At 63.8% G+C, this 112,193-nt stretch carries 105 protein-coding genes, 2 tRNA genes and 15 pseudogenes (2 of these 122 cut by a window edge); 78 read left to right on the forward strand and 44 right to left on the reverse strand.

What is annotated here, in order from left to right:
- The 4 genes and pseudogenes from HK436_RS15145 to tgt form a co-directional block, all read left to right on the forward strand.
- A pseudogene (locus HK436_RS15145) lies at positions 1-378 on the forward strand (peptidylprolyl isomerase); it begins 200 nt to the left of the window's first position.
- A 163-nt stretch (positions 379-541) separates the two neighbouring features.
- Positions 542-1,015, forward strand: coding sequence for a peptidylprolyl isomerase (locus tag HK436_RS15150; RefSeq protein WP_173191075.1), 474 nt, complete (start codon positions 542-544; stop codon positions 1,013-1,015).
- A 29-nt stretch (positions 1,016-1,044) separates the two neighbouring features.
- The gene (queA, locus tag HK436_RS15155) at positions 1,045-2,124 is read left to right on the forward strand and encodes a tRNA preQ1(34) S-adenosylmethionine ribosyltransferase-isomerase QueA (protein ID WP_173191077.1); all 1,080 of its coding nucleotides are present in this window, start codon (positions 1,045-1,047) and stop codon (positions 2,122-2,124) included.
- A 209-nt stretch (positions 2,125-2,333) separates the two neighbouring features.
- Complete coding sequence (tgt, locus tag HK436_RS15160) at positions 2,334-3,467, forward strand: tRNA guanosine(34) transglycosylase Tgt (protein WP_173191079.1); 1,134 nt, start codon at positions 2,334-2,336, stop codon at positions 3,465-3,467.
- 7 nt (positions 3,468-3,474) lie between these two features.
- Here the strand turns inward: tgt and HK436_RS15165 are convergent, their stop codons facing one another.
- Positions 3,475-3,897, reverse strand: coding sequence for a DUF4864 domain-containing protein (locus HK436_RS15165; protein ID WP_173191081.1), 423 nt, complete (start codon positions 3,895-3,897; stop codon positions 3,475-3,477).
- A gap of 235 nt (positions 3,898-4,132) precedes the next feature.
- On the opposite strand from HK436_RS15165, the pseudogene HK436_RS15170 reads away from it, so the two are divergent.
- The 4 genes and pseudogenes from HK436_RS15170 (at position 4,133) to HK436_RS15185 (ending at position 8,068) form a co-directional block, all read left to right on the forward strand.
- Positions 4,133-5,549 (forward strand): annotated as a pseudogene (locus HK436_RS15170) (circularly permuted type 2 ATP-grasp protein).
- 21 nt (positions 5,550-5,570) lie between these two features.
- On the forward strand, positions 5,571-6,512 hold the full coding sequence (locus HK436_RS15175; RefSeq protein ID WP_173191083.1) for an alpha-E domain-containing protein: 942 nt from the start codon (positions 5,571-5,573) through the stop codon (positions 6,510-6,512).
- Positions 6,512-7,306 (forward strand): transglutaminase family protein, encoded by a 795-nt coding sequence (locus HK436_RS15180; RefSeq protein WP_173191085.1) that lies wholly within the window; start codon positions 6,512-6,514, stop codon positions 7,304-7,306. Before HK436_RS15175 ends, HK436_RS15180 begins: the two co-directional genes overlap by 1 nt.
- A 33-nt stretch (positions 7,307-7,339) precedes the next feature.
- Positions 7,340-8,068: a proteasome-type protease gene (locus tag HK436_RS15185; protein ID WP_173191087.1), complete on the forward strand. Its 729-nt coding sequence runs from the start codon at positions 7,340-7,342 to the stop codon at positions 8,066-8,068.
- Between the two features lie 67 nt (positions 8,069-8,135).
- On the opposite strand, the gene HK436_RS15190 is transcribed toward HK436_RS15185, so the two are convergent.
- Positions 8,136-8,588, reverse strand: coding sequence for a BA14K family protein (locus HK436_RS15190; protein ID WP_173191089.1), 453 nt, complete (start codon positions 8,586-8,588; stop codon positions 8,136-8,138).
- 149 nt (positions 8,589-8,737) lie between these two features.
- Entirely contained in the window at positions 8,738-9,091 is a 354-nt protein-coding gene (locus HK436_RS15195; RefSeq protein WP_244648986.1) for a helix-turn-helix domain-containing protein, read from the reverse strand.
- A 139-nt stretch (positions 9,092-9,230) separates the two neighbouring features.
- On the opposite strand from HK436_RS15195, the gene HK436_RS15200 reads away from it, so the two are divergent.
- A tRNA-Lys gene (locus HK436_RS15200) sits at positions 9,231-9,306 on the forward strand.
- A gap of 13 nt (positions 9,307-9,319) precedes the next feature.
- Here the strand turns inward: HK436_RS15200 and HK436_RS15205 are convergent.
- Entirely contained in the window at positions 9,320-9,526 is a 207-nt protein-coding gene (locus tag HK436_RS15205; RefSeq protein WP_173190140.1) for a hypothetical protein, read from the reverse strand.
- A gap of 253 nt (positions 9,527-9,779) precedes the next feature.
- On the opposite strand from HK436_RS15205, the gene HK436_RS15210 reads away from it, so the two are divergent.
- On the forward strand, positions 9,780-10,544 hold the full coding sequence (locus HK436_RS15210; protein ID WP_173191091.1) for a cytochrome c biogenesis CcdA family protein: 765 nt from the start codon (positions 9,780-9,782) through the stop codon (positions 10,542-10,544).
- Here the strand turns inward: HK436_RS15210 and HK436_RS15215 are convergent.
- The gene (locus HK436_RS15215) at positions 10,541-11,080 is read right to left on the reverse strand and encodes a DMT family transporter (RefSeq protein ID WP_173191093.1); all 540 of its coding nucleotides are present in this window, start codon (positions 11,078-11,080) and stop codon (positions 10,541-10,543) included. The genes HK436_RS15210 and HK436_RS15215 overlap by 4 nt on opposite strands.
- 80 nt (positions 11,081-11,160) lie before the next feature.
- Positions 11,161-11,301, reverse strand: a pseudogene (locus tag HK436_RS33590) (DMT family transporter); the annotation flags it as partial.
- 304 nt (positions 11,302-11,605) lie between these two features.
- On the opposite strand from HK436_RS33590, the gene glmU reads away from it, so the two are divergent.
- Both glmU and glmS read left to right on the forward strand, forming a co-directional pair.
- On the forward strand, positions 11,606-12,955 hold the full coding sequence (gene glmU / locus HK436_RS15225; protein ID WP_173191097.1) for a bifunctional UDP-N-acetylglucosamine diphosphorylase/glucosamine-1-phosphate N-acetyltransferase GlmU: 1,350 nt from the start codon (positions 11,606-11,608) through the stop codon (positions 12,953-12,955).
- 139 nt (positions 12,956-13,094) lie between these two features.
- A pseudogene (gene glmS, locus HK436_RS15230) lies at positions 13,095-14,918 on the forward strand (glutamine--fructose-6-phosphate transaminase (isomerizing)).
- Positions 14,919-14,921: 3 nt separating this feature from the next.
- Here the strand turns inward: glmS and recG are convergent.
- Positions 14,922-17,030, reverse strand: a complete 2,109-nt coding sequence (gene recG / locus HK436_RS15235) for an ATP-dependent DNA helicase RecG (RefSeq protein ID WP_173193505.1) — start codon at positions 17,028-17,030, stop codon at positions 14,922-14,924.
- Positions 17,031-17,143: 113 nt separating this feature from the next.
- Between recG and HK436_RS15240 the strand changes: the two genes are divergently transcribed.
- Together HK436_RS15240 and mfd are read left to right on the forward strand one after the other, a co-directional pair.
- Positions 17,144-17,431 carry an FAD assembly factor SdhE gene (locus tag HK436_RS15240; RefSeq protein WP_173191099.1) on the forward strand — a complete coding sequence of 96 codons (288 nt, stop codon included), beginning with the start codon at positions 17,144-17,146 and terminating at the stop codon, positions 17,429-17,431.
- A 14-nt stretch (positions 17,432-17,445) separates the two neighbouring features.
- Positions 17,446-20,933 (forward strand): annotated as a pseudogene (mfd, locus tag HK436_RS15245) (transcription-repair coupling factor).
- Here mfd and HK436_RS15250 read toward each other — a convergent pair.
- Positions 20,930-21,622 (reverse strand): DsbA family oxidoreductase, encoded by a 693-nt coding sequence (locus HK436_RS15250; protein ID WP_173191101.1) that lies wholly within the window; start codon positions 21,620-21,622, stop codon positions 20,930-20,932. The pseudogene mfd and the gene HK436_RS15250 overlap by 4 nt on opposite strands.
- A gap of 27 nt (positions 21,623-21,649) precedes the next feature.
- The gene (locus HK436_RS15255) at positions 21,650-23,461 is read right to left on the reverse strand and encodes an extracellular solute-binding protein (RefSeq protein ID WP_173191103.1); all 1,812 of its coding nucleotides are present in this window, start codon (positions 23,459-23,461) and stop codon (positions 21,650-21,652) included.
- 237 nt (positions 23,462-23,698) lie between these two features.
- Between HK436_RS15255 and HK436_RS15260 the strand changes: the two genes are divergently transcribed.
- Positions 23,699-24,331 (forward strand): invasion associated locus B family protein, encoded by a 633-nt coding sequence (locus HK436_RS15260; protein WP_173191105.1) that lies wholly within the window; start codon positions 23,699-23,701, stop codon positions 24,329-24,331.
- Positions 24,332-24,410: 79 nt separating this feature from the next.
- On the opposite strand, the gene hspQ is transcribed toward HK436_RS15260, so the two are convergent.
- Positions 24,411-24,743, reverse strand: coding sequence for a heat shock protein HspQ (hspQ, locus tag HK436_RS15265; RefSeq protein WP_173191107.1), 333 nt, complete (start codon positions 24,741-24,743; stop codon positions 24,411-24,413).
- A 134-nt stretch (positions 24,744-24,877) separates the two neighbouring features.
- Between hspQ and HK436_RS15270 the strand changes: the two genes are divergently transcribed.
- Positions 24,878-25,840, forward strand: coding sequence for an AEC family transporter (locus HK436_RS15270; RefSeq protein ID WP_173191109.1), 963 nt, complete (start codon positions 24,878-24,880; stop codon positions 25,838-25,840).
- Between the two features lie 3 nt (positions 25,841-25,843).
- Here HK436_RS15270 and HK436_RS15275 read toward each other — a convergent pair whose 3' ends face one another.
- Both HK436_RS15275 and HK436_RS33595 read right to left on the reverse strand, forming a co-directional pair.
- Entirely contained in the window at positions 25,844-26,803 is a 960-nt protein-coding gene (locus HK436_RS15275) for an FAD-dependent monooxygenase (RefSeq protein ID WP_376769167.1), read from the reverse strand.
- Positions 26,804-26,846: 43 nt separating this feature from the next.
- Positions 26,847-27,044: pseudogene (locus HK436_RS33595) on the reverse strand (FAD-dependent monooxygenase); the annotation flags it as partial.
- Between HK436_RS33595 and HK436_RS15280 the strand changes: the two are divergent.
- The 5 genes and pseudogenes from HK436_RS15280 to HK436_RS15300 all read left to right on the forward strand — a co-directional run bounded on the left by HK436_RS15280 (position 27,010) and on the right by HK436_RS15300 (position 31,145).
- Positions 27,010-28,008, forward strand: a complete 999-nt coding sequence (locus tag HK436_RS15280; protein ID WP_312860613.1) for a DUF2182 domain-containing protein — start codon at positions 27,010-27,012, stop codon at positions 28,006-28,008. The pseudogene HK436_RS33595 and the gene HK436_RS15280 overlap by 35 nt on opposite strands.
- Before the next feature lie 14 nt (positions 28,009-28,022).
- Positions 28,023-28,637: a DUF1326 domain-containing protein gene (locus HK436_RS15285; RefSeq protein WP_173191111.1), complete on the forward strand. Its 615-nt coding sequence runs from the start codon at positions 28,023-28,025 to the stop codon at positions 28,635-28,637.
- Entirely contained in the window at positions 28,634-29,407 is a 774-nt protein-coding gene (gene pcsA / locus HK436_RS15290; protein ID WP_173191113.1) for a phosphatidylcholine synthase, read from the forward strand. Before HK436_RS15285 ends, pcsA begins: the two co-directional genes overlap by 4 nt.
- A gap of 1 nt (position 29,408) precedes the next feature.
- A pseudogene (locus tag HK436_RS15295) lies at positions 29,409-30,385 on the forward strand (quinone oxidoreductase family protein).
- Positions 30,386-30,500: 115 nt separating this feature from the next.
- On the forward strand, positions 30,501-31,145 hold the full coding sequence (locus HK436_RS15300; RefSeq protein WP_173191115.1) for a glutathione S-transferase family protein: 645 nt from the start codon (positions 30,501-30,503) through the stop codon (positions 31,143-31,145).
- Here HK436_RS15300 and rimO read toward each other — a convergent pair whose 3' ends face one another.
- Positions 31,146-32,459, reverse strand: a complete 1,314-nt coding sequence (rimO, locus tag HK436_RS15305) for a 30S ribosomal protein S12 methylthiotransferase RimO (RefSeq protein WP_173191117.1) — start codon at positions 32,457-32,459, stop codon at positions 31,146-31,148.
- A gap of 160 nt (positions 32,460-32,619) precedes the next feature.
- On the opposite strand from rimO, the gene HK436_RS15310 reads away from it, so the two are divergent.
- The 4 genes from HK436_RS15310 to HK436_RS15330 all read left to right on the forward strand — a co-directional run bounded on the left by HK436_RS15310 (position 32,620) and on the right by HK436_RS15330 (position 36,234).
- Positions 32,620-33,264 carry a glutathione S-transferase family protein gene (locus tag HK436_RS15310; RefSeq protein ID WP_173191124.1) on the forward strand — a complete coding sequence of 215 codons (645 nt, stop codon included), beginning with the start codon at positions 32,620-32,622 and terminating at the stop codon, positions 33,262-33,264.
- A gap of 217 nt (positions 33,265-33,481) precedes the next feature.
- Positions 33,482-34,897, forward strand: coding sequence for a magnesium transporter (gene mgtE, locus HK436_RS15315; RefSeq protein ID WP_244648988.1), 1,416 nt, complete (start codon positions 33,482-33,484; stop codon positions 34,895-34,897).
- Positions 34,898-35,015: 118 nt separating this feature from the next.
- Positions 35,016-35,744 carry a nuclear transport factor 2 family protein gene (locus tag HK436_RS30595; protein ID WP_206680533.1) on the forward strand — a complete coding sequence of 243 codons (729 nt, stop codon included), beginning with the start codon at positions 35,016-35,018 and terminating at the stop codon, positions 35,742-35,744.
- Between the two features lie 103 nt (positions 35,745-35,847).
- On the forward strand, positions 35,848-36,234 hold the full coding sequence (locus HK436_RS15330) for a MerR family transcriptional regulator (protein ID WP_173191126.1): 387 nt from the start codon (positions 35,848-35,850) through the stop codon (positions 36,232-36,234).
- Positions 36,235-36,249: 15 nt separating this feature from the next.
- On the opposite strand, the gene HK436_RS15335 is transcribed toward HK436_RS15330, so the two are convergent.
- Both HK436_RS15335 and HK436_RS15340 read right to left on the reverse strand, forming a co-directional pair.
- The gene (locus HK436_RS15335; protein ID WP_173191128.1) at positions 36,250-36,726 is read right to left on the reverse strand and encodes a methyltransferase family protein; all 477 of its coding nucleotides are present in this window, start codon (positions 36,724-36,726) and stop codon (positions 36,250-36,252) included.
- A complete protein-coding gene (locus HK436_RS15340; protein ID WP_173191130.1) occupies positions 36,723-37,703 on the reverse strand; it encodes a heparan-alpha-glucosaminide N-acetyltransferase in 981 nt (326 codons plus the stop codon). Before HK436_RS15340 ends, HK436_RS15335 begins: the two co-directional genes overlap by 4 nt.
- Before the next feature lie 90 nt (positions 37,704-37,793).
- On the opposite strand from HK436_RS15340, the gene HK436_RS15345 reads away from it, so the two are divergent.
- A complete protein-coding gene (locus tag HK436_RS15345; protein ID WP_173191132.1) occupies positions 37,794-38,624 on the forward strand; it encodes an aldo/keto reductase in 831 nt (276 codons plus the stop codon).
- A gap of 6 nt (positions 38,625-38,630) precedes the next feature.
- Here the strand turns inward: HK436_RS15345 and HK436_RS15350 are convergent, their stop codons facing one another.
- The 6 genes and pseudogenes from HK436_RS15350 to pncB all read right to left on the reverse strand — a co-directional run bounded on the left by HK436_RS15350 (position 38,631) and on the right by pncB (position 45,996).
- A complete protein-coding gene (locus tag HK436_RS15350; RefSeq protein WP_173191134.1) occupies positions 38,631-39,566 on the reverse strand; it encodes an ABC transporter permease in 936 nt (311 codons plus the stop codon).
- Positions 39,559-40,572 carry an ABC transporter permease gene (locus HK436_RS15355; RefSeq protein WP_173191136.1) on the reverse strand — a complete coding sequence of 338 codons (1,014 nt, stop codon included), beginning with the start codon at positions 40,570-40,572 and terminating at the stop codon, positions 39,559-39,561. The genes HK436_RS15350 and HK436_RS15355 overlap by 8 nt, the downstream gene beginning before the upstream one ends.
- 119 nt (positions 40,573-40,691) lie before the next feature.
- Complete coding sequence (locus tag HK436_RS15360) at positions 40,692-42,398, reverse strand: peptide ABC transporter substrate-binding protein (protein WP_173191138.1); 1,707 nt, start codon at positions 42,396-42,398, stop codon at positions 40,692-40,694.
- Positions 42,399-42,545: 147 nt separating this feature from the next.
- Positions 42,546-43,561, reverse strand: a pseudogene (locus tag HK436_RS15365) (ABC transporter ATP-binding protein).
- Positions 43,551-44,583, reverse strand: a pseudogene (locus HK436_RS15370) (ABC transporter ATP-binding protein). Before HK436_RS15370 ends, HK436_RS15365 begins: the two co-directional pseudogenes overlap by 11 nt.
- A gap of 108 nt (positions 44,584-44,691) precedes the next feature.
- Complete coding sequence (pncB, locus tag HK436_RS15375; RefSeq protein ID WP_173191142.1) at positions 44,692-45,996, reverse strand: nicotinate phosphoribosyltransferase; 1,305 nt, start codon at positions 45,994-45,996, stop codon at positions 44,692-44,694.
- A 157-nt stretch (positions 45,997-46,153) separates the two neighbouring features.
- Between pncB and HK436_RS15380 the strand changes: the two genes are divergently transcribed.
- The 28 genes and pseudogenes from HK436_RS15380 to HK436_RS15515 all read left to right on the forward strand — a co-directional run bounded on the left by HK436_RS15380 (position 46,154) and on the right by HK436_RS15515 (position 72,981).
- Complete coding sequence (locus tag HK436_RS15380) at positions 46,154-46,696, forward strand: DUF421 domain-containing protein (RefSeq protein ID WP_173191144.1); 543 nt, start codon at positions 46,154-46,156, stop codon at positions 46,694-46,696.
- Between the two features lie 102 nt (positions 46,697-46,798).
- Positions 46,799-47,851, forward strand: coding sequence for an aldo/keto reductase (locus HK436_RS15385; protein WP_173191146.1), 1,053 nt, complete (start codon positions 46,799-46,801; stop codon positions 47,849-47,851).
- A gap of 77 nt (positions 47,852-47,928) precedes the next feature.
- Positions 47,929-48,258, forward strand: coding sequence for a hypothetical protein (locus HK436_RS15390; protein WP_173191148.1), 330 nt, complete (start codon positions 47,929-47,931; stop codon positions 48,256-48,258).
- A gap of 73 nt (positions 48,259-48,331) precedes the next feature.
- On the forward strand, positions 48,332-48,697 hold the full coding sequence (locus HK436_RS15395) for a GFA family protein (RefSeq protein ID WP_173193513.1): 366 nt from the start codon (positions 48,332-48,334) through the stop codon (positions 48,695-48,697).
- Positions 48,698-48,790: 93 nt separating this feature from the next.
- On the forward strand, positions 48,791-49,039 hold the full coding sequence (locus HK436_RS15400; RefSeq protein ID WP_173191149.1) for a ParB N-terminal domain-containing protein: 249 nt from the start codon (positions 48,791-48,793) through the stop codon (positions 49,037-49,039).
- A gap of 43 nt (positions 49,040-49,082) precedes the next feature.
- The gene (locus HK436_RS15405) at positions 49,083-49,592 is read left to right on the forward strand and encodes a tyrosine phosphatase family protein (protein WP_173191151.1); all 510 of its coding nucleotides are present in this window, start codon (positions 49,083-49,085) and stop codon (positions 49,590-49,592) included.
- A 262-nt stretch (positions 49,593-49,854) separates the two neighbouring features.
- Positions 49,855-50,220 (forward strand): NADH-quinone oxidoreductase subunit A, encoded by a 366-nt coding sequence (locus HK436_RS15410; protein WP_173191153.1) that lies wholly within the window; start codon positions 49,855-49,857, stop codon positions 50,218-50,220.
- Positions 50,211-50,792: a NuoB/complex I 20 kDa subunit family protein gene (locus HK436_RS15415; RefSeq protein ID WP_173191155.1), complete on the forward strand. Its 582-nt coding sequence runs from the start codon at positions 50,211-50,213 to the stop codon at positions 50,790-50,792. Before HK436_RS15410 ends, HK436_RS15415 begins: the two co-directional genes overlap by 10 nt.
- Before the next feature lie 10 nt (positions 50,793-50,802).
- Positions 50,803-51,408 carry an NADH-quinone oxidoreductase subunit C gene (locus tag HK436_RS15420; protein ID WP_173191157.1) on the forward strand — a complete coding sequence of 202 codons (606 nt, stop codon included), beginning with the start codon at positions 50,803-50,805 and terminating at the stop codon, positions 51,406-51,408.
- Positions 51,409-51,416: 8 nt separating this feature from the next.
- The gene (locus HK436_RS15425; RefSeq protein WP_173191159.1) at positions 51,417-52,607 is read left to right on the forward strand and encodes an NADH-quinone oxidoreductase subunit D; all 1,191 of its coding nucleotides are present in this window, start codon (positions 51,417-51,419) and stop codon (positions 52,605-52,607) included.
- A complete protein-coding gene (locus HK436_RS15430) occupies positions 52,607-53,863 on the forward strand; it encodes an NADH-quinone oxidoreductase subunit E (protein WP_173191161.1) in 1,257 nt (418 codons plus the stop codon). The genes HK436_RS15425 and HK436_RS15430 overlap by 1 nt, the downstream gene beginning before the upstream one ends.
- 11 nt (positions 53,864-53,874) lie before the next feature.
- Positions 53,875-55,177, forward strand: a pseudogene (gene nuoF / locus HK436_RS15435) (NADH-quinone oxidoreductase subunit NuoF).
- Positions 55,178-55,244: 67 nt separating this feature from the next.
- Complete coding sequence (locus HK436_RS15440) at positions 55,245-55,838, forward strand: helix-hairpin-helix domain-containing protein (RefSeq protein WP_173191163.1); 594 nt, start codon at positions 55,245-55,247, stop codon at positions 55,836-55,838.
- 68 nt (positions 55,839-55,906) lie between these two features.
- The gene (nuoG, locus tag HK436_RS15445) at positions 55,907-57,988 is read left to right on the forward strand and encodes an NADH-quinone oxidoreductase subunit NuoG (protein WP_173191165.1); all 2,082 of its coding nucleotides are present in this window, start codon (positions 55,907-55,909) and stop codon (positions 57,986-57,988) included.
- Positions 57,989-58,000: 12 nt separating this feature from the next.
- Positions 58,001-59,050 (forward strand): NADH-quinone oxidoreductase subunit NuoH, encoded by a 1,050-nt coding sequence (nuoH, locus tag HK436_RS15450; RefSeq protein ID WP_173191167.1) that lies wholly within the window; start codon positions 58,001-58,003, stop codon positions 59,048-59,050.
- Positions 59,051-59,240: 190 nt separating this feature from the next.
- The gene (gene nuoI, locus HK436_RS15455; RefSeq protein WP_173191169.1) at positions 59,241-59,732 is read left to right on the forward strand and encodes an NADH-quinone oxidoreductase subunit NuoI; all 492 of its coding nucleotides are present in this window, start codon (positions 59,241-59,243) and stop codon (positions 59,730-59,732) included.
- A 125-nt stretch (positions 59,733-59,857) separates the two neighbouring features.
- Positions 59,858-60,478 (forward strand): NADH-quinone oxidoreductase subunit J, encoded by a 621-nt coding sequence (locus tag HK436_RS15460; RefSeq protein WP_173191170.1) that lies wholly within the window; start codon positions 59,858-59,860, stop codon positions 60,476-60,478.
- A 5-nt stretch (positions 60,479-60,483) separates the two neighbouring features.
- Positions 60,484-60,792 (forward strand): NADH-quinone oxidoreductase subunit NuoK, encoded by a 309-nt coding sequence (gene nuoK / locus HK436_RS15465; RefSeq protein ID WP_173191172.1) that lies wholly within the window; start codon positions 60,484-60,486, stop codon positions 60,790-60,792.
- A 7-nt stretch (positions 60,793-60,799) separates the two neighbouring features.
- The gene (gene nuoL / locus HK436_RS15470) at positions 60,800-62,782 is read left to right on the forward strand and encodes an NADH-quinone oxidoreductase subunit L (RefSeq protein WP_173191174.1); all 1,983 of its coding nucleotides are present in this window, start codon (positions 60,800-60,802) and stop codon (positions 62,780-62,782) included.
- Positions 62,782-64,287 (forward strand): NADH-quinone oxidoreductase subunit M, encoded by a 1,506-nt coding sequence (locus tag HK436_RS15475; RefSeq protein WP_173191176.1) that lies wholly within the window; start codon positions 62,782-62,784, stop codon positions 64,285-64,287. The genes nuoL and HK436_RS15475 overlap by 1 nt, the downstream gene beginning before the upstream one ends.
- A gap of 18 nt (positions 64,288-64,305) precedes the next feature.
- On the forward strand, positions 64,306-65,742 hold the full coding sequence (gene nuoN / locus HK436_RS15480; RefSeq protein ID WP_173191178.1) for an NADH-quinone oxidoreductase subunit NuoN: 1,437 nt from the start codon (positions 64,306-64,308) through the stop codon (positions 65,740-65,742).
- A gap of 5 nt (positions 65,743-65,747) precedes the next feature.
- Positions 65,748-66,566, forward strand: coding sequence for a biotin--[acetyl-CoA-carboxylase] ligase (locus HK436_RS15485; RefSeq protein WP_173191180.1), 819 nt, complete (start codon positions 65,748-65,750; stop codon positions 66,564-66,566).
- Positions 66,567-66,584: 18 nt separating this feature from the next.
- A complete protein-coding gene (locus HK436_RS15490; RefSeq protein WP_173191182.1) occupies positions 66,585-68,252 on the forward strand; it encodes a ribonuclease J in 1,668 nt (555 codons plus the stop codon).
- A gap of 166 nt (positions 68,253-68,418) precedes the next feature.
- Complete coding sequence (gene mce / locus HK436_RS15495) at positions 68,419-68,823, forward strand: methylmalonyl-CoA epimerase (RefSeq protein ID WP_173191184.1); 405 nt, start codon at positions 68,419-68,421, stop codon at positions 68,821-68,823.
- Between the two features lie 65 nt (positions 68,824-68,888).
- Entirely contained in the window at positions 68,889-69,158 is a 270-nt protein-coding gene (locus HK436_RS15500; RefSeq protein WP_173191186.1) for a DUF1467 family protein, read from the forward strand.
- A gap of 528 nt (positions 69,159-69,686) precedes the next feature.
- A complete protein-coding gene (gene proS / locus HK436_RS15505; RefSeq protein ID WP_173191188.1) occupies positions 69,687-71,015 on the forward strand; it encodes a proline--tRNA ligase in 1,329 nt (442 codons plus the stop codon).
- Complete coding sequence (locus HK436_RS15510; protein ID WP_173191190.1) at positions 71,012-72,298, forward strand: lipoprotein-releasing ABC transporter permease subunit; 1,287 nt, start codon at positions 71,012-71,014, stop codon at positions 72,296-72,298. Before proS ends, HK436_RS15510 begins: the two co-directional genes overlap by 4 nt.
- Positions 72,298-72,981, forward strand: coding sequence for an ABC transporter ATP-binding protein (locus tag HK436_RS15515; protein WP_173193515.1), 684 nt, complete (start codon positions 72,298-72,300; stop codon positions 72,979-72,981). The genes HK436_RS15510 and HK436_RS15515 overlap by 1 nt, the downstream gene beginning before the upstream one ends.
- A 233-nt stretch (positions 72,982-73,214) precedes the next feature.
- Here HK436_RS15515 and HK436_RS15520 read toward each other — a convergent pair whose 3' ends face one another.
- The 3 genes from HK436_RS15520 to HK436_RS15530 form a co-directional block, all read right to left on the reverse strand.
- Positions 73,215-73,826, reverse strand: a complete 612-nt coding sequence (locus HK436_RS15520) for a transglutaminase-like cysteine peptidase (RefSeq protein ID WP_173191192.1) — start codon at positions 73,824-73,826, stop codon at positions 73,215-73,217.
- 242 nt (positions 73,827-74,068) lie between these two features.
- Complete coding sequence (locus HK436_RS15525) at positions 74,069-74,680, reverse strand: PilZ domain-containing protein (protein ID WP_173191194.1); 612 nt, start codon at positions 74,678-74,680, stop codon at positions 74,069-74,071.
- A gap of 114 nt (positions 74,681-74,794) precedes the next feature.
- Positions 74,795-75,436 carry a PAS domain-containing protein gene (locus HK436_RS15530; protein WP_173191196.1) on the reverse strand — a complete coding sequence of 214 codons (642 nt, stop codon included), beginning with the start codon at positions 75,434-75,436 and terminating at the stop codon, positions 74,795-74,797.
- 347 nt (positions 75,437-75,783) lie between these two features.
- On the opposite strand from HK436_RS15530, the gene HK436_RS15535 reads away from it, so the two are divergent.
- Entirely contained in the window at positions 75,784-76,530 is a 747-nt protein-coding gene (locus tag HK436_RS15535; RefSeq protein ID WP_173191198.1) for a rhomboid family intramembrane serine protease, read from the forward strand.
- 81 nt (positions 76,531-76,611) lie between these two features.
- A complete protein-coding gene (locus HK436_RS15540; RefSeq protein WP_173191200.1) occupies positions 76,612-77,043 on the forward strand; it encodes a CBS domain-containing protein in 432 nt (143 codons plus the stop codon).
- Between the two features lie 48 nt (positions 77,044-77,091).
- Here the strand turns inward: HK436_RS15540 and HK436_RS15545 are convergent, their stop codons facing one another.
- On the reverse strand, positions 77,092-77,349 hold the full coding sequence (locus HK436_RS15545; RefSeq protein WP_173191202.1) for a YjhX family toxin: 258 nt from the start codon (positions 77,347-77,349) through the stop codon (positions 77,092-77,094).
- A 325-nt stretch (positions 77,350-77,674) separates the two neighbouring features.
- Between HK436_RS15545 and gatB the strand changes: the two genes are divergently transcribed.
- From gatB to HK436_RS15560, 3 genes are all read left to right on the forward strand, one after another.
- Positions 77,675-79,174 carry an Asp-tRNA(Asn)/Glu-tRNA(Gln) amidotransferase subunit GatB gene (gatB, locus tag HK436_RS15550; RefSeq protein ID WP_173191204.1) on the forward strand — a complete coding sequence of 500 codons (1,500 nt, stop codon included), beginning with the start codon at positions 77,675-77,677 and terminating at the stop codon, positions 79,172-79,174.
- Positions 79,175-79,176: 2 nt separating this feature from the next.
- Positions 79,177-79,677, forward strand: coding sequence for a GNAT family N-acetyltransferase (locus HK436_RS15555; RefSeq protein ID WP_173191206.1), 501 nt, complete (start codon positions 79,177-79,179; stop codon positions 79,675-79,677).
- Between the two features lie 74 nt (positions 79,678-79,751).
- Positions 79,752-80,741, forward strand: coding sequence for a nicotinate-nucleotide--dimethylbenzimidazole phosphoribosyltransferase (locus HK436_RS15560; RefSeq protein ID WP_173191208.1), 990 nt, complete (start codon positions 79,752-79,754; stop codon positions 80,739-80,741).
- On the opposite strand, the gene HK436_RS15565 is transcribed toward HK436_RS15560, so the two are convergent.
- Entirely contained in the window at positions 80,738-82,273 is a 1,536-nt protein-coding gene (locus HK436_RS15565; protein WP_173191210.1) for a sensor histidine kinase, read from the reverse strand. The two genes, HK436_RS15560 and HK436_RS15565, sit on opposite strands and share 4 nt — an antisense overlap.
- A 74-nt stretch (positions 82,274-82,347) precedes the next feature.
- Between HK436_RS15565 and HK436_RS15570 the strand changes: the two genes are divergently transcribed.
- From HK436_RS15570 to HK436_RS15590, 5 genes are all read left to right on the forward strand, one after another.
- Positions 82,348-82,995 carry a thermonuclease family protein gene (locus HK436_RS15570; RefSeq protein ID WP_173191212.1) on the forward strand — a complete coding sequence of 216 codons (648 nt, stop codon included), beginning with the start codon at positions 82,348-82,350 and terminating at the stop codon, positions 82,993-82,995.
- On the forward strand, positions 82,992-83,603 hold the full coding sequence (locus tag HK436_RS15575; RefSeq protein WP_173191214.1) for a glutathione S-transferase: 612 nt from the start codon (positions 82,992-82,994) through the stop codon (positions 83,601-83,603). Before HK436_RS15570 ends, HK436_RS15575 begins: the two co-directional genes overlap by 4 nt.
- Positions 83,603-84,235 carry a uracil-DNA glycosylase family protein gene (locus HK436_RS15580; RefSeq protein ID WP_173191216.1) on the forward strand — a complete coding sequence of 211 codons (633 nt, stop codon included), beginning with the start codon at positions 83,603-83,605 and terminating at the stop codon, positions 84,233-84,235. The genes HK436_RS15575 and HK436_RS15580 overlap by 1 nt, the downstream gene beginning before the upstream one ends.
- 99 nt (positions 84,236-84,334) lie before the next feature.
- Complete coding sequence (locus HK436_RS15585; RefSeq protein ID WP_173191218.1) at positions 84,335-84,826, forward strand: Lrp/AsnC family transcriptional regulator; 492 nt, start codon at positions 84,335-84,337, stop codon at positions 84,824-84,826.
- 177 nt (positions 84,827-85,003) lie between these two features.
- Complete coding sequence (locus tag HK436_RS15590) at positions 85,004-85,711, forward strand: gamma-glutamyl-gamma-aminobutyrate hydrolase family protein (protein ID WP_173191220.1); 708 nt, start codon at positions 85,004-85,006, stop codon at positions 85,709-85,711.
- 15 nt (positions 85,712-85,726) lie between these two features.
- Here HK436_RS15590 and HK436_RS15595 read toward each other — a convergent pair whose 3' ends face one another.
- The 10 genes and pseudogenes from HK436_RS15595 to moaA all read right to left on the reverse strand — a co-directional run bounded on the left by HK436_RS15595 (position 85,727) and on the right by moaA (position 94,060).
- Positions 85,727-85,975 carry a DUF6074 family protein gene (locus HK436_RS15595; protein WP_194248633.1) on the reverse strand — a complete coding sequence of 83 codons (249 nt, stop codon included), beginning with the start codon at positions 85,973-85,975 and terminating at the stop codon, positions 85,727-85,729.
- A gap of 136 nt (positions 85,976-86,111) precedes the next feature.
- A pseudogene (locus tag HK436_RS15600) lies at positions 86,112-86,798 on the reverse strand (DNA alkylation repair protein); the annotation flags it as partial.
- Between the two features lie 9 nt (positions 86,799-86,807).
- Positions 86,808-87,677, reverse strand: a complete 870-nt coding sequence (locus HK436_RS15605) for an NAD(P)-dependent oxidoreductase (RefSeq protein WP_173191224.1) — start codon at positions 87,675-87,677, stop codon at positions 86,808-86,810.
- A 40-nt stretch (positions 87,678-87,717) separates the two neighbouring features.
- A complete protein-coding gene (locus tag HK436_RS15610; RefSeq protein WP_173191226.1) occupies positions 87,718-88,551 on the reverse strand; it encodes an ABC transporter permease in 834 nt (277 codons plus the stop codon).
- A complete protein-coding gene (locus tag HK436_RS15615; RefSeq protein WP_173191228.1) occupies positions 88,548-89,261 on the reverse strand; it encodes an ABC transporter permease in 714 nt (237 codons plus the stop codon). The genes HK436_RS15610 and HK436_RS15615 overlap by 4 nt, the downstream gene beginning before the upstream one ends.
- Positions 89,262-89,357: 96 nt before the next feature.
- Complete coding sequence (locus HK436_RS15620; RefSeq protein ID WP_173191230.1) at positions 89,358-90,137, reverse strand: ABC transporter substrate-binding protein; 780 nt, start codon at positions 90,135-90,137, stop codon at positions 89,358-89,360.
- 149 nt (positions 90,138-90,286) lie between these two features.
- Positions 90,287-90,790: a molybdopterin-guanine dinucleotide biosynthesis protein B gene (mobB, locus tag HK436_RS15625; RefSeq protein WP_244648990.1), complete on the reverse strand. Its 504-nt coding sequence runs from the start codon at positions 90,788-90,790 to the stop codon at positions 90,287-90,289.
- A 16-nt stretch (positions 90,791-90,806) separates the two neighbouring features.
- Positions 90,807-92,012: a multidrug effflux MFS transporter gene (locus tag HK436_RS15630; protein ID WP_173193519.1), complete on the reverse strand. Its 1,206-nt coding sequence runs from the start codon at positions 92,010-92,012 to the stop codon at positions 90,807-90,809.
- A gap of 162 nt (positions 92,013-92,174) precedes the next feature.
- Positions 92,175-92,894: pseudogene (locus HK436_RS34020) on the reverse strand (DMT family transporter); the annotation flags it as partial.
- 155 nt (positions 92,895-93,049) lie between these two features.
- A complete protein-coding gene (moaA, locus tag HK436_RS15640; protein ID WP_173191234.1) occupies positions 93,050-94,060 on the reverse strand; it encodes a GTP 3',8-cyclase MoaA in 1,011 nt (336 codons plus the stop codon).
- Positions 94,061-94,237: 177 nt separating this feature from the next.
- On the opposite strand from moaA, the gene HK436_RS15645 reads away from it, so the two are divergent.
- Positions 94,238-94,591 (forward strand): gamma-butyrobetaine hydroxylase family protein, encoded by a 354-nt coding sequence (locus HK436_RS15645; protein ID WP_173191236.1) that lies wholly within the window; start codon positions 94,238-94,240, stop codon positions 94,589-94,591.
- Between the two features lies 1 nt (position 94,592).
- Positions 94,593-95,204 (forward strand): pyridoxamine 5'-phosphate oxidase family protein, encoded by a 612-nt coding sequence (locus tag HK436_RS15650; protein WP_173191237.1) that lies wholly within the window; start codon positions 94,593-94,595, stop codon positions 95,202-95,204.
- A 9-nt stretch (positions 95,205-95,213) separates the two neighbouring features.
- Here the strand turns inward: HK436_RS15650 and HK436_RS15655 are convergent, their stop codons facing one another.
- Entirely contained in the window at positions 95,214-95,669 is a 456-nt protein-coding gene (locus HK436_RS15655) for a MarR family winged helix-turn-helix transcriptional regulator (RefSeq protein ID WP_173191240.1), read from the reverse strand.
- A 47-nt stretch (positions 95,670-95,716) separates the two neighbouring features.
- On the opposite strand from HK436_RS15655, the gene HK436_RS15660 reads away from it, so the two are divergent.
- Positions 95,717-96,613 (forward strand): alpha/beta fold hydrolase, encoded by an 897-nt coding sequence (locus HK436_RS15660; RefSeq protein ID WP_173191242.1) that lies wholly within the window; start codon positions 95,717-95,719, stop codon positions 96,611-96,613.
- Between the two features lie 25 nt (positions 96,614-96,638).
- Here HK436_RS15660 and HK436_RS15665 read toward each other — a convergent pair.
- Positions 96,639-98,256: pseudogene (locus tag HK436_RS15665) on the reverse strand (fumarate hydratase).
- Between the two features lie 222 nt (positions 98,257-98,478).
- Here HK436_RS15665 and HK436_RS15670 point away from each other — a divergent pair.
- Positions 98,479-99,261: a hypothetical protein gene (locus HK436_RS15670; RefSeq protein WP_173190142.1), complete on the forward strand. Its 783-nt coding sequence runs from the start codon at positions 98,479-98,481 to the stop codon at positions 99,259-99,261.
- Positions 99,240-100,676, forward strand: coding sequence for a L,D-transpeptidase family protein (locus HK436_RS15675; RefSeq protein WP_173191244.1), 1,437 nt, complete (start codon positions 99,240-99,242; stop codon positions 100,674-100,676). Before HK436_RS15670 ends, HK436_RS15675 begins: the two co-directional genes overlap by 22 nt.
- A gap of 55 nt (positions 100,677-100,731) precedes the next feature.
- Here the strand turns inward: HK436_RS15675 and HK436_RS15680 are convergent.
- Together HK436_RS15680 and HK436_RS15685 are read right to left on the reverse strand one after the other, a co-directional pair.
- Positions 100,732-100,806: transfer RNA gene (locus HK436_RS15680), tRNA-Val, on the reverse strand.
- Between the two features lie 68 nt (positions 100,807-100,874).
- Positions 100,875-101,558: a phosphoglycolate phosphatase gene (locus HK436_RS15685; RefSeq protein WP_173191246.1), complete on the reverse strand. Its 684-nt coding sequence runs from the start codon at positions 101,556-101,558 to the stop codon at positions 100,875-100,877.
- A gap of 124 nt (positions 101,559-101,682) precedes the next feature.
- Between HK436_RS15685 and rpiA the strand changes: the two genes are divergently transcribed.
- The 3 genes from rpiA to gor all read left to right on the forward strand — a co-directional run bounded on the left by rpiA (position 101,683) and on the right by gor (position 104,459).
- On the forward strand, positions 101,683-102,381 hold the full coding sequence (rpiA, locus tag HK436_RS15690) for a ribose-5-phosphate isomerase RpiA (protein WP_173191248.1): 699 nt from the start codon (positions 101,683-101,685) through the stop codon (positions 102,379-102,381).
- An 18-nt stretch (positions 102,382-102,399) separates the two neighbouring features.
- Positions 102,400-102,966, forward strand: a complete 567-nt coding sequence (locus HK436_RS15695; RefSeq protein ID WP_173191250.1) for a DUF2059 domain-containing protein — start codon at positions 102,400-102,402, stop codon at positions 102,964-102,966.
- A gap of 104 nt (positions 102,967-103,070) precedes the next feature.
- The gene (gene gor, locus HK436_RS15700; RefSeq protein WP_173191252.1) at positions 103,071-104,459 is read left to right on the forward strand and encodes a glutathione-disulfide reductase; all 1,389 of its coding nucleotides are present in this window, start codon (positions 103,071-103,073) and stop codon (positions 104,457-104,459) included.
- Here gor and HK436_RS15705 read toward each other — a convergent pair.
- Positions 104,456-105,381 (reverse strand): annotated as a pseudogene (locus tag HK436_RS15705) (alpha/beta hydrolase family protein). The gene gor and the pseudogene HK436_RS15705 sit on opposite strands and share 4 nt — an antisense overlap.
- A gap of 156 nt (positions 105,382-105,537) precedes the next feature.
- Here HK436_RS15705 and HK436_RS15715 point away from each other — a divergent pair.
- Together HK436_RS15715 and HK436_RS15720 are read left to right on the forward strand one after the other, a co-directional pair.
- Positions 105,538-106,179, forward strand: a complete 642-nt coding sequence (locus HK436_RS15715; protein ID WP_173191258.1) for a gamma-glutamylcyclotransferase family protein — start codon at positions 105,538-105,540, stop codon at positions 106,177-106,179.
- A 95-nt stretch (positions 106,180-106,274) separates the two neighbouring features.
- A pseudogene (locus HK436_RS15720) lies at positions 106,275-107,653 on the forward strand (class II 3-deoxy-7-phosphoheptulonate synthase).
- A 58-nt stretch (positions 107,654-107,711) separates the two neighbouring features.
- Here the strand turns inward: HK436_RS15720 and HK436_RS15725 are convergent.
- Positions 107,712-108,590 carry a lipid kinase gene (locus HK436_RS15725; RefSeq protein ID WP_173191260.1) on the reverse strand — a complete coding sequence of 293 codons (879 nt, stop codon included), beginning with the start codon at positions 108,588-108,590 and terminating at the stop codon, positions 107,712-107,714.
- A gap of 217 nt (positions 108,591-108,807) precedes the next feature.
- Here HK436_RS15725 and HK436_RS15730 point away from each other — a divergent pair, with 217 nt between their 5' ends.
- The 3 genes from HK436_RS15730 (at position 108,808) to HK436_RS15740 (ending at position 110,552) form a co-directional block, all read left to right on the forward strand.
- A complete protein-coding gene (locus tag HK436_RS15730) occupies positions 108,808-109,194 on the forward strand; it encodes a GFA family protein (protein WP_173191262.1) in 387 nt (128 codons plus the stop codon).
- Between the two features lie 129 nt (positions 109,195-109,323).
- On the forward strand, positions 109,324-110,121 hold the full coding sequence (locus HK436_RS15735; protein ID WP_173191264.1) for a DODA-type extradiol aromatic ring-opening family dioxygenase: 798 nt from the start codon (positions 109,324-109,326) through the stop codon (positions 110,119-110,121).
- A 32-nt stretch (positions 110,122-110,153) separates the two neighbouring features.
- The gene (locus tag HK436_RS15740; RefSeq protein WP_312860614.1) at positions 110,154-110,552 is read left to right on the forward strand and encodes a diacylglycerol kinase; all 399 of its coding nucleotides are present in this window, start codon (positions 110,154-110,156) and stop codon (positions 110,550-110,552) included.
- A gap of 3 nt (positions 110,553-110,555) precedes the next feature.
- On the opposite strand, the gene HK436_RS15745 is transcribed toward HK436_RS15740, so the two are convergent.
- Together HK436_RS15745 and HK436_RS15750 are read right to left on the reverse strand one after the other, a co-directional pair.
- Positions 110,556-111,134: a DedA family protein gene (locus tag HK436_RS15745; protein WP_173191266.1), complete on the reverse strand. Its 579-nt coding sequence runs from the start codon at positions 111,132-111,134 to the stop codon at positions 110,556-110,558.
- On the reverse strand, positions 111,131-111,688 hold the full coding sequence (locus HK436_RS15750) for a DUF1003 domain-containing protein (RefSeq protein ID WP_173191268.1): 558 nt from the start codon (positions 111,686-111,688) through the stop codon (positions 111,131-111,133). The genes HK436_RS15745 and HK436_RS15750 overlap by 4 nt, the downstream gene beginning before the upstream one ends.
- 66 nt (positions 111,689-111,754) lie before the next feature.
- Between HK436_RS15750 and HK436_RS15755 the strand changes: the two genes are divergently transcribed.
- Positions 111,755-112,193, forward strand: the 5' portion of a protein-coding gene (locus HK436_RS15755) for a DNA-3-methyladenine glycosylase I (RefSeq protein WP_173191270.1). The gene runs 275 nt beyond the window's last position; 439 of the gene's 714 nt are visible here — the first part of the coding sequence; its start codon is at positions 111,755-111,757; the stop codon falls past the right edge of the window.

Raw genomic sequence — 112,193 nt, forward strand, 5'->3', positions numbered from 1 at the left:
GTCGCGTTCCACCGCGTCATCGAGGGCTTCATGGCGCAGACCGGCGATGTTCAGTACGGCGACATGGAGGATGGCTACAACAGCCAGCTCGCCGGCACCGGAGGCTCGTCCATGGGCAATATCCCGGCCGAGTTCTCTAATGAGGATTATACGCGCGGAACCGTCGGCATGGCGCGTGCGCAGAGCCCCGACTCCGCCAATTCGCAGTTCTTCATCATGTTCGCCCCGGCTCCCTCGCTCAACGGCGGCTACACGATCGTCGGCAATGTCGAGAGCGGCATGGAATTCGTCGACAACATCAAGCGCGGCAACGCGGCCCAGAATGGTGTCGTGACCGACCCCGACCGTATGGTTTCGGTTCGCATCGCGGCCGACTAGTTTGATTCGGGTGAGAGCGGCCTGCAAATGGCGGCTTTCTGCGCTTCCGTTGCTCATGTACCTTAAGTACGCTCCGCTCCGGTTCTCGAAATCCACCATTTTCGACTCGCCCTGACCCGAACCAGGTGGGCGCAAAGCTAGAGAAGATCAGGAAGGAAGCCAGATGGCCGAGATCAAGGACCCCGAAAACACGATCGTCATGGAAACCACGAAGGGCAAGGTGGTGATCGAGCTGCTGCCCGATCTGGCGCCGAACCATGTTGCGCGCATCAAGGAACTGGCGCGCGAGAACTTCTATGACGGCATCGTGTTCCACCGTGTCATCGACGGCTTCATGGCGCAGACCGGCGACCCGACGGGCACCGGCATGGGCGGGTCGGACAAGCCGGACCTCAAGGCGGAATTTTCCAACATGAGCCACGTGCGCGGCACGTGCTCGATGGCGCGTTCGCAGAACCCGAATTCAGCCAACTCCCAGTTCTTCATCTGCTTTGACGACGCCCCGTGGCTGAACAAGCAGTATTCGGTGTGGGGTCAGGTGATCGAAGGCATGGATGCGATCGACCAGATCAAGAAGGGCGAGCCCGTTCGCGACCCTGACTCGATCGTCACCATGCGCGTCGCAGCCGACGCCTGATTGATCGACGCGACACGACGGAGAGCGCCGTGCGCGTCGACCTTTTCGATTTCGAGCTGCCGGATGAGCGCATCGCGCTGCGTCCGGCCGAGCCGCGCGATGCGGCAAAGCTTCTGATCGTGCGACCCGGCCAACCGCCGGAGGATCGCATCGTGAGCGAGCTGCCCGGCCTGTTGCGGGCGGGCGACGCCCTTGTCTTCAACGATACCAAGGTCATACCGGCTCAGTTGACCGGCCTGCGCCGGCGCGACGAAGCGGTCGCGCAGATCGACGCCACCTTGCATATGCGGGTGGACGAAAGCCGCTGGAAGGCGTTTGCGCGCCCTGCCAAGCGTCTTGTCGTGGGCGATCGCATCCGCTTCGGCCATCAGAACAATCTCTGCCTGCTCGGCTCGCTCGACGCGACGGTTGCGGAAAAGGGCGAGGCCGGCGAGGTCACGCTCGAATTCGATCTGATTGGCCCGGCGCTGGACGACGCCTTGCGTGAGGTCGGCCATATCCCGCTGCCGCCCTATATCGCGGGCAAGCGCGCCGAGGACGAGCGCGACCGCACCGACTACCAGACGATCTATGCCCGCGAGGAAGGCGCGGTCGCAGCACCGACGGCGGGACTGCATTTCACGCCAGGCCTTTTCGAAGCGCTGGAGCAGGCCGGCATAGAACGCCATTTCGTGACGTTGCATGTCGGCGCGGGGACGTTCCTGCCGGTCAAGGCCGACGACACCGACGACCACCGCATGCATGCCGAGATTGGCGAGGTGAGCGCGGAGACGGCAGCGGCGCTCAATGCCGTGCGAGCCAGCGGAGGCCGGATCGTCGCCGTTGGAACCACATCCCTGCGCCTGCTGGAGAGCGCTGCGACCGATAACGAACCGTTTCGGCAATGGCGCGACGCTACCGAGATATTCATCACGCCCGGCTATCGCTTCCGCACAGCCGACATCCTGATGACCAATTTCCACCTGCCGCGCTCGACGCTGTTCATGCTGGTTTCGGCCTTCAGCGGGCTGGGGACGATGCACGCGGCCTATGCCCACGCCATCGCGCAGAATTACCGGTTCTACTCCTACGGCGATACGAGCCTGCTTTTCAGGGAAGAACAGGAATGATTGCGCAGATTGGCGCCCTACGTTGCCCCCTCTGTCCTGCCGGACATCTCCCCCACGAGGGGGAGATCGGCAGCTCCGGGCTCAACGCTCTTTCTGCAACGCGGGCGATTGGCGAAAGCCGTGCGGCCGGCTGATCTCCCCTAGTGGGGGAGATGTCCGGCAGGACAGAGGGGGCGCTGTCCCGCCGGGCAATACAGAACGGGGTGGGCATGACCGCGACCGGTTTCAATTTCCGCCTTCTTGCAACCGACGGCACGGCGCGGCGCGGTGAGGTGACCATGCCGCGCGGGACGATCCGCACGCCGGCCTTCATGCCGGTCGGCACTGGCGGCACGGTCAAGGCCATGTATATGGACCAGGTGAGGGGCGTGGGGGCCGACATCATTCTCGGCAACACCTATCACCTGATGTTGCGGCCCGGCGCCGAACGGGTGGCGCGACTGGGCGGTCTGCACGAGTTCGCGCGCTGGCCCTGGCCGATCCTGACCGATTCTGGCGGGTTTCAGGTCATGTCTCTGTCGAAGCTGCGCAAGCTGAACGAGACCGGTGTAACGTTCCGCTCGCATATCGATGGAGCGCCTTACGAGCTGACGCCGGAACGCTCCATCGAGATACAGGGGCTGCTCGATTCCGACATCCAGATGCAGCTCGACGAATGCGTGGCGCTTCCGGCTTCCGAAAAGGAGATCGAGCGCGGCATGGAACTGTCGCTGCGCTGGGCCGAGCGATGCAAGACCGCCTTCGGTGACCAGCCGGCGCGGGCGATGTTCGGGATCGTGCAGGGCGGCGACGTGCCGGCTTTGCGCGAACGCTCCGGGCTCGCACTCAAGGCAATGGACCTGAAGGGGTATGCGGTCGGCGGGCTCGCGGTGGGGGAGCCGCAGGAGGTGATGCTCGACATGCTTGGCGTGACGTGCCCGCTGCTGCCGGCCGACAAGCCACGCTACCTGATGGGCGTCGGCACACCCGACGACATCCTCAAGTCGGTTGCGCGGGGCATCGACATGTTCGACTGCGTGATGCCGACGCGCGCCGGCCGCCACGGCCTCGCCTATACGAGGCGGGGCAAGGTGAACCTGCGCAATGCGCGCCACGCTGACGATCCGCGACCGCTCGACGAGGAAAGCGATTGCCCGGCAGCGCGGGATTATTCGCGCGCGTACCTGCACCATCTGGTGAAATCTGGCGAGGCGCTCGGCGCAATGCTTCTGACGTGGAACAACCTTGCCTATTACCAGCGCCTGATGGCCGACATTCGCGCGGCGATCGAGGCCGGCGCCTTCGCGGACCGCGCTGCCGACATCTCCGAAGGCTGGGCCAAGGGCGACCTGCCGGCGCTCTAGAAACGGTTCAGGTGCTCGGCAGGTTTGCCGCGCGCAGGCTGACTGAGACGATCCGGTAGATGCCGTCGTCCTGCAGATCCAGCACGTAAAGCGCCTCGTAATCCTTGCCGTCAGGGCCAAGCACGAAAACGCTCTGCGTGACGCGCCCCGGCGCCACCGCCTCGAACTTGCCAAACGCATAGTTGCGCGGCCGATGCACCGGAGCGTAGCCGTTGCGCACCATAGCCATGAAGCCGCCCGGGGTCGGGTACATCTGCCTGATATTGGGTGCGGCATAGGAATAGGCGGCCTGATCGTCGCCGCCGAGGAATGCCTTCAACTGCCCCTCGATCGTCTGCTGCGCCGCCTTGGCGGCGTCGTCGGCCAGTGCGACCGGTACCCAGCCGACCGCTAGCACCAAGACGAGACAAAGACGATGTATCGTGTTCATGACCTCCTCCATTGTTGTCGGCAGCCTGAATCCGACCGCCTCTGGAAGATACGCAGTCAAAGCTTCGACGGTTTCATGCCCGCGCGCAATAGCGGCTGCACGGCACATCGGCAGTTGGCTGTGACGACTGCCGGTTTGTTGGGCATCGGCCCAAATCGGTGCCGACGTCACGATCAAATGACGGTTTCCCCTTGATTTTACGCTCGCGGCTCTTTGTTATGGAGGGCAGAGGAGTATGCGCTTGGTTGCATTCGATGAAATGCGCCCGCACGGAGGCGGGCTGAGACAACCCTACGCTGGCTATGACGGCTGGCTGCAAACGCAAGACCCCGCCCGCCTAACCGAGAAGATGCAGGATGCCGAGCGTGTCTTCAGGCGCACCGGCATCACCTTTGCCGTGTACGGCCAGGAGGAGGCAGCCGAACGCCTCATTCCCTTCGACATCGTGCCTCGCATCATTTCGGGCGCGGAGTGGCGCCGGCTCACGCAGGGTATCGAGCAGCGCGTTCAGGCGCTGAACGCGTTTCTCGACGACATCTATCATCGCCAGGAGATACTGCGCGCAGGCCGGATCCCGCGCGAGCTGATTTCGGCGAACGAGGCGTTCCTGCCCGAGATGATCGGGGTGCGGCCGCCAGCAGGCGTCTATACCCACATCATCGGCGTCGACATCGTGCGCACCGGCGAAAACGAGTTCTTCGTGCTGGAAGACAATGCGCGCACGCCCTCCGGCGTCTCCTACATGATCGAGAACCGGGAGACGATGATGCAGCTCTTTCCGGAGCTGTTCCAGACGGTGAAGGTGCGGCCGGTCGAAAACTACCCGCAGCTTCTGCGCCAGTCGCTCTCGGCGGTTGCGCCGCGCAGCGCGGAAGGTTCGCCCACGGTCGCGGTGCTGACCCCTGGCAGCTACAATTCGGCCTATTTCGAGCATGCGTTCCTGGCCGACCAGATGGGCGTCGAGCTTGTCGAGGGACACGATCTGAGGGTCGTGGATGGCCACGTCGCAATGCGCACGACGCAGGGCTACAAGCGCATCGACGTGCTCTACCGCCGTGTCGACGACGACTATCTCGACCCGCTGACCTTCAATCCAAATTCGGCGCTGGGCGTGCCGGGCATCATGGACGTGTTCCGCGCCGGCAACATCACCATCGCCAACGCGCCGGGCACGGGCATCGCCGACGACAAGGCGATCTATTCCTACATGCCGGAGATCGTGGAGTTCTATACGGGCCGCAAGGCGATCCTCGGCAACATTCCGACATGGCGCTGCTCCGAACCGGACAGCCTCAAATACGTGCTCGAACATCTGGACGAGCTGGTCGTCAAGGAGGTTCACGGCTCCGGTGGCTATGGCATGCTGGTCGGGCCGACCGCATCCAAGAAGGAGTGCGAGGCGTTCGCGGCGAAGCTCAAGGCCAAACCGTCGAACTATATCGCCCAGCCGACGCTGGCGCTCTCGACCTGCCCGATCCTGACCGAGAAGGGGTTGGCACCCCGCCATGTGGACCTGCGGCCCTTCGTACTGGTCTCGGACCGCATCCGCATCGTGCCGGGGGCTCACGCGGGTGGCGTTGAAGGAAGGGTCGCTGGTGGTGAACTCGTCTCAGGGCGGCGGGACGAAGGATACGTGGGTTCTCGATGACTAGGAACGGGGAGGGAGCCTGACAGTGCTGCTCGGTCGCACGGCAAACGGCCTTTACTGGATGACGCGCTACATCGAGCGGGTCGAGAACATGGCGCGCATCGTGGATGCGGGGCTGCGGCTGGCGCTGACACGCACCGACTCTTCGGCCGACGAGTGGGCATCGGTGGTGATGAGCGCGGGCGCGGACCAGGCTTTTCGCGAGCGTCACGGGGAATACACGGCCGATACCGTCTCCGACTTCCTCCTGCGCGACGTGACCAACCCGTCGAGCGTGCTTTCGTCCATCGAGACGGCGCGCACCAACGCGCGGATGGTACGTACGGCGCTGACGCGCGAAACCTGGGAAAGCATCAACGAAGCGTGGATGACATGCCGGCGCATGCTGGCGGCACCGATCGACCAGCGCGAGCTGCCCAAGATCCTCGACGCGATCAAGCGCGAGACGGCCCTGATACGCGGTGCCTTCCACGGCACGATGCTGCGCAACGAGATATTCGATTTCGCCCAGCTCGGCATCTATGTCGAGCGGGCCGACAACACCGCCCGCATCCTCGACGTGAAATATTACGTGCTGCTGCCGTCGATCTCCTGGGTCGGCTCGTCGCTCGACAACTATCAGTGGGAGTCGATCCTGCGGTCGGTCTCGGCGCACCGGTCCTATCGCTGGGTCTATGAAGCCGACTACAAGGCGACAAACATCGCCGACTTCCTCATCCTCAACCGACGCATGCCACGCTCGCTCGCCTATTGCTATCACATGATCGCGGAGAGCCTTGATTTCCTTGCCGAAGACTATGGCCAACAGCATGACTGCCATGGCACGCTCGCAGGGATCAGGGCGAAGCTCAAGCCCGGCAGCATCGCATCGATCTTCGACGGCGGGCTGCATGAATTCCTGAGTGACTTCATTATTAGCAACAACAGGCTGGGCAACGAGGTTGCCGAGAATTACCGGTTCTTCTGATGCCGCTGAAGATTTCCCATCGCACGGTTTATTCCTACGACGCGCCCGTGCCCTATGCGTTGCAGCGCGTGCGTCTGCAGCCGCTCAGCGGCTCCACGCAGACGGTCGTGTCATGGACGGTAGAGGTCGAAGGCGCGAACGAGGAGGTGCGCTTCCACGACCAGTTCGGCAACGACACGCGCCTGCTGAGCGTTTCCGGCGAAGCGCAGGCGATCGAGATCACGGCGAGCGGGGAGGTGGAGGTGCGCGATACGGCCGGTGTCACCGGCCCCCATAGCGGCTTCGCGCCCTTGTGGCTGTTCGAGCGCCCGACCTCGCTGACGACGGCCGGTCCGCTGATCGGGGAGATCGCTCGCAGCATCGAGGGCGGAGACGATCTCAGCCGGATGCACGCGCTGTCCGGCGCGATCCGCGAGAGGGTCGCCTATACGGTCGGCGCAACCGATGCGGCGACCAGCGCCGAGGATGCGGTCATGCAGGGCGAGGGCGTCTGCCAGGACCACTCACATATATTCCTGGCAGCGGCGCGCAGCCTCGGCTTTCCGGCCCGATATGTGAGCGGATACCTGCGGCTCGACGATACCGTGGAGCAGGTTGCGACCCACGCCTGGGCGGAAGCGCATCTGCCGGGGCTCGGCTGGGTTGGCTTCGACATTTCCAACGGCATCGCGCCCGATGGGCGATATGTGCGACTTGCGACCGGACGCGACTACCGCGACGCGATGCCGGTTTCGGGCATAAGGCTGGGCCAGGCGCAGGAACGGCTTGAAGTTCACATCACTGTCGAGCAGTAATCAGGTTTGCTCAAACTCCGAAGTGCCTGATTCATGACCTATTGCGTAGGCCTCAAGATCGACCGCGGTCTCGTCTTCATGTCGGACACGCGCACCAATGCCGGGGTCGACTCGATCTCGACCTTCCGCAAGATGTACACGTGGGAGACACCGGGAGAGCGGGTGCTCGTGCTGCTCGCGGCTGGAAACCTGGCCACCACGCAGGCGGTGGTGAGCCTGCTCGACGAGCGCTCCAAGGCGCCGGAGGACCGGGAACCGTCGATTCTCAAGACGCCGTCGATGTACCAGACCGCGCGGCTGATCGGCGATACGGTGAAGGAAGTGATCTCCAGCTCGGCCCCGGTCGGCCAGAGTGCCGACGCGTTCGGCGCATCCTTCATTCTGGGCGGGCAGATCAAGGGGACCGAGCCGCGGCTTTTCATGGTCTATCCGGAAGGCAACTTCATCGAGGTGAGCGACGACACGCCGTTCTTCCAGATCGGCGAGACGAAATACGGCAAGCCGATCCTCGTTCGCGCCTATGATCCGTCCATGACGTTCGCCGAAACCGTCAAGCTGCTCATGGTATCCTTCGATTCCACCGTGAAATCGAACCTGTCGGTGGGCCTGCCGCTCGATCTTCTATTCTACGAGCGTGACACTTTCGAAGTGACCTACAGAAAGCGCATCGGCTCCGACGACGCTTATTATCGGGAGATTTCCGATGGTTGGTCGGATGCTCTGAAATCGGCCTTCAAGAGATTGCCCGACTTCAAGCCTTAGCCTGACCTTTTCAGCATAAAGAAGGGCCCGCGAGCGGGCCCTATTTGTTTTCAAGCTCAGACTCGGATCAGCCGTATGGCGAGCGGCACTGGCGACGCGGTCCGTTATAGGGCTGATACGTGTTGTCATAGGCCCTGTAGGACCGGTAGCGCGAATAGCACCAATCGACGTGGGCGTTTCCGCCACGCGGGCGGTAGCGGATCGGCGGTTCCTGAGCAGCGATCGCGCCGCCGATGATGGCGCCGGCGATGAAAGCTGCCGGCGGGAACCAGTAACCGTTGTGATAGCGGTAGCCCGGCCTGCGATCACGGTAGCCACGATGGCCGCGGTAGAACCCACGGCGGTCGCCACGATAATGGTGACGATAACCATCCCGGTAGCGCTCACGGTACTGAACTTCAGTCGGGCCCAGTCTTTCCCATGCGGGTGCCGGCGAGGGCATCGCCGCGTTCGCAGGCGCGACGAACGGCACCGATAGCGCCATCGCCGCAGCGCAGATACTGGAAACGATCTTCAACATGCCGGGTCTCCTTGCGTCCAACAAATCGTGCGTTCCAATCCCTTCAAGCGCTTAAACGATTATTCGACCGGAACGTTCCGGAAGGCTATGCTTCTTTATAAGTGTCTACAAGCTACGCTCTTGTATTAGTCGCACTACCTGGAAGCAGACTAAACATCGTCTTCCGCGATAATACCGCCTTCGTTTTCCAGCGTCGCAATTCGCGCCACTTCCGATCGCGTGAACTTGAGCCGTACCCCGGCCCCGCCACCGTCCTCAGGGATAAATCGGACGCCGCCATGCTCGAGCGCCGCTGCGATGGCATCGATCGACTCCGGCTCGACAGGTGTGCGGCCTGTTTCGAAGTCGGCGATCACGGCGGCAGGTACTGCTGAAGCGCGAGCCAGGTCGTCGATTGTCCATTCGATCAGCGCGCGCCCGGCGCGGCATTGTGCAGGCAGCAATTGCAGAGCCTTTCCGATGACTTGACGCGAAATCGTATCAACCGGCAGATTGTGCCGCAACGCCCTTTGATAGATGCCGCGAGGCTGCAAAGGCAGGCGGTTGAGCTGCCTGGCTGTACGCTTGTTTTTGCGGTTGACCGCGTCAGGCGCGCTCCCTATGTTCGCGCGCAATTTCCAGGCCGCTTCGGGCGCGCCACGGGAGCGCGTAGCTCAGTTGGTAGAGCAACTGACTTTTAATCAGTAGGTCCAGGGTTCGAGCCCCTGCGCGCTCACCAGAAAATGCCCCGTCTATATCTTCCTACGATTTCTGTCTGGCTCGGCGGCAGGCTCCGCACTCGGATCGTTGAGTTTTTCGCAAAGCAAGGCTGCGGAGCTATAGGATAGCCCCACCAAAGACAGCGAACCGAGTTTTGCGGGCTCGTCATGCCAATTGTCCCATACCATCCAGGTGCCGAAGGGTTCCTCGATGCGCTCAAAACGATTGTTGTCCTGCACTGCTGTCCCGCCTGTCTGCTCCGGGAGGGGCCTATCGCAGCGTCAGGGTTTACGATGCGTTAATGCGGGTGGCTTTGTGTGCGATTTTGGCACAATCGGACGCTGCGGAAGCTTCGTCCGAACCGGGACGACGCGCAAGCAATTCGATCCCCGGCAGGTGCAGCGACCCTATGACACGTTTTGATGATTGGAGCGCGTGCGCGCCAGCGTCTATATCGTGGCCAAAAATCGAACTGACGCAGGTAACGATCATATGGCAGTGGACGTCGGCTATCTCAGCGCTGTCGGAGCAGGCGCGATCTCGTTTCTTTCGCCCTGCGTCTTGCCGCTGGTTCCGCCTTATCTCTGCTATATGGCGGGGGTCTCGATGGACGACTTCCGGGCTGGCGAGACAAGGCAGGGCGGTGCCGCCGCCGTCGCGGCAAGCCCGCCGCGCCTGGCGTTGATGAACGCCTCCTTCGCTTTCGTGCTGGGCTTTACAACCGTATTCGTGGCGCTGGGCGCCGGCGCCTCGACCATCGGCGGGCTGCTGCGCGTGTGGCAGCAGGAGCTGGCGATGGTGGCGGGCGTGCTCATTATCGCCATGGGGCTCAATTTCCTCGGTGTGATCCGCATTCCGCTGCTGTCGCGCGAAGCGCGTTTCCAGCCCGGCGGCAAGCCGGCCAGCATGGCGGCAGCCTATGTGATGGGGCTTGCCTTCGCCTTCGGCTGGACGCCTTGCATCGGGCCGGTGCTGGGCCCGATCCTGACGCTTGCCGGCGGTCGAGATACCGTCGGCGAGGGCGCGCTGCTTCTGGCCGCCTACTCGTTGGGCCTCGGCATCCCGTTCCTGCTGGCCGCGCTGTTCTCAGGCGCGTTCATGCGGTTCCTCGGGCGTTTCCGCATGCATCTGGGCCGTGTCGAGAAGGTCATGGGCGTGTTGCTCGTGATCGCCGGCGTGCTGTTCCTGACGGGCGGCATCCAGGCGGCATCCTACTGGCTGCTGGAAACCTTCCCGACGCTCGGCACGCTGGGCTAGGCGCGCCGCAGCCTTTCGCGCAGCCATGCCACCGGGAAGGTGGCAAGCACGATGCCGGCCATGACCAGCGCGATGCCGGCGATGTGGAACGGTTGCAGCCGTTCGCCCAGAAAAACCACCGCCAGGAGCACGCCGTAGGGCGGCATCAGGTACATGAAGACGCCGGTCAGCGAAGGCCCAAGCTGGCGCAAGCCGAACTGGAAGCTCGAGAATGCCAGCAGCGAGGCGAAGACGACGATGCCGGCAATGCCGCCCCATGCTGAGCCGGTGGAAGGGATCGCTGCGCCGTTGAGCCATTCGAGCATCGCGACCGGAAGCAGGAGCAAGGCCCCGACCGACGCGAGCAGGCCGAGAAGGCTCGCATTCGACAGCTTCTGCAGATAGGGCGCGCGATAGATGATCGAATAGGTAGCCCAGGCGATTGCCGCGGCCACGAACAAAAGGTCGCCGACGTTGAAATCGAGCGAGAACAGCGCAAGCGGGTCGCCGCGCAGCACGATGGTCGCGATGCCGACAAAGGCGATGAGGGAACCCACGCCCTCGCGCAGGCCGATCGCCGCCCCCGGAACACGGCCTCCAGCAGCAGGATGATGACAGGCGAGGTCGTGTAGATCAGCGTGCCGTTGGTGGCCGAGGTCCATTGAAGGGCGAGATAGACCGCGCCGCCGCATACGCACATGCCCAGGAAGGCGAGCAGCGCCAGCGTTTTCCAATGCGCGCGCACGACACTGCCGATGACCGTGCGTTCCCGCAGCATGAAGGGGAGAGCGCCAAGGCCACCGCCAGCCACCGCAGGAAGGCCAGCATGAACGGCGAGACTTCGCCGATCGTGCCACGGCCGAACACCAGATTGCTCGAGAAGAACAGCGGCGCGAGCAGCATGATCGGTATTGCAAGCCGGGTCATGCGGGAGGTGTTGTCGGTCAAGGCATGATTCCGGTAGCTGGAGTTCATTCGCCGCCGTTGCATCGTCTGGCAACGAACCGGGAGGATTGGAGCGGGCCGATCGTGGTGTTACAGAGGATCGGATTCCCGTTCAATCGATAAGCCGGAACGCCTCAATGAGCCAAAGAACGTGCCTGTCCGTCATTCTCGCCGCTGGCGAAGGAACCCGGATGAAGAGCGCGCTGCCCAAGGTGCTGCATCCGATCGCCGGCCTGCCGATGGTGGCGCATGTCGTCAAGGCGGCAAGGCGCGACGAGGCGACCGAGGTGGCGGTCGTGGTTGGGCGCGAGGCGGACACGGTGCGCGATGCGGTGCTGCCCTTTGCGCCGGAGGCCGAGGTTTTCCTGCAGTCCGAGCGGCTGGGTACGGCGCATGCGGTGCTGGCGGCACGCGAAAAGATCGCGCGCGGCTATGACGACGTCCTCGTCGTCTTCGGCGACACGCCGCTGGTGCAGGCCGAGGCGCTTGCGGACCTGCGCGCGGAACTGGCCAAGGGCGCGGCGGTCGTCGTCATGGGTTTCCGTGCGCCGGACCCGACCGGCTACGGACGGCTGATCGAGGAGAACGGCGCGTTGGTCGCGATTCGCGAGGAACGCGACGCGAGCGCTGCGGAGCGCACCATCGATTTCTGCAATGGCGGCCTGATGGCGATTGCCGGTGCTCATGCGCTGCCGCTTCTCGACGCGGTGAAGAACGATAACGCCAAGGGCGAATACTATCTGACCGACATCGTCGAGATCGCCGCCGGGCAGGGGCTGAAGGTGGTGGCGACGGAAGCGCCTTACGAGAACGTGCTCGGCATCAACAACCGGCTCGAACTCTCCGAGGCCGAGGCGATCTGGCAGCGCCGGCGGCGGCGGGAACTGATGCTGGACGGCGTGTCGATGCTCGACCCCGACAGCGTGCATCTGTCCCACGATACCGAGATCGCGCCGGACGCGGTGCTGGAACCGAACGTGTTCTTCGGCCCGGGCGTCAAGGTGTCCGCAGGCGCGCGCGTCCGCGCCTTTTCGCATCTCGAGAAGGCGATCGTCGGCGAGAATGCGGAAATCGGCCCGTTCGCGCGGCTGCGTCCCGGCGCGCAGATCGGCACCAAGGCCAAGGTCGGCAATTTCTGCGAGGTGAAGAACGCGGTCGTCGACGCGGGCGCCAAGGTCAACCACCTGTCCTATGTGGGCGACGCCCATGTCGGCGCCAAGGCCAATCTCGGCGCCGGCACTATCACCTGCAACTATGACGGCTATGCCAAGCACCATACTGAGATCGGGGCAGGCGCATTCGTGGGAACGAATACCTCCTTGGTCGCACCGGTGACCATTGGCGAGGGGGCCTACATCGCTTCCGGCAGCGTGATTACGGCGAACGTGCCCGACGATGCCCTTGCCTTCGGCCGCGCGCGGCAGGAGAACAAGGAAGGGCTCGGGCGCCGGCTGCGCGAGAAGCTGGCGGCCCATGCGGGCAAGTAACCGTATCGTCAGGCCTTTGTTGTAGGCGGCGTCTGCTGCATTTATGGGATATGAACTGAAACCATATGTGATTTCTGCGTAAGTCTCCGGAACACTATCAATCCGGCGGATCGGGGCGGAACGGGAAGGGTTTGGAAAGATGTGCGGAATCGTTGGGATCGTCGGGCGCGCGCCCGTTGCGCCGCTGATTGTCGACGCGCTCAAGCGGCTGGAATATCGCGGATACGATTCGCGGGCGTGGCGACCATCGACCACGGACGGCTGGGTCGCCGCCGGGCCGAGGGCAAGCTCGTCAACCTTGAGAAGCGGCTGGGCGAGGAGCCGCTCGACGGCACGATCGGTATCGGCCACACGCGCTGGGCCACCCACGGCGTGCCGAACGAGACCAACGCGCATCCGCATTTCTCCAACGACGTCGCCATCGTCCACAACGGCATCATCGAGAACTTCGCCGAGCTGCGGTCGTCGCTGATCGCGGACGGCTATGAATTCGCCTCGCAGACCGACACCGAAGTCGTGGCTCATCTCGTCTCAAGGGAGCTGGCGAAGGGGCTCGGCCCCGTCGAGGCCGCGCACAATGCGCTGAAGCAGCTCGAAGGCGCGTTCGCGCTCGCCATTATGTTCCGGGGCGACGAGGATATGATCATCGGCGCGCGCAACGGTCCGCCGCTGGCCGTCGGCCATGGCGAGGGCGAGATGTATCTGGGCTCGGACGCCATCGCGCTCGCCCCGTTCACCAACGCCATCACCTATCTGGAAGACGGCGACTGGGCGGTGGTACGCCGGGGCGGAATGGAAATCTTCGACATCGAAGGCAACCCGGTCGACCGCAAGCGCCAGCAGTCCGTGGGCAGCAGCTATCTCGTCGACAAGGGCAACTACCGCCACTTCATGGAGAAGGAAATCTACGAGCAGCCGGAGGTGGTTTCCCACACGCTGGCGCATTATCTCGACTTCGCCAACGGTGTCGCCAAGGATTTCGAAACGCCGTTCGATTTCGGCAAGATCGATCGCCTCGCCATTTCCGCGTGCGGCACGGCCTATCTGGCGGGGCTGGTCGGCAAATACTGGTTCGAGCGCCATGCGCGCCTGCCGGTCGACATCGATATCGCATCGGAGTTCCGCTATCGCGAAATGCCGCTGTCGAAGCAGAGCGGGGCACTCTTCATCTCGCAGTCGGGCGAGACGGCCGACACGCTGGCTTCGCTACGCTATTGCCGGCAGGAGGGGGCTGCCGATCGGGGCGATCGTCAACGTGCGCGAATCCACCATCGCGCGCGAATCCGACGGCATCTTCCCGACGCTGGCAGGCCCCGAGATCGGCGTCGCGTCCACCAAGGCGTTCACCTGCCAGCTTTCGGTGCTGGCCTCGCTGGCCGTCAAGGCAGCAGCCGCGCGCGGCGAGGTCGATGCCGAGGGCGAGAAGCTTCTGGTGCGCCAGCTTTCGGAGGCGCCGAAGCTTGCCAACCAGACGCTGAAGCTCGCCGGGCAGATCGAGAAGCTCGCGCGCGACCTCTCGCACTACAAGCACGTGCTCTATCTCGGCCGCGACACGAACTATCCGCTGGCGATGGAAGGCGCGCTCAAGCTCAAGGAAATCTCCTACATCCACGCCGAGGGCTATGCGGCGGGCGAGCTCAAGCACGGGCCGATCGCGCTGATCGACGAGCAGATGCCGGTGATCGTGATCGCGCCGCATGACCGCATCTTTGAAAAGACGGTGTCGAACATGCAGGAGGTGGCGGCACGCGGCGGCAAGATCATCCTGATTACCGATGCCAAGGGCGCGAAGCACTCGACCATCGACACGCTCGACACCATCATCGTGCCCGACGTGCCGGAGATCATCTCGCCGATCGTCTATTCGCTGCCGATCCAGATGCTGGCCTATTACACGGCGGTGTTCATGGGCACCGACGTCGACCAGCCGCGTAACCTCGCCAAGTCGGTGACGGTGGAGTAGGCGTCAGCCCGCCCTGAGCAGGCGCACAGCGTCGTCGCGGCCGTAGAGGTAGAGGAGGACCCGCAGTGCTTCGCCGCGAGGTGAGCGCAGGTCGGGGTCGCGGTCGAGCATGAAGCGCGCGTCGTCGCGCGCGATCTCCAAAAGGTCGGAATGGTGGTCGAGCCGCGCCACGCGGAAACCCGGCGTGCCCGACTGGCGCGTGCCGAGCAATTCGCCTTCGCCGCGCAGCTTCAGGTCTTCCTCGGCGATGCGGAACCCGTCCTCGGTCTCGCGCATCACCGACAGGCGCTGCTTGGCGACGAGGCCGAGCGGTTCCTTGTAGAGAAGCACGCAAGACGAGGGCTTGTCGCCGCGCCCGACCCGGCCGCGCAACTGGTGCAGTTGGGCGAGACCAAAGCGCTCGGCGTGCTCGATGACGATGATGGTGGCGTCCGGAACGTCCACGCCCACCTCGACCACAGTCGTGCCGACCAGAAGCCGTGTTTCGCCTTCCTTGAAGGCGCGCATGGCCTCGTCCTTGTCGCGGCCGTTCATGCGGCCATGGATCAGGCCGACTTTTTCCGCGAAGACCGGCTGCAAGCTGGCAAAGCGGTCTTCCGCCGACATCAGCTTCACTTCCTCGGATTCTTCCACCAGCGGGCAGATCCAGTAGACCTTCTGGCCCTCGGCAACGGCCTTTCTCATGCGTTCCACCAGTTCGCCGAGCCGTTCCAGCGGCAGCGTCACCGTCTGGATCGGCCGGCGGCCAGCCGGCTTTTCGGTGAGCCGCGACACGTCCATATCGCCGAAGGCGGTGAGCACCAGCGTGCGCGGGATCGGCGTCGCCGTCATCACCAGCATGTCGACGGCCTCGCCCTTTGCCGAAATCGCCAGACGCTGATGGACGCCGAACCGATGCTGTTCGTCGATGATCGCCAGCGCGAGATCGTGGAAGACGACGCTTTCCTGGAACAGGGCGTGGGTGCCGAGCACGAAATGGATCGCGCCGGATGCGATGTCGGCAAGGATTTCGGCCCTCTCGCGGCCCTTTTCGCGACCAGTCAGCACGGCGGCGCGCAAGCCTGCGCGCGCGGCAAGCGGCGCGATGGTGGCAAGGTGCTGGCGGGCGAGGATTTCCGTCGGGGCCATGAGCGCCGCCTGACCGCCGGCCTCGGCCGCCCGCGCCATGGCGAGCAGGGCGACGACCGTCTTGCCGGAGCCGACGTCGCCCTGCAGCAGGCGCAGCATCCGGTCGGGCGAGGCGAGATCTGCATGGATCTCTTTGAGTGCAGCTTCCTGCGAGCCGGTGAGCGAATAGGGCAGGGCGGCGCGGATCGCCGCCTCGAGCCTGCCATCGCCGACGAGTGGCCGGCCCGTCGTCCGCCTGATGCGAGCCCGAACGAGCGCCAGCGCGAGTTGTCCAGCCAGCAGTTCGTCATAGGCAAGACGCCGCCAAGCAGCGCCTTCCGGTGAAATGTCGAGCGGGTCGGCGGGTTCGTGCAGCCGGTGCAGCGCCATGCGAATGGCCGGAAAACTGTGCTGCCGCATCAATTCGCCATCAAGCCACTCCGGCAGATCGGGGAGGCGGGCGACGGAACCGAGAATCGCGCGGCGAAGCACCTTGCCGGAAAGCCCGGCGGTCAGTGGGTAGACCGGTTCCACCAGCGGCAGGTCGCCCGCGCGCGCTACGGGCACCATGTGGTCCGGATGTACCATGGAGGGGCGGCCGTTGAACCACTCCATGCGGCCGGAAACCAGCATGCGCTCGCCTTCCGGCAGGGCTTTTGCCAGCCACTCCTGCCGGGCGTGGAAGAAGGTCAGCGCGATCTCGTCGCTCTCGTCATACGCATAGACGCGATAAGGCACGGAGCGGTTGCCGCGCGGCGGCGGCTGGTGCCGGCCGATAGTCACCTCGAGAGTGACCACGACGGTCTCCGGCGCGTCGGCGATCAGGTAGCGAGTGCGCCGGTCGATCATCGAATGCGGCAGGACGAACAGCAGGTCGCCGACGCGCGCCTCGCGACCGCCCGTATCCATTGGCACCACGTTGGCGATCAGGCCGGCCACTTTCGGGCCGACGCCGTCGAGCGTGGTGACGGGTGAAAACAGCGGATCGAGCAGGGAAGGGCGCATCGGCCGACCATATGTCGGCAGACCGTGTCCGCAAAGGCTGACATTGGCGTCGCCAGCCGCTATATGCGCCATTCATCCATGGCTTTCCACAGACCCTTGGGGTTTTCCCGATCATGACCGGAACCACGCGGTCCAGCGCCGATCTCGACATCCGCCGCCGCAAGGCGCTTTTCCGCTCCTGGCACCGGGGCATGCGCGAGGTCGACCTGATCCTCGGCAGCTTTGCGGACGGCGAGATCGGCCGGCTCACCGATGGCGAGCTGACGGCCTATGAGGCGCTGATGGCGGAGCCCGATGCCGATATTCTGAAATGGGTGACGGGCGAGGCTGCTGTGCCAACCCGCCACGACAACGAGGTGTTCGCGAAAATCCTGACATACCGCGAAGCGCCCCTTGCCTGAGTGACGACCGAACCATGAGCCTTATCGACCCCATCCGCCTCGCGCAGGACGGCCCCACCGTCGTCGACGGCGTTGCCGACGGATATGAAGCCTTCGCGCTGGCGGCGGTTGCCGCCGGGCTGGGCGAGCAACCGCTGGTCTTCGTCGTTCGCGACGGGCAACGGCTGCCAGCCATTGCCGAAACGCTCGCCTTTGTCGCGCCCGACCTGCCGGTTCTCGAACTGCCTGCCTGGGACTGCCTGCCCTATGACCGCGTTTCGCCGGGCTCAGACGCCGCGGCGCGGCGGCTTGACGCCATGGCCGCGATGGCGGCACTGGCCGAGAAGCCTCATCGTGCGGTGATCCTGGTGAGCGCCAACGCGCTTTTGCAGCGCATGCCGCCCGCGGATGCGATCGCTGCGCAGAGTTTCGTGGCGAAGCCGGGCAACCAGGTGGACATGAACGAGCTTGCCGCCCGGCTGGAAACCAGCGGTTTCGAGCGCGTTCCGACCGTGCGCGATGTCGGCGAGTTCGCCGTCCGCGGCGGCATTCTCGATCTCTACGCGCCGGGCGACGATCCGCTGCGGCTGGATTTCTTCGGCGATACGCTGGAATCGATCCGCGCCTTCGACGTGGCCAGCCAGCGCACGACCGGCCAGCGCCCGTCGCTGACGCTCAAGCCGATGAGCGAGGTGACGCTGACGCCCGACACGATCAGCCGTTTCCGCCGCGCCTATATCGAGGCCTTCGGCGCGCCCTCGCGCGACGACGCGCTCTACGCGGCGGTCAGCGAGGGCCGGCGCTTTGCCGGCATGGAGCACTGGCTGCCGCTGTTCTACGAACGGCTCGACACGGTGTTCGACTATCTGCCGGACGTTCCGGTCGTCTTCGACCATCTGACGCGCGAGGCGATCGGCGAGCGCCATGCGCTGATCGAGGACCATTACGAGGCGCGTGTGCGCCAGCCGGCCGCCGGCATGGGCGAGGCCGTGCCCTACAAGCCGGTGAAGCCGGAACTGCTCTACCTGACGCCGGACGAGGTTTCGGGCCGCACCGCCAGCCGCCGATCCGCGGAGTTCACCCCGTTCGAGGTGCCGGAGACGAGCGGCCGCACGCTGCGCAACGCTGGCGCGCATGGCGGAAGGAACTTTGCCGAGGAGCGCGCCGACCCCAAGGCGAACGTGTTCGACCATGCCGTTCGCCACATCGCCGCGTTGCGCGCGGCGGGACGTCGCGTGCTGGTTGCCGGCTGGAGCGAAGGCTCGCTCGACCGGCTGACCCAGATCCTCGCCGAACACCAGCTCGAAAACCTGAAGCGCGTCGGCTCCCTAAAGGACGCGGCGAAGCTCAAGCCGGGTGAGGCCGGCCTTGTCGTGTTGCCGCTCGAAGCGGGTTTCGAAACGGAGCCGCTCGTCGTCGTCGCGGAACAGGACATTCTCGGCGACAGGCTGATTCGGCGCAGCAAGAAGCGGCGCAAGGCGTCTGATTTCATTGCGGAAGTTGCCGCACTATCGGCCGGCGACATTGTGGTTCATGCAGACCATGGCATCGGCCGGTTCGTGGGCCTGCGCACCATCGAGGCTGCCGGCGCGCCGCACGATTGCCTCGAAATCCGCTATGCGGGCGACGACCGGCTTTTCCTGCCGGTCGAGAATATCGAACTTCTGTCGCGGTACGGATCGGATGCCGCCGAGACTGTGCTCGACAAGCTGGGCGGCGTTGCCTGGCAGTCGCGCAAGGCGAAGCTCAAGCGCCGCCTGCTGGAGATGGCGGGGCAGCTCATCAATCTCGCCGCCGAGCGGCAGATGCGGCCGGCGCCCGTCATCACGCCGCCGGACGGCCTTTATGGCGAGTTTGCTGCGCGCTTCCCCTATGACGAGACGGACGACCAGCAGGCGGCGATCGATGCCGTCAGCGACGATCTCGCGGCCGGCCGGCCGATGGACCGGCTGATCTGCGGCGATGTCGGTTTCGGCAAGACCGAGGTTGCGCTGCGCGCCGCCTTTCTGGCGGCGATGGAAGGGTTTCAGGTGGCGGTGGTGGTGCCGACGACGCTTCTGGCCCGCCAGCACTTCCGCACCTTCAGCCAGCGCTTTTCCGGCCTGCCTGTCACCGTGCGGCAGGCTTCGCGGCTGGTCGGCTCCAAGGAGCTGGCCGAGACGAAGAAAGGGATCACCGACGGCACAGTCGACATCGTGGTCGGCACCCACGCGTTGCTGGGCTCATCGATCACGTTTAGAATCTCGGGCTGCTGATCGTCGACGAGGAGCAACATTTCGGCGTCAAGCACAAGGAACGGCTGAAGGAGCTGAAGAGCGACGTTCACGTGCTGACATTGTCGGCGACGCCGATCCCGCGCACGTTGCAGCTTGCGCTGACCGGCGTGCGCGAGCTGTCGCTAATAACCACGCCGCCGGTGGATCGCATGGCGGTGCGCACCTTCATCTCGCCCTTCGATCCGCTGGTGATCCGCGAGACGCTGCTGCGCGAGCGCTATCGAGGCGGCCAGAGCTTCTATGTGGTGCCGCGCATTTCCGATCTCGCCGAGGTGCGGCAGTTCCTGGAGGAGCAGGTGCCGGAGCTGAAGGTCGCGACCGCGCACGGACAGATGCCGGCGGGCGAGCTCGACGACATCATGAACGCCTTCTACGACGGGCAATACGACGTGCTCTTGTCGACCACGATCGTCGAATCCGGCCTCGACATCCCGACCGCCAACACGATGATCGTGCACCGCGCCGACATGTTCGGCCTCGCACAGCTCTACCAGTTGCGCGGCCGGGTGGGGCGCTCCAAGCTGCGCGCCTATGCGCTGTTCACGCTGCCGGCGAACCGGACGCTGACGCAGCTTGCCGAACGCCGGCTCAAGGTGCTGCAGTCGCTGGACACCCTTGGCGCCGGCTTCCAGCTCGCCAGCCACGACCTCGACATTCGCGGCGCCGGCAACCTGCTGGGGGAGGAGCAGTCGGGCCACATCAAGGAAGTCGGCTTCGAGCTCTACCAGCAGATGCTGGAGGAAGCCGTCGCGGAACTGCGCGGCTCGGGCGAGGTCACCGACGGAAGCTGGTCGCCGCAGATCGCCATCGGCACCTCGGTGATGATCCCCGAAGGCTACGTGCCGGACCTTCAGCTTCGTCTTGCGCTCTATCGCCGGCTTGCCGATCTGGAGACGCCGGAGGAGATCGACGGGTTCGGCGCGGAACTCATCGACCGCTTCGGCCCGCTGCCCGAAGAGGTCGACCACCTGCTCAAGATCGTGTTCATCAAAGCGCTGTGCCGCAAGGCCAATGTCGAGAAGCTCGACGCAGGCCCCAAGGGCGTGGTGATCCACTTCCGCAACAAGGCCTTCCCCGACCCGGCCGGGCTGGTGCGCTTCATTGGCGAGCAGGGCTCGCTGGCCAAGATCAGGCCGGACCACTCGATCGTGCTGATGCGCGAATGGCCGACCGCACAGAAGCGGCTGGCCGGATCGGCCGTGGTGATGACACAGCTCGCGCGGCTGGCGGAGAAGGTAGCGGCTTAAGACGCGGCGGGTTTGTCCAGCTCGCCCTTGGCCTTTGCCGCGGCGACCTGCCTGATGGCGTCGGCGAGCGTTTCGGCGTCCTGCGCGCCCATCACGGCGTATTTGCCTTCGAGCAGGAAGCAGGGCACGCCGCGAACACCCATCTGGGCGGCGGTCGCGATCTCGCTCTGCACGGATTCGGCGTCGGCGTTGGACGATAGCAGTGCCTCGACCAGCGGGCCGTCCATGCCGGCTTCGACGGCGGTTTCCACGAGTACGGCGCGGTCGCCGATGTCGCGCGCTTCCTCGAAAAACTGTTCGAACAGCCGCCGCACCACCGGCCCCTGCGTGCCGGCGGGGGCCTTGGGCGACGCCGCCCAGCGGATCAGCCGGTGCGCGTCGAGTGTGTTGGGCGAGGTCTGGATGGCCTCGAAATTGAAGCGGATGCCTTCGGCCTCGCCGAGCTGCGAGACCTGGGCGTGGATTTCCTTGAGGCGCTCCGCGCTGCCGAACTTGTTCAGCATGTATTCCTTGCGCGGCATGCCGCCGGCCGGAATGGTCGGGTCGAGCTGGTAGGGACGCCAGCGGACGCTGACCGGAACGTCGCCGGCGAGCGTCATCGCTGTTTCCAGCCGCTTCATGCCGATGAAGCACCAGGGGCAGACGACGTCTGAAATGACGTCGACGGTGATGCCGTTTTCTTCGCTCATGTCGATCTCCTTCGGCTGCTGGCCGGTCTATTCGGCCGCGTGCCACCAGGTGGGGAATTGCGGCCCGTAGACGGGTGTCGCTTCCGGGCGCTCGATCTGCTTCCAGCGCGCCACCCACTTGTCGGGTTGATGATAGAGCGGAACGACGTAGGCGCCACTCATCAGAACCCGGTCGAAGGCGCGCACGGCCGTCTCGAACGTTTCGCGCGTGCGGGCGGCAAGCAGGGCCTCGATCATCGCATCGACGGCGGGGTCGGCCACGCCGGCGAAATTGTAGGTGCCGTCGAGGTCGCGCGTCACCGAGCCCCAGCGGCCGATCTGCTCGGCGCCGGGCGACAGCGAGGAAGTATAGCGCATCAGCATGATGTCGAAATCGTAGGTGCGCTGGCGCTGGAGATATTGGGCGCTGTCGACGACGCGGATCGTGGCGCGGATGCCGAGGCGCTCCAGCGTGCGGGCCCAGGCCATGGCCAGCGCCTGGCCGGACGGGCCGTTGAGCATGATCTCGAACGTTACCGGACGGCCGTTAGCGTCGACGAGTTGGCGTCCGTCGAGGCTGTAGCCGGCGGCTTTCAGCGCATTCATGCCGGTGCGCAGGAACTCCCGGTCGCGGCCGGAGCCGTCGGAGGCGGGAAGCTTGTACGTGCCGTCCATGATTTCCGGCAGGACGGCGTCGGGGTAGGGCGCCAGCAGCGCGCGCTCCGCATCACTTGCCGGCACGCCATGCGAGGAAAGCGACGATCCGTCATAATAGCTGCGCGTGCGCGTGTAGGCGCCGTTGAACAGGTTGCGGTTCGCCCATTCGAAATCGAAGAGCCCGGCCAGCGCCTGGCGGAAGGCGCGGTCCTGGAAGACCGGCCGGCGGGTGTTCATCACGAAGCCATACATGCCCGACGGCTGCTCGATCGGAAACGCGTCCTTTACCACCCGCCCGGCACTGACAGCAGGAAAGTCGTAGCCGGTCGACCAGCGGCCGGTGTCGGTTTCCTCGAACAGCGTGACGACGCCCTTCTTGAAGGCCTCGAACATCGTGTTGTCGTCGCGGATGTAGTTGATCCGGACCTCGTCGTAATTGTCGAAGCCGCGCTTGGAGGGGATGTCCTTTGCCCAGTAGTCGGGATTGCGCTTCATCACGACCAGTTCGCCGGGACGCACGCTTTCGACGACATAGGGGCCGGAGCCGATCATCGGCTCGAGCGACGACTTGTCGAAGCGGTCGCGGTCGATTGCGTGTTCGGGCAGGATGGGCAGCATGGCGAGCAGCAGCGGCGCCTCGCGGCCCGCATCCGGCTTGAAGGTGAAACGCACCCCGTTCTCGCCGACCTTTTCGATCTTCTGCGCCGCCTTGATCCAGTTCTGGTAGATCGGCCGGGCCTTTTCCAGCAGGAGTTCCATCGAGAAGATGACATCGTCGGCCGTCACCGGCTCGCCGTCCGAGAACGTCGCGCGCGGATCGAGCGTGAACTCGATGAAGCTGCGCTCCTCGTCCGTTTCGACGGTTTTCGCGAGCAGCGGGTAGAGCGTGAAGGCCTCGTCTCGCGAGCGCGCCATGAGCGTCTCGAAGACGTTGTTGCCGAGGAACTGGTCGAACAGCCCGCGTGCGCCGTCGCCCTGGACGATGAACGGATTGAGGCTGTCGAAGGTACCTTGCAGCGCATAGTCGATGCGCCCGCCCTTCGGTGCGTCCGGGTTCGCGTAGGGAAAATGCTGGAAGTCGGCCGGAAGGTCCGGCTCGCCGTGCATGGCGATCGCGTGGCTAGGTCCTTCCCCGGCTTCCGCCAGCGGGATGGGCAGCAGGAGGGCAAGCGCCAGGACGGCGGAAAGAGGCGACAGGCGCATGACCATGCTCCGGCACTGACCCATGTTGAACGGCTGATTCGCCGGCACCGTAACATGGGAGGCGCGCGGGCAGGAATCCCCGCCTTGCATGCCGCCAAATTTCGCCGCAGGTCTGGATTCCGGCAAGCTGGCGGTGTAACAGGCGCGAGGAGTCATGCTGTCGCCGCAATTGATCCGCAGTAGCGGGCCGACCGTCGGCGCGCGCCACAGCTCACTTTCTGAGAGGAAAACGACCCAATGAACCGCCGCAAAACCAATGCGACCCGACTTTCCATCCTGGCCGCCGGTGCTCTTGGCGTCGCCGTGACCGCCACCCTGCCGGCCGCTGCCCAGCAACAGCAGCAGCAACTGCCGGAAGGCTGGTTCAAGGCCTGCAGCAAGCAGGAAGACGTGGACATCTGCAACGTGCAGAACATCAAGGTTGCCGATACCGGCCAGCTTCTCACCGGCATCAGCCTGATCGAGGTGAAGGGCAAGACCAACCGCCGCGTGTTCCAGGTAACGGTTCCGACCGGCCGCATGATGCCTCCCGGCATCGGCCTGCAGATCGATGGCGGCCAGGCCCAGAAGCTCGACTACATGCTTTGCCTGCCGGACCGCTGCATCGCGGAAGGCCAGCTCAACGACCAGCTCGTCGCTTCCTTCAAGCGCGGCTCGGAACTGACGCTGACCTCGGTCAACTTCCAGAACCAGGCGAACCCGATCAAGGTTTCGCTGGCAGGCTTCACGGCAGCCTTCGACGGTGAGCCGCTGCAGCAGTCGGACCTTGAGGACCGCCAGCGCCAGATTCAGGACTTCGTCAGCAAGAACACCGACGATTTCGCCAAGAAGCTGCGCGAAGAGCAGGAAAAGGCGAAGCAGGGCAACTAAGGCCCCGTATCAGACCGGAACAAAAAAGCGGGCCATCTGGCCCGCTTTTTTATGCTGTCCGTCCGGCGGACGAAGCCTGTCAGTGCTGGGCGCGACCCTTGGGCGCGTAGTGGCCGTCGCTGGTCTTGTCGAAAAACTCGGCCAGTTGCGGATGACGCACTGGCTCGCCAGAACTGTCGTCGAGCAGGTTCTGCTCCGACACGTAGGCGACGTATTCGGTTTCGTCGTTTTCCGCGAGCAGATGGTAGAACGGCTGATCCTTGCGCGGGCGCACCTCGGCGGGGATCGCTTCGTACCATTCTTCGGTATTCGCGAACTCGGGATCGACGTCGAAAATCACGCCGCGAAACGGAAACAGGCGGTGCCGCACGACCTGTCCGATCCGGAACTTTGCTACTTTTGCTTCACGCATTTCTTTGCACCATCGGGTCTATTTGGCGCATTGCAGCGCACAATTCAATCCTTGCCGCGCTTGACGGGCCGCGGCGGGCAGGGTAGCCGCGCAGCATCAGCCCCTTCGACAGACCGGTATTTCCCAAGGTTGCCATGGCAGACATCGTCGGACTTGTTCTGCCTTTCTTCGGCATGATCCTGCTTGGCGCGATCGCCGCGCGCATAACCCGTCAGCCGCTCGAAGCGCTCGGCTGGATGAACACGTTCATCGTCTACATCGCCTTGCCGGCGCTGTTCTTCCAGCTCATCGCGCTGACCCCCATCGAGCAGTTGACCGAGTGGCGCTACATCTTCGGGGTTGTGCTTTCCACCTATCTGGTCTTCAGCTTGATGTTTGTCGGCTCGGTGATCGTCTCGCGTGGCGAGATTGCCGAAAGCACGATCAAGGGACTGGCAGCCGCCTACGGTAATATCGGCTATATGGGGCCGGGCCTTGCATTGCTTGCGCTGGGGCCGGAGGCCGCGGTGCCGGTGGCGCTGATCTTCTGTTTCGAGAACGTGCTGCATTTCGCGATCGCGCCGACGATGATGGCGCTGGCGGGCGGCGAAAAGGCGTCGCCCGGCCAGGTGGCGCTCGGCGTCGTCAAGCGCATCGCGCTGCACCCGTTCATCATCGCCACCGCCGTCGGCGTGCTGGCGGCATGGCTCAAATTCGAGCCGCCGGTTCCGGTGGCGCGGCTGTTGGAATATCTGGCGCAGGCGGCCGCGCCCTGCGCGCTGTTCGTCATGGGGGTCACGCTTGCCCTGCAGCCGCTGCGCCGCGTGCCGCGCGAACTCGGCGCGATCGTGACGCTGAAGCTCGTGGTGCATCCGATCCTTTGCTATGTGGTGCTCAGCCTGATCGGCAATTTTTCGGAAGTATGGGTGTTTTCGGCGGTCCTGCTGGCGGGGCTGCCGACCGCGACGAACGTTTTCGTGATCGCCCAGCAATACGGTGTGTGGGTGCAGCGCGCCTCGGCGAGCCTGCTGCTGACCACCGTTCTGTCGGTCGTGTCGGTGACCGGGCTGCTCTATCTCATCCGCAACGGCATATTGCCGCCGGACCTGTTTCCCTGATCGTCAGACCCGGAAGACGCTGCCGAAACCGCTGCCGGTGCGCAGCCCCTCGCGCATGAACAGCGCGCGCAGAGGCGGCGCGGCACCCAGCAGGCTGAGCCCGGCGGTGCGCATGAGCTGCACCGGAAGCATGTCCGAAAGCAGCGAGCGGTTGAGCATGTTGACGGCCGACGACCGCGCCAGAATGTCGGGGCGGCGGCGACGATCATAGGCTGAAAGTGCCGCCGGCGATCCTGGATCGTCGGAATGGCGCATCGCCGTATCCAGCAGGCTTTCGACGTCGCGAATGCCGAGATTGAGCCCCTGCGCGCCGATCGGCGGGAAGATGTGAGCCGCCTCGCCGACGAGCGCGACGCGGTTCGCGGCAAAGCGGCGGGGAAGGGCGGAGCTGAGCGGAAATACCTGCCGGCCAGGCTCGACGGTGACGCGCCCGAGCATGGACTGCATGCGTTCCTCGACGATGAGCGACAGTTCGTCATCCGAAAGCCGGACCAGTTCCTCCGCGCGATGCGGGCGCGTGACCCAGACGAGGCTGGAGCGCTGCCCGGACAGCGGCACAAGCGTGAACGGCCCGTCTTCGGTGTGAAACTCCGTCGACGTGTCGTTGTGGGGCCGCGCGTGGGCGAAATCCAGCACCAGCGCCGACTGACCGGTACTCCCGGCGCTGACGGCGATGCCGGCAGCCTCGCGCGCCGGCGACATACGCCCATCGGCCGCGACCGCAAGCCGGGCCGATACGGTTCGGCCGTCGGCAAGCTCGGCCTCGATGGAGTCGGCATCGATATTCCAGCGGGAGACGGTGGTTTCGGCGCGTTCGACGCTCTTGCTCGCTGAAACGGCCTCGTCGAGCGCGCAGCAGCAGGCGGCGGTTGGGAATGTTGAGGCCGAAATAATCCTCGCCGATCTCGCTGGCGCGGAAGGTGACGACGGGGCTGCGCAGCAATCGCTGTGTCGCGTCGGCAATGCGCATGACCTTCAGCGGCGCGGCATCGGTGCGCAGCGCATCGAGCAGGCCTAGTTCATCGAGAAAATCGAGAGACGGTTTCATCAGCGCCGTCGTGCGCCGGTCGGCGAGATTGGCGGGTGGCCCGGCCAGCGCGACACGGAAGCCGGCGCGGCCGAGAGAGAGGGCGGCCATAAGACCCGCCGGGCCGGTTCCGGCGACGACGATGTCAGCTTCAATCTTCATGGATCTGCTCCGCATGGTGCCCGTTTGGCATATAGGGCGGCGGGGCGATCTTGATCAACGTGTCGAATTGGCCCATCGCGGCGACATGAGCGAGTTGCGCGACGACTTTTCGAGGCTTGATGCGCCTGGCCGGATGGCCGCCGGGCTGGCAGGCCGCGCGAAGGTGATCGTCTATGCAAGCGTTGGGCTGGCCGTTGTCCTGTCATGGCTGGTGCTTGCCGCCATGGCGCATCGGGTCTCACAGGGCGCGCTGCCCGCGACGCAGGGGCCTGGAGCCGACCTGCTGGCGGCGCTGCCTGACCTGCCGTTGCCGGCATTTCTGGAACGCTTCTTCGCGCTCTGCCTGTCGCCGTTGCCTGCCGGCGATCCCGTGGCCGAATTCCCGGCGCTGCTGGCGATGTGGTTCCTGATGGCGGTGGCGATGATGTTGCCGACGGCCGCGCCGATGGTGCGCACCTATTGCGAGATCGCCGATACCGCAGCCCGCAAGGGAGAGCCGGTGGCGCATCCGCTGGTGCTGGTCGCAGGCTATCTCGGTGTGTGGCTTCTCGCCTCCGCGCTGTTTGCGGCGCTGACCGTGGCGCTGCGGCAGGCGGGCGCGGTTGGCGGTGCTCTGGGGCCGGTGGAGGCGTCGGTTGCCGCGCTGGCGCTGTTGCTGGCAGGGCTCTACCAGTTCAGCCGCCTGAAGGCGGCGTGCCTCGAAAAGTGCCGCAACCCATTCACGGTGCTGTTCTCGCGCTGGAGCGTGCGACCCGCACGCATCCTGCGCCTCGGGGCGGAACAGGGGCTCTGGTGTCTGGGCTGCTGCTGGGCGCTGATGCTGGTGATGTTCGCCGTTGGGCTCATGAACATCTTCTGGATGGCGCTGTTGGCGGTGTTCAGTCTTGTGGAAAAGGAAACGGCGGGTTCGCTTCCAACGCGGCTCGCCGGCGCGATATTGCTTGTCTGGGCAGCCGTGCTGCTTGTAGTTTCGTGGTAGCCGAGGAGGTGGCGATGGCCGAAACAAGTTGGGCGATGAAGGGGGAGCTGGTGCTGTCGTGCAACTGCACCGTCTTCTGCCCCTGCGTCCTGTCGCTCGGCCAGCATCCGCCGACGGAGGGATATTGCCAGACCTGGGCGGGGTTCCGCATCGATTCCGGTCATTTCGGCGACGTCGAGCTGTCCGGGCTCAATCTCGGGCTGATCATGGAGATCCCCGGCTATATGAGCCGCGGCAACTGGACGGCCGGGCTGTTCGTGGACGAGCGCGCCTCGATCTACGCACAGAAGGCCATCGGCAAAATATTCTCCGGCAAGGCCGGCGGCACCACGGGCCTGCTGTCGATCCTTGTCGGCAAGTTCCTCGGCATCGAGCGCGCGCCGATCAGCTACGAGGTGCGCGACAAAACCCGCATCTTCCAGATCCCGAAGATCATCGACGGTGCGGTGACGCCAATCCCCGGCAAGAACCGCGACGACGATACGGTCATCACCAATTCCGAATACTGGATCGCGCCGGAGATCATCGTCGCCAAATCCGACAAGAGCCGGCTGCGCGCCTTCGGCCGCAACTGGAACTTCGCCGGGCGTTCCGCCGAAATCTGCAAGCTGGACTGGCGTGGGCCGTGACCGACGAACTATCGCCGAAAAAGAAGCTCTCGCAGCGTATTCCGAGACCGAAGAAGAAGGTGACGTGGCCGCAGGCGCGCGCCTTTTCCGTTCACCTGCTGACGGCCTCGGGTTCGTTCCTGGCCTTCCTGTCATTGGTCTCGGCCGCCGAGAAGCAGTGGACGGCCATGTTCCTGTGGCTGGGCCTCGCGCTTTTCGTCGACGGTATCGACGGCCCGATCGCGCGCAAGCTCGAGGTCAAGGAAGTGCTGCCGACGTGGTCGGGCGAGATGCTCGACAACATCATCGACTACGTGACCTACGTGCTGATTCCCGCCTTCGCGCTCTACCAGAGCGGCTTCATGGGCGAGGGGCTGTCGTTCCTGTCGGCGGCGATCATCGTCGTTTCCAGCGCGATCTACTATGCCGATACCGGGATGAAGACGAAGGAGAACTTCTTCAAGGGGTTCCCCGTGGTCTGGAACATGGTGGTGTTCACCCTGTTCGTCATCCATCCCGGTGAGTGGGTCTCTTTCGGCATCGTCGTGATCGCGGCGATCCTTTCGTTCGCGCCGGTCAACTTCTTCCTGCATCCGGTGCGCGTCAAGCGGCTGCGGCCGCTGAACCTCGGCATCTTCCTCGTCTGGTGCGTTCTCGGCGTCGTGGCGCTGCTCCAGCAGATGGATTCGTCGCAGATCGTGCGCATCGGTGTCGGCATCACGGGCGTCTACCTGTTCGTGATCGGCGGCATCATGCAGCTTTTCCCAAAACTAGGACTGAAAAAGGACTGACATGGCCAAGGCGATACGCGTTCACGAGCACGGAGGGCCCGAGGTCCTGCGCTACGAGGATCATGACGCAGGCAAGCCCGGCAAAGGCCAGGCGCTGATCCGGCATACGGCTATCGGACTCAACTTTCTCGATACCTATTTCCGCTCCGGGCTTTATCCGGCCCCGGCGGGGCTGCCGCTCATCCCCGGCAACGAGGCCGCCGGCGAGGTGCTCGAGGTGGGCGAGGGCGTCGACTGGGTCAAACCCGGCGACCGCGTCGCCTATGTAGGGGGCTCGGCGCCTATGCGCAGGAGCGCGTCATCGCGGCCGACCGGCTGGTGAAGGTGCCGGACGGCATCTCCGATGAAGACGCGGCCGGCATGATGCTCAAGGGCATGACTGCCGAATACCTTTTGTTGCGCACCTATCCCGTGAAGCCGGGCGACACGGTGCTCTACCACGCGGCTGCCGGTGGCGTCGGTCTCATCTTCGGCCAGTGGGCGCGCAAGCTCGGCGTTACGCTGATCGGCACCGTCGGGTCGGCCGAAAAGGCCGAACTGGCGAAGGCGCATGGCTACGAGCACGTCATCAACTACAGCGAAGAGGATTTCGTCGCCCGGGTGAAGGAGATCACCGGGGGCAAGATGTGCGAAGTGGTCTACGATTCCGTCGGTAAGGACACGTTCCCGGCCTCGCTCGACTGTCTGCGTGTGCGCGGCATGTTCGTCAGCTTCGGCCAATCGTCGGGACCGATCCCGCCGTTCAACATGGCGATCCTGTCGCAGAAGGGTTCGCTCTACGCGACGCGGCCGACGCTGTTCCAGTATATCGCAACGCGTGACGAGCTGCAGACTTCGGCCAATGCGCTGTTCGATGTGGTGAAGTCCGGCGACGTAAAGATCAGGGTCAACCAGCGCTACGCGCTTGCCGACGCCGCCAAGGCGCATGCCGATCTGGAAGGCCGCAAAACCACCGGCACTACGGTGCTGATCCCCTAGGGCACGGCATGCTCTTTTCAGGTTTCGGCCGGGTCGCGACAGCTCCTGACAGTCAGTTGTCAGGAGCTGTCTGCTATACCCAATTCATCGAAACGCTGAATGCGAGGAAACAGCCGTGCTGAAATTCTATCATGCCCCCTGGTCGCGTTCCTCTAGCGTGCTTTGGCTGCTGGAGGAACTGGGCGTGGACCACGAGCTTGTCGAAATCGACATTCGGCAGGAAGGCGGCGTGCCGGAGGAATACCGGAAGATCCAGCCGAACAAGAAGGTGCCGGCCATCGAACATGACGGCATCGTGATCACCGAGCGGGCTGCGATTACCACCTACCTTGCCGACGCGTTTCCAGATGCTGGCCTCGCTCCGCAGATCGGCGATCCGATGCGGGGACCGTATCTGTCGATGCTGGTCTATTGCGACTCAGTGTTCGACCCGGCACTGGCCGCCCACGCGCAGGGCTGGAAGTATGGCGGCAACAACTTCTCGTTCGGGACATTCGACGACATGGTCAACTATGTCGACCGTATCCTGACCGAGCGGCCTTATGCGGCGGGCGACCGGTTCACCGCTGCCGACGTGCAACTCGGTTCCAGCATCGGCTACACGATGGAGAACCTGAAGGCGCTGCCAGAGCGCCCGTCATTCCTGGCCTATATGGAGCGCCTGCGCGACCGCCCTGCCAATCTCCGGGCCGCTCATAAGGACCAGGAAATGGCGATGAAGACGCCGTTCTTTCAGAAGCAGTTCGCCTCCCAAGGCTAACTACGCGGCCTGCCCGTAGAGGTCATAGGCATCGGCGCGGTCGATCTTGACCGTGACGATGTCGCCGACGCGCAAAGGACGACGCGACTCCAGATGGACGTTGCCGTCGATCTCGGGCGCGTCGTAGCGGGTGCGGCCCTTGGCAGCCGTGCCGTTCGCCTCGTCGATGATGACGGGCAGGCGCTTGCCGACCTTCTTCTTCAGAAGATTGGCCGATACCTTCTGCTGGCGCTCCATGAAGCGGCGCCAGCGAGCTTCCTTGATCTCCTGCGGTACCTCGGGCAGGCCAAGCGTCTCGGAACGGGCACCGCCGACCGGCTCGTATTTGAAGCAGCCGGCGCGGTCGATCTTCGCCTCGTCCAGCCAGTCGAGCAGGAACTCGAAATCTTCCTCTGTCTCGCCCGGAAAGCCGACGATGAAGGTCGAGCGGACCGCGAGGTCTGGGCAGACCTCGCGCCAGGCCTTGATGCGCGCTGCCGTCTTTTCCTGGTGCGCGGGGCGCCGCATGTTCTTGAGAACCTGCGGCGAGGCATGCTGGAAGGGAATGTCGAGATAGGGCAGGATCTTGCCCTCCGCCATCAGCGGGATGACCTCGTCGACATGCGGGTAGGGGTAGACGTAGTGCATGCGCACCCACACGCCCATCTCGCCGAGCTCGCGCGACAGATCGATGAATTTCGTGCGAACCTCGCGATCCTGCCAGACGCTTGGCTGGTACTTCACGTCGACGCCGTAGGCCGACGTGTCCTGCGAGATGACGAGGATTTCCTTGACGCCAGCCGTCACCAGCCGTTCGGCCTCGCGCAGCACGTCGCCTACCGGGCGCGAGACCAGATCGCCGCGCAATGCGGGAATGATACAGAACGAGCAGCGGTTGTTGCAGCCTTCCGAAATCTTCAGATAGGCGTAGTGGCGCGGCGTCAGCTTCACGCCCTGTGGCGGGATCAGGTCGACGAACGGCTCGTGTGCAGGCGGAGCGGCCTCATGCACGGCGCTCATCACGCTTTCATAGGCCTGCGGGCCGGTGATCGCGAGCACGTTGGGGTGCTTCTCGCGGATCAGCTCGGGTGTCGCGCCCATGCAGCCGGTGACGATCACCTTGCCGTTTTCCTTCATCGCGTCGCCGATTGCCGCAAGCGACTCGTCACGCGCGGAATCGAGAAAGCCGCAGGTGTTGACGACGACGAGATCGGCACCGTCATGCTTGCGCGCGATCTCGTAGCCCTCGGCCCGCAGCCGCGTGATGATGCGTTCGGAATCGACCAGCGCCTTCGGGCATCCAAGACTGACAAAGCTGACGCGTGGCGCGGACATGGGCGGAAACTCTCGACAATTGAGGGAATTGGCGCGCGCCATAGCACGAAAATTCAGGACGTGTAATCTCCCGGCGGCACAAACGGCGGCGAAGCGCCTGCCTTTGAGCCCCGAGTATGGTCAATTGGATGGACGTGTGACGAGCAGGAGGCATGCCGCTATGAGCGAATTGGTCGTCTGGACATATGACTGGGTGCCCGAGGGACCGCGCGGTTTCGTGCGCGACATCCGGTTGAGATGGGCGTGCGAGGAAGCCGGCCTCGAATATTCCGTTCGAACGGTGCCTTTCGACGAGCGCGGACCCGACCATCTGGCGCATCAACCGTTCGCGCAGGTGCCTTTTCTCAGCGATGGCGAGGTCGAGCTGTTCGAGAGTGGGGCGGGGCTGCTGCATCTTGCCCGCAAAAGCGAAAAGCTGATGCCACGCGATCCGGCGGGCGAAGCGCAGACGTTGCAATGGACGATCGCCGCGCTCAACTCCATCGAGATGGTCTCAGTCCCTTGGTGGTTCCTCGAGGTGACGGGCGCGCAAGAGAATAACCTGGCCGGTTGGCTGGAAAGCCGCCTGGACCACATGGAGCGTATATTCACGGAGCGGGAATGGCTGGTCGCCGACCGCTTCACCGTCGCGGACCTGTTGATGGCCGATGTGCTGCGCGTAGGAAAACTGCGTGCCTTCGGAAATCGGCCGGCGGCGGAAGCCTATGTGGCGAGGATCACCGACAGGCCCGCATTCAGGAAGGCGCGTGCCGATCAGTTGGCTCATTTCGCCGCCGGCGATAAAAAGCGAGCAGCAAAAGCCTAGACCGATTCACGTCCGCCGTGCTGCTCGCGCGGCATGAACCGCGTTTAAAATCGACACGTTTCCCCAAGGCTTTTGATAGGCCGAAATGGCAACCGCCAGCAGGGTTCGCGCGTTCGTCCTTGCCGGTATCGTGTCCGTTCGCGGCGCGTTTGGCTTTGTGTTCGCCACTCAGGCGGGCTAGACGGGGTAATCGAACGCAACCAGGCGGGAGGCGCTGTTGGAAAATCCGCAAGACCGGCCGCCCGAGGAGCAGGCTCACGCCACGGGGGCCGACATCTACGATGAGGACGGCGTCGTCCGCTCGTCGTTTCTTGCCCACATCGGTGCGGCGATTGCCGACCGCGATACGCTGACGCTGAAAGAGGACGTCGGCGCGCTCCACCAGTCGGAAGTGGGCGACCTGCTCGAGGCTTTGATGCCGGAGCAGCGGCGTGCGCTTGTCGAACTGATGGGCGCCGACTTTGACTTTACAGCACTGACCGAGGTGGACGACGCGATCCGCCTCGACATCGTTGATAACATGCCGAACGAGCAGATCGCGCAGGCGATGCAGGAGCTCGATTCGGATGACGCGGTCTACATCCTGGAAGACCTCGACCAGGAAGACCAGGACGAGATTCTTGCCCAGCTTCCCTTCACCGAGCGTATCAGGCTGCGCCGCGCGCTCGATTATCCGGAAGAGACGGCCGGCCGGCGCATGCAGACCGAGTTCGTGGCCGTGCCGCCTTTCTGGACGGTCGGCCAGACCATCGACTACATGCGCGAGGACAAGAACCTCCCGGAGTCGTTCAGCCAGATCTTCGTGATCGATCCGACCTTCCGCCTGCTCGGCGCCGTCGATCTCGACCGCATCCTGCGCACGCAGCGTGTAGCGAAGATCGAGGACGTCATGCACGAGACGCGTCATGCGATCCCGGCGACGATGGACCAGGAAGAGGCCGCCCAGGTCTTCGAGCAGTACGACCTTCTGTCCGCAGCCGTGGTCGACGAGAACGAACGCCTCGTCGGCGTCCTGACCATCGACGACGTGGTCGACGTCATCCAGGAAGAAGCCGAGGAAGATCTGATGCGCCTCGGCGGCGTGGGTGACGAAGAGCTGTCGGACAGGGTGCTGGCGGCGTCCCGCTCGCGCGTTCCCTGGTTGCTGGTCAACCTCGTGATGGCCTTCCTGGCGGCTTCGATCATCGGTCTTTTCGAAGCAACGATCCAGCAGATCGTGGCGCTCGCTATCCTGATGCCCATCGTGGCCGGCATGGGCGGCAATGCCGGCTCGCAAACCATGACTGTCACGGTGCGCGCGCTCGCTACCAAAGACCTCGACATCTACAATGCCGGCCGCATCATACGCCGCGAGATTGGTGTCGGGCTTCTCAACGGCGTGATCTTCGCCACGCTGATCGGTATCGTTGCCGGCTTCTGGTTTTCGGATCCGGACCTCGGCGGCATCATCGCGATCGCGATGGTGGTCAACATGCTGACGGCGGCGCTGGCCGGCATACTGATCCCGCTGCTTCTCGACCGCTTTGGCGCCGACCCGGCCGTGGCCTCGGCCGTGTTCGTCACCACGACGACGGATGTCGTCGGCTTCTTCGCCTTCCTCGGCCTCGCGACATGGTGGTTCGGGCTGCTGTAACGGCGGGGCCTTGTCGGACGCCTGGCTCCAGTGAGGCGGCGTACTTCATCTGGTTGCGGAATAAAAGCAGATGCGCTAGCTTCATCTGATTGCAAAAAGCAATCGGAAGGAGTTTGTAATGACGGACAACGCATCCATCGCGCGCGACTGTTATCTGGCCTACGTCTCGGGCGACCGGGCGGCTATCGAGGCACTCATCGCGCCCGACTTCCATTTCACGAGCCCGCTCGACAACCGCATAGACCGCAAGGCCTATTTCGAGCGTTGCTGGCCAAACAGCGGCAACATCAAGGACTTCCGCTTCGAACGCATCGTGCCCGCCGGGGACGATGTCGTCGTAACCTATGTGGGCGAGGCGATGTCGGGCCGCAAATTCCGCAATACCGAAGTGCTGACGGTGAGAGGCGGCACGATCGTCGAGGCGGAGGTCTATTTCGGCTGGAACGTACCGCACGATGCGCCCGAAGGTGGCTCGCTAGGAAGTGATTCCGACGCAGGCGCGTCGATGAAACTGACAACGGTCTATGCCAACCTGAACTGCTCGAATCTGGAAACCAGCACTGACTGGTTTGCGAGGCTGTTCGGGCGCGTAGCCGACGCGACGCCGATGCAGGGTCTCGCGGAGTGGCACCATGGTAAAACCGCCGGGCTGCAGCTCTTCGAAAACGCGCAGAATGCCGGCAAGGGCACGCTGACACTGTTTGTCGAAAACCTTGAAGACGAACGCGAACGTCTTGAAAAGGCGAGCTTTCAGCCAGGAGCCATAGAGCCGGCAACCTATGTTCGGCTCCTGCGTATGCGCGATCCCGACGGCAACCTCGTGGTTCTTGCCCAGCCGAAAAGCTGAGGCAGAAGCTCTTCAGGCAGACCGTGGTCCGTGTCCGCAATTGACTTTTACGTAAATGCCGTGCCACATCCTGTTACGGTTTCATGACAGGACGGCCGCCCGAATGCGGGAATATTACACGATCACCGAACTGACCCGCGAGTTCGACATCTCGACCCGAACGCTGCGGTTCTACGAGGACGAGGGGTTGATCGCGCCGGTGCGCCGGGGGCGCACGCGGCTTTTCCGCCCATCCGACCGTCACCTCATCAGGCAGATCATGCGCGGCAAGCGGCTGGGCTTCTCGATCAACGAGATTCGCGAGATCATCCAGATCTACCGGGAGCCGCCGGGCGAGGTGGGTCAGCTCAAGCTGATGATCAAACGCATCGAGGAAAAGCGCGAGGAACTGCGCCAGAAGCGTCGCGACCTGGAAGAGACGCTGTCCGAACTCGACAATGCCGAGGAAGCCTGCGTGGAGCGGCTGGTGGAGCTGGGCGTCAGCACCTGACGTTGCAGCGGCAGGCTAGATCCAGCGCCGGACCTTCTTCGCGTAGTCGCGGTATTTCTTGCCGAACCGCATCTCCAGGTGCCGTTCCTCGCGTTCGATCGCGAGCTTCTGCGTGACGAAGGCGGCGACCGGCGCCAGCAGGATGAACCAGACGATGCCGGCGATCAGGCCGATGCCGATCATCAGCATGGTATTGCCGAGATAGATCGGGTTGCGGGTAAACGAGAACGGCCCGCTGGTCACGAGATGATCGGAGCCGCGGTGTGGCATGATCGTGGTTTTCGCGCGCGCCATCGTGCGCATGGCCGTAGTATCGATCGCCAGCGCGCCGCCGACGACCAGCCAGCCGACTGCGAAGAGCAGTTCGCCAAGCGGGCCCGGAATCCAGGGGAGCGGAACCAGCCAGTTCAGGACAATGGCTGCCGCAACCGCGGCGACGTAAACGATCGGCGGCCATGGCAGCGTGTTGGGACGGGTCTCGACGGCAGTCACGGTTGCTCCTCCCCAGGCACGGCGAATTCCGTCTGGAAACTGCACTCCTGCACGATTTCCTGCAAGCGCTGCGTGGTTTCCGGGCTTGCCGTCTGGTTGTGGATTTCCTCCAGCCGGTTCTCCTCTTCGAGACCCTCCAGCACACACACGCAATAAAGCGCGCAGAACTCCTGCCCTCTGGCCTCCTCGCACTGGGCGGTGCAGGCGCGTGTAAAGGCGACATCGGCCGCCATCGGCGCAGGCGGTGCGATGAGCGAGAACAGCCAGACGCAGGCGATCAGCACCGGCTGGTGGATGAGGTAGAAGGCAAGGCTGTGGCGCCCGCAAAACTGCAGCGGGCGCGTCCATTCGTACAGGGAAACCTGTCCCAGGCGCTGGAAGAGGCCGGCGGCAGCGGCGAGCTTGGCTGCTGCGATGCCGAAAAGCACGGCGGCGAACCACGGGAACAGCGGCACATAGTCGTTCGAATGCGGGTTGACGCTCGACAGCCCCACCCACCACAGCGCCGGGTGGTCGAAGAATGTCGAGCGCAAGAAATGCGGTGCGGCGAACACCGCGACGCCGACCGCGATCGCGACCCATACGGGGGCGCGCATGAAGGCGAGGCCGAGCACGCTCGCAAGCGCGATCTGGTGCAGGATGCCGAAGAAGATGAAGCCGCCGGGCACAGCCAGCCAGGTGACGAGCGAGATCGCGGCGGCCGCGCCGGCGACCATCGCGAGCCTTGTCAGGAAGGGGCCGCGCCGAAAGCCGCGCGCATGCGCCAGAAAGAGGCTGACGCCGACCAGGAACAGGAACGACGATGCGATCGAGCGGGCAAACAGCCGCCAGCCGCCCTCGGCAGTCATGCCGGGGGTGGCGTAGCCGAAGAATTCGAGATCCCATGCGAGGTGGTAGATCGCCATGGCAACCAGTGCCACGCCACGCGCGAGATCGATTGCCTCAAGGCGTGATTTGTCCTTTGCCGATCGCTGCACTAGTTTTGCCTTATCTCGACTCCATCCGCCGCCGCTTCAACCGATAGCACGAAAGACGCGCGGCTCGCCAAGCACGAAAGGGAGATGGCCATGCACAGCGTGGACGCGAACGGCGCTGCCATTCCGGCTCTGGGACTGGGAACATGGACGCTCGAAGGACGCGCCTGTACCGAGCTCGTCGAGCGGGCTCTGGACGTCGGCTACCGCCATATCGACACTGCCGCATCCTACGGCAATGAGGAGGCAGTGGGCGCGGGGTTGCGCGCTTCCGGCCTGCCGCGCGATGCGGTGTTCGTTACCACCAAGGTCTGGTGGACCGACCTTGCGCCCGACGATCTGCGCCGCTCCGCCGAGGCGAGCCTGAAGCGGCTGGGCCTGGACGCAGTCGACCTGCTGCTGATCCACTGGCCGAACCCTGAAATCCCGCTGGCCGACACGGTCGCGGCGCTGAACCGTTGCCGCGCCGACGGGCTGGCGCGGCATATCGGCGTCTCGAATTTTCCGACGGCACTTCTGGCGCAGGCGCGGAAGCTGTCCGAGGCACCGCTGGTGGCAAACCAGGTGGAGAGCCACCCTTATCTGGATCAGCGCAAGGTCTATGCGGCTTGCCGCGAGGCCGGCATGGCGATGGTCGCCTACTGCCCGCTGGCAAGGGGTGGTGCGCTGTTTGCCGAACCTGCCGTCACCGCAGCCGCCGACCGGCATGGCAAGACGCCGGGGCAGGTGGTGCTGCGCTGGCATGTGCAGCAGGACGGCATGGTCGCGATCCCCCGCACCAGCAGGCCGGAACGGTTGGCCGAGAACGCCGCGATTTTCGACTTCGCGCTCTCGGATGAGGAGATGGCCGCAATCTCCGCCCTGCGCGGGAAGGGGCTGCGCATCTGCGACTACGGCTTTTCGCCGCAGTGGGACGCGGCCTGAGGCCCGTCACCGCCCGCGGATGCGGGGGTCGAGCGCGTCGCGCAGGCCGTCGCCGATATAGTTGATCGACAGCACCGTCAGCGAGATCGCGAGGCCCGGCCAGATGACGCGCGACGGATTGATCGCCATGAAGTTCACGCCGTCATAGAGCAGCCGGCCCCAGGTCGGGTAGTCGGACGGAAAGCCGAGCCCGAGGAAGGAGAGCGCCGATTCGGTGATGATGGCCGTCGCTATGCCGAGCGTGGCGGAGACCATGATCGGCGACAGCACGTTGGGCAGGATGTGGCGGGTGACGATGCGCCGCTCGCGCGTGCCGATCGACTTGGCCGCGACGACGAATTCCTGCTCCTTCACCGACAGCACCGCACCGCGCACGATGCGGGCCGTCTGCATCCAGCTCGTGATGCCGATGACAAAGACGATCAACAGGAAGATGCCGGTCTCGGGGCCGAATGCGGCGCGCAGCGTGTCGCGGAACAGCATGATGATGACGAGCAGCAGCGGCAGTAGCGGCAGCGCCAGGAACAGGTCGGTCAGGCGCATCAGAAGCCCGTCCGCCCGCCGGAAATAGCCTGCGACGACGCCGATTGTGGTGCCCACCAGCAGCGACAGCAGCATCGCCGTGATGCCGACCGACAGCGAGGTGCGGCCGCCGGCCAGCACCTGGGCGAACATGTCGCGACCGAGATTGTCGGTGCCCATAGGGTGGGTAAGCGAGATTCCCTGGTTCTTGTCTCGCACATTGAGTGCCTGCGGGTCGATACCGTGGATGTAGGGGCCGAAGATCACGAGCAGCACGATCGAGAGAAAGACGACCGCGCCGAGCACGCCGCCGCGGTGCTGGCGGAACTGCCGCCACACATCGGCGGCCAGCGTGCGCTGCCTGGTGACCAGCGGCGCGCCGGGGGTGCCCTGGGGCGGCTTGATGACGGCGTCACTCATAGCGGATCCTCGGATCGAGAATGCCGTAGAGCAGGTCGGCGATCAGGTTGAAGAACACGATCAGCACGGCAAAGATGAAGGTGAGCGTCTGCACCAGCGGAATGTCGGCGCCCTGTATGGCTATGATGAGCAACTGCCCGAGCCCGTTCACGCGGAAGATCTGTTCGGTGATGATCGCGCCCGAGAAGATCGTCGGGATGCCGAGAGCAATCACCGTGACGACCGGAATCAGGCTGTTGCGCAGCACGTGGATGAGAAGCACCACGCGTTCCTTCATGCCCTTGGCACGCGCGGTGCGCACATAATCCTGGTTGAGGTTGTCGAGCATCGATGCGCGCACGAAGCGGCTGAGCTGGGCCGCGTTGTAGAGCGCCAGAACCATAACCGGCAGCACCATCTGCCGCACCTGCGCCCAGAAACTCGACCAGTCAGTGACCTTGAGAGTCGTGTCGTAGATCGAGGGAAACCATTGCAGGTTCACGCTGAAAATGACGATCAGGACGACGCCGGTGAAAAAGGTCGGGACCGAAAAGCCGACCATCGACACGAAAGTGCCGATCTGGTCGAACCAGGAATATTGACGGTAGGCCGAGATGATGCCGACGGGAATCGCGATCAGGATGCCGACCACGTAGGACATGCCGACGACCCACAGCGTCTGCGGCATCCGCTCGATGATGAGGTCGACAACCGGGCTGCGGGTCGCCCAGGAGCGTATGCGCAGCCGCTCAGCGGAATTGCCGATCTCGAAGCCGAACATGCGTTCGAGGAGGTTGAGCGGTTCATTGATGAAGAACTGCTGCAACCAGTAGAGATAGCGTATGGGGAACGGTTCACCGAGCCCGAGCGATTGGCGTATCTGCTCGCGCACATCTGGTGGGATCGTCAGGGGCAGATTGCCGGTCGGATCGTTCGGCGCGAGATCGAGCAGGGCGAAGATGATGAAGCTGATCACCAGCAGCGTGGGGATAGCGAACATCAGGCGCCGAAGCGTGTAGTTCAGCATCTGGCGGACTCCGGGCGGCGGCCTTTCGGCCGGCCTGCCAGTGTCTTGTTTATCGAGCGGGAAATTGCCGGATCAGGCAGCAGCGGGCGGCCGAACCGCCCGCTGCCGATGCGCCGGTGCTATTCCTTGCGCGTCCAGTCGGCGACATTCCAGAGCTCGGAGTCCCAGGAGTTCATGCGGACCCCGTCGACGGTGACGGAATGTGCCGAGACGTCGCCCCGGTGGATCAGCGGGATCAGAGCACCCTCGTTGGAGAGAATGTCGTTCATTTTCTTGGCGATCTCGCCGCGCGCCGCCAGATCGGCGGTTTCGGCCATCTGGCCTGTAAGCGCATCATACTCTTCCGAGCAGAAGCGCGGCATGTTTGCGCCGAGCCAGCCGTTTTTCGGGCTCGGAATGCCGTCACAGAGCCAGCCCGCCATATAAGCTTCGGGATCGGTGCCGGGGAAATTGTTGGTGTACATCTCCACGTCGGCATAGAACTTCTGGAACGTGTCCGGGCTGGCAGGATCGCCACCGAAGAACACCGCCGCATCGATGTTACGCAGCTCAGTCTCGACGCCGATCTGCTGCCACATGTCCTTGACCAGCGCTTGCGTGGCCTGACGCACAGAATTGGTCGAGGTCTGGTAGAGCAGCGAGAGCCGGACGCCGTCCTTTGCGCGGATCCCGTCGCCACCGGGCGCCCAGCCAGCCTCGTCGAGCAGGCGATTGGCTTCGTCCGGATTGTATTCCAGGCACCAGTTCACGTTGGTGGAGGCGTAGTTCTCCGGCGCCGGCAGGATGTTGCAGGTCGGCTGTCCCGAAGCGCCGTAACCGGCTTCCACGAGAATTTCGCGATCGATCGCTATCGACAGCGCCTTGCGCACGGCCGGATCGCTGAGGAAGGGATGCGGGCCTGCCTCCAGGGTCGAGCGGTTCTCGCCCTTGTCCGGGGATGGATCGGTCAGGTTGACCTCGATGCGCTCGACCGAGGTGCCGAAGGAGGTCACCACCTGGCCACGTCCGGCCGCCGACATCTGCTCGAGCACCTCGGGCTCCACCTGCAGGTTCCAGGCGTAGTCGAACTCGCCGGTTTCGAGTACCGATCGCGCGGCCGAAGCAGCATCGCCGCCGCCCTTGAGGGTCAGCGTCGCAAAGGACGGCTTCGCCGGATCGCGATAATGTTCGTTCGCTTCGAAGGTGATGACGTCATTGGCGCGGAACTCGACGACCTTGAAGGGACCGGTTCCGTGCGGGCCGAAGTTCTGCTCGGTACAGTTGGGTGCATTCGCGCCAATGCAGTTTTCGAACTGCGCCTTCTGGATGACCGGCGTTTCCGCCCCCACGAAGGCGGTGTAAGGGAAGGGTTTGGGAACCGTGAAGTTGATCGTGACCGTCTGGTCGTCGATCACCTCGATCGACTCGATGTCCTGAAATTTGGAAATCTGCTGGCAGCCGCCGTCAGGCGCCATGCAGTAGTCTGCGGTGAACTTGACGTCGTTCGCCGTAAAGGGCGTGCCGTCGGACCACAACAGGCCGGGCGTGATCTTCCAGGTGATCGACTTCAGGTCTTCCGAAACACCGCCGTTCTCGACAGTCGGGATCTCGTCGACCAGCGCCGGCACCATGTTGCCAGCCTCGTCATATTTGGCCAACGGCTCGATCACCACGGATGAGCCTTCGACATCCTTCGTGCCGCCCGAAAGGTACGGGTTCAGGACCGACACGGCCTGCCAGTAAAGGACGTTGAGATTGCCGTCGGAGCCCCGTTCGGCCTGTGCGTTCGCTGCGCCGAGCGCCAGCGCGACGGCCGTGCCGGCCGCCAATGCGGTGAACCTTTTCATGTCTGCTTCCCCTTACGCATATTGTTGGTTTTCTTGGCGATGCTTTCGTTCCGGCATGCAACTCCCATAGCAATGGCCGGACCTGTGGATGCATTCATTTCCGCACGACAGTGCGGTGTTGCACAATTGGTCTATAGTCCTCCTTCCTTACACGCGATGGCAGGCCACGTGGCGGCCGGGATCGACCTCCCGCCAGACCGGCTCTTGCGAAAAACATCTGTCGATCGCCTCCGGGCAGCGGGTGCAGAACTTGCAGCCGGCAGGCGGATTGGCGGGATCGGGTATGTCGCCCTTGAGCAGGATATACGCCGCCGGCTGGCCTCGACCGTGGGATCGGGCACTGGGACGGCAGAGAGCAACGCCTTGGTGTAGGGGTGCTTGGGCGCTGAAAACAGCGTTCGAACATCAGCAAGCTCGACAATCTTGCCGAGATACATGACCGCCACGCGATCGGCGATGTGCTTCACCATCGACAGATCGTGGCTGATGAACAGGTAGGTGAGGCCGAGCTTCTTCTGCAGATCCTTGAGCAGGTTCACCACCTGCGCCTGGATCGAGACGTCGAGCGCGGCGATCGGTTCGTCGCAGACGATGAAATCCGGGTCGAGCGCGAGGGCGCGGGCGATGCCGATCCGCTGGCGCTGGCCGCCGGAGAACTCGTGCGGATAGCGGTTGACGTAGTCGGGGTTGAGGCCGACGGCGTCCAGAAGCTCGCGGACCTTTGCCCTGCGTGCTTCGGCTTTGTGGACGCCATGCTCGATGAGCGGCTCCGCGATGATCGCCCCGACCGTCATGCGCGGGTTCAGCGATGCCTGCGGGTCCTGGAAGATCATCTGCATGCGTGGCCGCATGCGCCGTAGCCGCTCGCCTTCCAGTTCCGCGATGTCCTGTCCCTCGAAGAGAATGCGGCCGCCGCTGGCGCGGTAGAGGCGCAGGAGCGTTCGGCCCGTCGTCGACTTGCCGCAGCCGCTTTCGCCCACGAGGCCGAGCGTTTCGCCCCGGCGTATGTCGAAGGTCAGCCCGTCCACTGCCCGCACGGCGCCGACCTGCCGGCGAAGAATGCCCTTGTAGACGGGGAAATGCAGCAGTAGGTCCTCGACCCGGACGAGCGGGTGTGTTTCAGGGCTGGATGCGCCCGGACGCGTGGCGAGGTCAACGGCCATCGCGCGGCCCTCCGGTTGCGGGGTTCCACCAGCAGGCGACGTCATGGCCGGCCGTGACTTCTACGAGACGCGGGTTCTCCTGCCAGCAGCGGTCGAAGGCATGGCTGCAGCGCGGCGCGAAAGGGCACGAGGCGGGCTCGGCCAACAGCAGCGGCGGCTGGCCACCGATCGAGCGCAGGCGTTCGTCTGCCTCGTGTCGGCCCGGCAGCGAGTCGAGCAGGGCCCGAGTGTAGGGTGCTGCGGCGCGGCGAAGAGGTCTTCCACTGGCGCGTGCTCCACCACCAGCCCGCCATACATGACGATAACCCGGTCGGCGATGCCGGCCGCGACGCCGAGATCGTGGGTGATCCAGATGATCGCCATGCCGAGCTTCTGGCGCAGGTCGCGCACCAGCTCGAGGATCTGCGCTTGCACCGTGACGTCGAGCGCCGTCGTCGGCTCGTCCGCGATCAGCACCTTGGGGTCGCAGGCTAGCGCGATGGCGATCACCACGCGCTGGCGCATGCCGCCCGAAAACTGGTGCGGATAATCGTCGATGCGCTTGGCGCGGCCGGGATGCCGACGAGGTCAAGCAGTTCGATCGCGCGCTGGCGCGCCTGCTTCTTGTTGAGACCCATATGCTCGCGCAGCGGCTCCATGATCTGGTAGCCGACAGTGAACACAGGGTTAAGCGACGTCATCGGGTCCTGGAAGACGAAGCCGATCCGCGCGCCGCGCACCTGCCTGATCTCGGAGGCGCCGAGCTGCACGAGGTCCTGATCCTGGAACATCACGCTGCCGTTGGCGATGCGGGCAGGGGGCATCGGCAGGAGCTGCATCAGCGACATCATCGCCACGCTCTTGCCCGAACCGCTCTCGCCGACGACGGCAAGCAACTCGCCTTCGTCGAGAGTGAAGCTGATTCCGTTAACCGCGTGGATCACACCATCATGGGTGCGAAAGACGGTCTTCAGGTCGGAGACTTCCAATACGTGCGCGATTGGAACACCCTGCCATATTGCTGCGCCGACGTTGCAGCGCATTCCCCTTTATCGTTGGGAAGCATCTGACCACTTGGATCCCGACTTTTCAAGACAGTAAATGTGCAGCCGCTGCAAATGCACAAAAGCTGCACAAATGGGCCTTGCGGCTCATACGAGAACCGGCTGGCGAACGCGAGCTTCCTCGCCGAAAACCTTGAGATAGCGCGCTATTTCTTCCTTGTCGCCTGTCGCCTTCTCCGGGTTGTCGGAGAGCTTCACGGCCGGGCGGCCATTGGCGCTGGTAACCTTGCAGACGAGCGAAATGGCGCGAAGCGCATCATTGTGGGCCGGCGCACAGTCCTCGAAATCGTTGGTGAGGTTGGTTCCCCAGCCGAATGCCATGCGCACCTTGCCGCGGAAATGCTGGAACGCCTTCTCGATGGTGTCGACGTCGAGCCCGTCGGAAAAGATCAGCAGCTTCTCGGCGGGATCGCGGCCGCGCTCACGCCACCACTGGACGATGCGCTCACCGCCCTCGATCGCTGGCGCGCTATCGGGGCGGAAGCCCGTCCAGTCGGCCACCCAGTCGGGTGCGTCACGCAGGAACGAGGCTGTGCCGAACGCGTCGGGCAGCACGATCAGCAGGTTGCCGCCATAATAGGTCTGCCAGGCCTGCAGCACCTTGTAGGGCGAGGCACGCAGTTCGGCGTCGCTGTTCGTCAGGGCCGCCAGCACCATCGGCAGTTCGTGGGCGTTGGTCCCGAGCGCTTCCAGATCGGTGTCCATCGCCAGCAGCACGTTGGAGGTGCCGGTGAAGGAATCGCCGATGCCTTCCTTGAGCGCTTCCACGCACCAGCGCTGCCAGAGGAAGGAGTGACGCCGCCGCGTGCCGAAGTCCGAGATGCGGATTTCGGGGTGCTTCTTCAGACGCTCCACCTTCTCCCACACCCGGGCCTTGGCGCGGGCATAGGTGACGTCGAGCGCAAACGGCCCCATTGAGCGCAGTGCGACGCGCGAGCGCAACTCGTTGATGATGGCGAGCGCCGGAATTTCCCACATGGTGGTGTCGTGCCAGCGGCCATGGAAATGCAGCTCGTATTGGCCGTCGCGCTTCGACAGCTCGTATTCAGGCAGCCTGAAGCCCTCCAGCCAGGTCAGGAAATCCGGCTCGAAGATCTGCTTGCGGCCGTAGAAGGTGTTACCGGCCAGCCAGATCATTTCCTTCTTGGTGAAGCGCAGCGTGCGCGCATGATCAAGCTGCGCGCGCAGCTCCTGCTCGTCGATCTCGTCGGCCAACCGCACGGATTTCGTGCGGTTGATCAGCGAGAACGTGGCGTCGACGTCCCGGTACAGCCCCCAGATCATCTGCAGCATCAAGAGCTTGTAGAAATCCGTGTCGAGCAGGCTGCGCACGATCGGGTCGAGCTTCCAGGTGTGGTTGTAGACCCTGCGGGCAATGTCTGTCTTGGGCATGGGCAGTCTCGGTTGCGATGGCGCTTGCTTGGTGCGAGCGGACCTTATGGAGACTGCCTTGTCAATGCGGGCGGGTTGAGGATCTTTTGCGCCACGGATGCGCGGAACCGCGACAGATGCTTGCCCGTTTCTTCCGGGGGCGCTTCGAGGCACGCTCATGCAGGACCTTCACCGCATATTCTTCGGGGAGGCGGACACCGCCACATCTTTCTTCTTCATCGAGATCGTCTTCAGGACGGTCGTCATGTACGTTTACACGATCTTTCTCGCCCGCCTTGTCGGCAAAGGCGGCATCGGACAGATCGGCCCGTTCGAGTTCGTGCTGGTCATCGCCGTGGGTTCGGCCGCCGGCGATCCGATGATCTATCCGGACGTGGCGCTGCTGCACGGTATTGCCGCGATCACCGTCGTGATCCTGCTGCATCGCCTGACGACGGCGCTGCTCAACCGCCACCGAAAGCTGGAACACCGCCTCGAGGGCGAGCCGCTGCTGGTGGTGGACAACGGCGAGGTTTGCGAAAATCGACTGGGCGCGGGCGCGCTGACGAGGCGAGAGCTGTTTTCACTGCTCAGGCAGGCCGGTATCCGTAATACCGGCGAAGTCGAATATGCATGGTTCGAGGCTTCGGGTCATCTCAGCGTATTTCGACGCAAAGTGGCCGCAAAGCATGGGGTCTCAACCTTCCCCGGCAACGACTGAAGCCGCTCCGCTATTGTGCCGGACGGGATTCGCACTAGAATACCGCCTAAAGGGCGCGTCCGCGTCCGGTTCCCCTGACGACAGAATGCGGAGCATTTGACCATGGAAAAGCGCAGGCTTGGCCGCACGGATATTTTTGTCTCGAAAATCTGCCTCGGCACGATGACCTTCGGCGAGCAGAACACGGAAGCCGAAGGCCACGCCCAGCTCGACATGGCGCTCGATCGCGGCGTCAACTTCATCGATACCGCAGAGCTCTACCCCATTCCGCCCAAGGCCGAGACGCAAGGGCGCACGGAGCGCTATATCGGCAACTGGATGAAGGCGCGGGGCAATCGCGACAAGGTCGTGCTGGCCACGAAGGTGGTCGGCCGCACGGCCAACGAGTGGTTCAGGGGAGGGCGCCCGTCGAAGCTGGTGCGCGCCGACATCATAGATGCCATCGACAAGTCGCTACAGAAGCTGCAGACCGATCATGTCGATCTCTACCAGATCCATTTTCCCGACAGGCTGGTTCCGTGGGGGTCGAGCCCGACACGCGTAGGCAAATGGCCGGCCAAGCGTGCCGACGACGAGACTCCGGTCGCTGAGACGCTCGCCGTGTTCGATGAACTGGTTAAGGCGGGCAAGATCAGGCATCTCGGGCTTTCCAACGAAAGCGCCTGGGGTGTGATGAAGTTTGTCGCCGAGGCCGAGAAGGGCGTGGGTCCGCGCGTCGTCACAGTCCAGAACGCCTACAACCTCGTCAATCGCACCTTCGAGGTGAATCTGGCCGAGGTCTGCGATCGCGAGGATGTAGGCCTGCTTGCCTATTCCCCGCTGGCGCAGGGCTACCTGACCGGCAAGTACGAGGACGGCGCGCTGCCGGAGGGTTCGCGCAAGCAGCTTTTCGACCGGTTGCAGCGCTACGAGACGCCGGGCGCGGCCGAGGCCTACAAGGCATACAACGCGCTGGCGCGCGAGTTCGGCATGGAGCCGGCGCTGTTTGCCAACGCCTTCGTGACGCACCGCCCATTCGTGGCCTCCAACATCATCGGCGCAACGTCGATCCCGCAGCTCGAAGTGGCGCTCGGTTCGGCCGACGTGACCTGGACCGAGGAAATGCAGAAGGCCGTTGACGCCATTCACCAGGAACGGGGCAACCCATGTCCGTGACAGGCATTGCGTTAAGTCTTCGTTAACCATCGGGGCGCAGCATTTCTGGAGGAGGAGCAACCTCAGGAGAACAGGCCATGTTCTACTCGGGACTTCCCCTTCCGCGCACCGCCGCGGCACTCGGTCTTCTGCTTCCGGTAATCAGCCTTCCCGTTGCCGCTCATGATGCCAAGAGCGGCTGGACCTATCCGCTGTCCTGCTGTTCCGACTATGACTGCCGCGAGGTGGCGGATGCCGAGGTGCTGGAGCGGCCGGAGGGTTACGTCATCAAGGTCACCGGCGAGGTGATTCCGATGACATCGCGCAGGGTGAAGCCATCACCCGACGGCGTCTTTCACTGGTGCTCGGTTGCCGGACGCGACGACGGAGCGACGATCTGCCTGTTCGTGCCGCCGCGCGGTTTCTGACCAGTCCTGACAGATGGGTGTCAGGAGCCTCCTGCTATTCGCCGCCGCATCATCGGAACGACAGGAGGCCATGATGATCGTCAAGGGAAGCTGCCATTGCGGCGCGACACGGTTCGAGCTCGCCGTCGAACCCGAAAGCGTGACGGAGTGCAACTGCTCGATCTGCTCCAAGCGGGGCGGCCTCTGGGCCTATTATTCGCCGGCCGACGTCACATTCGCCTGCGACGATGCCAAGGCGACCTACCGATGGGGCGCGGAGATAGGCGCACATAATTTCTGCGCCCGCTGCGGCTGTACTACCTATGGCGAGTTTCCGAATTTCTCCTCCGGAGAGCCCGACTACGACAGACCGGCTCTGTCGATTAACGCCCGGCTGCTCGACGACTACGATATCGCCTCGATCCCGGTAGAGCGCATCGACGGAAAGAACGCGTGGTGAGGTAACCCGATGCCGGTTCTTGGCATCGCCGCGTGCAGGGCCTATTCAATGGCTGGTTCGGTCACGTGGCGACCGGACCGGGCCGGAGGATCGATGCTCAGAATCGAGAAGGTTGCCATCTCGGACATCTACGTGCCGACGGCGCGGCGCAAGACGCTGCACCCTGACACGGTCCGGCTGCTGGCTGAGGACATCCTGGAGAATGGCATGAAGACGCCCATCCAGGTGCGCAAGGACACGAACCGCTACGTTCTGGTGGAAGGTTTGCACCGGCTGGAAGCGGCGAAATGGCTGGGCGAGTCGACGATCGACAGCTATCTGGTGCAGGCACGGCGGCACTGAACCCCTTCGCCTTTCACAGGCCTGCTGAAGCACGAGACATGCAATGATCTATGTATGCCCGATGACGAAGGTGGACGAGACAGTGACGGCCGCCGGAGCGCTGCGCCTGGTCACGCTTCTCAATGGCGGCACGCCATTCGAACGGCCGGCTTCCATCGTGCCGACGAATCACCTGTTTCTGTCGATGAACGACATTGTGGAAGACCATCCGGAGATGGTGGCGCCCGCACTTGACCATGTCGAAACGCTGCTTGGCTTCGTGCGAGGCTGGGACAGGGCGACCCCGCTGGTGATCAACTGCTTTGCCGGCATCAGCCGCTCCACGGCTTCGGCCTACATCACGGCGGCGGCGCTCAATCCCGGCCGTGACGAAGCCGAACTCGCCTGGACCCTGCGTGAGCTCTCGCCTTCTGCTACGCCCAATGCGCGGCTGGTGCGCCATGCGGATGCGATACTCGGTCGCAACGGTCGGATGATTTCGGCCATCGAGGCAATAGGGCGTGGTGCCGATGCCTTCGAGGGAACCCCATTCGCCTTGCCTGTCGACCGCTGAAGCCTGTGTGGCGCGCCTGACGGCGCGGCCTGGCGCATTGTCGGCTTTCCGCAGCGTAACCGTCTGTATGAACGCTGTGTTCAGCATTCGGGACGCATGGAAATCGGGCCAATGTTTGACTTGCTTCGCGGGAACGCCTGCGCTAACCCTCGCCGCGTTGCAACAAGCCTTTGCCGCACCGGCCCTGCCGGAGAATTTGTCGCGGTGTTGTCCCGGTTCGGTGCTATAGACTTGGCCGGGTGACGGCCAACGGAAAACGACCATGAGCGAACTTCTCAGTTCATATTTGCCCATCGTGATTTTCATCGGCGTCGCGCTCGTCGTGGGGCTGGCGCTGATCGTTGCGCCGTTCCTGGTGGCGTACCGCAATCCGGACCCGGAAAAGCTTTCGGCCTACGAATGCGGCTTCAACGCCTTCGACGACGCGCGCATGAAGTTCGACATCCGCTTCTACCTGGTCGCGATTCTCTTCATCATCTTCGACCTCGAAGTGGCTTTCCTGTTTCCCTGGGCCGTCTCGTTCGGCGAGATCGGCTGGCTTGGCTTCTGGTCCATGCTCGTCTTCCTGGGCGTGCTGACCATCGGCTTTATCTATGAATGGAAGAAGGGAGCGCTGGAATGGGATTGAACGACGGCTCCTCCACCCTCGTGGCGCCGAAGCCCAAGGGCATCATCGATCCGAACACTGGCAAGCCTGTCGGCGCGGATGACGTTTTCTTCGGCGAGATCAATGCCGAGCTTTCCGACAAGGGGTTTCTGGTAACCTCGTCGGAGGCCCTGATCACCTGGGCGCGTACCGGCTCGCTGATGTACATGACCTTCGGCCTGGCCTGCTGCGCCGTGGAGATGATCCACTCGGCGATGCCGCGCTACGACAGTGAGCGCTTCGGCATCGCGCCGCGCGCCTCACCGCGCCAGTCGGACGTGATGATCGTCGCCGGCACGCTGACCAACAAGATGGCGCCGGCCCTGCGGAAGGTCTACGACCAGATGCCAGAGCCGCGCTACGTCATCTCCATGGGCTCGTGCGCCAATGGCGGCGGCTACTATCACTATTCCTATTCGGTGGTGCGCGGCTGCGACCGCGTGGTACCGGTGGACATCTACGTGCCCGGCTGCCCGCCTTCGGCGGAAGCGCTGCTCTACGGCATTCTTCTCCTGCAGAAGAAGATCCGCCGCACCGGCACGATCGAGCGCTGAGAGGCAAAAGATGAGCGAAGCTCTCAATGACCTTGCAGGCCATGTCACCGAGCGTCTCGGCGCGAAGATCAAGGGCGCCACGGTTGCCTATGGCGAGCTGACTGTCGACGTCGATGGCGACGACATCGTCTCCGTGCTGACCTTCCTGCGCGACGACGTGCAGTGCCGCTTCGTGTCGTTCATCGACATCAGCGGTGCCGACTACCCGATGCGCGAAAAGCGCTTCGACGTCGTCTATCACCTGCTGTCGCCGCACCAGAACCTGCGCATCCGCGTGAAGGTGGCGACGGACGAAGACACGCCGGTGCCTTCTGCGACGGCGGTCTATCCCGGCGCGGACTGGTTCGAACGCGAGGCCTACGACCTCTACGGTATCCTGTTTTCCGGTCACCCGGAGCTGCGCCGCATCCTCACCGATTACGGTTTCGAGGGTCACCCGCTGCGCAAGGATTTCCCGCTGACGGGCTTCGTCGAGGTGCGTTACGACGACGAGGTCAAGCGCGTGGTCTACGAGCCGGTCGAGCTCAAGCAGGAATTCCGCAATTTCGATTTTCTTTCGCCCTGGGAAGGCACCGACTACGTGCTGCCCGGTGACGAAAAAGCGAAGCCGAACTGAGGCTAGCCATGGCTGAAACCGCCGTTCGCAATTTCAACATCAATTTCGGCCCGCAGCATCCGGCCGCGCACGGCGTGCTGCGCCTCGTGCTGGAGCTGGACGGCGAGGTGGTGGACCGCGCCGATCCGCATATCGGCCTGCTGCATCGCGGCACCGAGAAGTTGATCGAGCACAAGACCTATCTGCAGGCCGTGCCGTATCTCGATCGCCTCGACTACTGCGCCCCGATGAACCAGGAGCACGCCTTCGCGCTGGCGACCGAGCGGCTGCTGGGCATCGAGGTGCCGAAGCGCGGACAGATCATCCGCGTGCTCTATAGCGAGATCGGTCGCATCATGTCGCACATCCTCAATGTGACGACTCAGGCCATGGACGTCGGCGCGCTGACCCCGCCGCTGTGGGGCTTCGAAGAGCGCGAGAAGCTCATGGTCTTCTACGAGCGCGCCTCGGGCTCGCGCATGCATGCGGCCTATTTCCGCCCCGGCGGCGTTCACCAGGATCTGCCGGAAAAACTCGTCCAGGACATCGGCGACTGGATCGATCCGTTCCTGAAAACGATCGACAATCTCGACGATCTCCTGACCGGCAACCGCATCTTCAAGCAGCGCAATGTCGACATCGCCGTCGTGTCGCTGGAGGACGCCTGGGCGCTCGGTTTCTCCGGCGTGATGGTGCGCGGCTCGGGCGCTGCCTGGGACCTGCGCAAGTCGCAGCCCTATGAATGCTACGCCGAGATGGATTTCGACGTGCCGATCGGCAAGAACGGCGACTGCTTCGACCGCTATCTCATCCGCATGGAAGAGATGCGCCAGTCGGCGAGGATCATTCGCCAGTGCGTCGACCTGCTGCTGGGCAAGGAGAAGGTCGGGCCCGTCTCGACCACCGACGGCAAGGTCGTGCCGCCAAAGCGGGCAGCGATGAAGCGCTCGATGGAAGCGCTGATCCATCACTTCAAGCTCTACACCGAGGGTTATCGCGTGCCGGCCGGCGAGGTCTACGCCGCCGTCGAGGCGCCCAAGGGCGAGTTCGGCGTCTATCTGGTCTCCGACGGCACCAACAAGCCGTATCGCTGCAAGCTGCGCGCCCCCGGTTTCGCGCATCTCCAGGCGATGGATTTCCTGTGCAAAGGCCACATGCTGGCCGACGTCTCCGCCATCCTCGGATCCATCGACATCGTGTTTGGTGAGGTCGATCGTTAATGTCAGTCCGCCGTCTCGCAGAAGCCAGCGTCCAGCCAGCCAGCTTCGCCTTCAACAAGGCGAACACGGCGTGGGCCAAACAAACCATCAAGAAATATCCGGTTGGTCGGCAGCAGTCGGCCGTCATACCCTTGCTCATGCGCGCGCAGGAGCAGGACGGCTGGGTGACGCGCTCGGCCATCGAGCATGTCGCCGACATGCTGGACATGCCCTATATCCGCGTGCTCGAGGTCGCGACGTTCTACACGCAGTTCCAGTTGAAGCCGGTGGGCACCCGCGCCCATGTGCAGGTCTGCGGCACGACGCCCTGCATGCTGCGCGGCTCCGAAGCGCTGATGGACGTCTGCCGCTCGAAGATCCATGCCGAGCAGTTCCACACCAACGAAGACGGCACGCTGTCCTGGGAAGAAGTGGAATGCCTCGGCGCCTGCGTGAACGCGCCGATGGTCATGATCTTCAAGGACGCCTATGAGGACCTGACGCCGGAGCGGCTGGCCGAGATCATCGACGAGTTCGAGGCCGGCAAGGGCGCATCGGTTCCGACCGGCCCGCAGAACGGCCGCACCTTCTCGGCACCGCAATCCGGCCTGACCTCGCTGACCGACGAGCAGGCCGTGCTGAAGTCGACCCGCGACAAGGCCGCGAAGACCGCCGGCAAGTCGCAGAAGGCGGAAGCAAACCAGGTGCCGCCGACGCAGGCCGCCAAACCGAAGACGGACGCTCCCGAGACGAACCCGGCGATCAAGTCGCCGTCGAAGGTGAAGGTGAGCGCGAGCGTCGAGAAGTCCGCCAGCGTCAAGGCGCCGAAGGAGAACAGGGCAGCTGCCGACAAGGCCGACCCGGCTGTCGAGAAGTCCGACAAGGGGCGCACGCATCCGGACAAGCACGCCGATGCGGCGTACGCCTTCAAGGCGCCGGAGACCAAGCGAAGCAAGCCGGCTGCGAAAGCCGAAACGCAAGTGGCTCCGTCGCTGGAAGACAAGAACCGGCCGGCTGCGGTCGAGCGACCGGCGCAGCCCGACGATCTTAAGCTGATCTCGGGCGTCGGCCCGAAACTCGAAGGCGTTCTCAACGGTCTCGGCATCTATACCTACGCGCAGGTCGCGTCGTGGAAGAAGGCCGAACGCGACTGGGTCGACGGCTATCTCAGGTTCAAGGGCCGGATCGAGCGCGACGACTGGGTGAAACAGGCCAAGGCGCTCGCCAAGGGCGGTGAGGCCGAATACATCCGCGTCTTCGGCAAGAAGCCGCGCTAAGGGGGTTAGAGATGCTTCAGGACAAGGACCGCATCTTCACCAACATCTACGGCCAGTTCGATAATTCGCTGGCCGGCGCGATGCGTCGCGGGCATTGGGACGACACCAAGGCGCTGATCGACAAGGGCCGTGACTGGATCATCAACGAGATGAAGGCGTCCGGCCTGCGCGGTCGCGGCGGCGCGGGCTTCCCGACCGGCCTGAAATGGTCGTTCATGCCCAAGGAAACCGACGGGCGTCCGCATTACCTCGTCGTCAATGCCGATGAATCCGAGCCCGGCACCTGCAAGGACCGCGAGATCCTGCGCCACGACCCGCACACGCTGGTCGAAGGCTGCCTGATCGCGGGCTTCGCCATGGGCGCACACGCGGCGTACATCTATGTGCGCGGCGAGTTCATCCGCGAGCGCGAGGCGCTGCAGCGCGCGATCGACGAAGCCTACGACGCCGGGTTGCTGGGCAGGAACAACAAGAACGGCTGGGATTTCGACGTCTACGTTCATCACGGCGCGGGCGCATATATCTGCGGCGAGGAGACGGCGCTGCTGGAGAGCCTGGAGGGCAAGAAGGGCCAGCCGCGCCTGAAGCCGCCGTTCCCGGCCAATGTCGGCCTTTATGGCTGCCCGACGACCGTCAACAACGTCGAGTCGATCGCGGTTGCGCCGACCATCCTGCGCCGCGGGCTTCGTGGTTCTCGTCCTTTGGCCGGCCGAACAACGTCGGTACCAAGCTTTTCTGCGTATCGGGTCATGTCAACACGCCGACCACGGTCGAAGAGGCGATGTCGATCCCGTTTCGCGAGCTGATCGACAAGCATTGCGGCGGCATTCGCGGCGGCTGGACAATCTGCTGGCGGTCATACCGGGCGGCTCCTCGGTGCCGCTGGTACCTGCCGAGCAGATCATCGACACGCCGATGGACTTCGATTCGCTGCGCGACCTGAAATCGGGCCTCGGCACGGCGGCAGTGATCGTCATGGACAAGTCGACCGACATCGTGAAGGCGATCGCGCGGCTCTCCTACTTCTACAAGCACGAGAGCTGTGGCCAGTGCACGCCGTGCCGCGAGGGCACCGGCTGGATGTGGCGGGTCATGGAGCGCCTGGTGCGTGGCGAGGCGCAGAAGCGCGAGATCGACATGCTGCTCGACGTGACCAAGCAGGTCGAAGGCCACACGATCTGCGCGCTCGGCGATGCCGCGGCCTGGCCGATCCAGGGCCTGATCCGGCATTTCCGCCCCGAGATCGAGCGGCGGATAGACGAGTTCACACGCAACGCCCACCGCGCCGAGCCGGCGCTGGTCGCGGCGGAGTAACAAGGGAAACGGCCTGACGCAGGGTGCGACCGACAAGACGGCGACGCCCAACGGAACGATGCCTGAGATGAGCAAGAGCCAGGAAACCACAACGGCCTACGATGCCGCCATGCCGCAGGAGATTGCTGGTGCGATCAACCTGATGGCGCATCCGTTCGCGGGCGCCGCCGCCATGGGCGCGCTGGGCGTCGGCCTTGCGGGCCAGGCCATGGGCATGTGGCTTGGTGCCATGGCCGGCGCTGCCGAAGTCTCGCAGCGGCTGATGCAGGGCCTCTCGGACGAGGTGGCGCCAGCGCCGCGTCCTGCTGCGAAGCCGGCTCCGCTCAAGCTCGTCGTGTCACGGCCAGCGCAGGACAGGAAGCCTGCGACTATCGCCAAGGCGAAGGCCCCGGCGCGCAAGGTTGCGCAAACGGCCAAGGCTCTGGCAGGAAAGCCGGCACCGATGGAGAAGCCGGCGCAGCCGGATGACCTCAAGGCGATCGGCGGGATTGGGCCGAAGCTGGAAAAGGTGCTGAACGAACTCGGCATCTGGACATACGGGCAGGTGGCCGCGTTGCAGCCGGCGGAGCTTGCCTGGCTGGACGATCATCTGGGATTTGCCGGCCGCATCGGCCGCGACGATTGGGTCGGGCAGGCGAAGGCGCTTTCGGCAGACGCGTGACGAAGAATTTCGGCACCGGACGCGGTGCCAAAGCAAGGATTGCGGTTATTCCGCGGGGTTGAGGCGATATGGCTAGACTGAAGGTAGACGGCAAAGAGATCGAGGTTCCCGATCACTACACGCTGTTGCAGGCGGCGGAAGAGGCGGGCGCGGAAGTGCCGCGCTTCTGCTTCCACGAGCGGCTGTCGATCGCCGGCAACTGTCGCATGTGCCTCGTCGAGGTGAAGGGCGGGCCGCCCAAGCCGGCAGCCTCCTGCGCCATGGGCGTGCGCGACCTGCGCCCCGGCCCGAATGGCGAGCCGCCGGAAGTCTTCACCAACACGCCGATGGTCAAGAAGGCCCGCGAAGGCGTGATGGAATTCCTGCTCATCAACCATCCGCTCGACTGCCCGATCTGCGACCAGGGCGGCGAATGCGACCTGCAGGACCAGGCGATGGCGTTCGGTGTGGACGCCTCGCGCTACCACGAGAACAAGCGCGCGGTCGAAGACAAGTACATCGGACCGCTGGTCAAGACGATCATGACGCGCTGCATCCACTGCACGCGTTGCGTGAGGTTCACGACGGAAGTCGCTGGAATCTCCGAGCTTGGCCTGATCGGCCGTGGCGAGGATGCCGAGATCACGACCTATCTCGAGGAGGCCATGACCTCCGAGCTGCAGGGCAACGTGATCGACCTGTGCCCGGTCGGCGCGCTGACCTCCAAGCCCTATGCCTTCCAGGCGCGGCCGTGGGAGCTGACCAAGACCGAATCCATCGACGTGATGGACGCCGTCGGCTCGGCGATCCGCGTCGACACGCGCGGTCGCGAGGTGATGCGCATCATGCCGCGCGTCAACGAGCAGGTGAACGAGGAGTGGATCTCCGACAAGACCCGCTTCATCTGGGACGGGCTGCGTTCGCAGCGCCTCGACCGGCCCTATATCCGCAGGGATGGCCGCCTGCAGCCGGCAAGCTGGCCGGAAGCCTTCGCGGCGATCAGGGACGCGGTGTCGAAGACCTCCGGCGACAGGATCGGCGCGATCGCCGGCGATCTGGCGACCGTCGAGGAAATGTACGCGCTGAAGCTGCTGATGGGCTCGCTCGGCTCGGCCAATATCGATTGCCGTCAGGATGGCGCTGCGCTTGACCCGGCAGCCGGCCGCTCGACCTACATCTTCAACCCGACGATCGACGGCATCGAGGCCGCAGACGCCGTGCTCATCATCGGCGCCAATCCTCGCTTCGAGGCCTCGGTGCTCAACACGCGCATCCGCAAGCGCTGGCGCGCTGGCGATCTGCCGGTTGGCGTGATCGGCGATGTCGGCGATCTGCGTTACGACTACGAGTCGCTGGGCGCTGGTTCCGAAACGCTGGCCCAGCTCGCCGACGGCTCGATCAAGTTCCTCTCGGTGCTGAAGAAGGCGAAGCGCCCGCTCATCATCGTCGGCCAGGGTGCATTGGCGCGTTCCGACGGCGCTTCGGTGCTGTCGCTGGCAGCGAAGATCGCAACCGACGTTCAGGCAGTGTCCGATGATTGGAACGGCTTTGCTGTGCTCCACACGGCCGCCGCGCGCGTTGGTGGGCTAGACCTCGGCTTCGTGCCGGGCGAGGGCGGCAAGGACGCCTCCGCCATGATGGGCGCGCTCGACGTGCTGTTCCTGCTCGGCGCCGACGAGTTCGACATGAACGCGATCGGCAATGCCTTCACCGTCTATGTGGGCAGCCACGGCGATGCCGGCGCACACCGCGCCGACGTGATCTTGCCGGGCGCGACATACACGGAGAAGTCGGGCACCTATGTGAACGTCGAAGGCCGCGTGCAGATGACGAACCGCGCCGGCTTCGCGCCCGGCGACGCCAAGGAAGACTGGGCGATCCTGCGTGCGCTTTCCGACGTGCTGGGCCACAAGCTGCCCTTCGATTCGCTGCCGCAGCTTCGCGCGAAGCTCTACGAGGACTTCCCGCATTTCGCGGGCATCGACGAGATCGCGGCCGGCGCGCCGGGCGAGATCGCGGCACTCGTGAAGAAGCCCGGAAGGCTTTCCAAGACGCCGTTTGCGTCGCCGGTGAAAGACTTCTATCTGACGAACCCGATCGCCCGGGCCTCGGCCGTCATGGCCGAATGCTCGGCTTTGGCGAAGGGCGGCTTCAAGCAGGCGGCCGAGTAGGGGCGGGGACTGATGGAATCCTTTTTCGCATATTACGTGCTGCCGGCACTCATCATCCTGGGCAAGTCGGTCCTGCTGATCGTCGTCCTGCTGATCCTTGTCGCTTATCTGCTTTACGCCGACCGCAAGATCTGGGCTGCCGTGCAGCTTCGCCGCGGTCCCAACGTGGTCGGTCCGTGGGGCCTGCTGCAGGCCTTCGCCGACCTTTTGAAGTTCGTCTTCAAGGAGCCGGTAATCCCGTCGGGTGCCAACAAGGGCGTGTTCCTGCTCGCGCCGCTGGTCTCTGCGGTGCTGGCGATCTCGGCCTGGGCGGTGATCCCCGTCTCAGAGGGCTGGGCGATCGCGACGGTCAATATCGGCATCCTCTACGTCTTCGCCATCTCGTCACTCGAGGTCTATGGCGTCATCATGGGCGGCTGGGCGTCGAACTCGAAATATCCGTTCCTCGGCGCGCTACGCTCGGCCGCGCAGATGGTGTCTTATGAAGTCTCGATCGGCTTCGTTATCGTCACCGTTCTTTTGTGCGTGGGTTCGCTGAACCTGACCGACATCGTGCTTGCGCAGCGCGACGGCCTAGGCACCACCATCGGGCTGCCCAACTCGTTCCTCGACTGGCACTGGCTGGCGCTGTTCCCGATGTTCGTCATCTTCTTCATCTCGGCGCTGGCCGAGACGAACCGCCCGCCCTTCGACCTCGTGGAGGCCGAGTCGGAACTCGTCGCCGGCCACATGATCGAATATTCGTCGACGCCGTTCCTGCTGTTCTTCCTCGGCGAATACGTCGCGATCGTGCTGATGTGCGCGCTGGCCACGATCCTGTTCCTGGGAGGCTGGCTGCCGCCGTTCGATTTCGCGCCGTTCACCTGGGTTCCGGGCGTCATCTGGTTCGTGCTCAAGGTCTGCATGATGTTCTTCATGTTCGCGATGGTGAAGGCCTTCGTGCCACGCTACCGCTACGACCAGCTCATGCGCCTTGGCTGGAAGGTATTCCTGCCTATCTCCCTGTTCATGGTCGTCGCGACCGCCACCTTCCTCAAGGTCTGGGAGCTGATGGTCGCATGAGCGCGAGCCTGACAGGCGCCTTCATCGGACTGCTGCTTGGCGTGGCGAGCATGATCTTCATGCGCGTGCTCGCCGGCAGGGTCGAGCTTCCAGAGACGAAGCGCGCGCTCACCGTTTCCGGCATCGTCCAGATCGTGCTGCTGCCGATCGTGGGCTGGTTCGCCGGCTCTCTTTTGCTGGAGAATAGGAAATGTCCGCTCTCGCACAAGCCGCCAAATCGCTGCTCCTGGCTGAGTTCGTCGGGGCCTTCTTCCTCTCGATGCGGCAGTTCTTCGCTCCCAAGGCGACGCTGAACTATCCCAACGAGAAGGGCCCGGTCTCGGCGCGTTTCCGTGGCGAGCACGCGCTGCGCCGCTATCCCAACGGCGAGGAACGCTGCATCGCGTGCAAGCTCTGCGAGGCGATATGCCCGGCGCAGGCGATCACCATCGAGGCCGGGCCGCGCCGCAACGACGGCACGCGCCGCACGGTGCGCTACGACATCGACATGGTGAAGTGCATCTATTGCGGCTTCTGCCAGGAAGCCTGCCCGGTCGACGCCATCGTCGAGGGGCCGAACTTCGAGTTCGCGACGGAGACGCGCGAGGAACTTTACTACGACAAGGACAAGCTGCTCGCCAATGGCGACCGCTGGGAGCGCGAGATCGCGCGCAATCTGGAAGTGGATGCGCCCTATCGATAGGGCGTCACGAGTGGACGCGCCGGGGCGGCTCGTCTAAGAGACACGCGGATTCGCGGCCCGGAGGCGGGCGCGGCCGGAGAGGGGCAGGGCGTTACGTCCGCTCTTGAAAGGAACCGGGGGAACCCATGCTGACAGGACTCGAGGCGATATTCTTTTATCTGTTCGCCTTCATCGCGGTCGCGGCGGCCTTCATGGTCATCTCGGCCCGCAACCCCGTGCACTCCGTGCTCTATCTGATCCTGACGTTCTTCAACGCGGCAGCACTCTTCCTGCTGACTGGCGCTGAGTTCCTCGCCGTCATCCTGCTGGTCGTCTATGTCGGCGCGGTGGCCGTGCTGTTCCTGTTCGTGGTCATGATGCTCGACGTCGATTTCGTCGAACTGAAGCAGGGCGCGCTGCAATATGCGCCGGTGGGCGCCATGGTCGGCCTCATCCTGGCGGCCGAACTCATCATCGTACTGGGCGGCTATACCTTCACGCCGGAACTGGCGAGCGAGATCGCGCGGCCGATACCGGCGCTGACCGAGCGGCACAACACCGCCGCGCTCGGCGACATTCTCTACACGGATTACATCTACTTCTTCCAGATCGCGGGTCTCGTGCTGTTGGTCGCCATGATCGGCGCCATCGTGCTGACCCTGCGCCACAAGCCGGGCGTCAAGCGCCAGGAGATCGGTGCGCAGGTGCGGCGCACGCCGCAGACCTCGATCGAGGTCAAGAAGGTCGAGACGGGCAAGGGACTCTGAGTGTCATGGAAGTCGGCATCGCGCACTTTCTCACCGTATCGGCAATCCTGTTCACGCTCGGCGTGTTCGGCATCTTCCTGAACAGGAAGAACGTCATCGTCATCCTGATGTCGATCGAGCTGATCCTGCTCGCGGTGAACATAAACTTCGTCGCCTTCTCGGCGGCGCTCGGCGACCTCGTCGGACAGGTCTTCGCGCTGTTCGTGCTGACGGTGGCAGCGGCCGAGGCCGCGATCGGACTTGCAATTCTCGTCGTCTTCTTCCGCAACCGCGGTTCGATTGCCGTCGAAGACGTCAACATGATGAAGGGCTGAGCGGATCATGTATCACGCGATCGTCTTCCTTCCGCTTCTCGGCTTTCTGATCGCCGGCCTGTTCGGCCGGTCGATCGGCGCGAAGGCGTCGGAATATATCACCTCAGGCTTCCTCATCATTGCGGCCGCGCTGTCGTGGCTGGCTTTCTTCACGGTCGGTTTCGGCGACGGCGAGGCTTTCACCGTGCCGGTGCTGCGCTTCATCCAGTCGGGCGGTCTCGATGTTGCCTGGGCGCTGCGCATCGACACGCTGACGGTGGTCATGCTGGTCGTGGTCAACACGGTCTCGGCGCTCGTGCACGTCTATTCGATTGGCTACATGCATCACGACCCGCACCGGCCGCGCTTCTTCGCCTATCTGTCGCTGTTCACCTTCGCCATGCTGATGCTGGTGACGGCCGACAACCTGGTGCAGATGTTCTTCGGCTGGGAGGGCGTGGGTCTCGCCTCCTACCTGCTGATCGGTTTCTGGTTCAAGAAGCCGTCGGCCAATGCCGCGGCCATCAAGGCCTTCGTGGTCAACCGCGTCGGCGACTTCGGGTTCCTGCTCGGCCTGTTCGGCGTGTTTGTGCTGTTCGGTTCGGTGAATTTCGACACGATCTTCGCCAGCGCGGCCGCGGTCGCCGAGAATCCGGACGCTTCGGGTGAGGCGATCTTTACGTTCCTCGGCTGGTCGCTGACGCAGGGCGGCGCGCTGACGGCGATCTGTCTGCTGCTGTTCATGGGCGCCATGGGTAAGTCGGCGCAGGTGCCGCTGCACACCTGGCTGCCGGACGCGATGGAAGGTCCGACCCCGGTCTCCGCGCTCATCCATGCCGCCACCATGGTGACGGCTGGCGTGTTCATGCTGGCACGGCTTTCGCCGATCTTCGAACTGTCCCACGCGGCCCTGCTGTTCGTGACGTTCATCGGCGCCTTCACCGCCTTCTTTGCGGCGACGGTTGGCCTCGTGCAGAACGACATCAAGCGCGTCATCGCCTATTCGACCTGCTCGCAGCTCGGCTACATGTTCGTTGCGCTCGGCATGGGCTTCTACTCGGCGGCGATCTTCCACCTGTTCACGCATGCCTTCTTCAAGGCGCTGCTGTTCCTGGGCTCGGGTTCCGTCATCCACGCCGTCTCCGACGAGCAGGACATGCGCAAGATGGGCGGGCTGCGCAAGCTGATCCCGACCACCTACTGGATGATGGTCATCGGCACGCTGGCGCTCACCGGCGTCGGCATCCCGCTGACGGTGATCGGCACCGCCGGCTTCTTCTCCAAGGACGCGATCATCGAGGGCGCGTTCGCCGGACACAACGGCCTGGCGGGCTTCGCCTTCACCCTGCTGGTGGTGGCGGCCGTCTTCACCAGCTTCTATTCCTGGCGGCTGATTTTCATGACGTTCCACGGCAAGCCGCGGGCGTCGTCCGAGGTGATGCACCACGTGCATGAATCGCCGCCGGTCATGCTGGTGCCGCTCTTCATCCTGGCTGTCGGGGCGCTGTTCGCCGGTATCGTGTTCCATGACTGGTTCATCGGCTATCACCATGATGCCTTCTGGAAGGGTGCGCTGTTCATCCTGCCGGACAACCACATCCTGCACGAGTTCCACGAGGTGCCGCTGTGGGTGAAGCTCGCGCCGCTGGTCGCCATGATCGTCGGCTTCGTGACTGCCTACCGGTTCTACATCCAGTCGCCGGACGCGCCACGCCAGCTCGCCGAGCGCCATCAGGGGCTGTATCAGTTCCTGCTCAACAAGTGGTATTTCGACGAGCTCTACGACTTCATGTTCGTCAGGCCAGCGAAGCGCCTCGGCCGCTTCCTCTGGAAGAAGGGCGACGGGACGGTCATCGACGGGATGGGGCCTGACGGCATCGCAGCGCGCGTCGTCGACATCACCGACCGCGTCGTCAAGTTGCAGACCGGCTATCTCTATCACTACGCATTCGCAATGCTCATCGGCGTCGCTGCCCTCGTGACGTGGATGATGCTCGGGGGTTCCTACTGATGACCGACTGGCCGATTCTCTCCACGGTCACCTTCCTGCCGCTCGTCGGCGTGTTCCTGATCCTGTTGATCAGGGACGAGGGCGCCGCCGCACGCCGCAACATCCGCAACGTTGCGCTGCTGACGACCGTGTTCACCTTCGTGCTGTCGCTGTTCATCTGGGCCGGCTTCGATAGCGGCTATGCCGGGTTCCAGATGGTGGAGAAGGTGGAGTGGCTGGGCTCCGGCATCTCCTACCACATGGGCGTCGACGGCATTTCCATGCTGTTCGTCATCCTGATCACGTTCATCATGCCGCTGTGCATTCTGGCCTCGTGGGAGTCCGTCGAAAGCCGCGTCAAGGAATACATGATCGCCTTCCTGATCCTGGAAACGATCATGATCGGCGTGTTCTGCGCGCTCGACATCGTGCTTTTCTACGTGTTCTTCGAAGCCAGCCTCGTGCCGATGTTCATCATCATCGGCGTGTGGGGCGGCAAGCGGCGCGTCTACGCCTCGTTCAAGTTCTTCCTCTACACGCTGCTCGGCTCGGTGCTGATGCTGCTGGCCATCATGGCGATGTTCTGGCAGTCCGGAACGACCGATATCCCCACGCTGCTGACGCATGATTTCCCGGCCAGCATGCAGACATGGCTGTGGCTTGCCTTCTTCGCATCGTTTGCCGTGAAGATGCCGATGTGGCCGGTGCACACCTGGCTGCCGGACGCGCACGTGGAGGCACCCACGGCCGGCTCGGTCATCCTGGCGGCGATCCTGTTGAAGATGGGCGGCTACGGCTTCCTGCGCTTCTCGCTGCCGATGTTCCCGGATGCTTCGCTCTATTTCCAGCCATTCGTGTTCACGCTCTCGATCGTCGCCATCATCTACACCTCGCTGGTGGCGCTGATGCAGGAAGACATCAAGAAGCTGATCGCCTACTCGTCGGTCGCCCACATGGGCTATGTGACCATGGGCATCTTCGCGATGAACGTCGAAGGCATCCAGGGCGGCATCTTCCAGATGCTGTCGCACGGGCTGGTTTCCGGCGCGCTGTTCCTGTGCGTGGGCGTCGTCTATGACCGTATGCACACCCGCGAGATCGACGCTTATGGCGGCCTCGTCAACAACATGCCGAAATACGCTGTCGTGTTCCTGATCTTCACCATGGCCAATGTGGGCCTGCCGGGCACCTCCGGCTTCGTCGGCGAGTTCCTGACGCTGCTTGGCGTGTTCCGCGTGAACACCTGGGTCGCGCTGTTCGCCGCGACCGGCGTGATCCTGTCTGCCGCCTACGCGCTGTGGCTCTACCGCAGGGTGGTGTTCGGCGCGCTGACGAAGGAAAGCCTGAAGGGCCTGCTGGACCTCTCGACGCGCGAGAAGGTGATCATCTATCCGCTGGTGTTCTTCGTCATCCTCTTCGGTGTCTACCCAGCACCCGTCCTCGACGTGACGGCCGCTTCGGTCGACGCGCTTGTCAACAATGTAACGCTGTCGATCGAGGCCACCCAGGCCGCGACGCTGCGCTAGGAAGCCGGAACGGACATCATGACGGCAGAACTCTCCACAAGCCTCACTCTCGCGACGCCGGAACTCATCCTGGCCGTGGGTGCGATGGTGCTGCTGATGATCGGCGTCTTCTCCGGCGAACGCGCCAATACGACCGTGACCGGCCTCGCCATCGCACTGCTGATCGGTGCGGGAGGCTGGATGCTGGTTTTCACCGGCGACGGAGAAGCCTTTGGCGGCGCCTTTGTCAGCGACCCGTTCGCGCGCTTCATGAAGGTGCTGACGCTGATCGGCTCCGTGGTGACGCTGATCATGTCGGTCGGCTTCGCCCGCGAGGAGAAGTTCGACAAGTTCGAGTATCCGGTGCTGATCGTGCTGGCCACCCTCGGCATGCTGCTGATGGTGTCGGCCAACGACATGATCGCGCTCTATCTCGGCCTCGAACTGCAGTCGCTTGCGCTTTACGTGATCGCCGCCATCAACCGCGACAATCTCCGCTCCACCGAGGCGGGCCTGAAATATTTCGTCCTCGGCGCGTTGTCGTCGGGCATGCTGCTCTACGGCATTAGCCTCGTGTACGGCTACACCGGCAACACCGGTTTCGAAGCGATCGCGTCTGCGCTGAGCGGCGGCGAGCGCCAGCTGGGCCTGGTGTTCGGTCTGGTCTTCGTGCTTGCCGGACTTGCCTTCAAGATCTCGGCGGTGCCGTTCCACATGTGGACGCCGGACGTCTATGAAGGCGCGCCGACGCCCGTGACGGCGTTCTTCGCCGCCGCGCCGAAGATGGCGGCAATGGCTCTGCTGGTGCGCGTGACCGTGGGCGCCTTCGAGCCGGTCGCGGCCGACTGGCAGCAGATCGTCGTCTTCGTCGCTATCGCATCGATGGTTCTCGGCGCATTCGCGGCGATCGGCCAGACGAATATCAAGCGCCTGATGGCCTATTCGTCGATCGCGCATATGGGCTTCGCGCTGGTGGGCCTTGCGGCCAACACCCAGGCCGGCGTGCGCGGCGTCGCGCTCTACATGCTGATCTATCTGATCATGACGCTCGGAACGTTTGCCTTCATCCTCGCCATGCGGCGCGAAGAGGGCAATGTCGAGCGCATCGATGACCTGTCCGGCCTCGCATCGACCAACACGCTGATGGCGGTCATCCTGACCATCCTGATGTTCTCGTTGGCAGGCATTCCGCCGCTCGCCGGTTTCTGGGGCAAGTGGTACGTGTTCCTGGCGGCCATGGATGCCGAACTCTATCCGCTGGCAATCATCGGCGTGCTTGCGTCGGTCGTGGGCGCCTACTACTACCTGCGCATCATCAAGATCATGTGGTTCGATCAGCCTGCCGGCGGCTTCCTGCCGATGGCGGGTGAGCTGCGGCTCGTGCTGGGCCTCTCCGGTCTGCTCGTGCTGTTCTACGCCGTTGTCGGCGGTCCGTTCGAACGCATGGCCGAGGCTGCAGCGGCAACCTTCTTCTGAGCGGCATGGGATTTTCGCTCGCGCCGACCGCGGCAACGCTGGGGTACCGCCTCGAAGCCTTCGACACCGTAAGCTCGACCAACGCCGTGGCGATCGAACGCGCGCGCGGCGGGGACGATGGCAAGCTCTGGCTCGTCTCGAAGCGGCAGGAAGCGGGCAGGGGCCGTCGCGGCCGCGCCTGGGAGACGCCGGAAGGCAACCTGGCGGCGACGCTTCTTCTGGTGCCGGGTTTCGACATCAAGTCGGCCGCAACGCTCGGCTTCGTGGCCGGGCTTGCGCTGGCGGATGCGCTGGCGGCGGTGATTCCGGGTCGCGGGGTTAGCGTCGGCGTCGATGGCGGCACTCCCATCGGCGGCGGGCGCTTCGAGCTCAAATGGCCCAACGACCTGCTGGCTGATGGCGCAAAGCTCTCCGGCATCCTGCTCGAATCGGCGATGCTGGACGAATCCCGCTTCGCTCTTGCCATCGGCATCGGCGTGAATGTCGTCGCGCACCCGCAGGATGTTCCCTATCCCGCGACGTCTCTTGCCGCGCTTGGTGCAACCTGTGACGCGGAGACGCTGTTCATTGCGTTGTCAGATGCGTGGGTCGACAATGCGCGAATCTGGGACGAGGGCAGGGGTCTCGCCGCGATCCGCGAGCGATGGCTGAAACGCGCCGCCGGGCTTGGTTCGCCCGTGGCGGTGAGAATGGAAGGGCGCGTGGTGCGCGGTATCTTCGAAACGATCGACGAGCAGTGTCGCTTCGTCATTCGGGACGAGGAGGGCAATGTCACCACCATCGCAGCCGGCGACGTGCATTTCGGCGCGGTCGCCTCGGCCTGAAACGGAAAGGAAGCGGCGATGGCAAGGAACAACGAACCTGAACTGGTGTTCTGCCCGCTGGGCGGCGTCGGCGAGATCGGCATGAACTTCGCGCTCTACGGGCTGGGGCCAGTGGGCGCGCGAGAGTGGATCGTGGTCGACGTAGGCGTGACCTTTCCAGACGCGACGCTGCCGGGCGTCGATCTCGTCCTGCCCGACACGCGCTTCATCGAGAGCGAGGTCGCCAATCTGCGCGGCATCGTGATTACACACGCGCATGAGGACCACTACGGCGCGCTGCTGGACATCTGGCCGCGTCTGAAGAAGCCTGTGTGGATGACGCCGTTCAGCGCCGGGCTTCTGGGCGCCAAGCGGCGCATGGATGGCGGCCCGGAAATCCCGGTGCAGATCTTCAACGCCGGCGACCGTTTCCAGGTCGGCCCGTTCGACATCGAGGCAGTCGGTGTCACGCATTCCATCCCCGAGCCGGTGTCGCTGGCGATCCGCACGCCGCTCGGTATGGTGGTTCACACCGGCGACTGGAAGATCGATCCGGCGCCGACGATCGGCCGCAAGACCGACGAGCAGCGGTTCCGCGCGCTCGGCGACGAAGGTGTCAGGGCCTTGATCTGCGATTCCACCAACGCAATGCGCGAAGGGGAATCGCCGTCGGAAGAGGCTGTCGGCGAAGGGCTGAAGGGGGTCATCGAGGCCGCTGCCGGCCGTGTCGCCGTGACCACCTTCTCCTCCAATGTCGGCCGCATCCGCTCGATCGCTGAGGCCGCGCGCGATGCAGGGCGGCAGGTGCTGGTCCTGGGCTCGTCGCTCAAGCGCGTCATCAACGTGGCGACAGAACTCGGCTATCTCGACGGCCTGCCGGAATTCGTCGAGGAGGAAGATTACGGCTATATCCCCCGCGAAAACCTCGTCATCCTGTGCACCGGCAGCCAGGGCGAGCCGCGCGCGGCACTGGCCAAGCTGGCCCGCGACGAGATGCGCAATGTCGCGCTCTCGCCTGGCGACACGGTGGTCTATTCCTCGCGCGTCATTCCTGGCAACGAGAAGGCGATCCTGGAGACCAAGAACCTGCTGATCGAGCAGGGCATCAAGATTATCGAGGACAGCGATGCTCTGGTGCACGTGTCCGGCCACCCAAGGCGTAACGAACTCAAGCGGATGTATGAATGGACGCGCCCGCAGGTGCTGGTGCCCGTTCACGGAGAGGCGGCGCATCTGGTCGCGCATGGGGCGCTCGGTGCGTCTGCGGGCATTCCCGAGGTAGCCCAGGTGCGCAACGGCGACATGATCCGCCTTGCGCCCGGGCCGGCCGAGATCATCGACCAGGTGCCGTCGGGCCGCATGTTCAAGGACGGCAAGCTGATCGGCTCAGACGAGACGATGGGCATTCGCGACCGCCGCAAGCTTTCTTATGTCGGCCATGTCGCGGTGAATGTGGTGCTGGACGATCGTTACGAGATCGCCGGCGATCCGGATCTGGTTGCAGTCGGGGTAGCGAAGGCTGATGCCGCTGGCGAAGAGCTCGAGGAGCTGATGCTGGATGCGGCGATCGGCGCAATTGAAAGCATCCCGCGCGTCCGGCGAAAAGACCTCGACCTCGTGGCCGAAGCAGTCCGGCGCGCCGTGCGCTCCGCCGCCAACGACGCCTGGGGCAAGAAGCCGATCGTCACGGTGTTCGTGACGCGGTAGAAGAACAAGTGCGTCCTTCGAGGCTCGCTCCGCTCGTACCTCAGGATGAGGGAAGTGGTTTGATCGAACTCACCCACCGAGGCTCGATGCACTACAGTCCTCATCCTGAGGTGCGAGCGGAGCGAGCCTCGAAGGACGCACGAATGAACTGGAGCCAGACAGACGAATGCTCGGACGTTTGAACCATGTCGCGCTTGCTGTGCCCGACATCGCCGCCGCCAGCGCGCATTATCGCGATACGCTGGGGGCCAGCGTTTCCGAGCCGCAGCCATTGCCCGAGCATGGCGTGACGGTCGTCTTCATCGATGTCGGCAACACCAAGATCGAGCTGCTGGAGCCACTGGGCGAGAACTCCACGATCCGGCCGTTCCTGGATAAGAACCCTTCGGGCGGTATGCACCATGTGTGCTACGAGGTGGATGACATCATCGCCGCGCGGGACCGATTGACCGCGTCCGGAGCCCGCGTGCTGGGCGACGGAACCCCGAAGATCGGTGCGCATGGCAAGCCGGTGCTGTTCCTGCACCCCAAGGACTTCTTCGGCACGCTGGTCGAACTGGAACAGGTATAGCGCATCGCGCCGAACCATGAGCGCCAGGCAGGCTTTGCCGGCCGCGCGCTGAAAAGGACAAGATCATGAGCTGGATTTCGATCTTCGCGATCTACTTCATCCTGTGGTGGGTGGTTCTTTTCGCCATGCTGCCATTCGGGCTGAAAACGCAGGACGAGGACGGCGAGGTCACGCTGGGCACCGTCTCAAGCGCACCGCATGGCAGACACATGCTGGGCGCGGTGATCCGCACGACGATCGTAGCCGGCGTAATCTTCGGCGCCTTCTACATAGCGGTCGTTTATTTCGGATTTTCGTTCAACGACATCCCCCACATCGGGCCGTCGATCGGCTAGTAACCGCGGCGGCCAGCGTCGGGTATTCTTGCTCGAGCCGTTTGTATCGGTCTCTTTTGCTGCGAGTGGAACGCTTGAACCTGGCTGAAAAAGCGGTTCAAGCCAGTGCCGGTCGAAGGCCGGTGATTTATTTCGTTGCACAAAAAAATGCAAGGCCGAAGCCTTGCAATTTAAACGCGTCCGATCTGTTTCCGTATTAAGGCGGCTGCGGAAAATCGCGCCTAGATCGCATCCTCCCAAGACTTTGACCGCGTAGGAGAGCGGATTATTGTCCCGCCCTCTCGGTTATGCGGGGCACATTAGACCAACACGTCGCGCGATGTCACGAGAAATATTGCATTTACATGACCCTTGATGTGCTGCACTGCACAAATTCGCGTCACTTACTGCACAGCAAAAGCACAGGCCGGCAGCGGACAATGGGACGCGCTGGCGTCGGGTTTCCATCCTGCCATGAAATCGCTATGAAGCCGAAGCAAATGGACCCTGGCGCGGATGATTCCGCAGCCATCTCTCACGGAATTTCCCATGCGTCTGTCGCGTTACTTTCTGCCCATCCTCAAGGAGAATCCGCGCGAGGCCGAGATCGTCTCGCACCGGCTGATGCTGCGCTCCGGCATGATCCGCCAGCAGGGGCAGGGCTCGTTCTCCTGGCTGCCGATGGGCAAGCGCGTGCTGGACAAGGTGTGCAAGATCATCCGTGAGGAGCAGGATCGCGCCGGTGCGCAGGAAATCCTCATGCCGACGATCCAGTCCGCCGACCTGTGGATCGAGAGCGGGCGCTATAACGATTACGGCAAGGAGATGCTGCGCATCCGCGACCGGCAGGACCGTGCAATGCTATACGGGCCGACCAACGAGGAGATGGTGACCGACATCTTCCGGTCCTATGTGAAGTCCTACAAGGATCTCCCGCTCAACCTCTATCACATTCAGTGGAAGTATCGCGACGAGGTGCGGCCTCGCTTCGGCGTCATGCGCTCGCGCGAGTTCCTGATGAAAGACGCCTATTCGTTCGACATCGACTATGAGGGCGCGCGCGCAGCCTACAACCGCATGTTCGTCTCCTATCTGCGCACCTTCGCGCGGGTCGGCATGCAGGCGATTCCCATGCGGGCCGATACCGGTCCGATCGGTGGTGACCTGAGCCACGAATTCATCATCCTGGCCGATACGGGTGAGAGCGCGGTCTTCTGCCATCGCGATTTTCTCGACCTGCCGGTGCCGGGCGCGGACACCGATTTCGCCGACGATGCGGGTATCGACGGCATCGTCAAGGCGTGGACGACGCCCTATGCGGCGACCGACGAGATGCATGACGAGGATGCCTGGGAAGAGGTGCCGGAAGGCGACCGGATGGCGGCGCGCGGCATCGAGGTCGGCCATATCTTCCATTTCGGCGAAAAATACTCGAAGCCGATGAATGCCAAGGTGACCGGACCCGACGGCAAGGAACACTTCGTCTCCATGGGCTCCTACGGCATCGGCCCTTCGCGGCTCGTGGCGGCGATCATCGAGGCCAGCCACGACGAGAACGGCATCATCTGGCCGGAATCGGTCGCGCCCTTCGACGTCGCGCTGATCAACATGAAGGCCGGCGATGCGGATTGCGACCGCGCCTGTGACGAACTTTATGACGCATTGGGCGCTGCGGGTGTCGACGTGCTCTATGACGACACGGACCAGAGGCCTGGCGGGAAGTTCGCCACCGCCGACCTGATCGGCCTGCCCTGGCAGGTGATCGTCGGGCCGCGCGGGGTGGCCGCGGGCGAAGCTGAGGTGAAGAACCGCAAGACGGGCGAACGCGCAACCATGCCGCTGTCTGCGGTTGCGGCGCGCTTCGGAAAAGCTGCATGAGCGAAACAGCCGGCAGGAAACTCGCGGGCGCCGGGCCGTTCTCCGTCTTTGAACGCATGGTCGCCTGGCGCTACCTGCGCTCGCGGCGCAAGGATACGGTGATCTCGGTAATCTCGCTGATCTCGTTTGTCGGGATCATGCTGGGCGTCGCGACGCTCATCATCGTCATGGCCGTCATGAACGGCTTCCGCGCCGAGCTGCTCAACCGCATCCTCGGGGTCAATGGCCACCTGATCGTCGAGCCCATCGACCGTGTCTTCGATGACTATGCCGGCGTTGCTGGACGGATCGAGGGCGTGGAAGGCGTGCGTTATGCGATCCCGCTGGTTCAGGGGCAGGTTCTGGCTACCGGCCGGGTGGGAGCGGGAACCGGCGCGTTGGTGCGCGGCGTGCGCGAGCAGGACATCGAGAAGATGACGCTCGTCGCCGAGAACATCAGGCAAGGTACGCTCGAAGGTTTCGACCAGTCGGAAGGTGTCGCGATCGGCAAGCGCATGGCCGACAGCCTCGGCCTTGCCGTGGGCGACGGCATCCAGCTTGTAGCACCCGAAGGCGATGTCACACCGTTCGGCGTCACGCCGCGACAGAAGATCTATCCGGTGGTGGCGATCTTCGAGGTCGGCATGTCCGAATATGACGGCTCGATCATCTATATGCCGCTCAGCGAGGCGCAGCTCTATTTCAATTCGGAAGGCGTGGTGCAGTCGATCGAGGTGTTCGTCGACGACCCCGATGCGGTGGACGCTTTGCGCGGGCCCGTCGAGGTCGCTTCGCAACGCCAGATATTCGTCACCGACTGGCGGCAGCGCAACCAGACCTTCTTTTCCGCGCTTCAGGTCGAGCGCAACGTGATGTTCATGATCCTGACGCTGATCGTGCTGGTGGCGGCGCTGAACATCATCTCCGGCCTCATCATGCTGGTGAAGGACAAGGGCCGCGATATCGCGATCCTGCGCACCATGGGCGCGACCAGCGGATCGGTGATGCGCATATTCATGATGACCGGGGCGGCTATCGGCGTGACCGGCACCATCGCGGGCGTGCTGCTTGGCGTCGTTGTCTGTCTGAACGTCGAATCGATCCGGCAGTTCTTCTCGTGGCTGTCGGGTACGACGCTGTTCAATCCGGAGCTCTATTTCCTCAGCCAGTTGCCGGCGAAGATGGATGCGAGCGAAACCATTTCGGTCGTGCTGATGGCCATGGTGTTGTCGTTCCTGGCAACGCTGTTTCCGGCCTGGCGTGCGGCCCGGCTCGATCCCGTCGAAGCGCTGCGGTACGAATGATGGCATCCGACCTTCTGCTCGAACTCAAGGCCATCGACCGCCGCTACGATGAAGGGATGCGCAAGCTGACCATCCTCGACGGGGCGGATTTCACGCTGCGGCGTGGCGAGACGGTTGCGCTGGTGGCGCCTTCTGGTGCCGGCAAGTCGACCCTGCTGCATACGGCGGGGCTTCTCGAATGGCCGGACGGCGGCGATGTTATCCTCGACGGGCGCGCCTGTGGCCGCCTCTCGGACGACGAGCGTACCGCGATCCGCCGCAACGACATCGGTTTCGTCTACCAGTTCCACCATCTGCTGCCGGAGTTCTCGGCGCTGGAAAACATCATGATGCCGCAGCTCGTCTGCGGGCTGCCGCAGACGCAGGCGCGTGAACGCGCGCTGCAGCTTCTGGATTACATGAAGATCGGCGAGCGGGCGGAGCATCGTCCGGCGGAACTGTCGGGCGGCGAGCAGCAGCGTGTCGCGATCGCGCGCGCCGTGGCCAATGCGCCCCTGCTGCTGTTGGCGGACGAGCCGACCGGCAATCTCGATCCCGATACCGCATCTTATGTGTTCGAGGCGCTGGAAGCACTGGTGCGCCAGTCAGGCCTCTCCGCGCTGATTGCCACGCACAACCACGACCTGGCCGCACGCATGGACCGCCGCGTGACGCTGGATCACGGCAAGATCGTGGAATTCTAGCAGCCTGCTTAAGGTACCCCACAAAAAGCGGAGCCGACCCTTTGGGGAAGGGCCGGCTCCTGAACCCGGTCGTTGGGGACGGGGAGGGTGGGGACTCGACCGGGTTGTCCCTGATTTCCCGTTTTCTCTAAGGCGCGTCGCGTTCGAGCAGGCTCAGGCGACGCGCCTTAAGTGTTGTTTTTCGCATGCCGTTGTCCCCAAACCGATTGCCGCTTTTGGGCGACATGCTCTGGCTACCTGTTGGAGCTGACGCTGCCGACCAGCACGTTGCGGCCGTCGTCGATCGAGACCCACATGCCGGAATGCTTCGCGGACTGTCGCTTGAGGTAGCTGTATTCCGTCTCGTTCCAGGCGAGGACCCGCGGCTCGAGATTGTCGAGCACGAAGTCGCCCATATTGGTGTGAACCGTCAGCACCGCATGGCCGTCGCCATTGGGCTGGCGCACCACGGTTATGAGAAGATTTGAGGCCGGCACCCCGGCCTTGATGAGGCGGCGGCGCTTTTCGAGCACGTAGTCCTCGCAGTCTCCATAGCCGTTGACCGGATAGGTCCACCGTTCCTCGACGCCCCAGAGCTCCATGTCGGTGCGCGGCGTAACCGTCGTGTTGACGATGTTGTTGACCTCAACGATCTTCGCCCAGAGCGGCCGTGTCAGATCGACCGGACCGGCATGTGCCGTACTGGTGCACTCGCGCGGCTCGCGCTGGCAGAATTCGTAATGGCCGACCGGCTGCGTCGAGAGCCCGCCCGTTGGCATGAAAGATTGCGCCGATGCAGCCTGCGCACCGCTCGTCAGCATGGCGGCGGCTATCGCCGCATGCAGCATCCCTGTCCTGGTCCCCATAGTGTCGTCTCCCCTTTGACGAGATCACTATGGCAGACGGGAATTTATTCCGCGCAAAAGAGCGAAGTATAACTTTCCTCAAAACAAGAGAGTTATTTGTGTAACTATGAATAGAATAAGAATAAAAATAGAATAGATTTTGATTAAAATTGTAGGTAATTCGGAGCTGCAGTCCCGATGCCGCAAATGCAAAAAGGCCGGCGCAATGGCCGGCCTTGAAAGTATGGATTGTGAGGTAGGGGCTAGTGGCCGCTGAAGTGCGCGGCGAGCGTTTCTTCCCGCTGCACCATCGCGAACTCGATGGCGATGCCGTCGTCGAAGTGTCGGACGACGCGGCCGCGCATGTTGCCGAGCGTCACCTCGACGCCCAGTGCCGGCTTGACGTCGAGCTCGATCGCGGCGCCCGAAAGCGAAAGATCGATGATGCGGCACTTGTATTGGCGGCCGTCGCCCATGTGGAGCACGGTCATCGGATTGCGCGGCGACACGCGTTCGTGACGGCGATCTTCCGGCAGGTCGAGTTCGTGCCTGTTGGCAAGCCACGTAAGCTGCGCGGCAAGCTTGTCGCGCTTGCGCTCCGAAGCCAGGATCGTCATCGCGAAGCCGGTTTCGAGACGACGCGTAACGACGCCCTCCACGCGACCGATATGGTCGAGATAGGCAATGACCTTCTCGCCGAGCTGGCCGGGATGGTTTGACAGAAACGAGACATCGCCCGGCGACATGTCGATCACCTGACATGGGTGTTCGGATCGGTCCTCAAGCATGTAACGGCCGTACACCTTCACCGGCACGCGCTGAAAGTTGCGTCTTTCCGTTCGTGACGGCGCTGTGTGGCTCGCCGCTAAAATCATGCTCGAATCCGCCTCGCTCATTTCCATGCTTCGCGCATGGCGAAGACGTTGGCGAAACGTTATTCTCGGATCGGTTAATATCCGGTAAGCCGAACGTGTCGGCTGTGCGACAAGTTAACCGTCTTTGCCGCCGTCGAAGACGACGAGGTGGCGGATGCGACGGCCGTGTTCCGGGCTTGGCGGCTCGCTGCCGATGATGTGCGCGGCGCCGGGCGCGATGGACGGCACAGACATCGTCGGGCGGGCGGCTGAAAACACCGATTCGTGGTCGGGATCGACGACACGCAGCGTATCGACTTTGCCTTCGACGATCGGGTCGGCGCCGAGCCAGTAGGGCTTGGCGAGGGGCGTGATCGCACCCAGCGAGCGCGGGCTGCCGAGGCCACCTTCGAGCGGTAGCAACACCAGCTCGAAAAGATTGACCTTTCCGCCCTGGCTGAGACCCTCATAGGTGACCGTGACCACGGATTTCTCGTGGAAGGCGCTGTGCGCCACGCGCGCGATCATGCGCTGGTCGCGACGCGCCCAGATGGACGGAAAGGAGTAGCCCTTGAGTTCGCGCCCGTAGGTTGCGCACAGGCGGGTTCCTGCGAGCCGGAAGACCGGTTCGCCGCGCGTGTCCTTCTCCAGGATGAATGTATCGGCCAGCAGGGTCTTGATGTCCGCCGGTTCGATCTCGGTGCGCCGCGGTGCAGGCCGCCCTTTGCGCAGCCTGTTCCAGTATTGGAACAACGCGATCGATCCTTCCTGTTTCATGCTTCCTGCCGCCCCTTGTCCCTTTGCGGTTGTGTCATCGGTGAACAGAAACGAATCCCTCCGATGTGCTACATGGACGGACAGGCAGAACCCGTGCCAGTCCCGTTAACCGTTGTTCACGGCGTTCGGGTTCGTTAAGGTTAACAAAGGGTTTACGTTGCCGGTTGGCAACTGGTGTGACACCTTCCAGTCACTCCAAGGGGACGACGCTTCGGCGGGAACTCCAGTCAGAAGAAAATCTTGGGGGTGAGCAGGGGGCTCGACCAAAGCCGTTCGGGGAAACCCGGACGGCTTTTCATTTGCGCGACAGGGTGCTAGCGCAAAGGACCCGTTGCAGATTGTCAGCCATGTCTTCCGATTCCGATCCGCAAAGCCGTCCCGTCGAGGATGAGATCGCCGAAAGCGGCGAACCGGCACCGCAGCGCGAGCCGGTATTCAACCTGCCGAAGATCGTCGTCGCGCTGCTTGCCATCTGTGTCGGCATTCACCTGGTGCGCGCGTATCTCCTGACCGACCGGCAGGATTTCGAAGTGATACTGCGCTTCGCCTTCATCCCGATTCGTTACACCGGTGGTTATGCCCTCGACCTTTACGCGTTCGCGGGGCCATGGACCTACGCCTTCCTCCATGGCGGCTTCGCGCATCTGATCGTGAACATGGTCTGGCTGGCTGCCTTCGGCTCGCCGCTGGCCAACCGCATCGGGGCGTCGCGGTTCGTTGCGTTCTGGTTGGTTACCTCGCTTGCGGCGGTGGGACTGCATTTCGTGCTGCACCCGTTCGATCCTGCTCCGCTGGTCGGCGCATCAGGCGCTATCTCGGGCATGATGGGTGCTGCCGCGCGCTTCGGCTTCCAGATCGACCGCCGCCAGGGGCAGGGCGCGTTCGCGGGACCGGTGCTCTCGATCCCTGCCGTCTTCCGCTCGCGCGCTGTCGTCGCATTCCTGGCAGTCTGGATGGTGGTCAATCTCGTGATGGGGCTTGGCGTTGGCGCACCGGGTTCCGAAAACCCGATCGCATGGGAGGCCCATATCGGTGGCTTCCTGGCCGGCTTCTTTCTAGTCCGGCTGTTCGACCGGCGCCTGTCGCACGACTGACGCATTCCGACTGACTTGAAAACGGTTCGAGCCGAGCGCACCATGTGCCATCGCGGACCAACAAGCCGAGAGGAGCGTGCGATGACGGTCAGGTTGATACTGGAGGAAAAAGGTCGCGACGTTGTTACACTGGAGCCCGGCGCGACGCTGGCGCAGGCCGCCCAGCTTCTGGGCGCACGGCGCATTGGCGCGGTGGTGGTAACGGCGGGCGACCGCAAGATCCGCGGTATCCTCTCGGAGCGCGACATCGTGAGGGCCGTGGGCGAACTTGGCACGGAGGCGCTGTCGTTGACCGTCGACAAGGCCATGACGGCAAAGGTCAGCACCTGCCGGGAAGCCAATACCGTCAACGAAGTGATGGAAATCATGACGCGCGGACGTTTCCGCCACCTGCCGGTCGAAAAGGACGGGCAACTGGACGGCATCATCTCCATCGGTGACGTGGTGAAGTTGCGCATCGAGGAAGTCGAGCGCGAGGCCGAGCAGATCAGGGAATATATTGCGACCGCATAAAGTTGACGCCCGCCGGGGCCGGTTGGTCCCGACGGGTTTGCGGACGGATCAGCGGTTGTCCTGCCTGGCGCGTACCAGTTCGAGACCGCGCCGCGTGATGCGGTAAGGCCCTCCGCCTTTCGAGGCCACGGCGTTGCGCCGCTTCAGCCTGCGGAAAAGGTCGACATCGAAACCGGCAAAACGCCAGTTGTCGCGCGTGTGGCAATGAGCTGCCGCGATACGGCCCTGCTCGTCTTTCTCGAGTTCGATCCATCCGCCCTGCGCCAACAGGTGGAGGATGCGCTGTTCAGCGCGTGTGATGTTCATTGGAAAAAGTCCCGAAAACCCGGCCAAAAGGCCGAACGACAATCACGCCGCCGCGTAAGCGGGGCGTCGTTACTCGGTTTTCATGCCCTGACGATTTTGGACGTCAGGGCTTCAGCGGGACTCAAAGCTGGTGGACATAAAACACCCTGTAATGCACGCGCTACATAGGCGAGATCGTCCGCGTCGTCCAGATGCGGGTGGTGACCATAGGCTTGCAACAGCCTGACAAGGGCGAATCGCTTGCATGGACGCGCGCTTTGATCTAGCGAAAGCCGCATGCAGAAAGGCGCGAAAGCGCGACAACGCCACAGCGAACCGGACTTCCATGACGATCATCGATACCCGCACACCCGACCCCAAGCGCCTGATCGCTGGTGCGACCGGCGACTGGGAGGTCATCATCGGCCTGGAGGTGCACGCACAGGTGACCTCCGAGGCAAAGCTGTTCTCTGGCGCTTCGACCGCCTTCGGCGCGGAGCCGAACGCCAATGTCAGCCTCGTCGACGCGGCGATGCCCGGCATGCTGCCGGTTATCAACGAGGAATGCGTGCGCCAGGCGATCCGCACCGGGCTGGGCCTCAAGGCGCAGATCAACCTGAAATCGGTATTCGATCGCAAGAACTACTTCTATCCCGACCTGCCGCAGGGCTACCAGATTTCGCAGTTCAAGCAGCCGATCGTCGGTGAAGGCACCGTGACGATCTCTGTCGGGCCCGACAAGAAGGGCAACTTCGAGGACATCGAGGTCGGCATCGAGCGGCTGCATCTCGAGCAGGACGCGGGCAAGTCGATGCACGACCAGCACCCGACGATGTCTTTCGTCGACCTGAACCGATCCGGCGTCGCGCTGATGGAGATCGTTTCCAAACCGGACATGCGCTCGTCGGACGAGGCGAAGGCGTATCTGACCAAGCTGCGCACCATCGTGCGCTATCTCGGCACCTGCGACGGCAACATGGACGAGGGCTCGATGCGCGCCGACGTGAACGTGTCGGTGCGCCGGCCGGGCGGAGACTTCGGCACGCGTTGCGAGATCAAGAACGTCAACTCGATCCGATTCGTCGGACAGGCGATCGAGTACGAGGCCCGCCGTCAGATCGGCATTCTGGAGGACGGCGGCTCGATCGACCAGGAAACGCGGCTGTTCGACCCGAACAAGGGGGAGACCCGGTCGATGCGTTCCAAGGAAGAAGCGCACGACTACCGCTATTTCCCGGATCCCGACCTGCTGCCGCTCGAATTCGACCAGGCCTATGTCGATGCGCTGGCCGAGCATCTGCCTGAACTGCCGGACGACAAGAAGGCGCGGCTCGTCGAGAGCCTGGGCCTGTCGGCCTACGACGCATCGATTCTGGTCTCCGAGAAGGCGATCGCCGATTATTACGAGAAGGTCGCAGCCGGCCGCGACGGCAAGGCGGCCGCCAACTGGGTCATCAACGACCTGCTGGGCCAGTTGAACAAATCCGGCAAGGATATTGAAGAGACTCCAGTTTCGCCCGATCAGCTCGGCGCTATCATCGACCTGATCAAGGAAGGCACGATCTCCGGCAAGATCGCCAAGGACCTGTTCGAAATCGTCTGGAACGAGGGCGGCGACCCGCGTGCGTTGGTCGAAGAGCGCGGCATGAAGCAGGTGACTGACACCGGCGCCATCGAAAAGGCCGTCGACGAGGTGATCGCCGCCAACCCGGAAAAGGTCGAGCAGGCCAAGGCCAAGCCGACGCTTGCCGGATGGTTCGTCGGCCAGGTGATGAAGGCCACCGGTGGCAAGGCCAATCCGCAGGCGGTGAACGACCTGGTCAAGGCCCGCCTGGGGATCGAATAGCCATGTTCGTGCGCACGGCCTCGTCGCGAGACATCGAAGCCGTGCGCGCCCTGCTGGTCGAAACCTGGCACGACACCTACGATGCGATCTACGGCCCGGAACGCGTGACTGCGATCACCGACGACTGGCATTCGATCGCCTCGCTCGAGGCGCGGCTGGTCAGGCCGAATTCCGAGTTTCTGGTTGCCGACGACGGCGAGCGCATCGGCGGCATGGCCTTCGCCTCGGCCGCCGACGACGGTAAGACCGTGATGCTGCATCAGCTTTACGTTCAGCCGGACTTTCAGGGCAGGGGCATTGGCGGCCTCTTGCTGGACGAGATCGAAAGCTGCTTTCCCGACGCCGACAAATTGCGGCTGGAAGTCGAGGAGGCCAATGCCAAGGCCGTCGCCTTCTATCTGGCGCAGGGCTTCGCCAAGGTCGGCATGACGGCCAACTGCGGCAGCAGCGGTTCCGACATCCCCGCAGCCATCTACGAGCGTCCCATCGTCTGGGCCGACTGAAACCCCGGCTGTTGCATTGTGCGCCACGCCGCGAGCGGCTATTGCGGGCCGACTTCAATTGAACCGGACCTGCCATGACCACCGGACTGCCCTTCGACGACTATCGCCAGCTTCTGAAGACCTTGCCAGGGCCTGATATGGCCGCGCGCGACCGTGCGGAGGCGCGCAACGAGATGCTGTCGAGACAGGGCCCTTCGCTAGGTCGGCTGGGCGAGATCTCCGAATGGCTGGCAGCCTGGACAGGGCGTGACCCGCAGGTGCTGCGCCCGCTGGTAGCCCTGTTTGCCGGCACACACGGCATGACCCGGCATGGCATCTCCCGCCGCGCGGCCGACGAAACGCAAGCCATGATCGAGCACGCGGCGGCGGGCGGCGCAGCCGTCAACCAGCTTTGCGCTGCAAACGATCTTGGCCTGAAGATTTTCGACCTGGCGCTGCATATGCCGGTGGGCGACATCACCGTCGAGCCGGCGCTGGACGAGCGCGGCTGTGCGGCCACCATGGCCTTCGGCATGGAAGCCGTGGCGGGCGGCATCGACCTGCTTTGCGTTTGCGGCGTGGGTGCAGGCGGCACAACCTCGGCGGCTGCCCTGATGGCGGCCTTGTTCGGCGGTGACGCGGCCGACTGGGTCGGGCCGGGCGCTGGTGCCGACGATGAGATGATTACGCGGAAGGTGGAGGTGGTGGACAAGGCAATCGCCCACCACGGAACGAACCTGAAAGACCCGCTCGAAGCGCTACGCAGGCTGGGTGGCCGGGAATTCGCGGCCATCGCGGGCACGATCCTCGCGGCCCGCGTCGAGAAGGTCCCGGTAATCCTGGATGGCTACGCGGCGCTGGCCGCTGCTGCCGTTCTGAAGGCGGCAGAACCGGGCGCGATCGACCATTGCCTGCTGGCGCATTGCTCGACCGAGCCGGGAATGGCCCGTGCGGCACGGCTGATGGGGCTCGAGCCACTTCTCGACCTATCGCTTGGCGATGGGGAGGGGATCGGTGCCGCACTTGCGGCGGGCGTCGTCAAGAACGCCGCCCTGGTGCATTCCGGCATGGTTGTCCGGACTTAGCGCCGCCTGCCGCCCGCCGCGGCAACCTTTTCGGTCGGCAGCGCCGGCAGTTCTTCCATGATGCGATAGGGCGGCAGGATCGCGATGGCTTCCGTGCCCTCGCGCAGCTTGGAATGAAGCTGGAACTCGCCGCCATGCAGCGCGATCAGCCCCTGGACGATCGGCAGGCCGAGCCCGGTGCCTTGTTCGGCGCTCTTGATGGCGATCGAGCCCTGGCCGAACGCCGACAGGACGATCGGCAACTCGTCGTCGGGAATGCCGGGGCCGTTATCCTTCACCGAGATGTACTGGCCACCACCGGCCGTCCAGCCGACGCGCACACGCACTTCGCTGCCGCTGGGCGCGAACTTGACCGCGTTCGACAGCAGGTTCAGCGTCACCTGTCGCAGTGAACGCTCGTCGGCGAAGATGCGCGGCAGGTTCGGCTCGAACTGCTGCACGACGCGGATATCCTTGTTGCGCGCCTTCAGCTCCATCAGGTGGCAGCATTCCTCCACGACGGCTTCAAGCGACATCGGCTCTTCGCTGAGCTGGTAGCGGCCGGCTTCGATGCGAGAGAGATCGAGGATTTCGTTGATGAGATGCAGGAGATGCCGGCCGGAGCCGTTAATGTCTTTCGCATAGTCCCGATAGGTTTCGTTATGAAGCGGCCCCAGAACCTCGTTCGCCATCACCTCGGAGAAGCCGAGGATTGCGTTGAGCGGCGTGCGCAGTTCGTGGCTCATGGTGGCCAGAAAGCGCGATTTGGCGAGGTTTGCTTCTTCGGCACGTCTGCGTGCCTCGTCAGACATCGCCTTTGCCGTCTCCAACTCGGCGATCAGGCCATCCTTTTCGGCGCGGAACGACAGCAGCATCACGCTGGCCGAATGCAGGTGGCCGGCAACATAACTGAAGAACGGCAGCAATATGACGAGCAGGCCTGCCATGATCGCTTCCACAGGCTGCCAGCCGCTCGACATGGCGACCGAGGCGGCAAAGATGCCGACCGGGAGCGCGAATGTGGTGGCCAGCGCACCACTGAGAGCCGACGAGATGATCGCGGTTGCCGCCATGACCAGAAGCAGGACGACAGCCTTGAGCACGGGAAACTGATCGATCTGACATTCATTGCAGGCAAGCCAGGCGAAATAGCTCCAGCCGATGCCGCTGACGAAATGGCCGAAAAGGAAGGCGCGCCGAACCTGTTTGGCGTTGATTTCTGTTGTTTCGGTGCGGTCCACGCGTCGGGCGATCAGCGCGAGCCCGCCGTAGCAGGCGATGGTGACCAGCGCCCATGCAACGATGGTGAAGCCGACGCCCACAAACAGCCCCGCCGCCGTGACCGCCATGACGGTGAGGGGGATGGCGAGCGCCGTGTTGATCGTCGCGCGGGCGTGCAGTTTCAGCAGTTCGCGATCGTAGACCGGATTGCCGGCCTGCTGGGCGAGCCTGTCGCGCGTGCGACGCACGGCGCGCGCCACGTCGCTGTTGCGGTGCGCCTTGGTGCGGTCCACAATGTTCTTGTCGGTTGCGGTAGAGCGTTGTAACGCCATGGAAGATTACGATTTTCGCGCGATACTTTCGTTGCGGCACGCTAACGCGGAATGATTAAGAGACCCTTCCGTAGATGGCCTTGAAGAGCCGCAACCGCTACGCGCGCCGGCGCAAACCAAGGTCGTTCGTCCGGCTGTTTCTGGACCTGGCGCTGGCTATCGCGATACTTGCCGCGCTGGCCTTCGTTGCCGGACACGAGCGTTTCGGAACGGCCGAGACCAGATCCGGCATGCCGCAGGTGGTGGACGGCGATTCCCTGACGCTCGGCGGCGCGCGGCTGCGACTGATCGGCATCGATGCGCCGGAACTCGGCCAGACCTGCGTTGGTCCGCGCGGCGACTATCCCTGTGGGCGCCAAGCGCGCAACGCGCTGGCAGAACTGATCGGCGGACGGCCGGTGACGTGCGAGGCCCGGCGGCGCGACCGCTACGACCGGCTGCTCGCAAGTTGCAAGGCCGGCGGTGTCGACTTGAACCGCGCGATGGTGGATCGCGGCTGGGCTATCGCCTATGGCGACCATGACGATGCCGAACGGTCGGCACGAGACGCCGGCCGTGGCCTATGGGCCGGTTCTTTCGAGCGCCCGCAGGACTGGCGCCGCATTCACGGCGGCATGGCGGAGGTATCCCATGGCGGGCTTGCGGCAATCGGAGATTGGTTGCGATCCCTTTTTCAGGGCAAGATGAGTGGACAGGAAACGGACGGAGGAGAGACCGGATGAAGCTTTACGATGGCGGGCGTGCGCCCAATCCGCGCCGGGTGCGCATCTTTCTGGCGGAAAAGGGCATCGAAGTGCCGCTTGTGCCGGTCGACATGGGTGCGATGGGCCACCGCTCGCCCGAAGTCGCCAGCCGCAATCCGCTGCGGCGGCTGCCTGTGTTGGAGCTCGATGACGGCACGATCATCACCGAGTCGGTCGCGATCTGCCGCTATTTCGAGGAAACGCACCCCGAGCCGCCGCTGTTTGGCACGGGGGCGGTCGGCAAGGCGAAGGTCGAGATGTGGCAGCGCCGGATGGAGCTGAATTTCCTCAGTGCCGTTGCCAGCGCCTTCCGTCATCTGCATCCCGCCATGAAGGAATGGGAGATACCGCAGATTGCCGAATGGGGTGAAGCAAACAAACCCAAGGTACTGGATTTCCTCGCTTTCTTTGATAGTGAGCTCGCCAATCGCGAGTTCATCGCCGGCGACGCGTTTTCCATCGCTGACATCACGGGAATGATCGGCATCGACTTCATGAAGCCTGCTCGTATCGCCGTGCCGGACGAGTGCTCGAATGTGCGGCGCTGGTATGCGGCGGTCGCCTCGCGGCCGAGTGCTGCGGCCTGATGGACGAAGAACTGGCAGAACTGGTCGAGCGCATACGCGCCTGCCGGTTGTGCCGGGACGCGCCGGCCAACCCGGCGCGTCCTTTGCCGCATGAGCCGCGCCCGGTGGTCACAGCGTCGTCCATGGCGCGTATTCTGATTGCCGGGCAGGCGCCCGGCACGAGGGTTCACGCCACCGGCCAGCCGTTCAACGACCGCTCCGGCGATCGCCTGCGCGACTGGCTGGGTGTCACGCGTGAAGAGTTCTATAACCCGGAGAACTTTGCCATCGCGCCGATGGGGTTCTGCTTTCCGGGGCAGGACGCCAAGGGAAGCGACCTGCCGCCGCGCCGCGAATGCGCGCCGGCATGGCGGGCCGATTTGATTGCCGCGATGCCGCAGGTGGAACTGGTGTTGGCCATCGGGCTCTATGCGCAGGGCTGGCATCTCGGCGATGCGCGGCGAGCTTCGCTCACCGAGACGGTGGCCGACTGGCGCGCGATCTTAATGCGCAACGAAATCCCGCGCGTGCTGCCGCTGCCGCACCCTTCATGGCGCAACACGGCTTGGCTGAAAAAGAACCCCTGGTTCGAGGCCGATTTGCTGCCGGTGCTCCGCCGCGAAATCGCAATGCGTCTCGATCGACACTCGTAGATATTTCGCTTGCGACAGCGTCCGCCTATGAGAAGAAATTTCTTGTCGAGGCATGGCTTTGCTCTCATCATGGCATGAAATTCTACTGGAGTTGTCACGATGGACCGCCTCGACAAAAAAATCCTCCGCCTGCTGCAGGAGGACTCGACCCTGGCCGTCGCCGACGTGGCGAAGAAGGTGGGCCTTTCGACCACGCCGTGCTGGCGACGCATCCAGAAGCTGGAAGAAGAGGGCGTGATCCAGCGGCGCGTGGCGGTCCTCGACCCGGTGAAGGTGAACACCCGCGTCAACGTGTTCGTTTCGATCCGTACCAACGCACACAGCATGGAATGGCTGAAGCGTTTCGCCGAGGTGATCCAGGAGTTCCCTGAGGTCGTCGAATTCTATCGGATGAGCGGCGAGGTCGACTATCTGCTGCGCGTGGTGGTGCCTGACATCGCGGCCTATGACGCCTTCTACAAGCGGCTGATCGCCAAGATCGAGATACGCGACGTCTCGTCCGCGTTTGCCATGGAGCAGATCAAGAACACGACCCAGCTCCCGCTCGACTATCTGGTGCTCGACAAAGAAAGCGGTGACCGCGCCGCCTGAGCTTCTGCTTTCATCCGGCACACGGCCTAGACGTGGGCCAGCCACACCGGGCTGTTGGATCAGGCAAGCCGTATCGTCTGAACAGCGTTGCATGTGCGGTCCGTTTGGCGACTATCGGCCGAGGGAGAATCTTCGAAAGACTTTCTCTCGGAACGAAACAGACCGCCGGGCAGGTGCATGCATATCAAACGCAAGCCGATGATCGCCGTGATCATGGACGAAAACACCAGTGCGGGCGGAACCGCCTACGAGACGTCGAAAGCCTATTTCTCCGCGGTGGGCCGCGCTGGCGGCGCGCCTTTCGGCATTCCCTACCTGCCTGAGATCGTCGACCAGACGGTTGAGCAGTTCGACGGGTTTCTCAGCGTCGGCGGGCGCATCGAATTTCCCGAACCCTGGTACGTCGACGGCGACCGGTCGCAATATCCGGCCTCCGACCGCCTGCGGGTCGAAATGGCGCTGATGGAAGGATTTCTCGCGCGCAACAAGCCGGTGCTGGGTGTCTGCAACGGCATGCAGATGCTCGCATGCCTGAACGGGTGCCGGATGGTCTCGGACGTGCATGCCTCATGGCCGGATGCGCTGAACCATGACCAGAAGGACCTGCGTCACGAGGTGCTCATTGAGCCCGGCACGAAGATGGCAGAGGTCTTCGCCAAGGAGATGTTCAGCGCGAACACCTTCCACAGGGAGGCGATCGTCGAGGCGTCCGCGGACGTGGTCGTCACCGCCCGCGGACCGGACGGCGTGATCGAAGGCATCGAAGTGCCGTCACAAACCTTCGCCATGGGCGTACAGTGGCATCCCGAAAAGCTGGCCGGCGAAGATCATCCGGGTCTGCGCATATTCGATGCGTTTGTGGAGGCTGCGCGGGATCGGTCGTAGCGGCTTCGAGAGCCGTCAGCCCCTTGCCGTGGCCGCATCCGTTTCGAGCTCCGAGAGCACGACGTGGAGCAGGGCGCGTACCTCGTCCTCGGCCGCCGCCTGTTGCACGCCGTTCGCGATGAGCCGCTGCAGGAGACTCTTCGCAGTCTCACGCCAGAACAGCGTGGCCTCTTCGCCCTGCTTGGATACCAGTACGCGAGCGATGCCGCTCACTAGCTTTCTTTGACGATGAAGCGGGAAAGCCCGCACCTCAGCATTGCCCACGCCCGTATCCCCTCCTGAGTTTCGCCGTCAGGCTAGCGGGCAAATGGTTAACAGGAGACTTTTGGCTGGGGTGACAGCGCGATTTCTGGCCGGTCAGGCTTTGCGCGGCTTGGGGGACCTTGTTGGCGATGCGTTCTAGACGCTGCCTGCTCTTTTCCGAGGTGAGGTCGCGCACGGCATCCTTGCCGATCCAGCGACGGGTCTTGTCTTCCGACGCCGCGAGTTCGCGCGCGAGATCCAGGGCGGCGGCGTTGAGGCTTGCGGATCGCTTGCCGATCGAGCGCAAGGCCCAGCTCACGGCTTTCCTGACGAAATTGCGCTCGTCGTCTGCGTGCCGGCGGATGGTTTCGAGGAAGTGCAGGAAGGTTTCCTCCGGCTCCTTCTTCCGATGAACCACCGACCAAGCCATCATCGCAAAGGCCGTGCGGCGGACGAACTCGCGCTCGTCCTCGGCGAAGTCGTCGATGAGGGCCAGCCAGTGGTCGGTGTCGACGAAGAGGTCGGAGACCCCGTCGACGATGTCCCATGAATCGAATTCTGCCGCCCATCGGCGCGCGTCATCCGCCGTGAAGCGCTTGGGGTCGGCAGTCAGCGAGGCGATGAACTGCGCTTCCGTGATACCGGAATCCCAGAGCGCGAAGGCGCGTTCGTGGTCGCGACCGATCGCCTTGGCGATGCGCCGCTGATCGCCGTGGGAGATGCCCAGCGCGCGCTCGATCCGTATCCCATAGCGCAACATACCTTGGCGGTTTTCCTCGGAGCCGAGCGATTTCAGATGCTCGATGACTTCCTCTGCAGTGGAATTGCGCGACAGGGCATTCATTGCCGAAGCCTACTTCTCCAGCCGCGCCAGCAGCGAGGACGTGTCCCAGCGCTTGCCGCCCATCTGCTGGACGTCCTTGTAGAACTGGTCCACCAATGCGATGACGGGCAGCTTCGCGCCGTTGCGGTCGGCCTCGGCGAGGCAGATGCCGAGATCCTTGCGCATCCAGTCGACCGCGAAGCCGAAATCGTACTTGCCGGCATTCATCGTCTTGTGGCGGTTCTCCATCTGCCAGGAGCCCGCCGCGCCCTTGGAGATGACGTCGATGACCTTCTCGATGTCGAGCCCGGCTTGTTTGCCGAAGTGGATGCCCTCGGACAGCCCCTGTACGAGGCCGGCAATGCAGATCTGGTTGATCATCTTGGTGAGCTGGCCGGCACCGGCCGGGCCCATCAACCCGACCATGCGGGCATAGGCATCGATCACAGGCTTCGCCTTGTCGAAAGTCGCTTCGTCGCCGCCGCACATCACCGTCAGCACGCCGTTTTCCGCGCCCGCCTGACCGCCCGAGACCGGTGCATCGATGAAGCCGAGGCCGCGCTCCTTGGCGGCCTCGTCGAGCTCGCGGGCGACTTCCGCCGAAGCCGTCGTGTTGTCGATGAAAATCGCGCCTTTTTTCATCGCCCCGAAAGCGCCGTCGGAACCCAGTGTGACAGAACGCAGGTCGTCGTCATTGCCGACGCAGGCGAAGACGAAATCCTTGTCGGCTGCGGCGGTTGCCGGCGTCAGCGCCATTTCGCCGCCGTGCTCGTCCACCCACTTCTCGGCCTTGGCCTTGGTCCGGTTGTAAACGGTGACGTCGTGACCGCCCTTGTTCTTGAGGTGCGCGGCCATCGGATAACCCATCACGCCCAATCCCAGAAATGCTACCTTGGCCATGCCGGCTCCCTTTCGTGCGGTGTGGTGCTGAAAAGCCGCGTCAGCGCTTGAGATGTCTGGTGATGCGGCGCTCGATCCAGTCGATAATGTTACGCAGCGTCTCCACGATCGCAAGGTAGATGACGGCTGCCCAGATATAGGTCTGGAAATCGAAGGTACGCGAATAGGCGCGTCGCGTCTCGCCCATGAGGTCGTAGACGGTGATGATCGCGACGATAGCCGAGCCCTTGATCATCAGGATGATCTCGTTGCCGTAGGGCCTGAGCGCCACGATAAGCGCCTGCGGCAGGATGATCTTCTGCAGCGTCTGGAACCGGTGCAGGCCGAGCGACGCCGCGCCCTCCCATTGTCCGCGCGGCACGCTCTGCACCGCGCCGCGCAGAATTTCGGCCTGATAGGCGGCGGTGTTGAGCGTGAAGGCGAGAACGGCGCAATACCAGGCCTCGCGGAAGAAGGTCCACAAGCCGAGCGCCTCGAGCTGCGGCCGGAACGAGCCGAGCCCGTAATAGATGAGGAAGGTCTGCGCCAGCAGCGGCGTGCCGCGGAAGAAATAGACATAGGCATAGGCAGGCCATGCCAGGAACTTGTTGCGCGAGGTGCGCGCATAGGCGATCGGCGCCGAAAGTAGCGCGCCGAGCAGGATCGAGATCAGCACGAGCTGGATGGTGACGATCAGGCCGGAAACGTAGTTGGGTGCGTAGCGGGCGAAAAGTTCGCTATCCCACGCGCCTGCGAGGAAGGTCGCGAGTCCGAGCGCGGCGAGCACCCAGAAGCCCATGAAAACGTGTCCGGCGATGCGCTGCCCGGTCCATTGCCGCGCGGGTGCCGGCGGGCGCTCCATCGTTTCGATGATGCGGCTTGCGGTGCTGCTCATCGCGCCGGCTCCGTGCGGCCCGCCCAGCGCTCGATGAAACCGAAGGCGATGGACGAGATGATTGCAAGGACCAGATACAGAAGGCACGCCACGCCGAAGAACAGGAATGCCTCCTTGGTGACGCGCGCTGCGATGCCGGACTGGCGGATGATGTCCGACAGGCCGATCACGGATACGAGCGCCGTATCCTTGAGCAGGATCAGCCACAGATTCGACAGGCCGGGCAGGGCGATGCGCACGAGCTGCGGCAGCACGACCAGCCGCATCGTCTGCCAGGTGGAGAGCCCGATCGCGTAGCCGCCTTCATACTGGCCGCGCGGAATGGCGCGGAAGGCGGACAGGAAAACTTCGCTGGCATAGGAGGAAAAGACGACGCCGAGCGCCACCATGCCGGCGACAAACGCGTTGATCTCGATGGTGGCACCGGGATTGAAAAGCGCAACGAGACGCTGCACCCCAAGCTGGACGCCGTAAAAGACTAGGAACAGCGTCAGCAGCTCCGGAAGGCCTCGGAAGATCGTCGTGTAGATGTTGGCCGCAAGGCGCAGCGAGCGCTCTTGCGACTGCTTCGCCAGCGCAATCAGGAAGCCGACCGCAAGTCCGAGCGGCAGCGTGGCCAGCGCCAGCGACACGGTCACGAGCACCCCGGAAGCGATCTCGTCGCCCCAGCCTTCCGCTCCGAAACCGAGCAGTTTGAGCGTTGTCTCCATGCGGCCGCGTTCTTCGAGCTTGCGTTTGGCGCTTTGCGCGAAGGCGGCGGACTGTCGCCCGCCGCCTTCGGCCGATCAGGTCAGCAAGCTTGGCGCTTAGCTGCCATATGCGTCGAAGGAGAAGTACTTGTCGTTGATTTCCTTGTACTTTCCGTTGGCGCGAATGGCGTCGATCGCCGCGTTGAAACGCTCCCGCAGCTCGTCCTCGCCCTGGCGGATGGCGATGCCCGCGCCGGGGCCGTGGATTTCTTCAACCGGCGTGATCGTGCCCACGATCTTGCAGCAGGCGCCGTCCTCGGTCGCAAGCCATTCCTCGAGCACGGTGACGTCGTCATTGGCTGCGTCGATGCGCCCGTTGATGAGGTCGAGCTTGTATTCGTCGGCGGTCGGATAGAGCTTCACGTCGCTGTCGGTATAGGTCGCTTCCGAATAGTTGGAGTGCGTGGTCGAGCCCTGGACGCCGATGGTCTTGCCCGCGAGATCCTCGGCCGAGACGCCGGCGATGTCGGTGTCCTTGGGCGCCACGATGGCCGGCGGCGTGTTGTAGTATTTGTTGGTGAAGTCGACCTGCTTCTTCCGCTCGTCGGTGATCGACATGGAAGCGATGATGGCGTCAAAACGATTGGCCTGCAGCGCGGGAATGATGCCGTCCCAGTCCTGGGTGACGAATTCACACTCGACCTTCATCTCTTCGCAAAGGGCGTTGGCGATATCGATGTCGAAGCCAACGAGCTGGCCGTCCGCGGTGAGGTTGTTGAAGGGCGGATAGGCGCCTTCGGTGCCGATCCGGAGCTTCTCCTGCGCCTGCGCTGCGCCGATGGTGAGGGCAAGGGCCGCGGCCGACAGGGCCAGCGAAACTCGTGAAGAAATACGCATAATGTTCCTCTCTGCTTATGGATACGCCGCGTTCTTTCGATCGCGGCGATCGTCTCAAGTGCGGCTTGCCGCGCACTTTGAAGGCGATATTCCCATTGTTTTCAGCAGGATTGCAATCGCGAAATGCTTCCGCAGCGGTAGCTTCGTGATCACCGAAGGTCGGTGACCGCCTCGACGAAATCGGCGATGGCCGGAACCGCGTCGAGCTCGAAGACGGGAACGGCGGCATCGGCAATGGCGTGATCGGCCGCAATGGCAATCACGTTGCTGGATGCTGGCAAGGGTGTCTGGTCTTTGGCCTCGATGCGCCGCGTCTCGATCTTCGGGTGCGGACTGCCTTTGTAGCCCTCGACGATCACGAGGTCGCATGGGGAGAGCCGGGCAAGCATGGCTTCGAGGTCAGGTTCGGGCTCCTCGCGCAGTTCATGCATCAGCGCCCAGCGCAAGGGGGTCACCAGCATCACCTCGGAAGCTCCGGCGCTGCGGTGGCGGAAACTGTCGGTTCCCTCACGGTCGATGTCCGCCTCGTGATGCGCGCGCTTGACGGTCGAGACGGACCAGCCGCGCGCCGAAAGCTCAGCGACGAGGCGCTCGGTCAGCGTCGTCTTGCCGGAATTCTTCCACCCGGCAATGCCGATCACCCGTTGCGCCAAGCTGCCATCCTCCGCGTCAGATTTCGCCCGCCTTGCGCGCGACATGCATGACATAGAGCGCGGCGAGTACCGCCGCCACGGATGAGCCGAGCATGACGAAGAGCAGTGGCCATGGGCCGGTTTGCGGCCCAAGCAGTGCGCCCGCCACCATCGCCAGCACTGCGCCCCCTCCAATCTGCATCGAGCCGCCGAGACCCGAAGCGCTGCCGGCGAGATGCGGCCGCACGCTGACGATGCCGGCATTGGCGTTGGGAAGCGTCATGCCGTTGCCCAGCCCGACGAGCACGGTGGGACCGAAAAGCGACAGCGCGTGGTAGTAGCCGGCCCCGAACAAGGTCAGCGCACCGATCAACCCGATCACGGCCGCAGTGCAGCCCATGAGCATCATCGTGTTGATACCGATGCGGCGGGAAAACCTGCCGGATAGAAAGTTCCCGGCCATATAGCCGACCGAAATGAGGGCGAAGTAGTACCCGTATTGGGATGGCCTCAGCCCGAGCATCTCGGTCGAGACATAGGGGCCGCCGCCGAGGAAGGCGAAGAAGGTGCCCGAGGTGAAGGCGGCAGTGAGCGTGTATCCCCAGAAACGGCGTGCACGCATCAATTCCGGATAGCCCTTCACCTGGGCCATCATGCTGGTCGATCTGCTGTGGTTCGTCTCACCGAGGTCGAAGAAGACGACCGCGAAGGCCAGCACGCCAAAGCCGAGCGTCAGCAGGAAAGACGCCTGCCAGCCATACATCTCGTCGAGAATTCCACCTATCGCCGGGCCGACCATAGGCACCACCGACATGCCCATGGTGATGTAGCCGATCTTGCTGGCGGCCTCGTCGGTGCTGACGGTGTCGCGCACGATCGCCCGCGACAGCACCATGCCGGCGGCTGAGAACGCCTGAAGCAATCGCGCAGCAAGCAGCAGCTCGATGGTGGGCGCGCAGATCGTGGCGACTGAACCGACAAGGAATATCGCGAAACAGGTGAGCATCACCGGACGCCGCCCGAACCGGTCGGAGGCAGGGCCGATGAAGAGCTGGAGCACGGCCGTGGCAGCCAGATAGAGCGACACCGCAAGCTGAACGAGCGCGTAGTCCGCATTGAAATGGCGCGCTATGCCGGGCAGCGACGGCAGGAACACGTTCATCGCAAGCGCCCCGGTCGCGGTGGCGATGACCAGCGTCAGGATATGCGGCGGCGTGTTTCTGTTCAAAAGCGGGCCTGTCATGCGTGCAACCTTAAAGCCCGTCGGGGGCCATGTTGGGCCCGGTGCTTTCGCGGCGGGCTTTTCTCGGCCCACCCTGCGTTCGCGATAGAGCGTGTAGAGGCCGGAGCCGACGACGATCGACGCGCCGAGGATCATGACGCCGTCGGGTATGTCGCCAAAGATCAGATAGCCGAGCAGGATCGCCCAGATCAGCGCCGTATAGCGGAACGGCGCAACGAAGGAAATGTCGCCAAGGCGCATCGCCATGATGATGAACTGGTAGCCGACCAGAACCAGAACGGCAGCCGCCGCCAGCAGGCCAACCTCGCCGGTGGTCATCGGCGTCCATCCCCCGAAGATCGGGATCAGAAAGGCGCCGACGATGGTGATCGCTGCGGAGGTAAGCGTCGAAACCAGCAGGGACGGAACTTCATCAGGTATCTGCTTGGTAGCAAGGTCGCGGACCGCGCAGAACAGGACGCAGACGAGGGCCACCAGAGAATAGGCGTTGAAGCCTTCCAGTCCGGGTCGGACGATGATCATCACGCCCGTGAAGCCGGCGGCGATCGCCAGCCAGCGCCGCCAGCCAACCGTCTCGCCGAAGAAGAGCGCAGCCCCCATGGTGACGGCAAGCGGCAGCGCCTGCAGCACGGCGGAAATGTTGGCGAGTGGCATCCTCGTCAGCGCGATCAGGAAGAGGACGGTCGCGACGAGTTCGCCGGTCACGCGCAACGCCACCATGGGATGGGCCGCCTGGCGCGGGTTGCGCAAAGCACCCTGGCTCCAGGCGAGCGCGCCGATCATCAGCGTCGCGAACAGGCCGCGCACCAGCATCACCTGGCCCTGGTTCATGCTGCCGACCAGCGTCTTGGTGATCGCGTCGTTGATGGTGAAGCCCGCCATCGAAATAACGATGAAAAGCGAGGCGCGCAGGTTCGGGGAGAGTGACAAGGGCGGGTCCGGCGATTCTGTATTGGCACAGACCTATGGCCCGGGGCGGGCCAAGGCAACGGACAGCACCGTCGAATGATGAGGCCATAAGGGCCGGAGTTGAGCCGCTAACCGCCGGTGACGCTCATGTGGCGGGCGACGGCGGGCCTGCTGGTGCGCCGGTCGATGACGAAGTCGTGGCCTTTCGGCTTTCGCCCTATCGCCTCGTCGATGGCGTTGGAAAGCAGCTCGTTGCCTTCCGATGCACGCAGCGGCGCACGCAGGTCGGCATCGTCGTTCTGGCCGAGGCACATATAGAGCATGCCGGTGCAGGTGAGCCGGACACGGTTGCAGCTTTCGCAGAAATTATGCGTGAGCGGCGTGATGAAGCCCATCCGTCCGCCCGTTTCCGCGACCTCGACGTAGCGGGCCGGACCGCCTGTCTTGTAGGGAATGTCGGTCAGCGTGAACCGGCGCTCCAGATCGGCACGCAACTGCGAGAGCGGCAGGTACTGGTCGGTGCGGTCAGCATCGATCTCGCCCATCGGCATCGTCTCGATCACGGTCAGGTCCATGCCGCGGCCATGCGCCCAGCGCAGCATCTCGGGCAGTTCCGAGTCGTTGAAGCCTTTCAGCGCAACGGCGTTGATCTTGATCTTGAGGCCGGCCGCTCCCGCCGCCTCGATGCCCGCCATGACCTTGGAGAGATCGCCCCAGCGGGTGATGGTGCGGAATTTTTCGGGATCGAGCGTATCGAGAGAGACGTTGATGCGCTTCACACCGCAATCGGCGAGCTCCCGTGCGAAGCGCGCGAGCTGCGAGCCGTTGGTTGTCAGCGTCAGCTCTTCCAGCGCGCCGCTCTCAAGGTGCCGCGAGAGCTGGCGCACGAGGTGCATGATGTTCTTGCGCACCAGCGGCTCGCCGCCGGTCAACCGCAGCTTCTTCACGCCCTTCTCGATGAAGACGGTGCAGAGCCGGTCGAGTTCTTCCAGGCTGAGCAGGTCCTTCTTCGGCAGGAAAGCCATGTCCTCCGCCATGCAATAGGTGCAGCGGAAGTCGCAACGATCGGTGACCGAGACGCGCAGATAGGAAATCGAGCGTCCGAACGGATCGATCATGCTGCTGCCTGCAAAGCTCATGGGCCTGCGTTTCCTCTGGCGCGATTTTCGCGCCTGTCGCGTTGGTTGCGCTTGCGTTTCTACCTGCGAATGTCGGGCAATCGTCTTGGAAATTCAAGGGCCAGGGCCGCAATGCGTATGGCCAGCAACGATCGGCGGAGCTAGTGTCGCCGCCGAAACCAACCCGGACCAATGCGAATGACCGCCCCCACAGAACTGCGCGTGTCCAAGGACAGGCGCCTGATGACCGTTACCTTTCCGGGCCACGCGCCTTTTGCCTTTCCGGCCGAGCTGCTGCGAGTGCTGTCGCCCTCGGCGGAGGTGCAGGGTCATTCGCCCGATCAGCGGGTGACCGTGCCCGGCAAGAAGGACGTTGCGATCGTCAAGGTCGAGCCCGTCGGCAATTATGCCGTGCGCATCATCTTCGACGACATGCACGACACCGGCATCTTCACCTGGGATTATTTCCACACGCTCGGTCATGAAAAAGAATCACGCTGGCAGTCCTATCTGGACGAACTGGCCGCCAAAGGGCTTTCGAGGGAGCGCTGACATGACCGAAATCACCAGCGTCGAGCAACTCGAGGCGATCTATGGGACGCCGGGCGAGGCGTCGCTGGTCAAGGAACTGGACCGGTTGATCCCGGAATATATCGCCTTCGTCGAGGCGTCGCCCTTCGTGGCGCTGGCCACCAACGGGCCGGAGGGGCTGGATTGTTCGCCGCGCGGCGACCTGCGCGGCTTCGTGCGGGTGGCAGACGAGCGCACGCTGCTGATGCCCGACAGACGCGGCAACAACAGGGTTGATTCGCTGAAGAACATCGTGCGCGACGGCCGGGTCGGCCTGCTGTTTCTGGTGCCGGGTTCGGGCACGACGCTGAGGGTGAACGGCAAGGCTACGCTGTCGATCGATCCGGAGCTCTGCGCGTCTTTCGCCGTCGACGGCCAAGCACCGCGCTCGGTGATCGTCATCACCATACAGGCGGTCTATTTCCAGTGCGCACGGGCGATCGTGCGTTCCGAACTCTGGAACCCGGACCGCCACGTCGATCCGAAAAGCCTGCCGACGCCGGGCAAAATCCTCGCGGCGACCAGCCAGGCCCGCATCGACGGCGAGGCCTACGACGCGGAATGGCCGGAGCGCGCCCGAAAAACGATGTGGTGACGCGCGGCTTTAATCGTCGCCGCTGAGCATTTCCTCGATGCGTCGCATCTGCTCGCCCATCGCATCGCACTGGGCAGGCGTCGATTGCGCCATGACGCGGTCGATGAGCGCGGTGTAGACCTTCAGCGCTTCCATCAGCCTTGCTTCGCCGTCTTCGGTCAGGAACAGACGCATGACGCGCTTGTCCTTCTTGTCGCCCTCGCGCCGGATCAGCCCCTGCTTTTCAAGCTGCGGCAGAAGCATGGTGATGTTCGAGCGGCCGATCAGCAGCTTTCGCGCCACGTCGTGCTGGGACATGCCCGGATGGCGGTAGATGTTCATCAGCACATCGAGCTGGCCGAGCTTGAGGTCAAAGGGTGCCAGCGCGTGCGTCAGTTCGCGCACGACCGCCTTTTCGGCGCGCACCATCGCGATCCAGTTGCGGAATCGCGGATTGTCCCAGGGGAGGGCTTGTTTATTGTTCATGATTGAACTATTCTGTTCATGCTTGAACTATCTAGCGAGTCACATCCATGGCAACCGTTGGTTTCCTGCTTTTCCGTAGCGCATTCGCGCTCGCTGAACAAATCGCGCCGCGCCTGACCGGGCGCGCTGCCTTCGAGCTTTTCTGCCGCACGCCGCATCCACAGCATGTTTCGCCGCGCGAGGCCGCCGTTCTGGGCGATGCCGCGCCCTTCATGGCCGAGGCCCGGCACCACTGGCTCGCAACGCCGGACGGCTGTGTCGTCGCCCACGATTTCCGCAGCGACGTGGGGCATGGCGCGCCGGTGGTGCTCGTCATTCATGGCTGGCGCTCGCGGACCGAGCATATGCGTACCATCATCACGACCTTGCGTGGCGAGGGCTTCCGGGTGATCGCGATCGACCTGCCCGGGCATGGCGCATCCCCGGGACGGCGGCTCAATCTGGCGATAGCCGTTGCTGCCGTGCGCGCCGCCGCCGACTGGTTCGGCCCGTTTGCCGCGATCGTGGGGCATTCGTTCGGCGGAGCGGTTGCGGTCAACGCGGTGGCCGGATCGATCCGCGGGATCGCGCCGGTGCGCACGAAGCGGCTGATTCTCGTCTCCGCGCCGAGTTCGATGCCGGCCATCTTCGAGGATTTCCGGCGCTTCCTCGGGCTCGGTACACGCACCCAGGTCGCGCTGTCGCAGGAGGTGGAGCGCGTCGCCGGCCGCCCGCTGGAGGATTTCGTCGGAGCGGATCAGCTTCGCGTGATGGATACGCCGACGCTGGCAATTCACGCGCCGGACGACAAGGAAGTGCCGTTCGAGGAGGCCCGCCGCTTCGAGGCCGCCGGCGCGCGGCTGATGCGCGCGCCGGGCAGGGGACATCGACGCATCCTCGCCGACGACGAGGTGTCGGCTGCGATTGCCGGTTTCGCGCTTTTTGGCGAGGAACCGGTGGCCTGAGTCCTTGGCTCGCCGGCTTTGCCGCTCAGCCCAGATTGAGTTCCTTGAAGAAGTCGTTGCCCTTGTCGTCGATGACTATGAAGGCCGGAAAATCCTCGACCTCGATCGCCAGATCGCCTCCATGCCGAGTTCGGGATATTCGACCACCTCGACCTTTTTGATGCAGTCCTGGGCAAGCCGGGCGGCGGGCCCGCCGATCGAGCCGAGATAGAAGCCGCCATGGCGCCCGCACGCCTCGCGCACCTGCCGCGAGCGGTTGCCCTTGGCGAGCATCACCATCGAACCGCCGAACGACTGGAACTGGTCGACGTAGGAATCCATGCGGCCGGCCGTCGTCGGCCCGAACGAGCCCGACGCGTAGCCTGCCGGCGTCTTGGCCGGACCGGCATAATAGATCGGGTGGTTCTTGAAATAGTCTGGCATCGGCTCGCCGTTTTCGAGCCGCTCGCGGATCTTGGCGTGCGCGATGTCGCGCGCGACGATGATCGGGCCGGAGAGCGAAAGCCGCGTCTTTACGGGATGTTGCGACAGCTCCTTGAGAATCGCGTCCATCGGCTGATTCAGGTCGATGCGCACCACATGCGAGGTCAGATTCTCCTCGTCGATGTCGGGCATGTAGCGGGCAGGGTTGGTCTCAAGCTCCTCGATGAAGATGCCGTCCTTCGTGATCTTGCCCTTGGCCTGCCGGTCGGCCGAGCATGAGACGCCGAGGCCGATCGGCAGCGATGCGCCGTGGCGCGGGAGGCGAATCACCCGCACGTCGTGGCAGAAATACTTGCCGCCGAACTGCGCGCCCACGCCCATCTGCTGCGTGAGCTTGTGGACTTCCGCTTCCATTTCCAGGTCGCGGAAGGCGTGGCCGTCTTCGCCGCCACTGGTCGGCAGGCTGTCGAGATAGCGGGTCGAGGCGAGCTTGACCGTCTTGAGGTTCATCTCGGCCGAGGTGCCGCCAATGACGATGGCGAGATGGTAGGGCGGGCAGGCGGCGGTGCCCAGCGTCAGGATCTTTTCCTTCAGGAACGCGATCAGCCGATCATGCGTCAGCAGAGACGGCGTGCCTTGGTAGAGGAAGGTTTTGTTGGCCGAGCCGCCGCCCTTGGGACGAACAGGAATTTGTAGGCGTCCTCGCCTTCCTCGTAGATGTCGATCTGCGCCGGCAAATTGTTGCGGGTGTTCTTCTCCTCGAACATCGACAGCGGTGCGAGCTGCGAATAGCGCAGGTTCTTGCGTTCGTAGGCGTCGAGCACGCCCTGTCCCAGCGCTGCGTCGTCGCCGCCCTCGGTCCAGACGCGGCGGCCCTTCTTGCCCATGATGATCGCGGTGCCGGTGTCCTGGCACATCGGCAGCACGCCGCCGGCTGCGATATTGGCGTTTTTCAGAAGGTCGTAGGCAACGAAGCGGTCGTTGTCGGTGGCCTCCGGATCTTCGAGGATCGAGGCAAGCTGCTTGAGATGGCCCGGCCGCAGAAGATGATTGATGTCGGAGAACGCGGTTTCGGAAAGGAGCCGCAGGCCTTCCGCCTCCACGGTCAGGATTTCCTGCCCCTTGAACGTGTCGACCGACACGAAGTCCGAGGTGAGCTTGCGGTAAGGTGTCTCGTCGGCACCGAGGGGAAAGAGACTGGCTGTTGCCTGGTCGGCCATGGCTGTACGTTCCGTTGCTGGCGTAGATGCTGGCGGGTCTTGCGCGGTCTCTTTAGCGGCGTGTTGCCGGGATGCCAATCGCGGGGCTGTGGCACGCAAGCCGCAACCACCGGTGCTCGCGCATCCGTGATGCCCGTTTTCGCTTAACGCGATGCCGCCGCGCCCGTATAGTCGCGCGACATTTCAATGACGACGCCGGATCAGGCACAAAGGGGGATCGACATGAGATTGACGCGCAGCCGCGCCCTGGCGGTTTCGACGACGGCCATCGCGGCGATGCTGGTCGCCGGTGCTCCGTCCGCATCCGCGCAGAACCTCTTCGAGCGGCTGTTCGGCAATCGCGAGCGCCGCGTCGAGCGCGAGGCGCCACCGCCAGTGGTTCAACAGGCGCCGGCACGTCCTGCGCCGCCGCGCGTCACCGGGCCACAATATTACACTTACAAGACCGACGCTCTCGTGCGTGTCGATTTCGCGGCGATCAAGCCTGTACGGGCAGACGAGGAGGCCGCGCTCGAACCTACTGGTATCGACAACGAATCGGTCGGCTCCACGGTCGTTGCAATGGAAGCCGCGCCCTCGGACGGTTCAGAGGCGATTGGGGCAGAGGTCGACACCGCCCTCGATGCTGTGGAAAGCGTATTGGAAGCCGATCCGGCGGCTGGCGAGAGCTCTACGACCGCGACGGAAACGACGGATGTCGCGGAAAGCCCGTCTGCTGCATTGCCACGCGTCGAGGATGCCCAACTGATCGGGGAGGCTGCAAAGCAGGCCGTTTCCGTGCCCAGGGTCGAGGACGCGCAGTTGATCGGCGAGGGCACTGCCACCGCAGAGATGCCGAAGGTCGAAGATGCGCCGGCGATGGAGCAGGTATCCGCACTGCCAGCGCCCCAGCCGCTGACCAATGCCGAGATCGCATCGCTGCAGCAGGTCGAACTTCTGGCGGAAAGGAAGCAGCCGACGCGATCGTCGCCCATTACACGGCCGTGCCTGAATTCATCTGGGTGAGCGACGGGCGGCCGAACGAGCGTGCCCGCAGCGCCTTGCGCACGCTTGGCGACGCGGCCAGCCATGGGCTGGAGCCGCAGGATTACGCCGTCACCGTGCCAGGCACGGACGCGGACGATGCAGCACTGGCGGCGTTTGAGATGGAGCTGTCGGCACGGATGCTGCGCTATATCCGCGACGCGCGCTCGGGGCGTATCGATCCCAACCGCATCTCCGGCTATCACGACTTCGCGCCCAGGGAACTCGACGCGGTCGCGGCCCTTCAGCTTGCGCGTACCGCCGACGATGTCGCGGCATATCTTGAAGCCCAGCATCCGCAGAACGCGCGCTACAAAGCGCTGCGGGTCGAACTGGAGATGCTGCGCGCGGCGGACGAAAACGAGATCGTGATCGCACCGAACACTGTTATCCGGCCGGGCGAGACCAATCCGGAGTTCCCGAAAATCCTGAGCCTTATCGGCCAGCGTGCCGACGAGGCATTCCGTGCGGAGCACGGCGACGTGCTGACACGGCACCTCGGCAGCGAAGCCTATGCACAGGAGCTGGCTCCGGTCATCAAGGCCGCCCAGAAACTGGCCGGTGTGGGCGCCGACGGCGTGATCGGCCCGCGCACCATCCGCGCGCTGGCGGGCGAGACCCGGGCCGGCCGCATCGAAAAGGCCGAGGTGGCGCTGGAACAGGCACGCTGGCTGCCTTCGCAACTGCCCGACCGGCACGTCTTCATCAATACGCCAGCCTTCAAGGCGACCTATGTCGAGGACGGCAAGGAAAAGCTGTCGATGCGCACGGTCGTGGGCTCGACGCGCACGCAGACCTATTTCTTCCAGGACAAGATCCAGTATGTCGAGTTCCACCCCTATTGGGGCGTGCCGCGCTCGATCCTGGTCAACAAGTACCTGCCCAAGCTCTATTCCGACCCGTCTTACCTCGACCGCAACGGCTTCGAGGTGGTCGACCGGCGCGGGCGGACGGTGCCGTCCTCCTCGGTGAGCTGGTCGCAATACGGCGCCAACGTGCCATTCGACGTGCGCCAGCGTCCCGGGCGCGGCAACGCGCTGGGCGAACTGAAGATCATGTTCCCCAACAAACACGCGATCTACATGCATGACACGCCGGAAAAGCAGCTCTTCGACCGCGACAACCGCGCTGTCTCGAACGGCTGCATCCGTCTTGCCGACCCGCGCGGCATGGCCGCAGCCGTACTCGGCTGGGAGCGTAGCCGCGTCGACGCGCGCCTCGAGCAGCCGCATTCGCGCCAGAACCTCGATGTCGAGGTGCCTGTCTATGTCGGCTACTTCACGGCGTGGCCGGACGAGGCCGGCAAGGTCCATTATTACGACGACGTCTACGGCCGCGACGAAAGGACGAAAGCGGCGATCGACAAGGTGGAGGCCCTGCGCGCGCCCGGCGCGTGAGGGTAATCTTCAGTCTCCGGGGAGTGAGATGAGTATCACCATCCGACTTGGCGGATGGTGGGCGCGACAGGGATTGAACCTGTGACCCCACCCGTGTGAAGGGTGTGCTCTCCCGCTGAGCTACGCGCCCGAACAGGGCGTGATCGCCCCGAAGGAGCCGCGATATAAGGGGCGGGGCAGGGGGAAGTCAAGAACCGATCAGTTGGCTACCGCGCGCAGCAAATCGTCGGTCATGGCGACCGTCAATTCGTCGAAATGCGAGATGATGCGCGAGGGTTCGAACTCGCGGACATGGCGGTCCGTATAGCCGAAATCGACGGCGACGACCGGGATGCCAGCGGCCTTGGCCGTGTCGATGTCCGTGCGGGAATCGCCGATCATGATGGCGCGCTCCGGATCGCATCCCGCGAGCGCGATGGTTTCGAGCAGATGGCGCGGGTCAGGCTTGCGGAACGCGAATGTGTCCTGCCCGCAGATCGCCGAAAAATGCGACGACAGGCCCAGCGCATCGATCAGGCTCTTCGAAAGGCCCTCGAACTTGTTGGTGCAGACGGCAGCCGCATATCCGGCTTCCGCGAAGCGCTCGACCGCCGCAACCGCGCCGGGATAGGGTTGGGACAGCCCCGGGATGTTGCCGCCATAATGGTCCAGGAACGCGGCCTGAAGCTTGTCGAGCGTTGTTGGCGACAGCGATTTCTGCTGAGCGGCGAAGGCGCGCTCGATCATCACACGCCCACCCATGCCGACGAAGCTGCGCAATTGCGCCGGCTCGGCATGGGCGAGACCGGCAATTCCGAGGCAGTGGTTGAGGCTGGCGAGCAGGTCGGACGCGGTGTCGACCAGCGTTCCGTCGAGGTCGAAGACGACAATCGGTCGTTTCATGGGCGGGAAATCCTCAATATCCACGGGTGAGACCGCGATAGCGTGCCTTGCCGGGCCGGGCAAGTCTTGCGCCGTCCGGCAAAACTGCTAGGGCACCTTCCAACGAGACCGTAGGAGCAGTGGGATGGACGCCAGACAACTGAAGATCGAAGCGGCGCGCGAGGCGCTGACCCATGTTGCCGACGGCATGAAGCTGGGCATCGGCACCGGCTCTACGGCGGAGGAGTTCGTCCGGCTGCTCGCCGTAAAAGTGGGTGAGGGGATGACTGTGATCGGCGTCCCGACCTCAGAACGTACGGCGCGGCTTTGCAGTGAACTGGGCGTGCCGCTGTCGACGCTGGACGAGACGCCGCGCCTCGACCTGACCATAGACGGCGCCGACGAAATCGATCCCGCCTTGACGCTGGTCAAAGGCGGCGGCGGCGCGCTGCTGCGCGAGAAGATCGTCGCGGCCGCCTCGGCGCGCATGATCGTCATCGCCGACGCTTCGAAACTGGTCGACACGCTGGGCCGCTTTCCGTTGCCGATCGAGGTCAACCCGTTCGGCCTGCGCGCGACCGAGATCGCGATCGGCGAGGCGGCCGCCCGTCTCGGGCTCGACGGCCCGCTGACATTGAGGATGACGAACGGCGAGCCTTTTGTTACAGACGGCGGGCATTTCATCATCGACGCATCTTTTGGCCGCATTCCCGATACAAGAGCCCTTAGCGATGCACTTCATGCCATACCCGGCGTGGTCGAGCATGGTCTCTTTCTGGAACTGGCCGATGCGGCGATCGTCGCGGACGCGGACGGCGTGAGAACGGTGCGGGCCGCTGCTTAAACAGGAGTTTGCAACATCATGATTCTGGCCAATAAATCCCGTCACATTGCAGCCGTCGTTGGAGCGTTCGCAATGCTTGCGGTGGCGCAGCCGGCTATCGCGCAGGAAATCTCCGACTCGCACCTAGCCGCCGCGCGCGCTGCCATTGGGGCAATGCGTACGACGAACGAGTACGACGCGATCCTGCCGCAAACGGCGCTTGGCGTGAAGAACGAGCTGATCCAGCAGAACCCCAACCTCGAATCCGACATCAACGCGGTTGTCGACGAGACCGCGATTTCCCTCGCCGCACGCCGCGGAGACCTGGAGCGTGAGGTTGCTTTGATCTACGCCCGCATTTTCTCCGAAGCGGAGTTGAAGGATATTTCCGCGTTCTACGCCACGACCACCGGCCAGAAGGTTATGGACAACGCGCCTATCGTGATACGCGAAATTCGCCAGGCAGCCGAAATATGGGGGCGTGGCATCGCGCGCGACATGACGCAGCAGGTTGGCCAGAAGCTTGAGGAGCGGGTAGGGGTCGCACGGGTCACTGACGGAACTGCGCCCGACCAAGGTGCCGCGCAGGGCACGGCCAACCAGTAGTCTCCACGACGGTATTCGGAAAAAGCCCGGCCTTTGCGCCGGGCTTTTCTTTGGCGGCTCAGCGCTTACGTGAAGCCCATCATAAAAGCAGCGGGAGCGCGCCAATGACCGAATTCGATTACGACCTTTTTGTCATTGGTGGCGGATCCGGTGGTGTTCGTGCGGGCCGTCTTGCTGCGGGCATGGGCAAGCGTGTTGCGATTGCAGAGGAATACCGCTTTGGCGGCACCTGCGTCATCCGTGGCTGCGTGCCCAAGAAGCTGTTCGTCTACGCCTCGCAGTTTCCCGAGCATTTCGAGGATGCCGCAGGTTATGGCTGGAGCGTCGGCGAGGCCAAATTCGACTGGCCGACACTGATCGCCAATAAGGACCGCGAGATCGCAAGGCTGGAGGGCCTTTACAGGCTGGGGCTCGAAAAGGCCGGCGCCGAAATCATCGAAAGCCGAGCGGTCCTGCTGGACCGGCACACAGTGCGCATCGTCAAGGAAGACCGCACCGTCACCGCGCGCACCATCCTGATTGCCACCGGCGGCAGGCCTACCCCGCACCCGGCGCTGCCAGGGCACGAACATGCCATCACTTCCAATGAGGCATTCCACCTTGAAAAGCTGCCGGGTTCGATCGCGATAGCCGGCGGCGGTTACATCGCCGTCGAGTTCGCCAACATATTCCATGGGCTGGGTGTCGAGACGACGCTCGTCTATCGCGGCAAGGAAATTCTCGGCCGTTTCGACATGGACATGCGCCGCGGCGTTCACAAGGCGATGGTGGACAAGGGCATCCGCATCATCTGCCACGCAGTCGCCCACAACATTGGCAAGCGGGCGGATGGAAAGCTGGAGATCGCACTGAGCAACGACGAGACGCTCACCGTCGACCAGCTCATGTTGGCGCTGGGCCGCACGCCCAATACCGAAGGGCTGGGGCTCGAGCAGGCGGGCGTGGAAACCGGCACCGTCGGCGAGATCGTTGTCGACGATTATTCTCGTACGAATGTCGATAACATCTACGCCATCGGCGACGTCACCAATCGCGTGCAGCTGACGCCCGTGGCGATCCACGAGGCGATGTGCTTCATCGATACGGTCTTCCGCGACAAGCCGACGACGCCGGATTTCGATGCCATCGCCACGGCGGTGTTCTCGCAGCCCGAGATCGGCACCGTCGGCCTGTCGGAGGAAGATGCCGCGAAGCGCTTCGACGAGCTGGAAATCTACCGTGCCGAGTTCCGGCCGATGCGGCACACGCTTTCCGGCCGTCAGGAAAAGATGATCATGAAGCTGGTGGTCGATGCGGCGACGCGGCGCGTTGTCGGCGCCCACATCCTCGGCGTCGATGCCGGCGAGATGGCACAGCTTCTGGGCATCGCCGTCAAGGCGCAGCTGACCAAAGACGCTTTCGACGCCACCATGGCCGTGCATCCGACCGCCGCCGAGGAACTGGTGACGATGTATCAGCCCACCTATCGCGTGAAGAACGGCGAGCGCGTCTAGGCTGCCCTGCTGCGACCCAGCGTCATCTCTTCGCCTTGCAGCAGCCATCGGATCAGCGGCGGCCATAGCGTTTCGGCGAAGCGGGAGCGGAAGAAGCCGAGATGGCCGACGCGCCCACCGGCTTCCTGCGGCGAAATCCAGCGCTGCTCGACCGGCGCGTTGGTGTGGCGCGCCATGAAATGATCCACCGCCCGGGGCGTAGCCCATGGATCGTCGGTGAGGCCGATGGCGAGGATGGGACGCCGTACTTCGCCGTAGCGCGCAGTCTCGGGCAAATCCGGATCGTCGAAGAAATAGTTCTTCATCCGGCACCAGCGCGCCCAGTCGCGGAAGCACGAGGAAGGCATCGGCTCGCCGATGCCCATCCAGCGCGGCGTGTCGCGGAAGCAGAGCGAGACCGGCACGCCGACAAGGTTCATCCGCGCCCACGCCCAGCGGTCGTCGAGCAGGCCGAGATAACCCGACATGGTGGCGACCATCGCGTAGCGCGAAAAACGGTCCGAAACGCCGGAAAGGCCGAACGCGTGCCCGCCATGCGACTGACCAACCCCCACCAGCTCGCGGCCAGGATCGACCGCAGCCAGTGTCCGGCACGCGGCAGGAAAATCCCTGAGTGCCCATTCCTTGTAGTCAATGCGCCGCGACCATCCTTCAGGCCGCGGTGACATGCCCGTGCCGCGATAGTCGTATGTCAGTACCGCCCGCGCGCCTTCCTCCATCAGCGCGGTCGCAAAGCGTGCATAGAGGCCTGCGGCACGGCGGTGGCGGATGAGATCAGGACAAGCGGTCCGTCGCCGTCGCCCTGCCACAGCGTGCCGCCCAGCGGAAAGCCGTCCTCCGTGCTGATTGTGACAGGGTTTTTGGTGGCATCCACATGGGCAGGTTCGGACGGCTGGATCACGCGGGCTGGTTTCTGCGACATCGGATCGTTTCCGGTTATGGAGCGGCTCCGGCTGCAAAGCCGAACAATGCATAACCGTAGCATTGACGTTAACGTCAAAATCAACAGAAAATGTTCAAGCCTGAACGGAAATGCCTGTGCTTGCGGCGGGCGTGATAGACAAGCTAGCCTGCGGGTATGAATGACAACTCAGTCGATGCCTCCGAACTTTCCGACAACGCCGTCGTCGCCTATTTCGGCTACGGGTCGCTTGTCTGCCGCACCACCCACCGCACCGATATTCTGGCGGCCGTGCCTGCGCGGCTTAAAGGTTGGCGGCGGCACTGGCGGCCGCGCCCCGACATGCCGGGTTTTCCGGCAGCACTTCTTTCGGTGCGGCAGGATGAGAGTTCCATATGCGATGGACTGCTGGTCTTCGACCGCATGGAGAACCTCGCAGCCGTCGACGCGCGTGAAGCGCGCTACCGGCGCATCGAGATTGTCGACGGCGATCTCGAGCTCCTTGCTCCGGCTCCATATCGATGCCTGACATATGTCTACGTCGCTGAGGAACATCTGCCGCCGCATCCCGAGCCGCCACGCATATTGCGGTCCTATCTCGATGCAGTACTGCTGGGTTTCTTGTCCGAGCATGGCGAAGAAGGGCTGGCGCGTTTCCTGACCGAAACCGAAGGGTTCGAGGTGGGCATCCATGATGACCGAGCTGAGCCGATCTACCCGCGTGCGGTCAGCCTCGACGATGCGCAGCGGCGGCGGTTCGACGGCGTACTTTCAGGTCGCGGCTTGATTGCGGTCGAATCGCAGACGAATGCGGGGTAGAATAAACATTAGCTCTAGTGTAAGGAGCCGCGTTCCCGAAAAACCGGGTTCCCTGCGGGCGTAGGCCGCCCGCGCATGATGTAATGGGTGCGACGATGACGACGAAATGGTCCCCGAATTCCTGGAGAAACAAGCCGATCCAGCAGGTTCCGGCTTATCCGGACGCCGCTGTGCTTGCGGAGACCGAACGGCAGCTCGCCACCTATCCGCCACTGGTTTTTGCAGGTGAGGCGCGCAAGCTGAAGCGCCAGCTCGCAGCCGTCGCCAATGGCGAGGCCTTCCTGATGCAGGGCGGAGACTGCGCCGAAAGCTTCGCCGAGCATGGCGCGGACAACATCCGCGACTTCTTCCGCGTCTTCCTGCAGATGGCCGTGGTGCTGACCTATGGCGGTGCCCAGCCTGTGGTGAAGGTCGGCCGCATCGCCGGCCAGTTCGCCAAGCCGCGCTCGTCCGACAACGAGACCAAGGGCGACGTGACGCTGCCGAGCTACCGCGGCGACATCATCAACGGCATCGAGTTCGATGAGAGTCGCGCATTCCCGATCCCGCGCGGCAGGAGATGGCGTATCGCCAGTCCGCCGCCACGCTGAACCTGCTGCGCGCCTTCGCGCAGGGCGGCTTCGCCAACCTCGAGAACGTGCACAAGTGGATGCTCGGCTTCGTCGCCGACAGCCCGCAGGCTGAACGCTACCAGGCGCTGGCCACGCGCATTTCCGAGACGATCGACTTCATGCGCGCGGTCGGCATCACCGGTGACAGCCATCCGGCGTTGCGCGAGACGGATTTCTACACCAGCCACGAGGCGCTGCTGCTCGGCTACGAGGAAGCGCTGACCCGCATCGACTCGACCTCCGGCGACTGGTACGCGACCTCCGGCCACATGATCTGGATCGGCGACCGCACGCGCCAGCCGGACCATGCGCATATCGAATACTGCCGTGGCATCAAGAACCCGCTCGGCCTCAAATGCGGTCCTTCGCTGACGCCGGACGGGCTGATCGAGCTGATCGACCTTCTGAACCCGGAAAACGAGCCGGGTCGGCTGACGCTGATCGCGCGCTTCGGTGCCGACAAGGTGGGCGACCACCTGCCGAAGCTGGTGCGCGCCGTGCAGAAGGAAGGCCGCAAGGTCGTCTGGTCGTGCGATCCGATGCACGGCAACACCATCACAGCAGCCGGCTACAAGACGCGGCCATTCGACCGCATCCTCAAGGAAGTGCAGAGCTTCTTCGAGGTGCATCGCGCCGAGGGCTCGCATCCGGGCGGCATCCACATCGAGATGACGGGCAAGAACGTCACCGAATGCACCGGTGGCGCGCGCGCCATCCGCGACGAAGAACTGCAGGATCGCTACCACACCCATTGCGACCCGCGCCTCAACGCCGACCAGGCGATCGAGCTGGCTTTCCTGGTGGCGGATTTGCTTAAGCGGAAGAACGCAGGCGAGGCCCCGCGACAGGTCGTCAACGGCTGATCGACCTGCCTTCGTGACAATCGAACGGGCGCCTTTCGGCGCCCGTTTCCGTTTCAGGCTAGGGGGCGAAGACTTCGATCGCCTGGGGTAGCACCTTGAAATGCGCCGGCGTCGAGGTGACGATCTCGCCATCGGCATTCACCGGCATTTCAGTGTCCGTTTCTACATCGAATTCGATGCAACGCGCAGTGCGCACCTCGCTCCATGCACCGTGCGTGCCTGAGCGGAACGAGCGCATCATCAGCGCGAGCTTCCAGACGTTCTTCATTTCGAGGCTGTAGAGGTCGAGATGACCGTCGTCGATGCTGGCAGAGGCCTCGATCACGTTGCCGCCGCCGTAATGGCGGCCGTTGCCGACTGCGATCTGGTACGTGGACGTCTCGATCTGCTGGCCTTTCTCCGTGATGCGGGCAACGAAGCGGTCGGCCTGCCGCATCACCCGAGCGGCGGCGAGCGCGTAGCCGAAACGGCCGAAGCGCCGCTTGAGGGCGGGATCGAGCCCGCGCGCGAGTGCGGCGCTGAGCCCGATGCTGGCAACGTTGAAAAAGGCGTGGCCGTTGACGGTGCCGACGTCGATACGCCGGGTGCGACCGTTAGCGATGACGTCGGCCGCCCGCGCCAGATCGACAGGAATGCTCAACGTGCGGGCAAGGTCATTCGCCGTTCCCATCGGAACGATGCCCAGCGGCAGCCCGCTCTCGACCGCTGCGAGCGCCGCAGACGAGACAGAACCGTCACCGCCACATACGATCACGAGATCGGCGGTTTCGCGCAGGCGCACGATGTCGCGCGCGATTTCGGGCAAGGCGTCGAAGGATTCCACAGTCACCGAAAGTCCACCAGCCTCGAGCCTGCCGGTTACCGGGCCGATGGCCTCGCTACCGCGCCTCGCCTTCGGGTTGACCAGCAGCAGCGCTCTTTTCGTCTTGTCTTGCATGGAGATACGACCATTTGGATTGCGCGTCGCACATAGGCAGATGAAACGAGCATTGCGATGCCGCGCCGGGTGAAAAGCGACGTTCTTCCGTTAATTCTTGGTAATGTTGCACTGCGTGGTGCTGATCGTGTTTCGCTGAAAGAGGCGTCAAAATTCCGCGATGTTCCGTCCGGTGGAGTCATGCGAGATGGGGCGGGAACAACGCAGGGAGGAGATCATGAGCGAAACCCATACAGGCGCGTGCCTTTGCGGCTCCGTGCGATTCACCGCAAGGGGATCGTTGCGCGGCGTCGTCTATTGCCATTGCTCGCAATGCCGCCGCCAGACCGGGCATTATTACGCGGCGACCAACGTGTCGAACGAGAACCTGGAAGTCACCGGCGACGAAAATGTGAGCTGGTATCGTGCATCGGACTTCGCGCAACGCGGCTTCTGCAGGACCTGCGGCTCGGCGCTGTTCTGGAAACGCGACGACGCCGACTATGTCTCCATCATGGCAGGCAGTTTCGATGCGCCGTCCGGCCTAGAGGGCGAGGTCCATATCTTCGTCGGCGACAAGGGCGACTATTACGAAATCACCGACGGGCTGCCACAGAAGAGCTAGATGTCGGCGGGAGACGCGAACGTGAACGAATATTCGGTAGACGTTCGATATTCTTGAACGAAGAGTCGCTGGCATCGCATCTGCCGCCGGAGCGCGCGGAGGCGTATATGATGGGAAAGGAGATTTCCCATGGCTTCGATGCCCACGCTCTTCATCTCTCACGGCGGCCCCGACATCGTCATCAATGACAGTGCAGCCCGCGACTATCTCGAAACGTTGTCGGAACACCTGCCGAGGCCCAGGGCGATCGTGATCGTCTCAGCCCATTTCGAGACTAATGGCGTTGCCGTCGTCACCGATCCGGCGCCGGGAATGATCTATGATTTCGGTGGCTTCGCACCGGAGCTTTATGAGATGGTGTACCCGGCACCGGGCGAGCCGCACCTTGCCGAGCGCGTGTTTGCGATGCTGGGCGAGGCAGGCCTGGAGCCGAGCCGCCTTGCCGAGCGGGGATATGATCACGGCGCATGGACACCGCTCAAGCTCGCGTTTCCGCAGGCCGATATTCCGGTGGTACAGGTTTCCGTCGATCCATCGCGCGACGCCGCATGGCACTATGCGCTCGGCCGCGCATTGGCGCCGCTGCGCGAGGAAGGCGTGCTGCTGATCGGCTCCGGCCACATCACCCACAACCTGCGTGAACTGTTTCCGGTGATGCGCGGCGGCAAGCAGGCCGATCCGGAATTGGCAGCTCATGTAGATGCCTTTGTCGAGTGGTTTGCCGACAAACTGGCGGAAGGTGACCGCGATGCATTGCTAGACTGGAAGGCGCAGGCGCCGTTCGCGCGTGAAAACCACCCGACCGACGAGCATCTGATGCCGATCTTCTTCGCTTATGGTGCCGCGGGCGGGGCGCCCCGCGCAGAGCGCGCCCACGCGTCCCGCCAGCTCGGGTTCTTCGCCTACGATTCCTACCTGTTCCATTGATGGCAGGCTGTTCGCCGGGCATCGCTTTGGCTATGAGAAGCCGAAAGCGACAATTCAAGAACCGGCCTGCCGATGGAAAGACTGATCAACGCGACGAAGAATTCGGCCCGGGCCTGGGGGTCCTCATCCGCCATGAGGCCGCCTTCCGCCTCGAAACGATCCTTCTCGGCGTTGCCTTGCCGGTTGCTTATGTGATCGCAACGACTTGGCGCGGCTTCGCGCTGTTGATCGGAGTGATCCTGCTGGTGATGGTCGTTGAAGTGCTCAACACGGCCGTTGAAGCTGCCTGCGATGCCTTTTCGCGTGAATTCAACACCGACATCCGGCTTGCCAAGGACTGCGGCTCGCTGGCGGTCGCGCTGTCACTCGTCATCGCCGGGGGTGTCTGGCTGCTGGCTTTCTGGGAGTGGATCGCAGGCGCGCCAGTCTGAGGTCTACCGCTTGCCGCGTCTGGAGAAATGATGCGCGGCAAAACCGGCGGCAACGGTCGTGACAAGCCCGATGCCCAATGCGGCGAGCAATCGCTGATGATTTGCGAGTTCCCTTCCGACTAACTGTTCCACGCCCGCACCGAACAGGTAGCCTGCGCCAAGAAACAGGATCGCCCAAACCGCTGACGAAAGTGCGTTCACGGCAGCGAACTTGCCGGCGGGCATGGCGGACAGTCCTGCGGCGATGCCGCCGACCAGGCGAAAACCGTAGGCATAGCGGTTGAGCATCACATAAGTGACCGGCCGTCTGGCGATGAGGTCGAGCGCACGGCCAAAGCCGGGGCGCGCTGCCTGTCGTTTCACAAACCCGTAGGTGCCGAACCGTCTGCCGGCGACGAAAAACAACGTGTCGCCGAGGAACGCGCCGGCAAAGGTCGCGAGAAACGCCCCCAAGGCCGGAAACACGTGCTGATGCGCGAAGAATCCTGCGAGCACGGCAGCACTTTCACCCTCTGCGACGCACCCAAGGAAGACGGCAAGCAAGCCATATTTCTCGATCAGCAGATGGATCGTCTCGGTCATTCGGCGGTTTTCCGGCCCGTCATCAGCGTCTCAAGCCTCTCCAGCCTTTCGGCGATTGCCCGGACTTCCGAATGCATGGCGACGATTTCGCTCTGCCGCAGGGCATCCATCTTTTCGTGCAGCGCCATGATCTCGATCTCGGCCTTGAGGTTGACCTCATAGTCATGTGCCGCGTCGAGCCGGTCTCGCTCGGTCTGCCGGTTCTGCGACATCATGATGACGGGAGCCTGGATGGCGGCAAGCATGGAAAGCACGAGGTTGAGAAAGATGAACGGGTAGGGATCGAACGCGTCACGCGTGAGCAACCACGTGTTGGCAAGCGTCCAGACAAGCAGGAAGGCCAGAAAGCTCAGGATGAAGCTCCATGAACCGCCGATCCGTGCGATCGCGTCTGCCAGTCTCTCGCCGAAGCCGGCATGGTCGGCAATATGCCGGTTCTGGTCTCTGGCAAGCGGGCGCCGGGCCGCGGTGCTTTGAAGAACACGGTGTTCGGCGTCGCCGAGCTTTTTGCCCGGGAACCAGCGTGACGCGAGTTCCTCGACTGTCTTTGCCATGCCCATTCTCCTGCTTGGCTGGAACGTTCCGGTGAAGCATGATCGCAACGATTCAGGGAGGCCGCCATGCTTTCATTCAAATCTATCCGCGCCCGCGCGGCAGACCGCAAGGGCGGTGATGAGGTGCTGGATTCTCTGCTGGGGCCGGTGCCAGACAATGCGGCACTCGCGGCCGTGCCGGACGACCGCATCCTGTCCACCATGGCCAACCGCGTCTTCTCGGCCGGTTTCGTCTGGTCGGTGATCGAGCAGAAATGGCCGGGCTTCGAGGAGGCGTTCCTCGGCTTTGAGCCGAAGCCGCTTCTGTTTCAGCCGGACGATTTCTGGCACGATCTGGCGAGTGACAAGCGCATCGTGCGCAACCCGCAGAAGATCAAATCGGTTCGCGACAACGCAGCCTTCGTCGACCGCGTTTCGCGCGAGCACAGCGGGTTCGGCAAGTTCCTGGCTGATTGGCCCGCCGACGACCAGGTCGGGCTGACGGCGTATTTCGGCAAGCACGGCA

Source organism: Neoaquamicrobium sediminum, from assembly GCF_013240295.1.
Taxonomy (GTDB): Bacteria; Pseudomonadota; Alphaproteobacteria; order Rhizobiales; family Rhizobiaceae; genus Aerobium; species Aerobium sediminum.

Bases quoted from the DNA above. Each gene is read 5' to 3' on its own strand.
- HK436_RS15150 (WP_173191075.1), top strand. From the start codon at position 542: ATGGCCGAGATCAAGGACCCCGAAAACACGATCGTCATGGAAACCACG.
- tgt (WP_173191079.1), top strand. From the start codon at position 2,334: ATGACCGCGACCGGTTTCAATTTCCGCCTTCTTGCAACCGACGGCACG.
- HK436_RS15165 (WP_173191081.1), bottom strand. From the start codon at position 3,897: ATGAACACGATACATCGTCTTTGTCTCGTCTTGGTGCTAGCGGTCGGC.
- HK436_RS15180 (WP_173191085.1), top strand. From the start codon at position 6,512: ATGCCGCTGAAGATTTCCCATCGCACGGTTTATTCCTACGACGCGCCC.
- HK436_RS15185 (WP_173191087.1), top strand. From the start codon at position 7,340: ATGACCTATTGCGTAGGCCTCAAGATCGACCGCGGTCTCGTCTTCATG.
- HK436_RS15190 (WP_173191089.1), bottom strand. From the start codon at position 8,588: ATGTTGAAGATCGTTTCCAGTATCTGCGCTGCGGCGATGGCGCTATCG.
- HK436_RS15210 (WP_173191091.1), top strand. From the start codon at position 9,780: ATGGCAGTGGACGTCGGCTATCTCAGCGCTGTCGGAGCAGGCGCGATC.
- glmU (WP_173191097.1), top strand. From the start codon at position 11,606: ATGAGCCAAAGAACGTGCCTGTCCGTCATTCTCGCCGCTGGCGAAGGA.
- recG (WP_173193505.1), bottom strand. From the start codon at position 17,030: ATGCGCCCTTCCCTGCTCGATCCGCTGTTTTCACCCGTCACCACGCTC.
- HK436_RS15240 (WP_173191099.1), top strand. From the start codon at position 17,144: ATGACCGGAACCACGCGGTCCAGCGCCGATCTCGACATCCGCCGCCGC.
- HK436_RS15250 (WP_173191101.1), bottom strand. From the start codon at position 21,622: ATGAGCGAAGAAAACGGCATCACCGTCGACGTCATTTCAGACGTCGTC.
- HK436_RS15255 (WP_173191103.1), bottom strand. From the start codon at position 23,461: ATGCGCCTGTCGCCTCTTTCCGCCGTCCTGGCGCTTGCCCTCCTGCTG.
- HK436_RS15260 (WP_173191105.1), top strand. From the start codon at position 23,699: ATGAACCGCCGCAAAACCAATGCGACCCGACTTTCCATCCTGGCCGCC.
- hspQ (WP_173191107.1), bottom strand. From the start codon at position 24,743: ATGCGTGAAGCAAAAGTAGCAAAGTTCCGGATCGGACAGGTCGTGCGG.
- HK436_RS15270 (WP_173191109.1), top strand. From the start codon at position 24,878: ATGGCAGACATCGTCGGACTTGTTCTGCCTTTCTTCGGCATGATCCTG.
- HK436_RS15280 (WP_312860613.1), top strand. From the start codon at position 27,010: ATGTCAGCTTCAATCTTCATGGATCTGCTCCGCATGGTGCCCGTTTGG.
- HK436_RS15285 (WP_173191111.1), top strand. From the start codon at position 28,023: ATGGCCGAAACAAGTTGGGCGATGAAGGGGGAGCTGGTGCTGTCGTGC.
- rimO (WP_173191117.1), bottom strand. From the start codon at position 32,459: ATGTCCGCGCCACGCGTCAGCTTTGTCAGTCTTGGATGCCCGAAGGCG.
- HK436_RS15310 (WP_173191124.1), top strand. From the start codon at position 32,620: ATGAGCGAATTGGTCGTCTGGACATATGACTGGGTGCCCGAGGGACCG.
- HK436_RS30595 (WP_206680533.1), top strand. From the start codon at position 35,016: ATGACGGACAACGCATCCATCGCGCGCGACTGTTATCTGGCCTACGTC.
- HK436_RS15330 (WP_173191126.1), top strand. From the start codon at position 35,848: ATGCGGGAATATTACACGATCACCGAACTGACCCGCGAGTTCGACATC.
- HK436_RS15345 (WP_173191132.1), top strand. From the start codon at position 37,794: ATGCACAGCGTGGACGCGAACGGCGCTGCCATTCCGGCTCTGGGACTG.
- HK436_RS15350 (WP_173191134.1), bottom strand. From the start codon at position 39,566: ATGAGTGACGCCGTCATCAAGCCGCCCCAGGGCACCCCCGGCGCGCCG.
- HK436_RS15355 (WP_173191136.1), bottom strand. From the start codon at position 40,572: ATGCTGAACTACACGCTTCGGCGCCTGATGTTCGCTATCCCCACGCTG.
- HK436_RS15360 (WP_173191138.1), bottom strand. From the start codon at position 42,398: ATGAAAAGGTTCACCGCATTGGCGGCCGGCACGGCCGTCGCGCTGGCG.
- pncB (WP_173191142.1), bottom strand. From the start codon at position 45,996: ATGCCCAAGACAGACATTGCCCGCAGGGTCTACAACCACACCTGGAAG.
- HK436_RS15380 (WP_173191144.1), top strand. From the start codon at position 46,154: ATGCAGGACCTTCACCGCATATTCTTCGGGGAGGCGGACACCGCCACA.
- HK436_RS15385 (WP_173191146.1), top strand. From the start codon at position 46,799: ATGGAAAAGCGCAGGCTTGGCCGCACGGATATTTTTGTCTCGAAAATC.
- HK436_RS15390 (WP_173191148.1), top strand. From the start codon at position 47,929: ATGTTCTACTCGGGACTTCCCCTTCCGCGCACCGCCGCGGCACTCGGT.
- HK436_RS15395 (WP_173193513.1), top strand. From the start codon at position 48,332: ATGATCGTCAAGGGAAGCTGCCATTGCGGCGCGACACGGTTCGAGCTC.
- HK436_RS15400 (WP_173191149.1), top strand. From the start codon at position 48,791: ATGCTCAGAATCGAGAAGGTTGCCATCTCGGACATCTACGTGCCGACG.
- HK436_RS15405 (WP_173191151.1), top strand. From the start codon at position 49,083: ATGATCTATGTATGCCCGATGACGAAGGTGGACGAGACAGTGACGGCC.
- HK436_RS15410 (WP_173191153.1), top strand. From the start codon at position 49,855: ATGAGCGAACTTCTCAGTTCATATTTGCCCATCGTGATTTTCATCGGC.
- HK436_RS15415 (WP_173191155.1), top strand. From the start codon at position 50,211: ATGGGATTGAACGACGGCTCCTCCACCCTCGTGGCGCCGAAGCCCAAG.
- HK436_RS15420 (WP_173191157.1), top strand. From the start codon at position 50,803: ATGAGCGAAGCTCTCAATGACCTTGCAGGCCATGTCACCGAGCGTCTC.
- HK436_RS15425 (WP_173191159.1), top strand. From the start codon at position 51,417: ATGGCTGAAACCGCCGTTCGCAATTTCAACATCAATTTCGGCCCGCAG.
- HK436_RS15430 (WP_173191161.1), top strand. From the start codon at position 52,607: ATGTCAGTCCGCCGTCTCGCAGAAGCCAGCGTCCAGCCAGCCAGCTTC.
- HK436_RS15440 (WP_173191163.1), top strand. From the start codon at position 55,245: ATGAGCAAGAGCCAGGAAACCACAACGGCCTACGATGCCGCCATGCCG.
- nuoG (WP_173191165.1), top strand. From the start codon at position 55,907: ATGGCTAGACTGAAGGTAGACGGCAAAGAGATCGAGGTTCCCGATCAC.
- nuoH (WP_173191167.1), top strand. From the start codon at position 58,001: ATGGAATCCTTTTTCGCATATTACGTGCTGCCGGCACTCATCATCCTG.
- nuoI (WP_173191169.1), top strand. From the start codon at position 59,241: ATGTCCGCTCTCGCACAAGCCGCCAAATCGCTGCTCCTGGCTGAGTTC.
- HK436_RS15460 (WP_173191170.1), top strand. From the start codon at position 59,858: ATGCTGACAGGACTCGAGGCGATATTCTTTTATCTGTTCGCCTTCATC.
- nuoK (WP_173191172.1), top strand. From the start codon at position 60,484: ATGGAAGTCGGCATCGCGCACTTTCTCACCGTATCGGCAATCCTGTTC.
- nuoL (WP_173191174.1), top strand. From the start codon at position 60,800: ATGTATCACGCGATCGTCTTCCTTCCGCTTCTCGGCTTTCTGATCGCC.
- HK436_RS15475 (WP_173191176.1), top strand. From the start codon at position 62,782: ATGACCGACTGGCCGATTCTCTCCACGGTCACCTTCCTGCCGCTCGTC.
- nuoN (WP_173191178.1), top strand. From the start codon at position 64,306: ATGACGGCAGAACTCTCCACAAGCCTCACTCTCGCGACGCCGGAACTC.
- HK436_RS15485 (WP_173191180.1), top strand. From the start codon at position 65,748: ATGGGATTTTCGCTCGCGCCGACCGCGGCAACGCTGGGGTACCGCCTC.
- HK436_RS15490 (WP_173191182.1), top strand. From the start codon at position 66,585: ATGGCAAGGAACAACGAACCTGAACTGGTGTTCTGCCCGCTGGGCGGC.
- mce (WP_173191184.1), top strand. From the start codon at position 68,419: ATGCTCGGACGTTTGAACCATGTCGCGCTTGCTGTGCCCGACATCGCC.
- HK436_RS15500 (WP_173191186.1), top strand. From the start codon at position 68,889: ATGAGCTGGATTTCGATCTTCGCGATCTACTTCATCCTGTGGTGGGTG.
- proS (WP_173191188.1), top strand. From the start codon at position 69,687: ATGCGTCTGTCGCGTTACTTTCTGCCCATCCTCAAGGAGAATCCGCGC.
- HK436_RS15510 (WP_173191190.1), top strand. From the start codon at position 71,012: ATGAGCGAAACAGCCGGCAGGAAACTCGCGGGCGCCGGGCCGTTCTCC.
- HK436_RS15515 (WP_173193515.1), top strand. From the start codon at position 72,298: ATGGCATCCGACCTTCTGCTCGAACTCAAGGCCATCGACCGCCGCTAC.
- HK436_RS15520 (WP_173191192.1), bottom strand. From the start codon at position 73,826: ATGGGGACCAGGACAGGGATGCTGCATGCGGCGATAGCCGCCGCCATG.
- HK436_RS15525 (WP_173191194.1), bottom strand. From the start codon at position 74,680: ATGATTTTAGCGGCGAGCCACACAGCGCCGTCACGAACGGAAAGACGC.
- HK436_RS15530 (WP_173191196.1), bottom strand. From the start codon at position 75,436: ATGAAACAGGAAGGATCGATCGCGTTGTTCCAATACTGGAACAGGCTG.
- HK436_RS15535 (WP_173191198.1), top strand. From the start codon at position 75,784: ATGTCTTCCGATTCCGATCCGCAAAGCCGTCCCGTCGAGGATGAGATC.
- HK436_RS15540 (WP_173191200.1), top strand. From the start codon at position 76,612: ATGACGGTCAGGTTGATACTGGAGGAAAAAGGTCGCGACGTTGTTACA.
- HK436_RS15545 (WP_173191202.1), bottom strand. From the start codon at position 77,349: ATGAACATCACACGCGCTGAACAGCGCATCCTCCACCTGTTGGCGCAG.
- gatB (WP_173191204.1), top strand. From the start codon at position 77,675: ATGACGATCATCGATACCCGCACACCCGACCCCAAGCGCCTGATCGCT.
- HK436_RS15555 (WP_173191206.1), top strand. From the start codon at position 79,177: ATGTTCGTGCGCACGGCCTCGTCGCGAGACATCGAAGCCGTGCGCGCC.
- HK436_RS15560 (WP_173191208.1), top strand. From the start codon at position 79,752: ATGACCACCGGACTGCCCTTCGACGACTATCGCCAGCTTCTGAAGACC.
- HK436_RS15565 (WP_173191210.1), bottom strand. From the start codon at position 82,273: ATGGCGTTACAACGCTCTACCGCAACCGACAAGAACATTGTGGACCGC.
- HK436_RS15570 (WP_173191212.1), top strand. From the start codon at position 82,348: ATGGCCTTGAAGAGCCGCAACCGCTACGCGCGCCGGCGCAAACCAAGG.
- HK436_RS15575 (WP_173191214.1), top strand. From the start codon at position 82,992: ATGAAGCTTTACGATGGCGGGCGTGCGCCCAATCCGCGCCGGGTGCGC.
- HK436_RS15580 (WP_173191216.1), top strand. From the start codon at position 83,603: ATGGACGAAGAACTGGCAGAACTGGTCGAGCGCATACGCGCCTGCCGG.
- HK436_RS15585 (WP_173191218.1), top strand. From the start codon at position 84,335: ATGGACCGCCTCGACAAAAAAATCCTCCGCCTGCTGCAGGAGGACTCG.
- HK436_RS15590 (WP_173191220.1), top strand. From the start codon at position 85,004: ATGCATATCAAACGCAAGCCGATGATCGCCGTGATCATGGACGAAAAC.
- HK436_RS15605 (WP_173191224.1), bottom strand. From the start codon at position 87,677: ATGGCCAAGGTAGCATTTCTGGGATTGGGCGTGATGGGTTATCCGATG.
- HK436_RS15610 (WP_173191226.1), bottom strand. From the start codon at position 88,551: ATGAGCAGCACCGCAAGCCGCATCATCGAAACGATGGAGCGCCCGCCG.
- HK436_RS15615 (WP_173191228.1), bottom strand. From the start codon at position 89,261: ATGGAGACAACGCTCAAACTGCTCGGTTTCGGAGCGGAAGGCTGGGGC.
- HK436_RS15620 (WP_173191230.1), bottom strand. From the start codon at position 90,137: ATGCGTATTTCTTCACGAGTTTCGCTGGCCCTGTCGGCCGCGGCCCTT.
- HK436_RS15630 (WP_173193519.1), bottom strand. From the start codon at position 92,012: ATGACAGGCCCGCTTTTGAACAGAAACACGCCGCCGCATATCCTGACG.
- moaA (WP_173191234.1), bottom strand. From the start codon at position 94,060: ATGAGCTTTGCAGGCAGCAGCATGATCGATCCGTTCGGACGCTCGATT.
- HK436_RS15645 (WP_173191236.1), top strand. From the start codon at position 94,238: ATGACCGCCCCCACAGAACTGCGCGTGTCCAAGGACAGGCGCCTGATG.
- HK436_RS15650 (WP_173191237.1), top strand. From the start codon at position 94,593: ATGACCGAAATCACCAGCGTCGAGCAACTCGAGGCGATCTATGGGACG.
- HK436_RS15655 (WP_173191240.1), bottom strand. From the start codon at position 95,669: ATGAACAATAAACAAGCCCTCCCCTGGGACAATCCGCGATTCCGCAAC.
- HK436_RS15660 (WP_173191242.1), top strand. From the start codon at position 95,717: ATGGCAACCGTTGGTTTCCTGCTTTTCCGTAGCGCATTCGCGCTCGCT.
- HK436_RS15670 (WP_173190142.1), top strand. From the start codon at position 98,479: ATGAGATTGACGCGCAGCCGCGCCCTGGCGGTTTCGACGACGGCCATC.
- HK436_RS15685 (WP_173191246.1), bottom strand. From the start codon at position 101,558: ATGAAACGACCGATTGTCGTCTTCGACCTCGACGGAACGCTGGTCGAC.
- rpiA (WP_173191248.1), top strand. From the start codon at position 101,683: ATGGACGCCAGACAACTGAAGATCGAAGCGGCGCGCGAGGCGCTGACC.
- HK436_RS15695 (WP_173191250.1), top strand. From the start codon at position 102,400: ATGATTCTGGCCAATAAATCCCGTCACATTGCAGCCGTCGTTGGAGCG.
- gor (WP_173191252.1), top strand. From the start codon at position 103,071: ATGACCGAATTCGATTACGACCTTTTTGTCATTGGTGGCGGATCCGGT.
- HK436_RS15715 (WP_173191258.1), top strand. From the start codon at position 105,538: ATGAATGACAACTCAGTCGATGCCTCCGAACTTTCCGACAACGCCGTC.
- HK436_RS15725 (WP_173191260.1), bottom strand. From the start codon at position 108,590: ATGCAAGACAAGACGAAAAGAGCGCTGCTGCTGGTCAACCCGAAGGCG.
- HK436_RS15730 (WP_173191262.1), top strand. From the start codon at position 108,808: ATGAGCGAAACCCATACAGGCGCGTGCCTTTGCGGCTCCGTGCGATTC.
- HK436_RS15735 (WP_173191264.1), top strand. From the start codon at position 109,324: ATGGCTTCGATGCCCACGCTCTTCATCTCTCACGGCGGCCCCGACATC.
- HK436_RS15740 (WP_312860614.1), top strand. From the start codon at position 110,154: ATGAGAAGCCGAAAGCGACAATTCAAGAACCGGCCTGCCGATGGAAAG.
- HK436_RS15745 (WP_173191266.1), bottom strand. From the start codon at position 111,134: ATGACCGAGACGATCCATCTGCTGATCGAGAAATATGGCTTGCTTGCC.
- HK436_RS15750 (WP_173191268.1), bottom strand. From the start codon at position 111,688: ATGGCAAAGACAGTCGAGGAACTCGCGTCACGCTGGTTCCCGGGCAAA.